The sequence below is a fragment of the Micromonospora sp. NPDC005710 genome (assembly GCF_040630995.1).
Lineage (GTDB): Bacteria > Actinomycetota > Actinomycetes > Mycobacteriales > Micromonosporaceae > Micromonospora.
Genome location: NZ_JBEXYP010000015.1, coordinates 55589 through 170931 on the forward strand (window position 1 = coordinate 55589; position 115343 = coordinate 170931).

Annotated in this window: 102 protein-coding genes, 2 pseudogenes and 1 riboswitch (2 of these 105 running past the window's edge); of the genes and pseudogenes, 68 read left to right on the forward strand and 36 right to left on the reverse strand. The window is 71.0% G+C overall.

Annotated elements, in window-relative coordinates; all coding sequences use genetic code 11:
- From secY to truA, 12 genes are all read left to right on the forward strand, one after another.
- A protein-coding gene (gene secY, locus ABZ406_RS20790) for a preprotein translocase subunit SecY (RefSeq protein WP_357763957.1) crosses the window boundary here: on the forward strand, positions 1 to 1056 show its 3' portion. Its footprint begins 273 nt before the window's first position; only the last 1056 of its 1329 coding nucleotides appear in the window; its start codon lies beyond the left edge, outside the window; its stop codon occupies positions 1054 to 1056.
- The gene (locus ABZ406_RS20795; RefSeq protein ID WP_088950228.1) at positions 1057 to 1710 is read left to right on the forward strand and encodes an adenylate kinase; all 654 of its coding nucleotides are present in this window, start codon (positions 1057 to 1059) and stop codon (positions 1708 to 1710) included.
- A gap of 87 nt (positions 1711 to 1797) precedes the next feature.
- A complete protein-coding gene (gene map / locus ABZ406_RS20800; protein ID WP_357763960.1) occupies positions 1798 to 2649 on the forward strand; it encodes a type I methionyl aminopeptidase in 852 nt (283 codons plus the stop codon).
- A 66-nt stretch (positions 2650 to 2715) separates the two neighbouring features.
- Positions 2716 to 3255: a DUF1707 domain-containing protein gene (locus ABZ406_RS20805; RefSeq protein ID WP_357763963.1), complete on the forward strand. Its 540-nt coding sequence runs from the start codon at positions 2716 to 2718 to the stop codon at positions 3253 to 3255.
- 315 nt (positions 3256 to 3570) lie between these two features.
- The gene (gene infA / locus ABZ406_RS20810; RefSeq protein ID WP_007073013.1) at positions 3571 to 3792 is read left to right on the forward strand and encodes a translation initiation factor IF-1; all 222 of its coding nucleotides are present in this window, start codon (positions 3571 to 3573) and stop codon (positions 3790 to 3792) included.
- Positions 3793 to 3882: 90 nt separating this feature from the next.
- Positions 3883 to 3996 carry a 50S ribosomal protein L36 gene (gene rpmJ, locus ABZ406_RS20815; protein ID WP_088952025.1) on the forward strand — a complete coding sequence of 38 codons (114 nt, stop codon included), beginning with the start codon at positions 3883 to 3885 and terminating at the stop codon, positions 3994 to 3996.
- 266 nt (positions 3997 to 4262) lie between these two features.
- Positions 4263 to 4643, forward strand: a complete 381-nt coding sequence (rpsM, locus tag ABZ406_RS20820; protein WP_030329917.1) for a 30S ribosomal protein S13 — start codon at positions 4263 to 4265, stop codon at positions 4641 to 4643.
- Positions 4644 to 4728: 85 nt separating this feature from the next.
- Positions 4729 to 5136 carry a 30S ribosomal protein S11 gene (gene rpsK, locus ABZ406_RS20825; RefSeq protein WP_030329919.1) on the forward strand — a complete coding sequence of 136 codons (408 nt, stop codon included), beginning with the start codon at positions 4729 to 4731 and terminating at the stop codon, positions 5134 to 5136.
- Positions 5137 to 5149: 13 nt separating this feature from the next.
- Entirely contained in the window at positions 5150 to 5776 is a 627-nt protein-coding gene (gene rpsD, locus ABZ406_RS20830) for a 30S ribosomal protein S4 (RefSeq protein WP_238679500.1), read from the forward strand.
- A 99-nt stretch (positions 5777 to 5875) separates the two neighbouring features.
- Positions 5876 to 6898, forward strand: a complete 1023-nt coding sequence (locus ABZ406_RS20835) for a DNA-directed RNA polymerase subunit alpha (protein WP_007465227.1) — start codon at positions 5876 to 5878, stop codon at positions 6896 to 6898.
- A 34-nt stretch (positions 6899 to 6932) separates the two neighbouring features.
- On the forward strand, positions 6933 to 7490 hold the full coding sequence (rplQ, locus tag ABZ406_RS20840; protein WP_357354990.1) for a 50S ribosomal protein L17: 558 nt from the start codon (positions 6933 to 6935) through the stop codon (positions 7488 to 7490).
- 68 nt (positions 7491 to 7558) lie between these two features.
- Positions 7559 to 8389 carry a tRNA pseudouridine(38-40) synthase TruA gene (gene truA, locus ABZ406_RS20845; RefSeq protein WP_357763967.1) on the forward strand — a complete coding sequence of 277 codons (831 nt, stop codon included), beginning with the start codon at positions 7559 to 7561 and terminating at the stop codon, positions 8387 to 8389.
- A 12-nt stretch (positions 8390 to 8401) separates the two neighbouring features.
- On the opposite strand, the gene ABZ406_RS20850 is transcribed toward truA, so the two are convergent.
- Positions 8402 to 9472, reverse strand: a complete 1071-nt coding sequence (locus tag ABZ406_RS20850; protein WP_357763970.1) for a hypothetical protein — start codon at positions 9470 to 9472, stop codon at positions 8402 to 8404.
- Between the two features lie 102 nt (positions 9473 to 9574).
- Here ABZ406_RS20850 and ABZ406_RS20855 point away from each other — a divergent pair, with 102 nt between their 5' ends.
- Genes ABZ406_RS20855 through ABZ406_RS20865 form a run of 3 tightly spaced genes read left to right on the forward strand, consistent with a single transcriptional unit; the run spans position 9575 to position 12884 of the window.
- Complete coding sequence (locus ABZ406_RS20855; protein WP_357763973.1) at positions 9575 to 10180, forward strand: methyltransferase; 606 nt, start codon at positions 9575 to 9577, stop codon at positions 10178 to 10180.
- A gap of 40 nt (positions 10181 to 10220) precedes the next feature.
- Complete coding sequence (locus tag ABZ406_RS20860; RefSeq protein ID WP_357763976.1) at positions 10221 to 11900, forward strand: ATP-binding cassette domain-containing protein; 1680 nt, start codon at positions 10221 to 10223, stop codon at positions 11898 to 11900.
- Positions 11901 to 11921: 21 nt separating this feature from the next.
- Positions 11922 to 12884 (forward strand): aldo/keto reductase, encoded by a 963-nt coding sequence (locus tag ABZ406_RS20865; protein WP_357763979.1) that lies wholly within the window; start codon positions 11922 to 11924, stop codon positions 12882 to 12884.
- Positions 12885 to 13130: 246 nt separating this feature from the next.
- On the opposite strand, the gene ABZ406_RS20870 is transcribed toward ABZ406_RS20865, so the two are convergent.
- Positions 13131 to 13667, reverse strand: coding sequence for a hypothetical protein (locus ABZ406_RS20870; protein WP_357763982.1), 537 nt, complete (start codon positions 13665 to 13667; stop codon positions 13131 to 13133).
- A 71-nt stretch (positions 13668 to 13738) separates the two neighbouring features.
- The gene (locus ABZ406_RS20875; protein WP_357763985.1) at positions 13739 to 19570 is read right to left on the reverse strand and encodes a ThuA domain-containing protein; all 5832 of its coding nucleotides are present in this window, start codon (positions 19568 to 19570) and stop codon (positions 13739 to 13741) included.
- A 312-nt stretch (positions 19571 to 19882) separates the two neighbouring features.
- Positions 19883 to 19992: riboswitch (TPP riboswitch) on the forward strand.
- Here ABZ406_RS20875 and thiE point away from each other — a divergent pair.
- The 7 genes and pseudogenes from thiE to thiC all read left to right on the forward strand — a co-directional run bounded on the left by thiE (position 19987) and on the right by thiC (position 25786).
- Positions 19987 to 20613: a thiamine phosphate synthase gene (gene thiE, locus ABZ406_RS20880; RefSeq protein ID WP_357763988.1), complete on the forward strand. Its 627-nt coding sequence runs from the start codon at positions 19987 to 19989 to the stop codon at positions 20611 to 20613. (Overlaps the previous riboswitch by 6 nt.)
- Entirely contained in the window at positions 20610 to 21758 is a 1149-nt protein-coding gene (gene thiO, locus ABZ406_RS20885) for a glycine oxidase ThiO (protein ID WP_357764235.1), read from the forward strand. The genes thiE and thiO overlap by 4 nt, the downstream gene beginning before the upstream one ends.
- Positions 21749 to 21949 carry a sulfur carrier protein ThiS gene (thiS, locus tag ABZ406_RS20890; protein WP_357763991.1) on the forward strand — a complete coding sequence of 67 codons (201 nt, stop codon included), beginning with the start codon at positions 21749 to 21751 and terminating at the stop codon, positions 21947 to 21949. The genes thiO and thiS overlap by 10 nt, the downstream gene beginning before the upstream one ends.
- Complete coding sequence (locus ABZ406_RS20895) at positions 21946 to 22725, forward strand: thiazole synthase (protein WP_357763994.1); 780 nt, start codon at positions 21946 to 21948, stop codon at positions 22723 to 22725. Before thiS ends, ABZ406_RS20895 begins: the two co-directional genes overlap by 4 nt.
- Positions 22722 to 23267, forward strand: a pseudogene (locus tag ABZ406_RS20900) (thiamine phosphate synthase); the annotation flags it as partial. The gene ABZ406_RS20895 and the pseudogene ABZ406_RS20900, both read left to right, overlap by 4 nt.
- Before the next feature lie 123 nt (positions 23268 to 23390).
- Complete coding sequence (thiD, locus tag ABZ406_RS20905; RefSeq protein ID WP_357764237.1) at positions 23391 to 24176, forward strand: bifunctional hydroxymethylpyrimidine kinase/phosphomethylpyrimidine kinase; 786 nt, start codon at positions 23391 to 23393, stop codon at positions 24174 to 24176.
- A gap of 17 nt (positions 24177 to 24193) precedes the next feature.
- Complete coding sequence (gene thiC / locus ABZ406_RS20910; RefSeq protein ID WP_357763997.1) at positions 24194 to 25786, forward strand: phosphomethylpyrimidine synthase ThiC; 1593 nt, start codon at positions 24194 to 24196, stop codon at positions 25784 to 25786.
- Positions 25787 to 26107: 321 nt separating this feature from the next.
- On the opposite strand, the gene ABZ406_RS20915 is transcribed toward thiC, so the two are convergent.
- From ABZ406_RS20915 to ABZ406_RS20930, 4 genes are all read right to left on the reverse strand, one after another.
- Complete coding sequence (locus ABZ406_RS20915) at positions 26108 to 29395, reverse strand: hypothetical protein (RefSeq protein WP_357763999.1); 3288 nt, start codon at positions 29393 to 29395, stop codon at positions 26108 to 26110.
- A 76-nt stretch (positions 29396 to 29471) separates the two neighbouring features.
- On the reverse strand, positions 29472 to 29780 hold the full coding sequence (locus tag ABZ406_RS20920; RefSeq protein ID WP_030329959.1) for a cupin: 309 nt from the start codon (positions 29778 to 29780) through the stop codon (positions 29472 to 29474).
- On the reverse strand, positions 29777 to 30727 hold the full coding sequence (locus tag ABZ406_RS20925) for an LLM class F420-dependent oxidoreductase (RefSeq protein ID WP_357764002.1): 951 nt from the start codon (positions 30725 to 30727) through the stop codon (positions 29777 to 29779). Before ABZ406_RS20925 ends, ABZ406_RS20920 begins: the two co-directional genes overlap by 4 nt.
- 2 nt (positions 30728 to 30729) lie before the next feature.
- Complete coding sequence (locus tag ABZ406_RS20930; protein WP_357764005.1) at positions 30730 to 31515, reverse strand: ABC transporter ATP-binding protein; 786 nt, start codon at positions 31513 to 31515, stop codon at positions 30730 to 30732.
- Between the two features lie 270 nt (positions 31516 to 31785).
- Here ABZ406_RS20930 and ABZ406_RS20935 point away from each other — a divergent pair, with 270 nt between their 5' ends.
- Positions 31786 to 32817, forward strand: a complete 1032-nt coding sequence (locus tag ABZ406_RS20935) for an ABC transporter substrate-binding protein (RefSeq protein WP_357764008.1) — start codon at positions 31786 to 31788, stop codon at positions 32815 to 32817.
- A gap of 103 nt (positions 32818 to 32920) precedes the next feature.
- Positions 32921 to 33778, forward strand: a complete 858-nt coding sequence (locus ABZ406_RS20940; RefSeq protein ID WP_357764011.1) for an ABC transporter permease — start codon at positions 32921 to 32923, stop codon at positions 33776 to 33778.
- Positions 33779 to 33913: 135 nt separating this feature from the next.
- On the opposite strand, the gene ABZ406_RS20945 is transcribed toward ABZ406_RS20940, so the two are convergent.
- Positions 33914 to 35092: an ABC transporter substrate-binding protein gene (locus ABZ406_RS20945; protein WP_357764014.1), complete on the reverse strand. Its 1179-nt coding sequence runs from the start codon at positions 35090 to 35092 to the stop codon at positions 33914 to 33916.
- A 444-nt stretch (positions 35093 to 35536) separates the two neighbouring features.
- Here ABZ406_RS20945 and ABZ406_RS20950 point away from each other — a divergent pair, with 444 nt between their 5' ends.
- The 4 genes from ABZ406_RS20950 (at position 35537) to ABZ406_RS20965 (ending at position 40143) form a co-directional block, all read left to right on the forward strand.
- The gene (locus ABZ406_RS20950; protein ID WP_357764017.1) at positions 35537 to 38680 is read left to right on the forward strand and encodes a sensor histidine kinase; all 3144 of its coding nucleotides are present in this window, start codon (positions 35537 to 35539) and stop codon (positions 38678 to 38680) included.
- On the forward strand, positions 38677 to 39084 hold the full coding sequence (locus tag ABZ406_RS20955; RefSeq protein ID WP_007465177.1) for a roadblock/LC7 domain-containing protein: 408 nt from the start codon (positions 38677 to 38679) through the stop codon (positions 39082 to 39084). The genes ABZ406_RS20950 and ABZ406_RS20955 overlap by 4 nt, the downstream gene beginning before the upstream one ends.
- 89 nt (positions 39085 to 39173) lie before the next feature.
- Positions 39174 to 39539, forward strand: a complete 366-nt coding sequence (locus tag ABZ406_RS20960; RefSeq protein ID WP_124778091.1) for a DUF742 domain-containing protein — start codon at positions 39174 to 39176, stop codon at positions 39537 to 39539.
- Positions 39520 to 40143, forward strand: a complete 624-nt coding sequence (locus ABZ406_RS20965; protein ID WP_030329978.1) for an ATP/GTP-binding protein — start codon at positions 39520 to 39522, stop codon at positions 40141 to 40143. The genes ABZ406_RS20960 and ABZ406_RS20965 overlap by 20 nt, the downstream gene beginning before the upstream one ends.
- A 73-nt stretch (positions 40144 to 40216) precedes the next feature.
- Here the strand turns inward: ABZ406_RS20965 and ABZ406_RS20970 are convergent, their stop codons facing one another.
- From ABZ406_RS20970 to ABZ406_RS20995, 6 genes are all read right to left on the reverse strand, one after another.
- Complete coding sequence (locus ABZ406_RS20970) at positions 40217 to 41305, reverse strand: uroporphyrinogen-III synthase (protein WP_357764020.1); 1089 nt, start codon at positions 41303 to 41305, stop codon at positions 40217 to 40219.
- Positions 41305 to 41652, reverse strand: coding sequence for a nitrite reductase small subunit NirD (gene nirD, locus ABZ406_RS20975; RefSeq protein WP_357764022.1), 348 nt, complete (start codon positions 41650 to 41652; stop codon positions 41305 to 41307). Before nirD ends, ABZ406_RS20970 begins: the two co-directional genes overlap by 1 nt.
- Positions 41649 to 44171 carry a nitrite reductase large subunit NirB gene (gene nirB, locus ABZ406_RS20980; protein ID WP_357764025.1) on the reverse strand — a complete coding sequence of 841 codons (2523 nt, stop codon included), beginning with the start codon at positions 44169 to 44171 and terminating at the stop codon, positions 41649 to 41651. Before nirB ends, nirD begins: the two co-directional genes overlap by 4 nt.
- Complete coding sequence (locus ABZ406_RS20985) at positions 44168 to 45607, reverse strand: FAD-dependent oxidoreductase (RefSeq protein WP_357764028.1); 1440 nt, start codon at positions 45605 to 45607, stop codon at positions 44168 to 44170. Before ABZ406_RS20985 ends, nirB begins: the two co-directional genes overlap by 4 nt.
- Complete coding sequence (locus ABZ406_RS20990) at positions 45604 to 47736, reverse strand: molybdopterin oxidoreductase family protein (protein WP_357764031.1); 2133 nt, start codon at positions 47734 to 47736, stop codon at positions 45604 to 45606. The genes ABZ406_RS20985 and ABZ406_RS20990 overlap by 4 nt, the downstream gene beginning before the upstream one ends.
- 481 nt (positions 47737 to 48217) lie before the next feature.
- Positions 48218 to 48505 carry a hypothetical protein gene (locus tag ABZ406_RS20995; RefSeq protein WP_357764240.1) on the reverse strand — a complete coding sequence of 96 codons (288 nt, stop codon included), beginning with the start codon at positions 48503 to 48505 and terminating at the stop codon, positions 48218 to 48220.
- A 308-nt stretch (positions 48506 to 48813) separates the two neighbouring features.
- Between ABZ406_RS20995 and ABZ406_RS21000 the strand changes: the two genes are divergently transcribed.
- The 9 genes from ABZ406_RS21000 (at position 48814) to glmM (ending at position 55393) form a co-directional block, all read left to right on the forward strand.
- Entirely contained in the window at positions 48814 to 49581 is a 768-nt protein-coding gene (locus tag ABZ406_RS21000; protein ID WP_357764034.1) for a DUF5753 domain-containing protein, read from the forward strand.
- Positions 49572 to 49772 (forward strand): DUF397 domain-containing protein, encoded by a 201-nt coding sequence (locus ABZ406_RS21005; RefSeq protein WP_357764037.1) that lies wholly within the window; start codon positions 49572 to 49574, stop codon positions 49770 to 49772. Before ABZ406_RS21000 ends, ABZ406_RS21005 begins: the two co-directional genes overlap by 10 nt.
- A 137-nt stretch (positions 49773 to 49909) precedes the next feature.
- Entirely contained in the window at positions 49910 to 50605 is a 696-nt protein-coding gene (locus ABZ406_RS21010) for a methyltransferase domain-containing protein (protein ID WP_357764040.1), read from the forward strand.
- Positions 50606 to 50694: 89 nt separating this feature from the next.
- Entirely contained in the window at positions 50695 to 50952 is a 258-nt protein-coding gene (locus tag ABZ406_RS21015) for a DUF6364 family protein (RefSeq protein ID WP_088950199.1), read from the forward strand.
- On the forward strand, positions 50942 to 51235 hold the full coding sequence (locus ABZ406_RS21020) for a type II toxin-antitoxin system PemK/MazF family toxin (protein ID WP_357764043.1): 294 nt from the start codon (positions 50942 to 50944) through the stop codon (positions 51233 to 51235). The genes ABZ406_RS21015 and ABZ406_RS21020 overlap by 11 nt, the downstream gene beginning before the upstream one ends.
- 143 nt (positions 51236 to 51378) lie before the next feature.
- Complete coding sequence (locus ABZ406_RS21025; RefSeq protein WP_357764046.1) at positions 51379 to 52761, forward strand: nitrate/nitrite transporter; 1383 nt, start codon at positions 51379 to 51381, stop codon at positions 52759 to 52761.
- A gap of 209 nt (positions 52762 to 52970) precedes the next feature.
- On the forward strand, positions 52971 to 53414 hold the full coding sequence (gene rplM, locus ABZ406_RS21030) for a 50S ribosomal protein L13 (protein ID WP_053653864.1): 444 nt from the start codon (positions 52971 to 52973) through the stop codon (positions 53412 to 53414).
- A 20-nt stretch (positions 53415 to 53434) separates the two neighbouring features.
- Positions 53435 to 53917 carry a 30S ribosomal protein S9 gene (gene rpsI, locus ABZ406_RS21035; RefSeq protein WP_357764050.1) on the forward strand — a complete coding sequence of 161 codons (483 nt, stop codon included), beginning with the start codon at positions 53435 to 53437 and terminating at the stop codon, positions 53915 to 53917.
- A gap of 120 nt (positions 53918 to 54037) precedes the next feature.
- Positions 54038 to 55393, forward strand: coding sequence for a phosphoglucosamine mutase (glmM, locus tag ABZ406_RS21040; protein ID WP_357764053.1), 1356 nt, complete (start codon positions 54038 to 54040; stop codon positions 55391 to 55393).
- Between the two features lie 56 nt (positions 55394 to 55449).
- Here glmM and ABZ406_RS21045 read toward each other — a convergent pair whose 3' ends face one another.
- The 3 genes from ABZ406_RS21045 to ABZ406_RS21055 are packed head-to-tail and all read right to left on the reverse strand — an operon-like array spanning position 55450 to position 57479.
- On the reverse strand, positions 55450 to 56646 hold the full coding sequence (locus ABZ406_RS21045) for a pyridoxal phosphate-dependent aminotransferase (RefSeq protein ID WP_357764056.1): 1197 nt from the start codon (positions 56644 to 56646) through the stop codon (positions 55450 to 55452).
- A 40-nt stretch (positions 56647 to 56686) separates the two neighbouring features.
- Entirely contained in the window at positions 56687 to 57211 is a 525-nt protein-coding gene (locus tag ABZ406_RS21050; protein WP_357764059.1) for an MmpS family transport accessory protein, read from the reverse strand.
- A gap of 25 nt (positions 57212 to 57236) precedes the next feature.
- Entirely contained in the window at positions 57237 to 57479 is a 243-nt protein-coding gene (locus tag ABZ406_RS21055; RefSeq protein WP_357764062.1) for a hypothetical protein, read from the reverse strand.
- A 372-nt stretch (positions 57480 to 57851) separates the two neighbouring features.
- Between ABZ406_RS21055 and glmS the strand changes: the two genes are divergently transcribed.
- Complete coding sequence (gene glmS, locus ABZ406_RS21060; protein ID WP_357764065.1) at positions 57852 to 59765, forward strand: glutamine--fructose-6-phosphate transaminase (isomerizing); 1914 nt, start codon at positions 57852 to 57854, stop codon at positions 59763 to 59765.
- 57 nt (positions 59766 to 59822) lie between these two features.
- Here the strand turns inward: glmS and ABZ406_RS21065 are convergent, their stop codons facing one another.
- Together ABZ406_RS21065 and ABZ406_RS21070 are read right to left on the reverse strand one after the other, a co-directional pair.
- Entirely contained in the window at positions 59823 to 61436 is a 1614-nt protein-coding gene (locus ABZ406_RS21065; protein ID WP_357764068.1) for an alpha/beta hydrolase, read from the reverse strand.
- Complete coding sequence (locus tag ABZ406_RS21070) at positions 61433 to 61729, reverse strand: hypothetical protein (protein WP_357764069.1); 297 nt, start codon at positions 61727 to 61729, stop codon at positions 61433 to 61435. The genes ABZ406_RS21065 and ABZ406_RS21070 overlap by 4 nt, the downstream gene beginning before the upstream one ends.
- 185 nt (positions 61730 to 61914) lie before the next feature.
- On the opposite strand from ABZ406_RS21070, the gene ABZ406_RS21075 reads away from it, so the two are divergent.
- The 5 genes from ABZ406_RS21075 to ung all read left to right on the forward strand — a co-directional run bounded on the left by ABZ406_RS21075 (position 61915) and on the right by ung (position 67001).
- The gene (locus tag ABZ406_RS21075) at positions 61915 to 63384 is read left to right on the forward strand and encodes an NAD(P)H-hydrate dehydratase (RefSeq protein ID WP_357764072.1); all 1470 of its coding nucleotides are present in this window, start codon (positions 61915 to 61917) and stop codon (positions 63382 to 63384) included.
- A 90-nt stretch (positions 63385 to 63474) separates the two neighbouring features.
- Positions 63475 to 64596, forward strand: coding sequence for an alanine racemase (gene alr, locus ABZ406_RS21080; protein ID WP_357764075.1), 1122 nt, complete (start codon positions 63475 to 63477; stop codon positions 64594 to 64596).
- 55 nt (positions 64597 to 64651) lie between these two features.
- A complete protein-coding gene (locus ABZ406_RS21085; protein ID WP_357764079.1) occupies positions 64652 to 65755 on the forward strand; it encodes an alpha/beta hydrolase in 1104 nt (367 codons plus the stop codon).
- Positions 65752 to 66234: a tRNA (adenosine(37)-N6)-threonylcarbamoyltransferase complex ATPase subunit type 1 TsaE gene (tsaE, locus tag ABZ406_RS21090; protein ID WP_357764080.1), complete on the forward strand. Its 483-nt coding sequence runs from the start codon at positions 65752 to 65754 to the stop codon at positions 66232 to 66234. Before ABZ406_RS21085 ends, tsaE begins: the two co-directional genes overlap by 4 nt.
- Before the next feature lie 65 nt (positions 66235 to 66299).
- Positions 66300 to 67001 carry a uracil-DNA glycosylase gene (gene ung, locus ABZ406_RS21095; RefSeq protein ID WP_357764083.1) on the forward strand — a complete coding sequence of 234 codons (702 nt, stop codon included), beginning with the start codon at positions 66300 to 66302 and terminating at the stop codon, positions 66999 to 67001.
- Positions 67002 to 67039: 38 nt separating this feature from the next.
- On the opposite strand, the gene ABZ406_RS21100 is transcribed toward ung, so the two are convergent.
- The gene (locus ABZ406_RS21100; protein ID WP_357764086.1) at positions 67040 to 67744 is read right to left on the reverse strand and encodes a helix-turn-helix transcriptional regulator; all 705 of its coding nucleotides are present in this window, start codon (positions 67742 to 67744) and stop codon (positions 67040 to 67042) included.
- Positions 67745 to 68139: 395 nt separating this feature from the next.
- Here ABZ406_RS21100 and tsaB point away from each other — a divergent pair, with 395 nt between their 5' ends.
- From tsaB to ABZ406_RS21120, 4 genes are read left to right on the forward strand one after another with little or no spacing between them, the layout of a single operon-like run.
- Complete coding sequence (tsaB, locus tag ABZ406_RS21105) at positions 68140 to 68817, forward strand: tRNA (adenosine(37)-N6)-threonylcarbamoyltransferase complex dimerization subunit type 1 TsaB (protein ID WP_357764089.1); 678 nt, start codon at positions 68140 to 68142, stop codon at positions 68815 to 68817.
- The gene (rimI, locus tag ABZ406_RS21110) at positions 68814 to 69296 is read left to right on the forward strand and encodes a ribosomal protein S18-alanine N-acetyltransferase (protein ID WP_357764092.1); all 483 of its coding nucleotides are present in this window, start codon (positions 68814 to 68816) and stop codon (positions 69294 to 69296) included. Before tsaB ends, rimI begins: the two co-directional genes overlap by 4 nt.
- On the forward strand, positions 69289 to 70335 hold the full coding sequence (gene tsaD / locus ABZ406_RS21115; RefSeq protein ID WP_357764095.1) for a tRNA (adenosine(37)-N6)-threonylcarbamoyltransferase complex transferase subunit TsaD: 1047 nt from the start codon (positions 69289 to 69291) through the stop codon (positions 70333 to 70335). The genes rimI and tsaD overlap by 8 nt, the downstream gene beginning before the upstream one ends.
- 14 nt (positions 70336 to 70349) lie before the next feature.
- Positions 70350 to 70604, forward strand: coding sequence for a hypothetical protein (locus tag ABZ406_RS21120; RefSeq protein ID WP_074314499.1), 255 nt, complete (start codon positions 70350 to 70352; stop codon positions 70602 to 70604).
- 25 nt (positions 70605 to 70629) lie between these two features.
- Here ABZ406_RS21120 and ABZ406_RS21125 read toward each other — a convergent pair whose 3' ends face one another.
- From ABZ406_RS21125 to ABZ406_RS21155, 7 genes are all read right to left on the reverse strand, one after another.
- Positions 70630 to 71370 carry a DUF4142 domain-containing protein gene (locus tag ABZ406_RS21125; RefSeq protein WP_357764098.1) on the reverse strand — a complete coding sequence of 247 codons (741 nt, stop codon included), beginning with the start codon at positions 71368 to 71370 and terminating at the stop codon, positions 70630 to 70632.
- A 124-nt stretch (positions 71371 to 71494) separates the two neighbouring features.
- Entirely contained in the window at positions 71495 to 71791 is a 297-nt protein-coding gene (locus tag ABZ406_RS21130; protein ID WP_357764101.1) for a DUF1707 domain-containing protein, read from the reverse strand.
- A gap of 19 nt (positions 71792 to 71810) precedes the next feature.
- The gene (locus ABZ406_RS21135) at positions 71811 to 72992 is read right to left on the reverse strand and encodes an ROK family protein (protein ID WP_357764104.1); all 1182 of its coding nucleotides are present in this window, start codon (positions 72990 to 72992) and stop codon (positions 71811 to 71813) included.
- Between the two features lie 22 nt (positions 72993 to 73014).
- The gene (locus ABZ406_RS21140) at positions 73015 to 74277 is read right to left on the reverse strand and encodes an ABC transporter permease (RefSeq protein ID WP_357764107.1); all 1263 of its coding nucleotides are present in this window, start codon (positions 74275 to 74277) and stop codon (positions 73015 to 73017) included.
- Positions 74274 to 75092 (reverse strand): ATP-binding cassette domain-containing protein, encoded by an 819-nt coding sequence (locus tag ABZ406_RS21145; RefSeq protein ID WP_357764110.1) that lies wholly within the window; start codon positions 75090 to 75092, stop codon positions 74274 to 74276. The genes ABZ406_RS21140 and ABZ406_RS21145 overlap by 4 nt, the downstream gene beginning before the upstream one ends.
- Before the next feature lie 113 nt (positions 75093 to 75205).
- Positions 75206 to 76294, reverse strand: coding sequence for a substrate-binding domain-containing protein (locus ABZ406_RS21150; RefSeq protein ID WP_357764113.1), 1089 nt, complete (start codon positions 76292 to 76294; stop codon positions 75206 to 75208).
- Positions 76295 to 76427: 133 nt separating this feature from the next.
- Positions 76428 to 77663, reverse strand: a complete 1236-nt coding sequence (locus ABZ406_RS21155) for a methyltransferase domain-containing protein (RefSeq protein WP_357764116.1) — start codon at positions 77661 to 77663, stop codon at positions 76428 to 76430.
- A gap of 256 nt (positions 77664 to 77919) precedes the next feature.
- Between ABZ406_RS21155 and groES the strand changes: the two genes are divergently transcribed.
- From groES to ABZ406_RS21170, 3 genes are all read left to right on the forward strand, one after another.
- Positions 77920 to 78234 carry a co-chaperone GroES gene (gene groES / locus ABZ406_RS21160; protein WP_357764119.1) on the forward strand — a complete coding sequence of 105 codons (315 nt, stop codon included), beginning with the start codon at positions 77920 to 77922 and terminating at the stop codon, positions 78232 to 78234.
- A gap of 70 nt (positions 78235 to 78304) precedes the next feature.
- Complete coding sequence (gene groL / locus ABZ406_RS21165; protein WP_357764121.1) at positions 78305 to 79945, forward strand: chaperonin GroEL; 1641 nt, start codon at positions 78305 to 78307, stop codon at positions 79943 to 79945.
- A gap of 128 nt (positions 79946 to 80073) precedes the next feature.
- Entirely contained in the window at positions 80074 to 81630 is a 1557-nt protein-coding gene (locus ABZ406_RS21170) for a molybdopterin-dependent oxidoreductase (RefSeq protein WP_357764124.1), read from the forward strand.
- Positions 81631 to 81854: 224 nt separating this feature from the next.
- Here ABZ406_RS21170 and ABZ406_RS21175 read toward each other — a convergent pair whose 3' ends face one another.
- On the reverse strand, positions 81855 to 82238 hold the full coding sequence (locus tag ABZ406_RS21175) for a WhiB family transcriptional regulator (RefSeq protein WP_091406539.1): 384 nt from the start codon (positions 82236 to 82238) through the stop codon (positions 81855 to 81857).
- Between the two features lie 253 nt (positions 82239 to 82491).
- Between ABZ406_RS21175 and ABZ406_RS21180 the strand changes: the two genes are divergently transcribed.
- The gene (locus tag ABZ406_RS21180; RefSeq protein WP_357764127.1) at positions 82492 to 83307 is read left to right on the forward strand and encodes a response regulator transcription factor; all 816 of its coding nucleotides are present in this window, start codon (positions 82492 to 82494) and stop codon (positions 83305 to 83307) included.
- Between the two features lie 117 nt (positions 83308 to 83424).
- Here the strand turns inward: ABZ406_RS21180 and ABZ406_RS21185 are convergent, their stop codons facing one another.
- On the reverse strand, positions 83425 to 83844 hold the full coding sequence (locus ABZ406_RS21185) for a DUF5319 domain-containing protein (RefSeq protein WP_357764130.1): 420 nt from the start codon (positions 83842 to 83844) through the stop codon (positions 83425 to 83427).
- Between the two features lie 186 nt (positions 83845 to 84030).
- On the opposite strand from ABZ406_RS21185, the gene guaB reads away from it, so the two are divergent.
- Entirely contained in the window at positions 84031 to 85593 is a 1563-nt protein-coding gene (gene guaB, locus ABZ406_RS21190; protein WP_357764133.1) for an IMP dehydrogenase, read from the forward strand.
- 30 nt (positions 85594 to 85623) lie between these two features.
- A complete protein-coding gene (locus tag ABZ406_RS21195; RefSeq protein WP_357764136.1) occupies positions 85624 to 86742 on the forward strand; it encodes a GuaB3 family IMP dehydrogenase-related protein in 1119 nt (372 codons plus the stop codon).
- Positions 86743 to 86812: 70 nt separating this feature from the next.
- On the opposite strand, the gene ABZ406_RS21200 is transcribed toward ABZ406_RS21195, so the two are convergent.
- Positions 86813 to 87922, reverse strand: coding sequence for a sugar phosphate isomerase/epimerase (locus ABZ406_RS21200; protein ID WP_357764139.1), 1110 nt, complete (start codon positions 87920 to 87922; stop codon positions 86813 to 86815).
- A gap of 185 nt (positions 87923 to 88107) precedes the next feature.
- Between ABZ406_RS21200 and ABZ406_RS21205 the strand changes: the two genes are divergently transcribed.
- Positions 88108 to 89514 (forward strand): M1 family metallopeptidase, encoded by a 1407-nt coding sequence (locus ABZ406_RS21205; RefSeq protein ID WP_357764142.1) that lies wholly within the window; start codon positions 88108 to 88110, stop codon positions 89512 to 89514.
- Between the two features lie 108 nt (positions 89515 to 89622).
- Positions 89623 to 91080: a M1 family metallopeptidase gene (locus ABZ406_RS21210; protein WP_357764145.1), complete on the forward strand. Its 1458-nt coding sequence runs from the start codon at positions 89623 to 89625 to the stop codon at positions 91078 to 91080.
- A gap of 7 nt (positions 91081 to 91087) precedes the next feature.
- Here the strand turns inward: ABZ406_RS21210 and ABZ406_RS21215 are convergent, their stop codons facing one another.
- On the reverse strand, positions 91088 to 92206 hold the full coding sequence (locus ABZ406_RS21215; RefSeq protein WP_357764148.1) for an LCP family protein: 1119 nt from the start codon (positions 92204 to 92206) through the stop codon (positions 91088 to 91090).
- 145 nt (positions 92207 to 92351) lie between these two features.
- Between ABZ406_RS21215 and ABZ406_RS21220 the strand changes: the two genes are divergently transcribed.
- Together ABZ406_RS21220 and guaA are read left to right on the forward strand one after the other, a co-directional pair.
- Positions 92352 to 94049 (forward strand): GMC family oxidoreductase, encoded by a 1698-nt coding sequence (locus ABZ406_RS21220; protein ID WP_357764151.1) that lies wholly within the window; start codon positions 92352 to 92354, stop codon positions 94047 to 94049.
- A 192-nt stretch (positions 94050 to 94241) separates the two neighbouring features.
- Positions 94242 to 95798, forward strand: coding sequence for a glutamine-hydrolyzing GMP synthase (guaA, locus tag ABZ406_RS21225; protein ID WP_357764154.1), 1557 nt, complete (start codon positions 94242 to 94244; stop codon positions 95796 to 95798).
- Between the two features lie 7 nt (positions 95799 to 95805).
- On the opposite strand, the gene ABZ406_RS21230 is transcribed toward guaA, so the two are convergent.
- Positions 95806 to 96174, reverse strand: coding sequence for a PspC domain-containing protein (locus ABZ406_RS21230; RefSeq protein WP_357764158.1), 369 nt, complete (start codon positions 96172 to 96174; stop codon positions 95806 to 95808).
- Between the two features lie 143 nt (positions 96175 to 96317).
- Here ABZ406_RS21230 and ABZ406_RS21235 point away from each other — a divergent pair, with 143 nt between their 5' ends.
- From ABZ406_RS21235 to ABZ406_RS21245, 3 genes are all read left to right on the forward strand, one after another.
- Positions 96318 to 97268: an NUDIX hydrolase gene (locus tag ABZ406_RS21235; protein ID WP_357764161.1), complete on the forward strand. Its 951-nt coding sequence runs from the start codon at positions 96318 to 96320 to the stop codon at positions 97266 to 97268.
- A gap of 217 nt (positions 97269 to 97485) precedes the next feature.
- Complete coding sequence (locus ABZ406_RS21240) at positions 97486 to 98385, forward strand: NUDIX domain-containing protein (protein WP_357764164.1); 900 nt, start codon at positions 97486 to 97488, stop codon at positions 98383 to 98385.
- Between the two features lie 344 nt (positions 98386 to 98729).
- The gene (locus tag ABZ406_RS21245; RefSeq protein ID WP_357764243.1) at positions 98730 to 99680 is read left to right on the forward strand and encodes a CDP-alcohol phosphatidyltransferase family protein; all 951 of its coding nucleotides are present in this window, start codon (positions 98730 to 98732) and stop codon (positions 99678 to 99680) included.
- Positions 99681 to 99737: 57 nt separating this feature from the next.
- On the opposite strand, the gene ABZ406_RS21250 is transcribed toward ABZ406_RS21245, so the two are convergent.
- The 3 genes and pseudogenes from ABZ406_RS21250 to ABZ406_RS21260 form a co-directional block, all read right to left on the reverse strand.
- A complete protein-coding gene (locus ABZ406_RS21250) occupies positions 99738 to 100991 on the reverse strand; it encodes a phosphatidylserine decarboxylase (protein ID WP_357764167.1) in 1254 nt (417 codons plus the stop codon).
- Between the two features lie 685 nt (positions 100992 to 101676).
- Positions 101677 to 101859, reverse strand: a pseudogene (locus ABZ406_RS21255) (hypothetical protein); the annotation flags it as partial.
- Positions 101856 to 103706 carry a PspC domain-containing protein gene (locus ABZ406_RS21260; protein WP_357764169.1) on the reverse strand — a complete coding sequence of 617 codons (1851 nt, stop codon included), beginning with the start codon at positions 103704 to 103706 and terminating at the stop codon, positions 101856 to 101858. The pseudogene ABZ406_RS21255 and the gene ABZ406_RS21260, both read right to left, overlap by 4 nt.
- Positions 103707 to 103862: 156 nt before the next feature.
- On the opposite strand from ABZ406_RS21260, the gene ABZ406_RS21265 reads away from it, so the two are divergent.
- The 7 genes from ABZ406_RS21265 to ABZ406_RS21295 all read left to right on the forward strand — a co-directional run bounded on the left by ABZ406_RS21265 (position 103863) and on the right by ABZ406_RS21295 (position 112122).
- Entirely contained in the window at positions 103863 to 105128 is a 1266-nt protein-coding gene (locus ABZ406_RS21265) for a PspC domain-containing protein (protein ID WP_357764246.1), read from the forward strand.
- A gap of 2 nt (positions 105129 to 105130) precedes the next feature.
- Complete coding sequence (locus ABZ406_RS21270) at positions 105131 to 105817, forward strand: response regulator transcription factor (protein WP_030337843.1); 687 nt, start codon at positions 105131 to 105133, stop codon at positions 105815 to 105817.
- Between the two features lie 571 nt (positions 105818 to 106388).
- Positions 106389 to 108026, forward strand: a complete 1638-nt coding sequence (locus ABZ406_RS21275; RefSeq protein ID WP_357764172.1) for an ABC transporter substrate-binding protein — start codon at positions 106389 to 106391, stop codon at positions 108024 to 108026.
- A gap of 148 nt (positions 108027 to 108174) precedes the next feature.
- Positions 108175 to 109101, forward strand: a complete 927-nt coding sequence (locus ABZ406_RS21280) for an ABC transporter permease (RefSeq protein ID WP_357764174.1) — start codon at positions 108175 to 108177, stop codon at positions 109099 to 109101.
- Positions 109094 to 110062 (forward strand): ABC transporter permease, encoded by a 969-nt coding sequence (locus ABZ406_RS21285; protein ID WP_357764177.1) that lies wholly within the window; start codon positions 109094 to 109096, stop codon positions 110060 to 110062. Before ABZ406_RS21280 ends, ABZ406_RS21285 begins: the two co-directional genes overlap by 8 nt.
- Before the next feature lie 25 nt (positions 110063 to 110087).
- Complete coding sequence (locus ABZ406_RS21290; protein ID WP_357764249.1) at positions 110088 to 111116, forward strand: ABC transporter ATP-binding protein; 1029 nt, start codon at positions 110088 to 110090, stop codon at positions 111114 to 111116.
- The gene (locus ABZ406_RS21295; protein WP_357764180.1) at positions 111109 to 112122 is read left to right on the forward strand and encodes a dipeptide ABC transporter ATP-binding protein; all 1014 of its coding nucleotides are present in this window, start codon (positions 111109 to 111111) and stop codon (positions 112120 to 112122) included. The genes ABZ406_RS21290 and ABZ406_RS21295 overlap by 8 nt, the downstream gene beginning before the upstream one ends.
- A gap of 133 nt (positions 112123 to 112255) precedes the next feature.
- Here ABZ406_RS21295 and ABZ406_RS21300 read toward each other — a convergent pair whose 3' ends face one another.
- Positions 112256 to 112645 (reverse strand): chorismate mutase, encoded by a 390-nt coding sequence (locus tag ABZ406_RS21300; protein WP_357764183.1) that lies wholly within the window; start codon positions 112643 to 112645, stop codon positions 112256 to 112258.
- Positions 112646 to 112971: 326 nt separating this feature from the next.
- Here ABZ406_RS21300 and pcrA point away from each other — a divergent pair, with 326 nt between their 5' ends.
- Positions 112972 to 115343, forward strand: partial view of a DNA helicase PcrA gene (pcrA, locus tag ABZ406_RS21305; RefSeq protein WP_357764185.1) — the 5' portion only. Its footprint extends 34 nt past the window's final position; only the first 2372 of its 2406 coding nucleotides appear in the window; it begins with the start codon at positions 112972 to 112974; its stop codon lies off the right edge, out of view.

The window sequence follows — 115343 nt, forward strand, 5'->3', positions numbered from 1 at the left end:
CTGCTGACCGTCGTGATCCCCCGCCTGGAGCAGCTCCGCAAGGAGGGCCAGGCCGGTCAGGCGAAGATCACGCAGTACACGCGCTACCTGACCCTCGGCCTCGGTGTGCTGCAGGCCTCGGCGTTCGTCGCCCTGGCCCGCTCCGGCCAGCTGTTCCAGAACAAGTGCGACCAGTTCCCGATCATCCCGACCGGCACCGGCATCCCGGACTGGCTGACCCTGGCCATCCTGGTGATGACGATGACCGCCGGCACCGGCATGGTCATGTGGCTGGGTGAGCTGATCACCGACCGCGGCGTCGGCAACGGCATGTCCGTCCTGATCTTCACCTCGATCGCGGCGCGGCTGCCCAGCGAGGGCTGGCAGATCAAGACCAGCAAGGGCTGGGACATGTTCGCCCTGGTCATCGCGCTGGTCCTGGTGGTCATCACCGCTGTCACCTTCATCGAGCAGGCGCAGCGCCGGATCCCGGTGCAGTACGCCAAGCGGATGATCGGCCGGCGGATGTACGGCGGCACCTCGACCTACATCCCGCTGAAGGTCAACCAGGCGGGTGTGATCCCGGTCATCTTCGGGTCGTCGCTGCTCTACCTGCCGCAGCTGGCGCTGCAGTTCTTCGACCAGACCGACCCGGGCAAGACCCAGTCGTGGATCCAGAACAACCTGGTCAACCCGAGCAGCCCGATCTACATCTCGGTCTACTTCCTGCTGATCATCTTCTTCACGTACTTCTACGTCTCGATCACGTTCAACCCGACCGAGGTCGCTGACAACATGAAGAAGTACGGCGGGTTCGTCCCGGGCATCCGCCCGGGTAAGCCGACCGCCGACTACCTCGACTTCATCCTCAGCCGGATCACCCTGCCGGGCGCGATCTACCTCGGCGTGATCTCGATCCTGCCGAACTTCTTCTTCATCTGGCTGGACAACCAGCAGTACCAGAACTTCCCGTTCGGCGGCACCGCTGTGCTCATCATGGTCGGCGTCGGTCTGGAGACCGTGAAGCAGATCGAGAGCCAACTCATGCAGCGGAACTACGAAGGGTTCCTGCGGTAGATGAGACTCGTTCTGGTTGGCCCGCCGGGGGCGGGCAAGGGGACACAGGCCGAGTTCATCGCCGCGCACCTTTCGGTGCCGAAGATTTCGACCGGAGACATCTTCCGGTCGAACGTCACTCAGGGCACTCCGCTCGGTGTCGAGGCGAAGCGGTACATGGACGCGGGCGAGCTGGTTCCGGACGAGGTGACCATCAACATGGTCCGGGACCGGCTGGCCGAGCCCGACGCCAGCGAGGGTTTCCTGCTCGACGGCTTCCCGCGGACGACTCCGCAGGCGGCCGCTCTGGACAAGCTCCTCGCCGATCTGGGAACCGCCCTGGATCTGGTCCTGGAGTTGGTCGTGGACGACGACGAGGTGATCCGGCGGCTCTCCGGTCGGCGTACCTGCCGGGGCTGCGGCAAGATCTGGCACGTCGAGTTCGACGCCACCACCCGGCCGGGCATCTGTGACCGGTGCGGCGCCGAGCTGTTCCAGCGCGACGACGACAAGCCGGAGACGATCGCCACGCGGCTCCGCGAGTACAGCGAGAAGACCGCACCCCTGGTCGACTACTACGGCGCTCAGGGCAAGCTCGTCGGGATCGACGCCACCGGGCCGGTGGAGGACGTCACCACCCGGGCCATCGACGCGTTGCGGTCGTACGGCGGCTGAGGTCCGGCCGGGCCACGGCGGATAGAGTGCGAACAGCGGGGTACGCGTCATGTGCCCCGCTGTTCGGCAACGAAAGGTAACCGCTCCATGCGTCGTCCCCAGCTGGACATCCAGCTGAAGACCCCTGACCAGATCGAGAAGATGCGGGCCGCCGGGTTGGTGGTTGCCGAGGCGCTGCTCCGGATGCGGGAGGCTGTCGCCCCCGGTGTGAGCACCGCCGATCTGGACGCCATCGCCGAGACGACCATCCGTGAGGCGGGCGGTGTTCCGTCGTTCAAGGGCTACCACGGGTTTCCGGCGTCGATCTGTTCCTCGGTCAACGAGCAGATCGTGCACGCCATCCCGTCGCCGAAGCAGGTGCTGCAGGCCGGTGACCTGATCTCCATCGACTGCGGCGCGGTGCTGGACGGGTGGCACGGCGACTCGGCGATCACGGTGGGGGTGGGTGACGTCGACCCGGCGTTGCTGAAGATGGCCGAGGTCGCCGAGGACGCGATGTGGGCCGGCATCGCCGCCGCCGCGCGTGGTGCGGCCAGCGGCAAGGGCCGCCTGACCGACATCTCGCACGCGGTGGAGACCGCTGTCCGCAGGGGCGGCCGGTACGGCATCGTCGACGGCTACGGCGGGCACGGCATCGGCACCGAGATGCACCAGGACCCGCACGTGCTCAACCACGGCCGGCCGGGCAAGGGCCCGAAACTGGTCACCGGGATGGCGCTGGCCATCGAGCCGATGATCACCATGGCGTCCCCGCGTACCGTCGAGTTGGCCGACGGGTGGACGGTCGTCACCCGGGACGGTTCGGTGGCCGCGCACGTCGAGCACTCGATGGCGCTGCTGTCGGACGGCGTCTGGGTGCTCACCGCGTTCGACGGTGGCCGGGCCCGTCTGGGCGATCTGGTGACTGCCCGCCAACCCGCTGCCACCACGACCCCCTGATCGCACCCCCGCCCCGGTGATGCCGGGGTGGGGCGGGACTGGCGCGACGGTGGCATGCTTGCCCGCATGGACGGGCGCGACGGGATGCGAGCCGCTGACTCGGACCGTGCGGCGGTGGCCGACCGGTTACGGATGGCCCTGGACGAGGGTCGACTGGATCTGCACGAGTACGACGAGCGGTTGCAGCGGGCCTACGCGGCACGCACGTACGCCGATCTGGAGGCTCTGCTCACCGATCTGCCGCCGGTGACGCCGGCGCAGCGGTCGGGTCTGGCGCCGGCCGCCGGGTCGACGGTGGGTCCGCCCGGTTCGGCCGTCACCACTGGCGTCACGGCCCGCTGGCTGGCCGAGGTGTGGTCCCCGTACCTGCGGGTGATCGCCATCGTGGTGACGATCTGGGCGGTGACGTCGTTGCTCAGCCAGGATCTGCTCTACTTCTGGCCGGGCTGGGTGGCGGGGCCGTGGGGCGCGGTGCTGGTCGTCCGTACGGTCTCCGGGCTGGCCGGGAAGGAGCCCCAGCGCCAGGCCGTCAAGCGCCAACGCCGCCGGGAGCGCAAGCAGACAAAGCGCGCCATCAAACGGAACAGCGCCCCACCAGCCTCCTGAGCCCCAGCCGTCACCCAGTCGATCATGGGGCTGACGGCACCCATCCCGGCGTGTCGTGCCGTCAACCCATGATCAATGGGGCCGAGGGCGGGGCCGTTCGGGTCGCCGCGCCGTGGGGTGGGGTGGTCGGTTTGGCGGGGGAGTGCAGGCCGGCGTACACTTTCAGATCGGCGCACAGCGTCCACTCCGGCATGCCCACCCTGCGCTTCGGTGGGAGCTGGAGCCGCGGCTGGCGCGGGCTTCTGATTCTGATCAGATTTCCGTGTAAGACGTTGTGGGCCGCCCGGTGCAATCGACGTCAGGACAGCGGAGGACATGCCGAAAAAAGACGGAGCCATTGAGATCGAGGGTCGAGTCATCGAGCCTCTGCCGAACGCCATGTTCCGGGTGGAGCTTGCGAACGGCCACAAGGTGTTGGCTCACATCAGCGGCAAGATGCGGCAGCACTACATCCGCATCCTTCCGGAGGACCGGGTCGTCGTCGAACTCTCGCCGTACGACCTGACCCGCGGGCGCATCGTCTACCGCTACAAGTAGTCCTGACGACGGCCGGGAAGTCCGTGTCCGTCTTCGACGTCCGGTGTCGCGCAGAGCGCGTCCCCGGGCCAGATGGGAAGTAAGGCAACCGTGAAGGTCAAGCCGAGCGTCAAGAGGATCTGCCAGAAGTGCCGGGTTATCCGCCGGCACGGCCGGGTCATGGTCATCTGCAGCGACCCGCGCCACAAGCAGCGCCAGGGCTGACTCAGCCCGTCCGGCCGGAACACGGCCGGGTGGCGTTGGTCCGGGCAGATCCCCAGCGACACACACATCACACATGCTCGTCCCAGCCGCGGGCGGTACGCCAGTCGTACCTCTGCGTGGCTGACCCCCGGTCGGAGGCCGGGGCCCGCTCGGGCAGCGACCGATCCCGGTCGCCGGCGCTCACTGCGTCGGAAAGACGGGACGGCCGGTAGCGGGGTGGGACGGGTCCACACCTCCGCCACACATCACGAGGAGTACGCCCGCACATGGCACGTCTAGTCGGCGTGGATCTCCCCCGCGAAAAGCGGTTGGAGATCGCGCTCACCTACATCTTCGGGGTCGGTCGCACCCGCGCCCTGGAGACACTCGCCGCTACCGGCATCTCGCCGGACAAGCGCGCTCGGGACCTCACGGACGAGGAGCTCGTGCAGCTCCGCGACCACATCGAGGGCAACTACAAGGTTGAAGGCGACCTGCGCCGCGAGGTCGCCGCTGACATCCGCCGCAAGGTTGAGATCGGCTGCTACGCCGGCATCCGGCACCGCCGGGGCCTGCCCGTGCGTGGCCAGCGGACCAAGACCAATGCCCGGACCCGCAAGGGCCCGAAGCGGACCGTCGCCGGCAAGAAGAAGCCCGGCAAGAAGTAGTTCTTGACCGGAATCCGGGTCGATGTCGGGTCTAGGAAGACCCGTGCGGCCCGATCCGGAAAGTCAACTAGGAGCGCACAGACTTATGCCACCGAAGGCTCGTGCCGGAGCCGCTGTAAAGAAGGTCCGGCGCAAGGAACGCAAGAACGTCGCCCACGGGCAGGCGCACATCAAGAGCACGTTCAACAACACCATCGTGTCCATCACGGACCCGACCGGTGCGGTCATCTCCTGGGCCTCCGCTGGCCAGGTGGGCTTCAAGGGCTCCCGCAAGTCGACTCCGTTCGCCGCGCAGCTGGCCGCCGAGGCTGCCGCGCGTCGCGCCATGGAGCACGGCATGCGCAAGGTCGACGTGTTTGTCAAGGGCCCCGGCTCCGGCCGGGAGACCGCTATCCGTTCGCTGCAGGCCGTCGGGCTGGAGGTCGGCCAGATCGCCGACGTCACCCCGCAGCCGCACAACGGATGCCGTCCGCCTAAGCGTCGTCGGGTCTGAGAGGTAGAGAGAGATGGCTCGTTACACCGGTGCTGACTGCCGCCGTTGCCGGCGGGAGAAGATGAAGCTGTTCCTCAAGGGCAGCAAGTGCGATGGTCCGAAGTGCCCGTTCGAGTCCCGGCCGTTCCCGCCCGGGCAGCACGGCCGCGGCCGCACCAAGGAGACGGAGTACCTGCTCCAGCTCCGTGAGAAGCAGAAGGCCCGCCGGGTTTACGGCGTGCTGGAGAAGCAGTTCCGCGGTTACTACGAGGAAGCCGTTGGCAAGCAGGCCAAGACCGGTGAGGTCCTCCTGCAGATCCTCGAGTCGCGGCTGGACAACGTCGTTTACCGGGCCGGCTACGCCCACTCGCGGGACATGGCCCGCCAGCTGGTCAAGCACGGTCACTTCACGGTGAACGGCAAGAAGGTCGACATCCCGTCGTACCGCGTCAAGGAGCACGACATCATCGAGGTTCGGGGCAAGAGCAAGGAGCTCACCCCGTTCATCGTCGCGCAGGCTCAGGCCGGCTCGCGGACGGTTCCGGCGTGGCTTGAGGCCATCCCGAGCCAGATGAAGGTGCTCGTGCACTCCCTCCCGGCCCGGCAGGTCATCGACACGCAGGTCCAGGAGCAGTTGATCGTCGAGCTCTACTCCAAGTAGTCCGAGCTCGGTTCGGTGGCCCGCCCCTCGGGGCGGGCCACCGGAACAGTTTGTGTCGTGGGCGTCAAATAGCGGGCGCCCCGGAAGAGAAGAGAAAAGATGCTCATCAGCCAGCGACCCTCCCTCTCCGAGGAGTCGATCAACGAGACCCGGTCGCGGTTCGCCATCGAGCCGCTGGAGCCGGGCTTCGGCTACACCCTGGGTAACTCGCTGCGGCGTACGCTGCTGTCGTCGATCCCGGGCGCTGCCGTCACCTCGATCAAGATCGACGGTGTGCTGCACGAGTTCACCACGATCCCCGGTGTCAAGGAGGACGTGGTCGAGCTCGTCATGAACATCAAGGAGCTGTGCGTCAGCTCCGAGCACGACGAGCCGGTCAGCATGTACCTGCGCAAGCAGGGCCCGGGCGACGTGACCGCGGGTGACATCCAGCCGCCGGCCGGCGTCTCGGTGCACAACCCGGATCTCAAGCTCGCCACCCTCAACGGCAAGGGCCGGCTCGACATGGAGCTGACCGTCGAGCGGGGCCGGGGCTACGTGACGGCGGCGCAGAACAAGCAGTCCGGCGCGGAGATCGGCCGGATCCCGGTCGACTCGATCTACTCGCCGGTGCTGAAGGTGACCTACCGCGTCGAGGCGACCCGTGTCGAGCAGCGCACCGACTTCGACCGGCTGATCATCGACGTCGAGACCAAGCCGTCGATGGGCCCGCGTACCGCGCTGGCCTCCGCCGGTTCGACGCTCGTCGAGCTGTTCGGGCTCGCCCGGGAGCTGGACGAGACCGCCGAGGGCATCGACATCGGGCCGTCCCCGCAGGACGCCCAGCTGGCGGCGGACCTTGCCCTGCCGATCGAGGAGCTGGACCTCACCGTCCGCTCCTACAACTGCCTCAAGCGCGAGGGCATCAACTCCGTTGGTGAGCTCATCGGGCGTACCGAGGCCGACCTCCTCGACATTCGCAACTTCGGTCAGAAGTCGATCGACGAGGTCAAGATGAAGCTCGCCGGGATGGGTCTCGGGCTGAAGGACTCGGCTCCGAACTTCGACCCGGCGCACGTCGTGGACACCTTCGGCGAGGCCGACTACGACACCGACGACTACCGCGAGACCGAGCAGCTCTAGTCCGCGCTGCCGCCACAACTGAGGAGCACCAAAAATGCCCACGCCCACCAAGGGCCCCCGCCTCGGCGGCAGCCCCTCGCACGAGCGGCTGATGCTCGCCAACCTGGCGACCGCGCTGTTCCAGCACGGCAAGATCCAGACCACCGAGACGAAGGCCCGGCGGCTGCGCCCGCTGGCCGAGCAGCTCATCACCAAGGCCAAGCGCGGTGACCTCGCCTCGCGGCGGCGGGTGCTGGGTGTCGTCAAGGACAAGGACGTCGTCTACGCCCTGTTCGACCAGATCGCGCCCCGGTACTCCAACCGCCCCGGCGGTTACACCCGGATCGTGAAGACCGGTCCGCGCAAGGGTGACAACGCGCCGATGGCCATCATCGAGCTGGTGGAGGCCCTTGAGGTCGCCGAGCCGAAGGTGAACAAGAAGACCGCCGCCCGCAAGGCAGCGCAGCAGGACAAGGTCGAGGCGCTCGCCCCGGCCGACGAGGCCCCGAAGTCGGCCCCGGCCGACCAGGACTCCGAGGCGCCGGTGTCGGCGTCCGGTGACACCGACGCCGCCCGCGAGGACAGCGACGAGGCCACCGAGAACAAGGCCTGATCCAGGGCATTGTCGGGCCCGGCACCCCCATCGGGGTGCCGGGCCCGACCCGTAACAGGAGGTACGAGGTGGACGAGCGGATCCGGCTGCGGCTGGACGTCTCGTACGACGGCACCGACTTTTCCGGCTGGGCAGCCCAGCCGACCCAGCGCACCGTCGCGGGGGTGCTCGTCGAGACCCTGGACCTGGTTCTCGGCGCCGGTACGTCCACCGGGCTGACGGTGGCCGGTCGAACCGACGCGGGGGTGCACGCCACGGGGCAGGTGTGCCACCTTGACCTGCCGGTGGACGTGTGGCGGGAGCACGAGGGGCGACTGCTGCGTCGGGTGGCCCGGTTGCTCCCCACCGACGTGCGCGTACGGGCGATGACCGAGGTGCCGGCCGACTTCGACGCCCGCTTCTCGGCCACCTTCCGGCGCTATGAGTACCGGGTCACCGATGCGCCCTTCGGCGCGGAGCCGCTGCGCCGGCACGAGGTGCTGGCCTGGCCGAAGCCGTTGGACCTGACCGCGCTGAACGCCGCCGCGAACGGGCTGGTGGGGGAGCACGACTTCGCCGCGTACTGCCGGCGCAAGGAGCACGCGACCACGGTGCGGGAGGTGACCCGGCTGGACTGGCGTCGTGACCCGGACGGCCTCCTTGTCGCCACCGTGCAGGCCGACGCGTTCTGCCAGGCGATGGTGCGCAGCCTGGTGGGGGCCATGCTGGTGGCCGGGGACGGCCGCCGCCCGGTCGAGTGGCCGGGCACTCTGCTCACCCACCGGGAGCGGTCCAGCGAGGTGACAGTGGCCCCCGCGCGTGGGCTGACCCTGGTCGCCGTGGGCTACCCGGCCGATCCGGCCGAGTACGCCCACCGCGCCACCCTCACCCGCCGGTTGCGGGTGCCGATCGAGGGGTGAACGCCGGCCGGGTCAGTCGCCCGGCAGGCCGCCCTGGTCGGCGTTGCTGCCGGTCGGGGCAGCCGTCGGTTGTCCGGCGGTGCCACCGTCGGCGCGGCTCTGCAGCACGCCCCGGCTGAGGTGCAGCTCGATCATGTCGAACAGGATCTCGCGGACCTTGGCGTCGCCCGCCTTGACCGCCGCGCCGTCCTTCCGGACCACGAGTGCGTAGGCCAGGTAGTGGCCCCGGACCTGCCAACCGACCCGCGCCGGGGCGTTGGACAGGACGTCGGTGCCCTCGTCGGCGGTGAGGCCACGGAAGCGGCCCTGCCGTTCGTCGAGCAGTTGCCGGAGCCGGTCGCGGACTCGTTCCGCGGTGACCTTGTCGGTGAGGTTGAACAGGCCGGCGGTGACCAGGTGGGTGCCGTCGGGTGTGCTGAGCGTGGCCCGGACGACCTGGTTGCAGCCGAGCCGGACCAGCAGGTCGGCCACCTCGTCGGTGGCGGCGACGGCACAGCTGCCGCTGGACTGGGTCTTGAGCACCTGGTAGCCCGGCTGGCCCTCGGTGAGCGTGAGTTCCTTGCCGGCGAAGAGTTCCTTGGCGGTGAGCGGGGCCTGGTCGGTGTCGCGGGAATCCAGGGCCAGCCGTTCCGGTGCTGCCGACGTCGGTGCCGCATTCGGCTGGAACGTCGGGTTGCCCTGCGGCTGCTCGTTGCGGTCGACGAGCAGCGCGGCGGCACCGAGGCCGCAGAGGGCGAGCAGCACCAGGACGGCTGCGCCGCCGATCAGTACCTGCCACATCCGGCCGCCGCCGCGCCGGGTCGACGGCTCCGCTGGTGTCGCCGAGGTGTAGATCTGGCTGCGGGGCGGGGCCGGCGGGATGTCGTCACGGGTCGGCGCGGGCTGCGGTGGTGCGGCCCGGGTCGGCGTGGGCTGCGACGAGGGCAGCGAGAGCTGGTTGGGCCGGGACAACGACGGCGTGGGGAAGCGCGACGGGGAGGGCCCGGCCGGCGGGGGTGGACCGGCGCCGAGCACCGACAGGTCGGACCCGGGCTCCGGGTACTCCTCGAAAGCGTCCTCATCGGACTGGTACCGATACACCATGACGCCCAGAGTAGGAGCCATTGTCCCTTTAGGGGGTAATATCGGGTAAATGTAGGTGCGGGCCGCGTCAGGTCCGCCCCGGACCGGTGCGAGAATCGCCGGGTGACCGGCGACCACTACTTCACCGCTCAGCCCACCAGCGACGCCCCGGCGCGCGCTGTCGAATTCTCCGTCGCCGACCGCGACTACCGGCTCACCTCGGCCGGCGGGGTGTTCTCCGCCAGCCGGCTCGACCCGGGCACCGCGGTGCTGCTCCGCAAGGCCGAGCTGCCCGCCGCCGACACCACCGGCGACCTCCTCGACCTCGGCTGCGGATTCGGGCCGATCAGCTGCGTGCTGGCCGACCTCGCCCCCAGCAGCACCGTCTGGGCCGTCGACGTCAACGCCCGGGCCCGCGAGCTGACCGCCGCCAACGCGGCCCGGATCGGCGCCGCCGACCGGGTCCGGGTCAGCGCCCCGGACGACGTCCCGGACGACGTCCGCTTCGCGCAGCTCTGGTCGAACCCGCCCATCCGGATCGGCAAGGACGGGCTGCACGACCTGCTGCTGCGCTGGCTGCCCCGACTCGCCCCGGACGGCGTCGGCTGGCTGGTCGTCGCCCGTCACCTCGGCGGCGACTCGCTGCAACGCTGGCTCACCGAGCAGAGCTGGCAGGTCGAGCGGCACGCCAGCCAGAAGGGCTTCCGGGTGCTGCGCGTCACCCGGTAATTGGATATGCCGCCGACCCGCACTGGGGCAGGATCCCCGCGTGGGATACGTGGACGTGGCAGCGGTAGGGCACATCCTGCCCGACGGTAGGGAACTCTTCGCCGACGTGTCGTTCCGGGTCGGGGAGGGCAGCAAGGTCGCCCTGGTCGGGCCGAACGGCGCGGGAAAGACCACACTGCTGAGGATGGTCGCCGGCGACCTCCCGGTGCGCAGCGGCGTCGTCGCGCGGGCCGGCGGGCTGGGCGTGATGCGCCAGTTCATCGGCATGATCGGCGACGAGTCGACCCTTGCCGACCTGGCGTTGTCGCTGGCCCCACCGGCACTGCGCGACGCCGGCCGGCGGCTCGGCGAGACCGAGGCGGCCATGCGGGCTGCCGAGGCCCACGGCAAGTTCAGCACCGCGGCGGGCAAGGCCCAGTTGGCGTACGCCGATGCGCTCGGCGCCTGGGGCGAGGCCGGCGGGTACGACGCCGAGGTGCTCTTCGACACCGTCGCGACGATAGTGCTCGGCCAGCCCTGGGACACCGTACGAAGCCGGCCGGTGCGTACCCTCTCCGGCGGCCAGCAGAAGCGCTTCGCCCTGGAGTTGCTGCTGCGCGGCCCGGACGAGGTGCTGCTGCTCGACGAACCTGACAACTTCCTCGACGTGCCCGGCAAGCGCTGGCTGGAGGCGCGACTGCGCGAGTCGACGAAGTCGGTGCTCTACGTCTCGCACGACCGTGAGCTGCTCGCCCAGAGCGCCGACCGGGTGGTCGCCGTCGAGGGTGGCAGCGCCTGGGTCCACCCGGGCGGCTTCGCCAGCTGGCACGAGGCTCGGGTGGCCCGGCACGCCCGCCTCGACGAGCTGCGCCGACGCTGGGACGAGGAGCACCAGAAGCTGCGTGAGCTGGTGCTGATGTACAAGCAGAAGGCCGCGTACAACGACGGGTTGGCCTCGCGTTACCAGGCCGCGCAGACCCGGTTGCGCAAGTTCGAGGAGGCCGGGCCGCCGCCCGTACCCCCGAAGGACCAGGACATCCGGATGCGCCTCAGCGGCGGACGGACCGGCAAGCGCGCGGTCGTCTGCGAGCAGTTGGAGCTGGACGGCCTGACGTTCCCCTTCGACCTGGAGATCTGGTACGGCGACCGGGTGGCGGTGCTCGGTGCCAACGGCACCGGCAAGTCGCACTTCCTGCGGTTGCTGGCCCGGGGCGGCACCGACCCGGACCCGGCGAACGGGCCGGTCGACGGTGCGGGCGCGCTCGCTCCGGTGACGCACGGCGGTGTGGCCCGCCTCGGTGCCCGGGTCCGACCCGGGCACTTCTCGCAGACCCACGACCGGCCGGAGCTGATGTCGAAGACGCTCGTCGAGATCCTCTGGCGGGGCGACGAGCACCGCACCGGAATGGACCGGCACGCGGCGATGGGGGTGCTCAGCCGCTACGAGCTGGCCGCGCAGGGGGACCAGCGCTTCGGCACGCTCTCCGGTGGGCAGCAGGCCCGGTTCCTGGTGCTGCTGCTGGAGTTGTCCGGTGCGACGCTGCTACTGCTCGACGAGCCCACCGACAACCTCGACCTGGCCAGCGCGGAAGCCCTCGAAGCGGGCCTGAACGCCTTCGCGGGGACGGTGATCGCTGTCACCCACGACCGCTGGTTCACCCGCTCCTTCGACCGGTTCGTGCTGTTCCGCGGTGACAGTGAGGTGGTGGAGACCCCGGAGCCGGTCTGGGATGTCGGGTGACGGGTCCCCAGCCGGCATAGGGTGGATCTCGTGACTGACATGACCTATCGCCGGCTGGGCGACTCCGGGCTCGTGGTGTCCGTTGTCGGCATCGGCTGCAACAACTTCGGCCGGAAGCTCGACCTGGACGGCACCCGCGCGGTGGTGGACGCGGCAGTGGACGCCGGAATCAACCTGTTCGACACGGCCGACATCTACGGCGAGCCGCAGGGCAGCTCCGAGGAACTGCTCGGGCAGGCGCTCAAGGGACGCCGGGACGACGTCGTGGTGGCCACCAAGTTCGGCATGGACATGTTCGGCCTCAACGGGCCGGACCACGGCGCGCGTGGTGCGCGGCGTTACATCGCCCGCGCGGTGGAGGCGTCGCTGCGCCGGCTCGGCACCGACCACATCGACCTGTACCAGATGCACGAGCCCGACCCGGGCACCCCGATCGACGAGACCCTCGCCGCCCTGGACGACCTGGTCCGCGACGGCAAGGTGCGCTACCTGGGCAACTCCAACTTCGCCGGCTGGCAGATCGCCGACGCGGATTGGGTGGCCTCGTCCAACGGCCGGTCCCGTTTCATCAGCGCGCAGAACCACTACAGCCTGGTGGAGCGCTCGGTGGAGGCCGAGGTGATTCCGGCGTGCGAGCGGTTCGGCCTCGGCATGCTGCCGTTCTTCCCGCTCGCCAACGGCCTGCTCACCGGCAAGTACAAGCGGGAGAGCCAGCCGCCCGCCGGCAGCCGGCTCTCCGGTGGTGGCCGGTACGCGGAGCGGCTCGCCGCAGCCGACTGGGACACCATCGAGGCGATCGAGACCTACGCCGCCGAGCGGGGTCTGACGATGCTCCAGGTGGCGATCGGCGGGCTGGCGGCCCAGCCGGCGGTGACCTCGGTGATCGCCGGTGCCACCACGCCCGAGCAGGTGCGTGCCAACGCCGCCGCCGGCACCTGGGAGCCCAGCGACGACGATCTGGCGGCGCTGCGCGCGATTCTCTGAGCGATGCGGAGCCGCGAGCCGCGCCCCGCACGCGGGGGCGCGTGCCGCGCCGTGCGCGGGGGCGCGTGCCGCGCCGTGCGCGGGGGCGCGTGCCGCGCGTGATCCACTCGCGTTCCTTGAAGTCGCGGTGATCTGTCGTGCCGGACACCCCGACTTCAAGGATGTCGAGTCGATCACCAGCCGGTGCAGATGACACCGGGCCGGGCCGCTCGTCGCGGCCCGGCCCGGTCGTGCACTGTTCGTCGATCAGTCGGTGCGGCGACGGCCGAACAGCATCGCCACTCCCATCGCCGCCGCGACGAGGACCAGGCCGGCCGCCGCGAACGGCCACCAGCCCGCGCCGCCGCCGTCCGTCGGCTTCGTCACCGCTACCGGCTCGGGCGCCGGCGGTGACTGTGCCGCCTTCGCCTGCACCGTCGCGCTGGCAGTGCTCAGCAGCGGAGCGGGGGAGTTCACAGTCACCTTCCACGTGCCGGTGGAGAGCACCGGGCCGCTGCTGTAGAAACCGTGCCCCTCGGGCTGCGGTTCCAACTGCACCGGCCCGACCTTCTGCCCGTCCGGCCCGGTGGCGGTGAGGACCAACCGCACCACCTGCTCCAGCCGGCGGCCGTCCGCGTAGCTGGCCTGAATGGTGACGCCCTGGGCCCCGTCGCCGGCGACAGCGAGCTTGAGCTTGTCGGCCTGAGCCGCCTGCGCGGCTTGCGCCGCCGCCGGGGCACCGGCGGACAGGGTCAGGGCCAGTCCGACGAGGACGGCGACCAACACCTTGCGGATACCCGTCACGGACATCCCCTCCCTACCGATGAGGGAGGCCCCTCCCCGACGCCGCAGCGCCGGGGAGGGGCCTCGTCGGATCAGAGCTGGCGACCGGGTGCCAGCCGGGTGGCGTCGCCACCGAGCCGCCCGGTGCCCTTGACCGAATCACCGTCGTTCGCCTTGACCCCGGCCTTGCTGGCCGCGCCGCCGAGCCGAACGATCATGGCGTCGGCGTCCCGGACCAGGACCGCCCGAACCTCCGCCTCGGGCACCAGTGTGGCGTCCGACGCGAGAGTCCGGAACGCGGTCAGCTGCCGGACGGCAGCCTTGTCGTCGCCGGCCGCCTCGGACGCGCGAACAGCGTCGAGCTTGTTCGACAGCTGCTTGTGCGCCTTGGTGGAGAGCCGCCCCGTCGCCTTGAACCGGTCCAGCAGACTCTGCACGTCCCGGAACGAGGTGGTGACGAAGAACCGAACCGTCGAGGTGGTCTTGTTGCCCGCCTTGTCGGTAGCGGTCACGGTCAGCTCGTGCAGGCCGAGTGACAGGTCGTACATGGCCTGCAGGGTGCCGCTGGTGTACGCCTGGCCGTCGAGCTGGCCGACCACGCTCGCGATGCCCGAGGTCGGGTCGACTGCCTGCCAGGACACCCGAACGTCCTGGCTGTCGCCGTAGAGCTGGCCGTCGGCGAGACCCGACACCAGCAGCGTCGGCTTGGTGCCGTCGATACGCAGCACCGCCGACTTCAGCGTCTCGACGTTGCCCGCCTTGTCCGTCGAGCGGAACAGCAGCTCGTGCTGCCCGTCACCGGTCACCTCGACAGCCGTCGAGTACGGCGTCCACGCGCCACCGTCGAGCGACCACTCCACCGTCTTGACACCGGAACCGGCGTCGGTAGCGGCCAGCACGACCGGGATGGTCCCGTTGTGCCAACCGGCGTCGTTCGCCGGAGCGAACGTCGCCGAGGTCACCGGCGCAGTGGCGTCGATCTTGACCGAGACGGTCTTGGTCGCCTCCACGTTGCCGGCCTTGTCGGTCGAGCGGAACCGGAGCTCGTGCTCGCCGTCCCCGCTGACCGCCACCGGAGCGGCGTACGCCGTCCAGGTCGTGGACCCGTCCAGCTGGTACTCGGTGCTGCCGAGGCCGCTACCGCCAGCCTCGTCGGCGCCGGTGAGCGTGATCGTCACCGGCTCGGTGTACCACCCGTCGGTCGGGGTGCCCGAAACCGCCGCCGTGGTCACCGGCGCGGTCTCGTCGGCCACCTCCGTGCTGAGCCGGAAGTAGTCGAACGAGGCGGTCTTCGACGCCGTCTGCGCGGCGCCGAGGGTGAACAGGCCCACCTTCGGGGTGGCCCCGACCGCGCTGTTGGTCAGCGTCGTCAACGCGGTCCAGGTCGTCCCGTCCGCCGAGTACGACGCGGTGAACGTGTCACCGGTACGGGCCAGTCGCAGGTGCCACACCGCCGAGGTCAGGTTGCCCGCCTCGGGCTGCGGGTTCTGGACCACCCCGGCGATCTCGCTGCGGAACTCGATCCGCCGCGTCACCGCCTGGCCGGCCTGGTTGTCCGCGATGAAGTCGAACTTGACGTAGTTGTCGTCGTCCGCCTGCACGATCAGACCGGCCTGCTGGTACTGCTCGTTCAGCAGGCTGCCGTCGACCTTCGTCTCCAGGGTCCAGTCGCCGGACGGCGCGGTCTGGAGGATGAAGTTCTTCGGCCCGGTGTTGTCGGTGCCGTAGATGTCACCGTTGGGCACGTCGATCCGCAGTGCGCCATCGGTGACCCGGTAACCGCTCGGGTCCTCCCGCGCGATGGCGTCCCACCGGCACTTGTCCAGCGTGCTGCCGGTGAACTCGTCCGACGGGTCGACCGGGCCAGCCGGGGCGTCCGGCGTGACCTGGAACGAGTCGAAGGCCGCGTCGACAACAGGTGCCTCGGTGCCACCGTTGAGGGCGAAGACCCCGATCCGCGGGTTGGTGATGCCGGCGAGCGCTGCCGCACGGCCGACCGGGGTGAAGGTCTGCCCGTCGCCCGAAGCGGACGCGGTCAGGTTCGTCCCGTCGCTGGTGATCCGCAGGTACACGGTGTCACCGGCAGGTGCGTTGGTGGCGTCGGCGGCCTCGTTGCGAGGAGTCGCCGCCGTCTCCCGGATGAACTCCACCCGACGGCTGCCGTTGTACAGCAGGTCCACCTTGGCGTAGTTGTCGTCGTCGCCGTACACCAGCAGGCCAGCCTGCTGGTAGTTGGCAGTCACCGGCAGAGTGACCTTCGTGGTGATCTCCCACGCGCCGGTCGGGGCCGCCTGGAGCACCAGGTTCGTGGCGTCGTTGCGTGCGCCGTAGAGGTCACCCACGCCGGTGGGCAGCCGGAGCGCGCCGCCACTGAGCGAGTAGAGCTGGTTCTCCCGGACCACGCTGGTCCAGCGGGCCTTGTCGAGGCTGTTGCCGTTGAAGTCGTCCGAACGCGCCCCGAAGCAGGACGTGTCCGGAGCGTCGACCCGCACCGGCACCGTGGCGTACGACTTGGCGCCCTTGCTGTCGGTCACCGTGAGGGTGGCCGTGAAGGTGCCCGCCGTGGTGTACGTGTGGCTGGCGTCCAGAGTGGTCGCCGTGCCGCCGTCACCGAAGTCCCAGGCGTACGTCAGCGGGGTGTCGCCCTCGGCGTCGGTGGCCGTGCCGTCGAAGGCGACGGTGACCGGTGCGGTGCCGGTGGCCGGGGTGGCAGTGGCACTGACCACCGGCGGCCCGTTCTCGGTGACACCGCGACCGACGAAGTCGATCCAGTTGACGTTGAACAGCGAACCGTTGCCGCCGTTCGGGTCACGGGCCAGGAAGTACAGCGAGCCGCTCGCGGCGCCGGTGACCGGTGCGCTCACGTCCGTGTACGTCTGCCACGCGCCGGTCGACGGCACGACGGCGGTGGCGACCACCGGCCCGTCGACCGCACCGGCGCGGACCTCGATCCGACCGCCGGCGGCGGCCGAGGCGGCCCGGAAGCGGATCTCGGTGATGTTGGTCAGGTTCGCCGGGGCGACCGACCACCAGTCACCGTCCTCGATGAACGCGATGCTCTGGCCGCCACCTGCGGTGTCGGCGCCGGCCTCGCGCTGCACGCCGGGGTCTCCACCGCCGGTGCTCACCGGAGCGCGCCCGGTGGCGGTGAAGTACTCGGCCTGCTTCTGCTTCGGCTGGAGAACCTCGATCTGCCGGCCGGTCAGGGCACCGGACCCGCCGGCACCACCCTCGTCGGTGTAGGTGGCCTCGAAGACCGCGAAGACGTTCGCCTCCGCGCCGTGCCCGGAGGCGAGCGACGTCTGGACGGTGCCGGTGCAGCCGGTGTGCTGCTCCAGCGGGTGGGCGTGCTCGTCGTGACCGAGCAGCACCTGGAGCTGCACCTTGTCACAGTCGATCTGCCCGTCCTCCGGGTCGGTCACCTTGATCGAGTAGCGGACCTGGTCGCCCCAGTTGAAGAAGCCGCCGTCCGGTGGGAACTCGATGGAGACCGTCGGAGCGGTGTTGCCCACTGTGACCGGCACGTTGGCCACCGCGGTCCGGCCCTTGGGGTTGGTGACGGTGAGCTGGGCGGTGTAGTTGCCCGCCGTGGCGTACGTGTGCGTCGGGTTGGCCTCGGTCGAGGTCTGCCCGTCGCCGAACGTCCAGGCGTAGGTGAGCGCGCCACCGTCCGGGTCCCGGGAACCGGCACTGGAGAAGGTGACAGTCAACGGCGCCGGACCCGAGGTCGGGTTGGCGGACGCCGCAGCGATGGGCGCGCGGTCACCGGCGGTGTAGTCGATCCGGTAGACACCGGAGTTGTCGTTGTTGCCGCCGAAGCCGCTGCCCCACTCGATCAGGTACAGCGCACCGTCCGGGCCGAACTCGAAGTCCATCGGCCGGATCATGCTCATGCCGGTGAGCAGCTGGTTGATGTCCACCAACGACTTGCCGTCGGGGGTCACCTGCATGGTGTACATCTTGTTCTGGTTCCACTCGCCGAGCAGAGCCTTGCCGTCGTAGTACGCCGGCCACTTGCGGTTCGAGTTCAGGTCGGCGTCGTAGCGGTAGACCGGGCCACCCATCGGGGCGCCACCGCCGCCGATCTCCGGGTAGCGCGCGTCACCGGCGTACCCGTAGTCGACGGTCGCCGGGACGACCGGCGGGAGGTTGGTCAGGCCGGTGTTGTTCGGCGAGTTGTTCACCGGCGCGGCGCAGTCGAACTTCGCGCCGCTCGGGCCGGACGGGAACGTGTAGTCGTTGTACGCCTCGTTCGTGCCCGTGCAGTACGGCCAGCCGTAGTTGCCCGGCGTGACGATGTTCCACTCGACCAGGCCGCGGGGGCCCCGGTTCGGGTTGTCGGTGTTGGCGTCCGGCCCGTAGTCGCCGACGTACAGCGTGTTGGTCTTCGGGTCGGTGCCGATCCGGAACGGGTTGCGGAAGCCCATCGCGTAGATCTCGGGACGGGTCTTCTCGGTGCCCGCCGGGAAGAGGTTGCCGGTTGGAACCGTGTAGGTCCCGTCGTCCTCCGGGTGGATCCGGATCACCTTGCCGCGCAGGTCGTTCGTGTTGGCGGAGGTGCGCTGCGAGTCGTAGTCCTGGCGGCCCGCCCGCTCGTCGAGCGGCGAGTACGAGTTCGACTCGAACGGGTTGGTGTTGTCACCGGTGGCCAGGTACAGGTTGCCGTCGCCGTCGAAGGTCATGCTGCCGCCGGCGTGGCAACAGGTGTTGCGCTGGGTGTCGACCCGCAGCACCTGCTTCTCGCTGGCCAGGCTGATGGTGTCGCCGGTGACCGTGAAGCGGGACAGCAGGTTGCGGGTGACCCCGTCGTTCGGAGCGTAGTACAGGTACACCCAGTTGTTCGTGGCGAAGTCCGGGTCGAGCCGGATGCCGATGAGGCCGTCCTCGTTACCGGTGAAGACGTCCAGGTCGACGGCGGTGACGGTGTTGCCGGTGTCCGGCTTCACGATCTGCACGCGCCCGTCGCGCTCGATGTAGAAGACCCGCCCGTCGGGGGCGATGTCCAACTCCATCGGGTTGCTGGTGTTGCTGTCCAGCGTGACCTTCTCGAAGTTGGAGGTCTTCGAGGCGCCACAGTCGGCGTTCTCGACACCGGCCGCGGTCCGGATGCCGCCGAGCAGGTGGGAGAGGAAGCCGGGCTCGGCGTACGACTCCCGGGTGTGCCCGAGGCCCGTGTACCAGGACCGACCACCGTCGTAGTCCTGGCACCAGGCGACCGGGTGGTCGGCGCCCATCGCGCCGGCGCCGGGGGTGTAGCTCTTCTCGTCCAGGCTGGCCAGCACGTGCACGTCCGGCCGGGGGTTGGTCTGGTAGTTGTACCACTCGTCGAACCGGGACCAGCGGTCCGGCAGTTCGGCGGTGGACGGGTGGGCGTGATCCTCCACCTTGACGGTGGCGGTCTGGTTCTGCGGGTGGTTGGCGAAGTACGCGCCGACCAGGTCGCCGTACCAGGCCCAGCTGTACTCGGTGTCCGACGCGGCGTGGATGCCGACGTAACCGCCGCCGGCCTTCACGTAGCGCTCGAACGCCGCCTGCTGGTCGGCGTTGAGCACGTCACCGGTGGTGGAGAGCCAGATCACCGCCTTGTACTTCGCCAGGTTGGCGTCGTTGAACGCGGCGCCGTCCTCGCTGTTGTCCACTGTGAATCCGTTGTCGACGCCGAGCTGCTGGATGGCGGCGATGCCGGTGGGGATGGAGTCGTGCCGGAAGCCGGCGGTCTTGGAGAAGATCAGGACGGAGAAGGGATCGGCCGCGGCCTTTGGCGCCTTCGGCGCCACCTGGCTGACCGGGGCTGCGGCTTTCGCATCCCGTGGGGGCACCTGGGCGGCCGCCTGCGCGGGCGCGCCGAACAGGGTGGTCGAGGCCATGGCCAGGGAGATCAGGGTTGCGGTGATGGGTACGCGGGCACGACGAGAACGGGACACGCCGCCTCCTGTGTCGTAGTGACAGGGCTCGCGGGAGTCGGCACGCCGAAGGCCGTCCCTGATGGAGTCGGTGGTCACACCGTGCCAAGGTGCCCCCGCCGACATTTTGTCGAATCGCTGAACAAATTAATTCGGGTGGTTCGATGTCGGGCAAGATGCGGGCGGGTAACGGTTCTGCAACGGCAGGCGACATTCCGAACAGGACCGCATGAAGTGCCCCATGGATCTTGATCGTTCTCGCCCGGTCCGGCCCGCCGACCGTCGTCGACCCCGCGCCTTGGCAGTCCGACGAATCTGTCGTACGGTGACACGCAAGTAACCCACGGGAGCCCGGTGTACCGGGCTGAGAGGGGGGCTGACAGCCCCCGACCGTCGAACCTGATCCGGATAATGCCGGCGCAGGGAGGAGCGTTGCCGTGCCGTCCCTGGGGCGATTGCATCTCGTCACCGACACCCGACCCGGTCGTGACCCACTCGCCGTGGTTCACGCCGCCCTCACCGTGGCCCACGCCGACCTGGTGGTGCAGGTTCGGGTAGAGGATTCCGCCACCGACCGTGAGGCGTACGACCTGACCCGGCGGGTGCTGGCGCTCTGCACGCCGTACGGCGTGACCTGCCTGGTCAACGACCGGTTGCACGTCGCGCTCGCGGCGGGGGCAGCCGGTGGGCACGTCGGCGCCGACGACCTGCCGGTCGACGCCGCCCGCCGGGTGCTCGGCCCCACCGGCGTGCTGGGCGCCACCGCCCGCGCCCCCGGCCCGGCACGCGAGGCCGTCGCTGCGGGAGCCAGCTACCTCGGCGTCGGCCCGTGCCACGCCACGAGCACCAAGTCCGGCCTACCGGACCCCATCGGCCCTGCCGGCGTACGCGCCGTCGTCGACGCCGTCGACGTCCCGGTCGTCGCGATCGGTGGCGTGACCGCCGCCCGGGTGCCGGCGCTACGAGCCGCCGGGGCGTACGGGGTGGCGGTGGTCGGTGCCGTCTCCTCCGCCGCCGACCCGGCACGGGCGACAGCCGAGCTGATCGAGGCCCTGACGTGCTGAGCGGCCGGTCCCCGTCACCGCCGTCGAGCGACCGGGCCCGGCCGGACGTGGCAGTGGTGGGGGCGGGACCCATCGGCCTCGCGATCGCCTGGCGCTGCGCCGCGCGAGGGCTGCTGGTGCAGGTGCACGATCAGGCACCCGGCTCCGGGGCGTCGGCGGTCGCCGCCGGCATGCTCTCCCCGGTCGCCGAGGCGTACTTCGGGGAGCGGGAGCTGACCGGGTTGCTGCTCGCGTCCGCCGCCCGCTGGCCGGCGTTCGCCGCCGAGCTGAGCGAGACGACCGGAGTCGAGATCGGCTACCGGACCGAGGGCACCCTGATGGTCGGGCTCACCGGCGACGACCTGGCCGAGGCGCGGCGGCTGTGGGCGTACCAGCAGGGGTTGGGTCTGCCCGTGACGCCGCTGCGCCCCAGCGAGCTGCGCGACAGCGAACCGGCGCTCGCCCCACGGGTGCGCGGCGGCGCGTTCGCACCCACCGACCACCAGGTCGACCCCCGATTGCTGGTGCCGGCGCTGCGTACTGCCGCGCAGCGGGCCGGCGCGGTGCTCGTGCCCCAGCCGGTGAGCCGTCTGTCCGACGTGGACGCCGGGGTCACCGTGGTCGCCGCCGGTTGCGGGTCCGCCGCGCTCACCGGCCTGCCCGTGCGGCCGGTGAAGGGCCAGATCCTCCGGCTCCGCGCGCCCGACGGCGTCGCGCCGGGCTTCCGGCACGTGATCCGGGGGTACGCCGACGGCGAGCACGTCTACCTGGTGCCCCGCACCGACGGCGAGGTGGTGCTCGGCGCGACAGTCGAGGAGCGCGCGGACACCACAGTCACCGCCGGTGCCGTGCACCGTCTGCTGCGCGCCGGGATCGACCTGCTGCCCGAGTTGGCGGAGTACGACCTGGTCGAGGCGATCGCCGGGTCACGCCCCGGCACGCCGGACAACGCGCCGATCCTCGGGCCGCTGCCCGACCGGCCGGGCGTCCTGGCCGCCACCGGACACCACCGGCACGGCATCGTGCTCACCCCGATCACCGCCGACCTGATCGCCGATCTGGTGCTCGGCGGCGTACCCGATCCGCTGCTCGCGCCCTTTCGCGCCGACCGCTTCGACGGTGCCGGGCGGGCTGAACCGACAACGGAGGGCAAGCTGTGGAGTTGACTGTGAACGGGGCCGGGCGCAGCGTCGCCGCCGGCGCGTCAGTGGCGGACCTGGTCCACGACCTGGTGCCGCACCCCCGAGGGGTGGCGGTAGCGGTCAACGGCGAAGTGGTGCCCCGAACCGGCTGGCCGGCCCGGGCACTGCACGACGGCGACCGGGTCGAGGTGCTCACCGCGGCCCAGGGCGGGTGAGCGGCGTGCCGTTCGAGCTGGGTGGGCAGACCTTCACGTCACGACTGATCCTCGGCACCGGCGGTGCCGCGAACCTGCACGTGCTGGAGCAGGCGATCCGGGCGTCCGGAACCGAGCTGGTCACACTGGCGCTGCGCCGCGTGGGTACGGCAGCCGGCTCGGCCGGTGGCCTGCTGGAGCTGCTGGACCGGTGCGGGGTACGCCTGCTGCCGAACACCGCCGGCTGCCACACCGCCACCGAGGCGGTGACTGTGGCCCGGCTGGCCCGGGACGCGTTCGACACCGACTGGGTCAAACTGGAGGTGATCGGCGACGAGCGGACCCTCCTGCCCGACGGGGTGGAGTTGCTCCGCGCCGCCGAGGAGTTGGTCGCCGAAGGCTTCACAGTGCTGCCGTACACGAGCGACGACCCGGTCCTCGCCCGTCGCCTCGCCGACGTGGGCTGCGCCGCGGTGATGCCGGCCGGCTCGCCGATCGGTTCGGGGCTCGGCATCGGCAACCCGCACCACATCCGGCTCATCCGGCAGGGCGTGGACGTGCCGGTGATCCTCGACGCCGGCATCGGCACCGCGTCCGACGCGGCGCTCGCCATGGAGCTGGGCTGTGACGGGGTGCTGCTGGCGAGCGCTGTCACCCGGGCGGCCGACCCGGTGGCGATGGCCACCGCGATGCGGTACGCGGTCGAGGCCGGCCGGCTGGCGGCCGGCGCGGGCCGCATCGCCCGCCGCTTCCACGCGCTGGCCTCCACCCCCGACGAGGGACGGCCCGACCTGTGACCGGGCCGTCGGGGGTTGTCGTTCTCACCGACCGGCTGGTCGCGCCGGGCGGGCTGGAGCGGGTTGTCGCGGCAGCCGTGGCCGGGGGAGTGCGCTGGGTGGTGCTGCGGGAGAAGGACCTGCCCCGCGCCGAACGCGCCGCCCTCGCCGCCGACCTGCGCGCGATCCTCGCCGACGTCGGCGGAACCCTCGTCGTGGCCGGCCCCGACCCGCTCGGCGGCGACGCCGTGCACCTGCCCGCCGCCGGCCCGTACCCGCCGCCGACCCACGGTCTGGTCGGCCGATCCTGCCACGACCACACCGAGCTGAACCGCCTGACCACCGAGCACTACGCCACCGTCTCCCCGGTCTGGCCGACCAAGTCGAAACCGGGTTACGGCCCACCCCTGGGCGTGGACGGCCTGCGAAAGCTTGTCGACGTCAGCCCCGTACCGCTGCTGGCCCTCGGGGGAGTCGAGACACCAGACCAGGTAACCGCCTGCATCGAGGCCGGAGCATCCGGAGTGGCGGTGCTGGGCGTACTGATGCGAGCCCAAGACCCGGCCGAGACAGCCGCGATTCTGAACAGCGCCTATGTCGAGGCGGTCACCCCTGTGCTTACCCAAACCCGGCGCGGGGTCACCCAGGTCTCCACGGCAGCCCGAAACCGTAACCAAGGACGAACAATGACCCCGCGAACACTACTGACGATCGCCGGCTCGGACTCCGGTGGCGGCGCAGGCATCCAGGCCGACCTCAAGGTCTTCGCCGCGTTGGGCGCGTACGGCACGAGCGTCCTCACAGCGGTCACCGCGCAGAACACCACTGGTGTCGACGCCGTCCTGCCGCTGCCCCCGCGCACTGTCACCGACCAGTTGGACAGCGTGCTCGGCGACTTCACCGTCTGCGCGGTGAAGACGGGAATGCTCGGCACCCCGGCGATCGCCGACGTGGTGGCCGAGGCGGCCCGGGACGGTCGGCTGCCCCACCTCGTCGTCGACCCGGTACTGGTCGCCACGAGTGGTCACCGGCTCGGCGTGGTGGGTGCGGTGGAGCGGCTGCTGCCGTACGCCACTGTGGCGACCCCGAACTGCGCGGAGGCCGCGGCGATCACCGGACGCCCTGTCGACGACGTGGCCGCGATGGTCGTGGCCGCCGAGGCCCTGGCGGCCGGTGGCCCGGAGTACGTGGTGGTCACCGGCGGTGACCTGGACGGGGGCGAGGCTGTCGACGTGCTGCACGGCGGCGGCGTCACCACAGTGTTGCGCGGACCCCGGGTGACCACCAGGCACACCCACGGCACCGGGTGTTCGTTCTCGGCGGCGATCGCGGTGCGGCTCGGCCTGGGCGATTCGGTGCCGGCAGCCGTGGGGGCCGCCAAGGAGTACGTGCTCCGTGCGCTCACCGGCGCTCGGGGCTGGGAGCTGGGCGCGGGACGCGGACCGCTCGACCACTTCGGCTGGTCCGCTTGATCACCAGGGAGGCTGTCATGCACGCACGAGGCAAGGTGTACGTCGAGGGTTCGCGGCCGGATGTCAGGGTGCCGTTCGCCGAGGTGGGGCTGACCGGGGATCTGCCGCCGGTGCGGCTCTACGACACGTCCGGTCCCGGTTCGGACCCGTCGGTGGGGTTGCCCGCGTTGCGGGGCCAGTGGATCGCCGAGCGGGGTGACGTGGCGCCGGTGCGGGGCGCGGGCACACCGTTGGCGGGGGTGGACGGTCGCCGGCCCACCCAGCTCGCGTACGCGCGGGCCGGTGTGGTGACGCCGGAGATGGAGTTCGTGGCGATCCGGGAGAACGTCGACCCCGAACTGGTCCGGGCCGAGATCGCCGCCGGTCGGGCGGTGCTGCCGCTCAACGTGAACCACCCGGAGTGCGAGCCGGCGATCATCGGCAAGGCGTTCCTGGTCAAGGTGAACGCCAACATCGGCACCTCGGCGGTCAGCTCGTCGGTCGCCGAGGAGGTGGACAAGCTGACCTGGGCCACCCGCTGGGGCGCGGACACCGTGATGGACCTGTCCACCGGCAAGCGGATCCACGAGACCCGGGAGGCGATCGTCCGGAACTCCCCGGTGCCGATCGGGACGGTGCCGATCTACCAGGCGTTGGAAAAGGTCGGCGGCGACCCGGTGAAGTTGAGCTGGGAGGTGTTCCGGGAAACCGTGATCGAGCAGGCCGAGCAGGGCGTCGACTACATGACTGTGCACGCCGGGGTGCTCCTGCCGTACGTGCCACTGGCCGTGGACCGGGTCACCGGGATCGTGTCCCGTGGCGGATCGATCATGGCGGCGTGGTGCCTGGCGCACCACGAGGAGAACTTCCTCTACACCAACTTCGAGGAGCTGTGCGCGCTGCTCGCACGCTACGACGTGACGTTCTCCCTCGGTGACGGGCTGCGCCCCGGCTCGATCGCCGACGCCAACGACGAGGCGCAGTTCGCCGAGCTGCGCACCCTCGGCGAGCTGACGAAGATCGCCTGGGCGTACGACGTCCAGGTGATGATCGAGGGCCCCGGCCACGTGCCGATGCACAAGATCAAAGAGAACGTGGACCTTCAGCAGGAGTGGTGCCACGAGGCGCCGTTCTACACGCTCGGTCCGCTGACCACCGACATCGCGCCCGCGTACGACCACATCACCTCGGCGATCGGCGCCGCGATGATCGGCATGTTCGGCACCGCGATGCTCTGCTACGTCACGCCGAAGGAACACCTCGGCCTGCCGGACCGGGACGACGTGAAGGCGGGCGTCATCGCATACAAGATCGCGGCACACGCGGCGGACCTGGCCAAGGGGCACCCCGGCGCGCAGACCTGGGACGACGCCCTGTCGAAGGCGCGGTTCGAGTTCCGCTGGGAGGATCAGTTCAACCTCTCGCTGGACCCGGAGACGGCACGCTCATACCACGACGCGACCCTGCCCGCGGAACCCGCGAAGACCGCGCACTTCTGCTCGATGTGCGGCCCGAAGTTCTGCTCCATGAAGATCACCCAAGAGCTCAAGGAGTACGCGGCGCGCGGCATGAAGGACAAGTCGGAGGAGTTCGTCTCCGGCGGCAGCCGGGTCTACCTACCGCTCGCCTGACCCTCCCACAGGGCGTACCTGCCTGCGGTGCTTGTGGTGTCGCGGTGCCTGTGGTGCCGCGGTGCCTGTGGTGCGGCGGTGCCTGCGGTGCCTGCGTGTCGCACGCTGATCGACTCCGGTTCATTGATGTCGGGGTGTCTGGCTGTCTGGGATAGCCCGACATCAAGGAACCCGAGTCGATCAGCGGCGGACGGTCCCGTGCGTCCTCTGCGCTTCGCGGCGAGTCAGCCGTCGTGGGTCACGGGTGGGTCGGCCGTGTCAGGTCGGCGGTGGTGGGTCGGCGGTGGTGGTGGGTCGGTCGCGGCGGGTCGGTCGTGATGGTCACTCGCGGTGGTGTCGACCGGTGGAGCGCAACGACCGGCGGGCGTTCTCCTGCTCGGGTTCGTTGTCCGACACCGGCTTGCTCAGACCGGCCACCCAGTCGACGAATTCCTCGTCCTGGGACGCCAGCGGCTCTGCTTCGTCCGACGTCTTCGTGCTCTCCTCGTCGGCGCGGGACCGGTTGCGGCGGAACAGCCCGCCGAGCCGTCCCCGCCGGGAGGACTGCTCGGTGACCTTCGGAGGTGTCGGCATTGCCGACGTGGCGTCGGCAGGCGCCAGATCGCCGGTGCCGGTGCCGGTGATGGCGGTGCCGCTGTCGCTGTCGCTGTCGGTGTCGGTGTCGCTGTCGATGTTGGTGTCGACCTTGCCGGTGGTGGTGGCGCCGGAGGGTGCGTCCGCCGTGCCCGGGAACGCCGGTGGGGCCGGGCGCACGGTCGGAGCGGTCGTTCCGCTGGCGTCGGCCGGCGCTGGATGTGCCGGCGAGGTGCCCGGTGATCCCGCCGACCCGCCGCGCCGAGAGGTGTCGAACGCGTTCCAGGTGCCGGCCCGGCTCAGGTCCGGTAGCGGCGCCCGATGCCGGGGCCTGGGCGTCGTCCCGGCGGGTTCGTCGGAACCACTCGAACCCTCCGTTGCCGTCACGCCTGGCTCGGCGGCCTGCGGCGGCACTGTCCACGTCGAGGTGACCGGCCAACCCGACGGCGCGGGCGTCCACCGGCCGGCGTCCAGGTCACTGGCGGCAGTGGCCTCGAACAGCCCGGCGGTGGAAAGGCCGTCGGCAGTGGGCCGCGCACTGTCGCTGCCAGGAGACTCGGCGATTGCAGAGTCGCTGGCTGGGGAGGTGGTGTCGGCCGATGCGGCCGGGCCGGCCTTCGGGACGCGCGCGGGCGCCGTGGCCCCTCCCGCCCGGGTGTCGCCGGTCGCGGTGGCCGGTGCTCGCCCCGCCCCGGTCTCAGTCCCGGTCCCGGTGGTCGGGGTGGAGTCGGTCGCCGCGGTCGGGGTCGGGGTGGAGTCGGTCGCCGCGGTCGGGGACTTCGGCTTGGCTGGCATCTGCGTCGCGCCCGTTGCGGCGACCGTCGAGGTGGCCGGCAGACGCTTCGAGCCGGTGACGGGCGTGGCCGATTCGGGCTTCGCGCTATCGGCGGGTTGGGCTGCGGCAGTGCCGGCGGCACCTGTCGAGGTGACCTCGGAGGTCGAGTTCGATCGCCCGCCTTTGCTGCCCTGGCTGGGCACCGGAGTGTCGGTGGCCGCGTCGGAGTTGGCGCCGACAGCGGACCCGCCCGGCCGAGTGCCCTTCGGGGCGCGGCCCGTGGCCTTCTCGCTGGTGACAGTCTCGTCGGTGTTCGACCCCGTGCCGGTTGCCGAATCGACAGGGGACAGGTCGTCGGGGACGGCGGCCTCCGGATTGGCTTTCGACTTACGGGTGCGTCGCGGCTTGATCGTCGGCGGCGTCTCGGGTGTCCCAAGGTCGGGCGCGCTGGTCGCGTCGGTGCCCGTGCCCGTGCCCGTGGTGGTCGCGTCAGGGCCGTTCGGGGCAGGGCCTGTGCCGGCTCGGGTCGGGCCCGTGGCGGCGGTGACCGGGCTCGGAGCGGCCGTGCCGGTCGCCCCCGTGCCTCGGCCCGCGCTGGTGCCGGCCGCGCTGGTGCCGGCCGCGCTGGTGCCGGTCGCGCCGGCGGGGGTGGCGATGGGTGCGGTCGAGCCGGTGGTACCGGGTGTGGTGCTGCTCGCGACGGCGGTGGACGGGCGGGTGGTGCGCCCACCGCTCGACCTGCCCGGAGCCGCGCTGTCGGACGTGCCGGTAGCGGCACTGTCGGTCGTGTCCGTCGGCGTGCTGGTCGTCGGGTCGTCGGTCGCCCGGCCGCCCGTCGTGGGCACGGCGTCGGCGCGTCCGGCCGTGCCGCTGGTCGGGGTGACGTCGCTGACGTCGGTGCTGGCTGAGGGCCTGGTTGGGGCCGCGACATCGTCGCGCTGCGCCGGCGGCGTCTGCCCCGCGGCGGAGAACTCACCGGTCGGCGCGGTCAGCCAGGCCGCCGGCTGAGTCGAAGCGCCCGGAGCCGAAGCGCCCGGAGCCGAAGCGCCCGGAGCCGAAGCGCCTGGAGCCGAAGCGCCCGGAGCCGAAGCGCCCGGAGCCGAAGCGCCTGGAGCCGAAGCGCCCGGAGCCGAAGCGCTGGGAGTCGAACCGTGCTGGCCGCCCGCTGTGGTGTTCGGCCAGTCCCAGTGGGCCGGGACGGTGCGTACACCATCGGGTTTGCCTGTTGCCCACTGACCCGCGACGACGCCGCCGGGTTGTGTGGTGGCCAGCTCGGCGTTCGTGGTCTCCGTGTCGGGGCGTTCGGCGGTGACCTGGTCGCTCGCCGGTACGGCGTCGGGCAGCGCCGGGCCGGTGTTCAGCGGACGCAGGATGGCGGTGGGCTCGATCGCCTGCGGATCGGCGGTACGGGTGCCCGTCGGCCAGCGCAGCAGCGCGGCGGCGGCCGCGCCGAGTGCTCCGGCGAGGATCGCGATCAACGAGCCGTAGTAGGGGGTGGCCTGGTAACGGTCCACCGCGTCGCCGGGACCGGCGGTCAGGTAGGCGAACGCCACCAGCACCGGACCGGCCACTCCGGTGGCCCCGCTGACGAGTGCGGCCTGGCCCCGCCACCGAGCCAGCCCGGCGGTCGCCGCTCCAGCCAACAACGCCACTGTGGGCAGCAGGAGCAGCGCCAGCCGCTGGGCGGCGGCGTCGTCGAGCCAGCTCGGCTCCAGTACGCCGAGGCGGACGGTAGGCAGGGGGCCGGTGGTGCCGATCGACGGCAGGACGGAGATCAGCGCCAGCAGCCAGACGGCGCCGGCCACGACCGCCACGTTCCACCCCAGCTCGGGCCGGAACAGGACGGCGATGGCCGCGCCCGCCCCGATCACCGCCCCGACGATGGCGCAGATGCCGACCGCCCAGACCGGGTCGACGGAGATCAGCTCCGCGGCGCGGGCGGGCTGCATGCAGAGCGGGGCGATGACGGTGGCGCCGAGCGCCGCAGCGCCACCGACAGCCAACTGTCGGCCGGTGCCGGCCGCCGGGGCGTCACGACGGGCGAGGCGTCCGGCCAGGACCGCGCCGGCGACAGCGGCGTTCGCGGCGAACCAGCCCACCCAGACGAGCTGGGCCGGCCACTGGTTGACTGTCGTACCGGTGAATGCGCCGGTCAGGCGGACGATGCCAAAACCGTACGCGACGCCGAGCTGGCCGGCTCCGGCCAGCACGCTCACCCCGAGCGCCGTGAGCAGCAGTCTGCCCCAGGTCCGAAAGGCCATGTCGGGCACGTTACGCACCCGGTACACCCGATAGCCAACGGCGCGCCGCGCGGCACGCCGGTGGCCATCGGCGGTTCTACTTGAGTTCGACCAGCCGGGCCAGGTAAGTCGTATCCCCGACATTGGTGAGCATGTGCACCGCACCCGGGTCCCGGTAGACCACTCCGCCGGTGGGCTCGTCGGCGTCGATCCGGGTGCCGTCGACGGTCTGCACGACGTTCTTCGCGCCCTCGATCGCCACCACCAGGTAGGGGTGGTCGTGCCGGTGCAGCGGTTGCCGCTCGCCCGGCTCGAGCCGGATGTGCCAGACGCGCACCCGGTCGTTCTCGTACACGATCTCCTGACCCACCGGCCCGAGTTCGGTTCCGTCGATCACGTCGGTCATCGTGCTCCGTCCAGTTGGGGCAGCACCTCGGAGGCGATCAGCTCAAGGTGGTCGAGGTCGTCGAAGTCGATCAGACGTAGGTGGACCCGCGTGGTGCCGATCGCGGCGAACTCAGCGATCCGCTGCGCGAGTTGCGCGGGAGAGCCGACCACCGGGTCCTCCGGTGGCAGTGCGCTCTTCTCGTGCAGGGGCGCGGCCCGACGCTGAGCCTCCGCGTCAGTGCGGCCGATGGCGACGACGATCCCGGCGGACAGCACCAGCGGGTCGCGCCCGGACTCGGTCCGTCCGGTGCGGGCGCACGCCTCGCGTACCCGGTCGTACGCCTCGGCGGTGGCCGTCACCGACTTGAACGGCATGTTGAACTCGTCGGCGTACCGGGCGGCCAGTTCGGGTGTGCGCTTGGGCCCGCGCCCGCCCACGATGATCGGCGGGCCGGGCACCTGCACCGGTTTGGGCAGGGCGGGAGCGTCCACCAGCCGGTAGTGGTCGCCGGTGAAGCTGTAGGTTTCGCCGGACGGGGTTCCCCACAACCCGGTGATCACCTCAAGCTGCTCTGCGAGCCGGTCGAAGCGTTCGCCGACGGCGGGGAACGGGATGCCGTACGAGGTGTGCTCGCGCTCGTACCAGCCGGCCCCGATGCCCAGGTCGACACGGCCGCCGCTCATCTGGTCGACCTGCGCGACCATCACCGCGAGGGGGCCGGGCAGGCGGAACGTGGCCGATGTCACGAGGGTGCCGAGCCGGATCCGTTCGGTCTCCCGGGCCAGCGCGGCGAGGGTCAGCCAGGCGTCCGTCGGACCGGGCAGGCCCGGGTCGGCGCCCATCGACTGGTAGTGGTCGGCCCGGAGGAAGCCCTCGTAGCCGCAGGCCTCTACCAGCCGGGCGAACCGGAGCTGGGTGTCGTAGCTGGCGCCACGGTTCGGCTCGGTGAAGACCGACACCCGCATGGTCAGTGTCCTTCCGCACCGGCGGTGGCCGGCTGCTCGCGTTCCATCAGAAGTTCGTGCAGGTCAGCGCTGACCTGGGCGACGTCGGCCAGGTGGGCGTTGCGGCCCAGGGTGCGGGGCCGGGGGATCGTCACGTCGACGACCTTGCGGATCCGGCCGGGGCGAGGGCTCAGCACTACCACCCGGTCGGCGAGCAGCACCGCCTCGTCGATCGAGTGGGTGACGAAGACGATCGTCGGCTTGTTCTCCATGTGCACGCGCTGGAGTTCGCCGGACAGTTCCTCGCGGGTGAGCGCGTCCAGCGCGGAGAACGGCTCGTCCATCAGCATCACGCGGGGCTCACCGATGAGCGACCGGCACAGCGACACCCGCTGCTGCATGCCGCCGGAGAGTTCGTGCGGCAGCCGCTTCTCGAAGCCGGCCAACCCGGCCACGTCGAGCAGCTGCCGGGCCCGCTCCCGATGCTTGCCGCGGCTCCAGCCGAAGATCTCCACGGGCAGCAGGACGTTGTCCAGCACGCTGCGCCACGGCAGGAGCGCCGGCTTCTGGAACAGCATGGCGATGTCCTGGCGGGGGCGGGTGATCGGCGTACCGCCGACGGTGATCTCACCGGCGCTGAGCGGGAGCAGCCCGGCGATCAGCCGCAGCAGGGTGGACTTGCCGCAGCCGGAGCGGCCGAGCACGGCGACGAACTCGCCCTCGGCGACGTCGAGGTTGATGCCGCGCAGTGCCTCCACCCGACCGGATCGGCCCTCGAAGGTACGGGACACCCCGGACAGTCGGATCATCTCCGGCGTACCTCCGCTGAGTCGACGGTCAGGAATCCGACAAAGGCTAGCCGCTCCCTTGACGAATGGCACCGGCTGGGGTCGTCGTCAGGTTGTTTCCGTTCCGCAACCCGATACGCCTGGCGTCGCAACTGTGGGTTTCTCGTACGCTGTGCCCGCGAAGAGTCCCCTCACGACGGCGGCGCCCGGCTTCCACCCCTCCTGCCGGCCCGTCACGACAACCCCCTCCGGTGGCCTGTCGGCCCCGGTCGGAAAGGACATGGTGCACTGATGAGAAGGCTGACCCGTACGGTCGCTACGGCCGCGCTGGCCACCGCCCTCGCCCTTGTCTCCGCCTGCAGCAGCGGGTCGGATTCGGCCGACGATGCCAAGGGCGGCGGCGGCGACAAGCTGCAGAAGGTGACCTACCTCACCTCGTTCGGCAACTTCGGGCGTGACTCCTACGCCTGGGTGGCCAAGGACAAGGGCTTCTTCAAGGAAGCTGGTTTCGACGTCGAGATCAAGGCCGGTCAGGGCACCGGTGGCGTGATCCAGACCGTCGTCGGCGGTCAGGCCGACTTCGGCCCGATCGACCTCACCGGCGGCCTGCTCCAGCTCGGCAACGGCCAGGCGAAGGACTTCACGGCGGTGGCCGCGATCCAGCAGCGCACCATGGCCGGTATCGCCACCGTCGAGGGCAAGAACATCAGCTCCCCGAAGGACCTGGAGGGCAAGAAGCTCGCCGACACCCCCGGGTCCGTGGTCCGCAACCTCTTCCCGACGTACGCCCGGCTCGCCGGCGTGGACGCGAGCAAGGTGACCTGGGTCAACGGTGAGGCGCAGAACCTGATCGGCACGCTGGCCGGCGGGTCGGTGGACGGCATCGGTCAGTTCGTCGTCGGTCAGCCGACGATCGAGGCGGTGGCCAAGAAGAAGGCGGTCATGCTGCCGTACAGCAACGTGATGCAGGACCTCTACGGCAACGTGCTGATCACCTCCTCGAAGACCGCCAAGGAGAAGCCCGAGATGGTGAAGAAGTTCACCGCGGCGCTGCTCAAGGGCCTCGAGTACAGCCTGGCGAACTCCAAGGAGGCCGCCGACATCCTGAAGAAGAACGTCGACGCCACCAACCCGGTCGCCGCCGCCGCGGAGCTGGAGCTGATGGCCGCGTACGTGCGTTCCGGCAACAGCGGCACCGCGATCGGCACCCTGGACAGCGGTCGGGTCGCCAAGAGCATCGCCATCCTGCAGGGCGCCGGTGCGCTGAAGCAGAACATCACCCCCGAGCAGATCATCGACTTCAGCCTCGCGCCGAAGGCCTGATCGTCCGTTCGTCATCAGGGGGTACGTCCCGCCGGTTCCGGTGGGGCGTACCCCCGACGCTTGTCGGCCCGCGGCGGGCCGTGGGATTTCGAGGAGGACAGAGATGACCGACGTCCGTTCAGCGGACCCGGCGGTGGCGGAACCCGCGCCCGCTGGTCCCGGCCCCGAGGCGGGGCGCACGGGTCGAGGTGTCGGTCTCCGGGCCGGGGTCGATGCGGTGCTTCCCGCTGGCGGCATCCTGGTCGCGTTGGCGGCGTGGTGGCTGATCGCCCGACTGGAACTGGTCCACCCCTTCGCCCTGCCGCCGCCCGGCGACGTGTTCAGCGCGTTCGTCGACAAGCCCGCCCAACTGCTGGAGCACACCTGGGACACGACGCTGGAGATCCTGACCGGCTTCGCCCTCTCGGTGGCCGCCGGTGTGCTGATCGGGCTCTCCCTGGCGAGTTCCCGCACCGTGGAGCGGATGTTCACGCCGCTGCTCGTCGCTGTGAACGCGGTGCCGAAGATCACGCTGGGCCCGCTGCTGGTGGTGGCGCTCGGCTGGGGTCAGAAGCCGATCCTGACCATGGTGTTCCTGCTCTGCTTCTTTCCGATCGTGCTCTCCACCGCGACCGGGTTGACCACCACGCCGGCCGACCTGGCCGAACTGGTGCGTTCCTGGAACGCGTCCCGTTGGCAGGCGTTCCGCAAGGTGCGTTTCCCGGCCGCGTTGCCGCAGATCTTCGTCGGGCTCAAGGTGGCCATGCCACTGGCCGCGATCGGTGCGGTGATCGGTGAGTTCCAGGCCGGCGAGAGCGGCCTGGGTTACGTCATCACGCAGTACGCCGGCATCGGCGACGCCGCCACCGCCTGGGCGGCGATCATGCTGGTGGCGCTGGTGAGCATCCTGCTCTACTCGGGGCTCCTGCTGATCGAGCGGATGGCCCTGCCCTGGGTGAGAGAGACCACCAGCAGCCGCTGACAACAGGAGAGATCAACCCGGAGACGCGTAGGGCCGGCCTCCCACTGGGAGGCCGGCCCGCCTCATCGACGCTGCTGGCGCAAAGGGTGTGGCCGACGAAGAGCGCCGGGACCAGACGACAGGAGGCCCGAGCGTCTACCCTGCCAACCGCCAGCGGCCGTTACGGGCGACAAGCGTGGTGAGCGCCTGCGGCATCAGGCCGCTGTGGTTGTCAGGCGTCATCCGGATCGGGCCGGACAGACCATCCATCTGGGACGTCTCCAGCACGTCCCGGATGCCGTTGCGGTCGACCTTGCCGATCTCACCGCCGGCGCGCAGTTCGGCGTCGGCGATCAACTGAACGGCGTCCGCGGCGAACGACGAGGAGCCGTTGTAGCCGCCGAAGCGGGCCGTGTAGTCCTGGAACCACTGCCGCCGCGCCGCCTTGGCCGGCGTGGTCGCGATCACGTCGTCGATCACCATGGTCTGCGTGAAGATCAGGGTGGCCTTCTCGGTCGCCTTGGCCGCAGCGCCGAGGAAGAGGTCCCCGGCCGCACCCGCGTCGAAGTAGATCGACTTACGGAAGCTGGTCTGCTGGGCGCTGGTCGCGGCCAGCGTCGCCTGCTCCGGCGGGGTCCAGAAGACCAGCGCGTCGGGCTTGCCCGATGCGAGCTGCTGGACCTGCTGGCTGACGTCGGTGTCGGTGTTCTTGACCCGCTGCTGCCGGAGCGTGATGTTCGCCTTGTCCAGCTCGTTCTTGAGCGCTGTCGCGCCCTCCTGGCCGTAATCGTCGTCGCTGACCAGCATCCCCACCTTGCGGACGTTGTTGCGGCGCAGTTCGGTGGTCAGTGCGGCAGCGCTGTCCTGGGCATTGGGGCCCAGCTTGAACACGTAGCGCCGTTCGGCGGCCGGTGCGGCGATCGCGCCGGAAGCGGCGAGCGCAATGGTGGGAATCCGCTTCTCGTTGATGGTCCCGACCGCGCCGACCGCGCATTCGTTGCAGCCGCCCATGATGATGGCGCTGACCTTCGAATCGCTGCTGAAGTCGACGATGTTGCGAAGTGACTCGGCCGAGTCGGAACGGTTGTCCTTGACCTTCAGGTCGATCTTCCGGCCGTTCAGTGCTCCGGAGGCGTTCAACTGATCGACCTTGAGTTCGAGGGCGCGCTGGTATGTCCGGCCAACCGTGGCTGCGGCGCCGGAGAGTTCGAGATCGGCGGCGATCACGATCGGACTCGTGTCCTTCTCTGCCTCGCCGAACTGGCAGCCGGTGAGCGTGGTGGCCACTACGGCCGATGCGAGCGCCGCGATGGTCGCGGTGCGGATGGGGCTCAACTCAGTCCTCCAGGTGCGGGCGCGGGCGCTGCCCGGTCACCGCCGCTAATCCGTCCTCAGTGGAGGACGGGATCTCCTCTGCCGTACGGTGTGCGCGAAGCCTGCAAAACCTTGCCAATGGCCGGCGCTGTGGTCAAGCGCGGACCCCGGCAGCATTTTCGGGACGGCCATCCCACATGCTGGGGTAACGCAATGTTTGCAAAAGCTCACTTTGCATACACGCGTGACCACTCTGGAGTTACATGCCCTGTTCAGGGGCTTGCGGAAATGAAGGTATCAGTTGCCCGGATCACGGGATGCGCTCCGTCCGACCGTTTCCTACCTCACTGCGGCTTCCCAAACAGGATCATCTCTGATGAAATCGCGGCCGTGCCGCGCGTGGTCCCCTCCGCTTACGGCATGGCTCGGCGGCTCAGGCGGGGAAGAAACGACGGAGGCGATGTCGTGAGCACCGGACCGACGACCCTGCCCGCGCTCGGCGACAGCAGTCGGCGTGCGCGCCGACGGATGCCGAGGCTGCGTGACGCCCGGATCCGGTCCAAGTTGGCACTGATCCTCGTCGTCCCGGTGGCGGCGGTGATCGCGCTGGCCACGGTCCGTCTGATCTCCGTCGGCGAGGGCGCCTTCGACGCCACTCGGGCCCGGTCGCTGACTGCCCTCTCCATCGACGTCAGCGCCCTCACCCAGGACCTCCAGTCCGAACGGATGGCCGCTGCCGCCTACCTGGCGAATCCGCAGCAGCCGGCCGACGCGTACAACCTGCGGGTCCGCCAGACGCAGCAGCAGGTGGACCGCTACCGCTCCGAGCGAGGCCAGATCGGCGAGGTGCCGGCCGCCCTGCGGGACCGGTTGACAGCCATCGACGACCACCTGGCCACCCTGGACGGCACCCGTCAGGAAGTGCTGGACCGTCGGCAGATGGCCGTCGCCGAGGCGGTGCTCCGCTACGGAGTCATCCTCACCGACCTGGTCTCGTACGGTGACGGCCTGGCCCAGCTGCCCGGCTCGGAGAGCCTGGCGGACAGCCGCCGTGCGGTCTCCGCCTTCGCCCGCGCCAAGGCCTCGGTGGCCGAGGAAGAGGCGGTGGCCTTCACCGCGCTGACCGCCGGTCAGCTCGACCCGGAGCAGTTCTCCTCCTTCGTGGCAACGTTGACAGGCCAGCAGGAGGCCCTGGTCGCCTTCTCTCTGGCGGCCGACCCGGTGCAGCGTGCCCTCGTCGACAGCACCGTCTCCGGTGACGCGGTCGGCCTCGCCGACCGGGTGGCCACCGACATCAGCCGCTCGGTCGGGCAGCGCCCCCTGGTCACCGCGCAGGACGCCACAGCCGCCATCGGCGCCGTGAACGACCTGATGCGCTGGGCCGAGATCCAACTGCAGGACCGGCTGCTCCAGCAGGCCGACCAGGCACGCTCGGACGTCATCCGGCAGGCAGTGGTCGAGTCGATCCTGGTGCTGCTCACCCTGATCATCGCCGTGTCGCTGGCCGTGGTGCTGGCCCGCTCGCTCAACCACTCGCTGCGCCGGCTGCGGGAGGGCGCCCTCTCGGTGGCCAACCACGACCTGCCCGACGCCGTGCAGCGGCTGCAGAACATGGGCAGCGTCGGTGACGGCGGGGTGGAAGAGATCGTCCGACAGGTCCGCGACCCCATCCAGCTCAACACCCGCGACGAGGTCGGTCAGGTGGCGTTGGCCTTCAACGTCGTCCACCGGGAGGCGGTGCGGGTCGCCGCCGAGCAGGCGGCACTGCGTACCAGCGTCTCGGCGATGTTCCTCAACCTGGCCCGCCGCAGTCAGACCCTGGTCGACCGGATGATCGGCGAGCTGGACGCGATCGAGCGCGGCGAGGAGGACCCGAAGCGGCTCGCGCAGCTCTTCGAACTGGACCACCTGGCCACCCGAATGCGCCGCAACGACGAGAACCTGCTGGTCCTGGCCGGTGCCGACTCCGCCGTACCGCGTCGTGAGGACGCGTTGGTGGTGGATGTCCTGCGCGCCGCCCAGTCCGAGGTGGAGCTGTACAACCGCATCGAGTTCGGGACCGTCGACACCGACATCTCGGTGGCCGCGCACGCGGTGAACGACGTGGTACGTCTCGTCGCCGAACTTCTCGACAACGCCACCCGGTTCTCGCCGCCGAACACCACTGTCGTCGCCGACGGTCGGCGGATCCGCGACTACGTCCTGATCCAGATCGAGGACCGTGGTCTCGGCCTCACCGACGAGCAGCTCGACTCGCTCAACCGTCGGCTGGCCGCGCCGCCGAGCGTCGACGTCGCCGCGTTCCGGCTGATGGGTCTGGCCGTGGTCTCTCGGCTGGCCTCCCGCTACGGCATCCGGGTGGAGCTGCGCCGCAACGTCGAGGGTGGCACCGTCGCCCAGGTGACGCTGCCCGCCGCCACCGTGGTGCTTCCCAGCAACCGGGGTCGCGAGCAGGTGCTCACCCGGCCGCGTCAGCCGATGGCGGTGGAGCAGAACCCGCTCACGCCGGTCGGTCACGCCGAGCAGTTCGCCGGTGCGGCCACGGCGGCGGCGACGCTGCCCGACCAGTGGCGGACCAGCACGCCGGCACCCGCCCAGTGGCAGTCGCCGCTGGACTCGCGGGACACCACCCCGGCCGTTCAGGCGGGTGGTTACACCGGGCCGCGCTCGACCATGCCACCCGCGGCCGCCGCACCCGCGCCGGCACCCGCCGCTCCGCTCCCGCCGGCCCGGCCGGCCTACGGCAGCGGCCTGGGTGCCTCACTGGGCAGCCCGACAGTGGCCTACCCGACAGTCGACCCGCTGCCTCGGCGCGGTTCGATGGCGGACGTTGCGGACGGGAGCGGTGTTCACGGCGGCCTTCCGGTCGGACCGGTCGCCGGGCCCGGCGTGGTCGCACCGCCGGCCGCACCGTCGGTGCCGGCCGCACCGGTGAGCACCCGGCCCGACTTCCCGGCCGAGGCTCCGATCTTCCGGGAGATGGAGGCGGTCTGGTTCCGGTCGCACGGCGACGACGCCACCGCGATCTTCACCCGACCCAACTTCGACGAGCCACCCGCGCCCGCCACCACGGCGGCCGACGCCGGCCTGCGCACCGGCAACGGCGCCCAGCCGAGCGCCGCGCCCGTGCCGGCCGCGTCACCGGCCCGACCGAAGCTGCCGACCCGTACCCCGGGCAGCTCCGGCACCGACGGCACTGCCGCCCCCGGCGCCGACGGTCTCGGAGCCACGATGGACGGATTCGGAACACGGCCGTCGGCACCACCGTCGTACAACCCGCCCCCGGCTGCCGCCCGGCCGGCTCCGGCCGCGCCGGCCGCGCCGGCCCCAGACCCGGAGGCCTGGCGTACGGCTGCCGACGAGGGCTGGTCCCGGGCCAGCCGGGCTGCCGAGCCGGCTCCCGCCGGGACCACCCGCTCCGGGTTGCCCAAGCGGGTGCCGCAGGCGCAGCTCGTGCCCGGTGGCATCGAACCGAAGAGCGGCCGGGACCGCAGCCGGCGGACCCCGGACGAAGTACGTGGCCTGCTGTCGGCCTACCACCGTGGTGTGCAGCGCGGTCGGACGGCCGGAACGGACCTGAACAGCACCTCGACCAAGGAGAGCCGATGAACAGGCCAGCTGCCATGCAGGACATGGGTTGGCTGCTCACCAACTTCGCCGACAGCGTGGCGGGTATCGCCCACGTGGTGGCGGTGTCCGCCGACGGGCTGCTGCTCGCGTCCTCCCGGGATCTGCCGGGGGACCGGGCGGACCAGCTCGCCGCGATCACCTCCGGGGTGGTGAGCCTGACCGAGGGCGCGGCCCGGATGTTCAGCGCGGGCGGGGTGTTGCAGACAGTCATCGAGATGGACAGCGGGTATCTCTTCCTGATGTCGATCAGCGACGGCTCCTCGATGGCTGTGCTGGCCGCGCGGAGCTGCGACGTGGGCCAGGTGGGCTACGAGATGGCGCTGCTGGTGGAGCGGGTGGGTGCCGCGCTGGTGCCGCTGCCCCGTGACGCGGTGCGTTCTTAGCACCGGAAGGCGGCGCTCGATCCGAGCGCCGGACCAGGGACGAGAGGCGGCGCAGTCCGGCTCGGCACGGGACGAGGAGGTGATCGGGGATGGACCAACGACGCGCTGACCCGCGCGGCGCACTGGTGCGTCCGTACGCGGTCACCCGCGGTCGTACCGAGCCTCGGCAGGACATCGCCCTCGAGGCAGTCCTGACCGCCTCTCTCACCCAGGTCGCCGAGTCCCGCTTCGCCGGGCATGACAAGCACCGCATCGCCACGGTCTGTGAGGGCCGAGCACAGTCGCTGGCGGAGATCGCCGCGTATACCCGGATGCCGCTGGGCGTCGCCCGGGTGTTGGTCGCCGACATGGTGGCCGAGAGCCTGCTGACGTTACACACTGCTGCTCCCGCCGAGGGGTTCGAGGAGCGGATGGAACTGCTTGGAAGGGTGCTAAGTGGACTTCGCAGGCTATGACCCCGCAGGGGGGCGGCCAGGCCGGGGAATCGTCTCCGCGAAGATCGTCGTCGCGGGCGGCTTCGGCGTTGGCAAGACGACACTGGTCGGGGCGATCTCCGAGATCACACCGCTGACCACCGAGGCGTTGATGACCGCGGCGGGCGTCGGCATCGACGATCCGTCGAAGGTGCCGGGCAAGGAGACCACAACGGTCGCCATGGACTTCGGCCGGATCACCATGGCCCAGGACCTGATCCTGTACCTCTTCGGTACGCCGGGTCAGACCCGGTTCTGGTTCATGTGGGACGAGATCATCCGGGGGGCGGTGGGTGCCGCCGTGCTGGTGGACACCCGCCGGATCACCGACGCGTTCGCCCCGCTGGACTACTTCGAGAACCGCAACCTGCCGTACGTGGTGGCGCTCAACAAGTTCGACGGCGCACCGCAGTACGAGGCGGAGGAGGTCCGCGAGGCGCTGGCCATCTCACCGCAGGTGCCGCTGGTGATGACCGACGCCCGGCAGCGGGACTCGGTCAAGCAGGTGCTGGTGACTGTGGTCGAGCACGCCATGCTCCGCCTCCAGTCCGAGCACGGGCGGGGTTTTCCGACGCCGGTCGGCTGAACAGTCGCGTCACGGCCGGCGCGCGACGGCCGGCCGTGACGCGTTCAGTCGAGCCCGGGGCCGCGTGACGCGTTCAGTCGACCCGGAGCCGGTAGCCGCGCTTCACCACCGTCTGCACCACGCGGGGCGCGCGCAGGCCGGCCCGTAGCCGGGCCACAGCCATCTCCACGGCGTGCTCGTCCGCGCCCCGGGGCAGTGTCCGCAGCAACGCCGTACGGGACAGCACCCGGCCCGGTGACTGGGCCAGCGCCCGCAGCACCGCCATCGGCGCGGGCGCGAGTGGCCGCAGCTCGCCGTCGATCACCGCGGCGTGCCCGCGCAACGTGAGCAGGTGCCCCCCGGCCTTGAACGTCATGGTCCGGCGGGGCAACTCGTCGACGATCGTCCGTACCAGCGCGCCCAACCGGGCCCGGCCGGGTGCGCTCACCGGCACCCCGCGCCGCAGCAGCGGCTCGGCGGTCACCGCGCCGACGCAGCTGGCCAGCACGTCACCGCGCAACGCGGCCAGCACCGCGTCGGTGCGGTCACCGGCGGCCCGCAACAACGCCTCGGCCGCCGGCGCCGAGGTGAACGTCACCGCGTCCACCAGTCGACCGGCGATCAGGTCGATCAACCGGTGCAGCGGTGCCGGGTCGGTGGGCGGCGCCCAGCGGTAGACGGGCACCTCGATGACGGTGGCGCCCGCCGCCTCCAGCGCGAGAGTGCACTCGGGCTGCCGCTCGCCGTGTAACTGCATGGCGATCACCTGCCCGGCCACGCCACGCCGACGCAGGTGGTCGACCACCTCGTCGCAGCTCTCCGACGCGGGCGACCACTGGTCGTGCAGCCCGGCCGCCCGGATCGCGCCGCGTGCCTTCGGGCCGCGCGCCACCACGTACGAGCTGGCCAGCACGGAACGCAGCGGCTCGGCCAGCCCCCAGCCCTCGGCCGCCTCCAACCAGCCGCGCATGCCGATGCCGGTGTTGGCCATCAGGATGTCCGGCGGCTGGTTGAGGCAGGCGCGGGTCGCCTCGCGCAGCTCGGTGTCGTCGGACAGCGGCACGATCCGCAGCGCCGGGGCGAGCACCACCCGGGCACCGCGACGTTCGAGCAGCGCGGCCAACTCGTCGCGCCGCCGGTCGGCGGTCACCCCGATGGTGAAGCCCGCCAGTTCTTCGCGCATCAACCCTCCTGTCGCAGCCGCACCTCGACCAGCCCGTCGCGGCAACGTGCCTCGTGGCGGGCCACGGCCACCCCGGGCAGGTCGAGACAGTGCCCGCTGCGCAGGTCGTACACCTGCTTGTGCAGCGGTGAGGCGACCGTCGGCACTCCGCCGCGGCTGCCGACGATGCCCCGGGACAGCACGTACGCCCCGGAGACCGGATCGCGGTTGTCGATGGCGAACAGCTCGTCGGCCGTCCGGAAGAGGGCGATCTGCATCCCGTCGACAAGGGCGGCCACGCCCCGGTCCGGTTCCAACCGGTGCAGGGCGCAGACGACCGTCCAGTCGAGTGTGCTGGTCTGGTTCATCGCCGTACCTCCGGAAGGCCGAGCGTGACGGGTTGCGGGCGGTGACCGCCGGGCGGACCGTCAGCGCGCACGGGCACTGGCTGGCCGCGCTCCCGGGTGAAGGTGATCGACGGGTCGGGCACGTCGGGGGCGTTGACGAACGAGGTGTAGCGGCGCAGCCGCTCCGGGTCGTCCAGGACGTCCCGCCACTCGTCGGAGTACGACGACACGTGCCGGGACATCGCCGCGTCGAGGTCCGCGCAGAGCCCGAGCGAGTCGTCCACGATCACCGAGCGCAGGTGGTCGAGGCCGCCGTCCATCGCCTCGATCCAGCCGGCGGTGCGTTGCAGCCGGTCGGCGGTACGGATGTAGTACATCAAGAATCTATCGATTGTTTGAAACAGCGCTTCGGTCGACAGATCAGTGGCGAACAGGTCGGCGTGTCGGGGTCGGAAGCCACCGTTGCCGCCGACGTAGAGATTCCAGCCGGTCTCGGTGGCGATGATGCCGAAGTCCTTGCTGCGGGCCTCCGCGCATTCCCTGGCGCAACCGGAGACCGCCGACTTGAGCTTGTGCGGCGCGCGTAGCCCGCGATAGCGCAGCTCCAGGGCGACGGCCAGCCCCACCGAGTCCTGTACCCCGTACCGGCACCAGGTTTCGCCCACGCACGACTTCACAGTGCGCAGCGCCTTGCCGTACGCGTGACCGGACTCGAAGCCGGCGTCGACGAGCCGCCGCCAGATCTGCGGTAGCTGCTCCACCCGCGCCCCGAACAGGTCGATCCGCTGCCCACCGGTGATCTTCGTGTAGAGCTGGAAGTCCCTGGCGACCTCGCCGATCACAATCAGCTTCTCCGGGGTGATCTCGCCGCCGGGGATCCGGGGCACCACCGAGTAGCTGCCGTCGCGTTGCAGGTTGGCCAGAAAATGGTCGTTGGTGTCCTGCAACGACGCCTGTTCGCCGTCGAGCACGTGCCCGCTGCCCAGCGAGGCGAGAATCGACGCCACCACCGGCTTGCAGATGTCGCAGCCGCGGCCTCGACCGTGCTCGGCGACCAGCCGGGAGAAGGTGCGGATGCCGCGCACCCGGATGACCTCGAACAGCTCCCTCCGGCTGACGTCGAAGTGCTCGCAGAGAGCGCTGGACTGCGCCACCCCGGCCGCGTCGAGGAGCTGCTTCAGCATCGGCACACACGAGCCGCAGCTGGTGCCCGCCCGGGTGCACGCCTTCAACGCCGGCACGTCCGCGCACCCGTCGGCGATGGCGGCGTCCACGTCGCCCCTGGTCACCGCGTTGCAGGAGCAGACCTGCGCGGTGGCGGGCAACGCCCCGGCGTCCGCGCCGCCACCGTCGGGGGCGAGCAGCGCCAGCGGCGCGGCCGGCAGCGGGCCGCCCACACTGGCGCGCAGCGTCGGGTACGCGCTGGCGTCGCCGACGAGCACCCCGCCGAGCAGGGTGTGCGCATCGTCGGAGAGGACGAGCTTCGCGTAGACCCGGGTGGCCGGGTCGGTGAACGTGACGTCCAGGCAGCCCTCGGTGGTGCCGTGGGCGTCACCGAACGAGGCCACGTCGACGCCGAGCAGCTTGAGTTTGGTGGCGGTGTCCGCGCCCGGGAAGGTCGCCGCGCCGCCGACCAGCCGATCGGCCACCACCTCGGCCGTCGCGTACCCGGGTGCGACCAGACCGTGGCAGGTGCCGTCGACAGCGGCGCACTCGCCGACGGCCCAGATCCGTTCGTCGGCGGTACGGCAGGTCGCGTCGACGAGAACCCCGCCGCGCGGACCCAACGGCAGACCGGCGTCCCGGGCCAACCGGTCCCGGGGTCGGATGCCGGCGGCCACCACCACCAGATCGGCGTCGAGGGCGGTGCCGTCGGAGAGTTCCACTGCCGCGACGCCGCCGTCCGGGCCGGAACGGATCGCGGTGGTCGCCACCCCGAGATGCGTCCGTACGCCCAGATCGTCGACGTAGCGGCGCAGCAGCGCACCGCCGGCCTGGTCCACCTGCACCGGCATCAACCGGGGCGCGAACTCGACCACGTCGGTGCTCAGGCCCAGCAGCCGCAGGGCGTTGGCGGCCTCCAGACCGAGCAGCCCACCACCGATCACCGCCCCGGCCCGCCGGCCCCGCGCGTACTCCCTGATCGCCGCCAGGTCGTCGAGGGTCCGGTAGACGAAGACCCCGGGCAGTTCCGTGCCGGCCACCGGCGGCACGAACGCGTACGACCCGGTGGCCAGCACCAGTGCGTCGTAGCGGTATTCGCCGACGGCGGTGGTCACCACCCGTCGGTCCCGGTCGACGGCGGTCGCCGGCTCGCCGAGTCGCAGCCGCACCCCGTCGTCCGGCGTGTGCAGGTTGAGGTCGCTCTCACTCACCCCGTCGAAGTACGCCGAGAGCCGCACCCTGTCGTACGCCGGGCGGCCCTCCTCGGCCAGCACCGTCACCCGCCAGCCTCCGTGGGGGTCACGGGCGCGCAGCGCGTCCACGAAACGCTGCCCGACCATGCCGTTGCCGATGACGATCAGGTCGCCGCCGTTCATCGCGCCACCTCCACCGATTCCGCCTGGCTCAGCCAGTCGACGATGCCGCTCACCGCGTCCCGGCATCCGCCGCAGCCGGTGCCGGCCCGGGTCGCGGCCACCACCGCATCGACAGTCCGGGCGCCGGAGCGCCAGCTTCTGACCAGCGCGCCCTTGCTCACCGTGTTGCACTGACAGACCGTTGCCGCGTCCGGCATCAGCGCCGGTGAGGCGGCCGGGGTCGCTCCGGCCGCGCCGAGTGCCCGGCCGAGCAGCAGCGCCCGCCGGTCGGTCGGGACCGGGTGACCACGGTCGAAGAGTTGGATCACCGTGCCGACCGCCGGGTTGTCGCCGAGCAGGATCGCGCCGATCAGCCGCTCGTCCCGGATCCGCAGCCGTGCGTACGTGCCCCGGGTCGGGTCGGCGAAGGTCAGCTCCTCGCCCGGCCCGCCACCGGCCGCGTCGCCCATCGAGGCCAGATCGATGCCGGCGGCCTTCAGCCGGGTCACCACCGGCCGGGGCCGGTACCGGGCCAGGGGGTCCGTCCCGGTCAGCACGTCGGCGAGCACCTGGGCCTGGGCCCAGGCGGGTGCGACCAGCCCGGTGAGCACACCGTCGTGTTCGGCGCAGTCGCCGATCGCCGAGATGCACCTGTCGGTGGTGCGGAGCCTGTCGTCCACCACCACGCCGCGTCGCACCGCCAGCCCGGCGGCCTGCGCGAGGGCGGTGTCCGGGCGTACGCCGCAGGACAGCACCAGCAGGTCGGCGTGCAGCGATCGGCCGTCGGCCAGGTCGAGGCGGACACCGTCGGCGTCCGCGGTCACGGCTGTCGCCGACACCCCCAGTTCGACTGTGACGCCGAGACCGCCGAGCGTGCCCGCGAGGACCGCGCCGGCCGCCGGGTCCAGTTGCCGTTCCATCAGGTGTGCCCGCGGGTGCACGACTGTGGTGGCCAGCCCTCTGGTGGCCAGCCCTCGGGCGGCCTCCAGCCCGAGCAGCCCGCCGCCGAGCACCAGCGCGGTGCGGGCGCCGTCTGCGGCGGCGAGGATCCGCCGGCAGTCGTCGAGGGTCCGGAAGGGAACCACCCGCTCCGGAAGGTTCGCCGGGTCGAGGCCGGGCAGCGCCGGCACCACCGCCCGGGCGCCGGTGGCCAGCACCAGGTGGTCGTACCCGATGCGTTCGCCGTCCCCGGTGCGGACCTCCCGGGCGGGCCTGTCCACCGCGATCACCGGGACGCCGCTGCGCCTGTCGACGCCGTGACCGGCGGCTTCGGTCAGCTCCACGTCCGGCTCGTCGATCCGGCCGGCCAGCAGTGTGGAGAGCAGGATCCGGTTGTACGCGCGGTGCGGCTCCGCCCCGAGCACTGTGACCTTCCGGTCTCCCTCCCGGGCGTGCAGCTCACCGGCGAGGCGCGCGCCCGCCATCCCGTTGCCGACGATCACCACCCGGCCGGTCATGCCTTCTCCACCCGTACCGCGCAGATCTTGAACTCGGGCATCCCGGAGATCGGGTCCACCGCGTCGTTCGTCACCGAGTTGGCGCGTCCCGCCCCCGCGTAGTGGAACGGGGCGAACACGGTGTCGGGTCGGATGCCGGTGCTGAGCCGGGCCGGTGCGCGGAACTCGCCCCGGCGTGAGGTGACCCGGACCGGGTCGCCGTCGTCGATGCCCAGCCGGGCGGCCAGGTCGGGGTGCAGTTCGACGAACGCCTCCGGTGCGGCGCGCCGCAGCGCGGCCACGCGTCGGGTCTGGGTGCCCGACTGGTACTGGGCCAGCACCCGGCCGGTGGTGAAGTGCAGCGGGTAGGTGGCGCAGACCTGCTCGGCGGCCGGTCGGTGGTCGACGTTGTGAAAGCGGGCCCGGCCGTCGGGGGTGGCGAACGTCTCGGCGAAGAGTCGGGGTGTGTCCGGCCCGTCCTCGGTCGGGCAGGGCCAGTAGACCCCGTCGTCGGCGTCGATCCGCTCCCAGCTGATGCCGGCGTAGTCGGCGGCCCCACCGGCGGAGGCGCGACGCAGCTCGGCGAAGACGACAGAGGGGTCGGCCGGGAACCGGGCCGCAGCGACGGTGGCCGCGGCCTCGTCGGGGGCCAGCCGCGCCGCCAGGTCGGCGATGATGGCGAGGTCGGTCCGGACCCCCGGCGGGGGCGGCCGCAGCGCACGCCGACGCAGCACCCGACCTTCGAGGTTGGTCATGGTGCCGTCCTCCTCGGCCCACTGAGCGGTGGGCAGCACCACGTCCGCCAACGCGGCCGTCTCGGACAGCAGGAGGTCGGCGACGACGAGCAGGTCGAGGTCGCGCAGTCGGCCCTCGATCCGGGCCGCCCGGGGTGCCGAGACCACCGGGTTCGACCCGAACACCAGCAACGCGCGAGGGCCGTTCGGAGTGCCGAGCGAGTCGAGCAGTTGGTAGGCGGGCACCCCCGGGCCGGGCAGCTCGTCGGCGGGCACGCCCCAGACCCCGGCCACGTGCTCCCGGGCGGCCGGGTCGTCGATCCGCCGGTAGCCGGGGAGCTGGTCGGCCTTCTGCCCGTGCTCCCGACCGCCCTGGCCGTTGCCCTGGCCGGTGATGCAGCCGTACCCGGAGCCGTCGCGGCCGGGCAGACCGAGGGCGAGAGCGAGATTGACGTACGCGGTGACGGTGTCCACCCCTTTGGCGTGCTGCTCGGCGCCACGGGCGGTCAGGATGATCACGCGACCGCCGGTGCCGAGCGCGCGGGCGGTCGCCTCCAGGTCGGCCACCGGCACCCCGGAGAGTTGTTCGGCGCGGGCCGGCCACCAGGCGGCGACGCCACGGCGGACCGCGTCGAAGCCGGTGGTGCGGTCGGCCACGTAGGCCCGGTCGACCCAGCCCTCGGTGAGGGCGATGTGCAGCAGCGCGTTTGCCACCGCGAGGTCGGTGCCGGGCAGCGGTTGCAGGTGCAGGTCCGCCTGTCGGGCGGTGGCGGTGACCCGGGGGTCGATGACGATCAGCTTTCCGCCGTTGCGGCGCTGCTCGGTGAGCCAGCGCACCAGCGGCGGCATGGTCTCGGCCGGGTTCGCCCCGACCAGCAGCAGGGTGTCGGCCCGGCCCAGGTCGGCGAGGGGGAACGGCAGCCCCCGGTCGATGCCGAAGGCGCGCATCCCGGCGGCCGCCGCCGAGGACATGCAGAACCGCCCGTTGTAGTCGATGTGTCGGGTGCGCAGCCCGATCCGGGCGAACTTCCCCAACGCGTACGCCTTCTCGTTGGTCAGCCCCCCGCCACCGAAGACGGCGACGGCGTCCCGGCCGGCGTCGTCCTGCACGGCGCGGATGCCGGCGACCACCCGGTCGAGCGCGACGTCCCAACTTGCCGGGTGCAGCGCGCCGGTGACCGAGTCGCGCACCAGTGGGGTGGTCAGTCGCTCCGGGTGGTCGAGCAGTTCGGCGGCAGTCCAACCCTTCTGGCAGAGCCCGCCCCGATTGGTGGGGAACTGACGCGGGTGGACCGTCACGCCGGCGTCGTCCGCCCGCAGGGTCATCCCACACTGCAGGGCGCAGTACGGGCAGTGCGTCGCCACCTCCCGGGGCGTTCGCCCCGGTGGAGTTGCCGACCGTGCACCGTCTGTCATGTCGGGAAAGCGTGCCGCCGGGCGGTTTCCGGTCCGGGTCCCTTCTGTTTCGGTCCTGTCAAGTGGGCCTCACACCGCACAGGGGCAGCGAGCGCGTTGGCGGGTGTGAGTCGGAGCCTGTGGAGCTGAATCGTTTGCGACATCGGCGATTGATTCGTTTGCGACATCAGCTCCATAGCGGCAGCGCACCTCACCTCGCGGGGCGGTCAGCGCACGTCGTGGCGGTGTGGTCGGCGGGTCACTGACAGCCAGCCGAGGAACCGGGCGTGCAGCGCCCGCGGATCAGGGTGAAGGCCCACTGAGTACAGGTCGTGAATTGCGTCCTGCATGTTCGCCGCCAGGTAGAACGCCAGGGCGATCGAATGACCGTAGAACTCGGTCGCGAGGTGAAGCTGAGCCGGCGCACACGGCCAGGGCGCCGCACAGTTACGGCAGAGCCACGCCGGGCGCATCGGCTGGTGCGGGCGCCGGGGTCGGCGGCTCATCGCACACTCACCGGACCGCGCTTCACTGGCGTGCGGGTGGTCGGGCGCGGTGCCGCCGGGGCGGGCGGGTCCGACCAGATCAGGCCCGCCGGCATCACGAACAGGGACCGGCGCGCGACCGCGTCACCATTCGCGCCGAGCTGGTAACCATCGATCCACAACCACCCGTCGTACGTCGGCCAGTCGAGAACGCGAATCACCCGGACGACGATCGGGCGCAGGAACTGCACGCTCGCCGCACGGGTCAGGTGCAGGACGTCACCCGTGTGCGGCTTCTGCTGCATGGGCTTCGGCGCGGGTCTCCGATCGGGCGGCTCATCCGGCACGGCGCTCTCTCCCCTGGTCGTCACTGTGGGAAGAGGCCGCCCCGTGCTGCTCACCCGTCGAGATCTTGGACACTTTCCGTTACGGCATAACGGGAATTGTCCAAGATCTGCGTCAGGCCAGGGCGGCCCCGACATGAACGCGCCCGCCGGGTCTCAGGTCCCTACCGGCCGCGCCGCTTGCCGGTTACATTGCCGAGAGCGATGGGATCAGTACACGACGTAGCTCTATTCCCGGGGACGTTCGGGACGTTCATCGTGGAGGCGGGATGAATCATGCGCTTCAAGTGGCCATGGCCGAAGCTGGCGAGACAGCCGAAAGTCTTGCAGCTCAGACGGGGGTAGATCCAAAGACGGCGGCGCGGTGGATAAGCCCGGGACGCGTGCCGCAGCCCCGTCGGCGCGCAAAGCTGGCCGCGCTCCTCGGGAGGGACGTTGGGGACCTCTGGCCAGATGTCCTCAAGCGGCGCGAGCCCCAATGGCTGCGTGAGTGGGTCGACTGGGAACGCGAAGCCCTTGCGATTCGGTGGTTCGAGCACACCTGGGTGCCCGGCCTTCTGCAGACGGACACGTATGCGCGGGCGACGTTGGCAGGCGAAGCGTTGACGCTTGGCGAAGTTGACGATGTGGTCGCCTCTCGCATCGACCGCCAGGCCATCCTCCGCCGCGAACGTCCACCCCTCCTCGTCGCAGTCATCCACGAACTGGTCCTGTACCAATCGGCGTATGGCGACCGATCGTTGATGCGTGAGCAGGTCGCACACCTTGCGCAGTGCGCGGCACTGCCCGCTGTTCAGGTGCTCGTAGTGCCGCAGGACGTCGGGATGTATCCGGGCCTTGGCGGCGGGTTCATCGTGGCCGAGTTGCCCGACGGCGGGCAGGTCGCACACATCGACAGCCAGGTGCGGGCGCAGATCCTTAATGGAGCTGCGGACATTGCTACGCTGAATCACAGGTGGGAACGCATCAGAAGCGAAGCTCTTTCCCGTCAACAGTCCCTCGACCTGATCAGGAAAGCAGCAGAATCATGGACCTGACCGGCGCGCAGTGGCGTAAGAGCACGAAGAGCGGCAACAACGGAGGCTCGTGCGTCGAGGTTGCTGACAACCTTTGCGGCGTTGTCCTCGTCCGCGACACCAAAGATCGCGACGGCGGGACGCTGACCTTCGCCCCGGCGGCATGGGCCGGCTTCGTCGACCTGGCGAAGGCGATCGGCCCCGTCGGCTGACCAACGCAGCACCACCTGCCCCCGGCGTCCCTGGAAATCCCACGGAGCCGGGGGTCTTTCGTGCGTTCAGGATGAGGTCCGCTCGCTCCGGAGCGCTTATAATGTGGGAAAACTGTCTCAAAGTTTGGGAGATAGCGATGAGCGTGACGGACGTGTTCGACGCGGTGGCCGGCACCTACGACGAGGCACGCAGGCGGCTTATCCCGTGCTTCGACAGCTTCTACGGCACCGCCGTCCAGGTGGCCGCGCCGCCGCTGCGCGCCGCGCTCGCCGCGGGGCGTACCCCGGAGGTGTTGGATCTGGGCGCGGGCACCGGCCTGCTCTCGCTGCTGCTGTCCGCCGCGGTGCCCGGAGTCCGGTTGACCCTGGTGGACGGTGCTCCGGCGATGCTCGCCCGCGCCACCGACCAGTTGGACGCGCGGTCCGTGCCCCACCGAGCGGTCCAGGCCGACCTGGCCGACGAGTTGCCGCCGGGCCGGTACGACGCGGTGGTGAGCGCGCTGGCGATCCACCACCTGGACGACGCCGGCAAGCGTGCGCTCTACCGGCGGGCCGCCGCCGCGCTGGTGCCGGGCGGGGTGTTCGTCAACGCCGAGCAGGTCGCCGGCCCGACCCCGGAGCTGGATCGGCGTTACGACGAGGTGTGGTTGGAGCGGATCACCGAGCTGGGTGCGTCCCCCGACGAGATCGCGGGCTCCCTGGAGCGGATGCGCCACGACCGGCCGGCGACGGTGGCCGACCAGTGCCGGTGGCTCACCGAGGCGGGCCTCGTCGACGTCGACTGCTACTTCAAGGAGTGGCGTTTCGCGGTGTTCGGCGGCCGGCTCGGGTGAGCCTGGCGGAATGTGCGTTTCGCCGGCCGGGGGAGAGTCGCCGAACGCGGGGATGACTGTTGGTCACACCGCTGGGTAATCTGCTCGGCATGACTGCCAAGGTGACTCTCTCGTTCACTGACGAGACGATCGAGGAAGCGCGGCGGTTCGCCAAGCGCGAAGGGCTGTCGCTCTCCGCGTGGATGGACCAGGCCGCCCGGGAGAAGGCGCTGCGCGAGGTCTTCACCGCGCACGCCGCCGCCGTGGGCCGTGCCGGCCTCGATCTGGAGTCCGCCGCCCTCGCCGACGCCCGCGAGGTGGGCATGGTCAACGACCTGCTCTCCGGCGGACGGCCGCGTGCTGCGTAGGGGTGAGATCTGGCGCATCGAGGGCGCCCGGGAACGCCTCGGTCTCGTGATCAGCTCGGACGTCTACAACTCCACCGACGTGCCAATCGTGATCGTGGCAGAGGTGGTCGAGGAGTCGTTGCTCCGGGACTCACCACTCGCCGTGTCGATGGGGCGGTTCGTGGTGATGCCCGACCGGATCTCCTCACCCATGAAGAAGTGGTTCACCGAGTGCGTGGACGTCGCCGACACCGACACCATGCTGAAGGTCGGCCGCGCGCTGCGCATCCTCCAGCAACTCTGACCGCGCGGACCGGGGCGACGTGCTCACCATCGCCGCCGGCCCGTGGTGCGACAGCCGTTTCCGGCCCGACCCGGGACGGGCACTGCCAGGTAACCGGGCGTTCCTAGCGTTTCCCCACGTCACACCGACGAGGAGGAGCCGCCGTGAGCACGCTCACCAGCACCGCAGTCACCGCCGAGCCGCCTGCCGTCACCGGTCGTCGGCAACCACTGCACGACTGGCGCCCCGAGGACCCGGACTTCTGGCAGACCACCGGCGCGCCGATCGCCCGGCGCAACCTCTGGGTCTCGATCTTCGCGGAGCACGTCGGCTTCTCGGTGTGGAGCCTCTGGTCGGTCACAGTGCTCTTCCTCGGCCCCGCGTACGGCATCGATCCGGCCGGGAAGTTCCTGCTCACCGCCGTGCCGGCTGCGCTCGGCGCGGTGCTGCGACTGCCGTACACGCTGGCGGTGGCCCGCTTCGGCGGACGTCGCTGGACGATCATCAGCGCACTGCTGCTGCTGGTGCCCGCGGTGCCGATGACGGTGCTGCTGGAACCCGGGGTGTCCTACTCCACACTGATGGTGCTCGCCTGCCTCACCGGGGTCGGCGGCGGCAACTTCGCCTCCTCGATGGCGAACATCAACCTGTTCTATCCGTCTCGGCTCAAGGGCCGGGCGCTCGGGCTCAACGCCGGTGGCGGCAACCTGGGCGTACCCGCCGTGCAGCTCGTCGGTCTGGCGGTCCTGGCCACCGCCGGCGCCGCGCACCCCCGGTTGGTGCCGGCGGTCTACCTGCCGCTGATCGTGTTGGCGGCGCTGGCGGCGGCCCGCTGGTTGGACACCGTGCCGGGGGCGCGCAACGAGCCGGGCGCGTTGCGGGAGGCGGCCCGCGACCCGCACACCTGGGTGATGTCGCTGCTCTACATCGGCACGTTCGGCTCGTTCATCGGCTTCGGGTTCGCCTTCGGTCAGGTGCTCCAGCTCCAGTTCGCCGAGCGGTTCCCCACCCCCGTCGATGCCGCCTGGCTGACGTTCCTCGGCCCGCTCGTCGGCTCGCTGATCCGGCCCCTGGGTGGGCACCTCGCCGACCGGTTGGGCGGGGCCCGGGTGACCTTCTGGAACTTCGTGGCGATGGCGGCCGGCGCGAGCACCGTGCTGTACGCGGCCCGGGAGCGCTCGTTCGGGCTCTACCTGGCCGGTTTCCTGGCCCTGTTCGTCTTCTCCGGCATCGGCAACGGGTCCACCTACAAGATGATCCCGGCGATCTTCCGGGCCCGGGCGGCGGACGCGGTGGCCACCGGTCAGCGTGATCCGGAGGTCGCCGCCCGGTGGGCGCGGCGGATGACCGGCGCGCTGATCGGCGTGGCGGGTGCGGTGGGCGCCTTCGGTGGGGTGCTGGTGAACGTGTCGTTCCGCCAGTCGTTCCTCAGCTCGGGCAACGCCGACGCCGCCTACCTTGCCTTCATCGGCTGGTACGCGTTGTGCTTCGTGATCACCTGGGTCGTCTACCGTCGTCCGAGGGCCGGTCGACTCGCAGACGTGTGAGCTGAACCACCCTCGGCGCGTCGCCGCGCGGGACCGCACCCCCGTTTTGACCTGCGGACCGGGCGGCGGGTAACGTTGCCTGCTGTTGTACGACATCCAGAGGCGTGCCCCATCAGGTACGCTTGGTCGTTCGTGCGCGCTGGTCCGGCCTGCAAGATCTGGTCACCTCGGCGCGCGACCCCAGACCGACGACGAGACAAGGTAGACCTGTGCGTACGTACAGCCCGAAGCCGGGTGAGATCGAGCGTCAGTGGCACGTCATCGACGCCTCTGATGTCGTGCTGGGCCGCCTGGCCACCCACGCCGCCACGTTGCTGCGTGGTAAGCACAAGCCGACTTTCGCGCCGCACGTCGACACGGGCGACTTTGTCGTCATCGTGAACGCGGGCAAGGTTGCGCTGACCGGCAACAAGCGCCAGACCAAGGTCGCTTACCGCCACTCCGGTTACCCGGGTGGTCTGAAGCAGATCGGCTACGACGAGCTGCTGACCAAGCGCCCCGAGCGGGCCATCGAGCTGGCTGTGAAGGGGATGCTCCCGCACAACAAGCTCGGCCGTCAGCTCATCAAGAAGCTGAAGGTCTACGCCGGTGCCGAGCACCCGCACCTCGCGCAGCAGCCGGTGCCGTTCGAGATCAAGCAGATCGCGCAGTGAGCGCGGGCGAAGGAAGCAGCATGACCGACATCACCGAGACCGAGGTCGCTCCGGAAGCCGTCGAGGCCACCGAGGTCACCGAGGCGCCCGCGCCCGTCGCCCGTGCGCCTCATGGTGACCGGCCGATCCAGACCGTGGGCCGCCGCAAGGAGGCCATCGTCCGGGTCCGCATCGTCCCCGGCACCGGCAAGATCACCTGCAACGGCCAGGACCTCGAGGCCTACTTCCCGAGCAAGGTGCACCAGCAGCTCATCAAGGACCCGCTGGTCACCGCCGAGAAGCTCGAGCAGTTCGACGTGATCGCCAACCTGCGTGGCGGCGGCACCACCGGCCAGGCCGGTGCGTTGCGGCTGGGCATCGCCCGCGCGCTGATCATCAACGAGCCGGATGACCGCCCGGCCCTGAAGAAGGCCGGCTTCCTCACCCGTGACGCCCGGGTCAAGGAGAGCAAGAAGTACGGCCTCAAGAAGGCCCGTAAGGCTCCCCAGTACTCGAAGCGCTGATCTTTCCCAGCGCGTTGTACTTCTGACGGACGGCCGGTCCGCCTCCCCCTCGTCGGGGGGAGGTGGGTCGGCCGTTTCGCTTTCTCCTCACTGGCAGTGCTCTTTCGGAGGTTGGCGGGTATGGGTCGGTTGTTCGGCACGGACGGCGTACGCGGGCGGGCGAACGCGGATCTCACCCCGGAGTTGGCGCTGGCGCTCGCGGTGGCCGCCGCGCACACCCTCGCCGAGACGGACCGCAGCCATCCGCCGCTCGCCGTCGTCGGCCGGGACACCCGCGCCAGCGGCGAGATGCTGGAGGCCGCCGTGGTCGCCGGGTTGACCAGCGCCGGCGCCAACGTGGTGCGGGTCGGCGTGCTGCCCACCCCCGCGGTGGCGTTCCTCACCGCCGAGGCCAAGGCCGACCTGGGTGTGGTGCTCTCCGCGTCGCACAACCCGATGCCCGACAACGGCATCAAGCTCTTCGCCGCCGGCGGGCACAAGTTGCCCGACGAGATCGAGATGCAGATCGAGGCGGCCGTCGAGACGAACGCCACCACCGCCTGGGACCGGCCGATCGGCGCTGGCGTCGGCCGCGTGCACGACCTGCTCGACGGCGCGGACCACTACGTCCAGCACCTGGTCGGCGCTGTGCCGCACCGGCTGGAAGGGATCAAGGTCGTGGTGGACTGCGCCAACGGCGCGGCCAGCGAGGTCGCCCCGGTCGCCTACCGGGAGGCCGGCGCCGAGGTCATCGCGATCCACGCCGAACCGAACGGCCTGAACATCAACGACGACTGTGGCTCCAACCACATCGACGCCCTACGCGAGGCGGTTGTCGAGCACGGCGCCCACCTGGGCATCGCCCACGACGGCGACGCCGACCGCATCGTGGCGGTCAGCGCCGACGGCGACGAGGTCGACGGCGACCAGATCATGGCGATCCTCGCGCTGGCCATGCGGGACGCCGGGACCCTCACCCAGGACACTCTGGTCGCCACCGTGATGAGCAACCTCGGGCTGCGACTCGCGATGTCCGCGCAGGGCATCCGCCTGATCGAAACCAAGGTCGGCGACCGGTACGTGCTGGAGGAGCTGCGCGCCTCCGGGCTGGCGCTCGGCGGCGAGCAGAGCGGCCACATCGTGATGCCCGCGCACGCCACCACCGGCGACGGGGTGCTCACCGGCCTGCACCTGATGGCCCGGATGGCAGCCACCGGCAAGACCCTCGCCGAGCTGGCCTCGGTGATCACCAAGCTGCCGCAGGTGCTGATCAACGTGCCGGTCGGCGACCGGACCGTCGGCGCCGCCGCACCCGCCGTGCGCGCCGAGGTCGAGCGGGCCGAGGCGGAACTGGGCGAGACCGGCCGGGTGTTGCTGCGCCCGTCGGGCACCGAGCTGCTGGTCCGGGTGATGGTCGAGGCGGCCACCGAGGAAACCGCCCGTGAGGTCGCCGAACGCATCGCCGAGCTGGTCCGCACCGCGAGCCCTGTCGCATAAGACGACTGGACGCTGTGGAGCTGAACCGTTCACGGCATCAGCTCCACAGCTCGACGTCAGCGGCTCGCGCCCAGAGCGTGCAGCCGGCTGACCGCCTCGGTCAGCACCTCGGGGCGCTTGCAGAAGGCGAACCGGACCAGCCGCCGGCCCGCCTCGACGTCGTCGTAGAAGACCTGGGTGGGCACCGCCACCACACCGCAGCGCTCCGGCAGCGAGCGGCAGAACTCCACCCCGTCCCGGCCGCCGAGGGCGGTGATGTCGGCGGTGACGAAATACGTCCCCTCCGAGTCGAGCACCTCGAACCCGGCGCCGGTCAGACCACCGACGAGCTGGTCACGCCGCTGCTGGAGACCGTCCCGGAAACCGGTGTAGTAGTCGTCCGGCAGGGACAGCGCCACCGCCACCGCCGGTTGCAGCGGCGCGGCGTTGACGTAGGTGAGGAACTGCTTCACCCGGAGCAGCGCCGAGACCAGCGCCGCCGGACCGCTCGCCCACCCGACCTTCCACCCCGTGCAGGAGAACGTCTTGCCGGCCGACGAGATGCGCAGCGTCCGCTCCCGCATCCCCGGCAGGCTGGCCAACGGCACGTGCGGACTCGACGCGTCGGTGAAGACCAGGTGCTCGTACACCTCGTCGGTCACCGCGTACGTGTCGAACTCCTGGCACAACTCGGCGACCAGCGACAACTCGGCCGGTGTGAAGACCTTTCCGGTCGGATTGTGCGGCGAGTTCAGCAGGACCAGCCGGGTGCGCGGGCCGAACGCCGCGCGCAGGGCCGCCGGGTCGAACGCATACCTGCCGTCGGCCGCCGGACGCAACGTGACCGGCCGGCGGACCGCGCCGGCAAGCGCAATCGAAGCGGCGTACGAGTCGTAGTACGGCTCGAAGCACACCACCTCGTCACCCGGCTCGCAGAGAGCGAGGATGCTCGCCGCCACCGCCTCGGTAGCGCCCGCCGTGATGACGATCTCGCCGTCCGGGTCGTACGCCAGATCGTGGAACCGCAGCTGATGGGCCGCTACCGCCGCGCGCAGGGCGGGGATTCCCGGACCGGGCGGGTACTGGTTCTGGCCGCCGCGCAGCGCCTCGGCGGCGGCGACCAGCATCTCCGGCGGGCCGTCGGTGTCGGGAAAGCCCTGGCCGAGGTTGACCGCGCCGGTGCGCACGGCGAGGGCGGACATCTCGGCGAAGATCGTCGTGCCGAACGGCCGCATCCGGGCCACCAGCGGGTCGACATCGGTGCTCGTCGTCACAGGCGCCAGCCTACGGCCACCCGCCGCCCGAACCCCACCCTCACTCGTGCGTGCACCTGGTCGACCAATAGCCCCGGGTCTTGTCGACGACCGGCTTGCCGGCACCGGTGACCGTGACGGTGCAGTCGAGTGGTCGCTGACCCTCGTCGTCGGCCCAACTGGCCTCCACCATGACCCGGCCCTTGCCGTTGGTGCGGATCGTGGTGCGCCACGGCAACCTCTGGCCGTCGACGTGAATGAGGTCGCTCTCAGCGTCGTAGAACGCGATGTCTGCCGTACCAGAGCCGGTGACCTCGTAGACCACTGTCACTGGTGCCGGCCCCGACGTGGGTCGAGTGATCGGCTCCTTGGTGGGGGTGGGAGACGCGGCGGGCGGCGGCGGTGCGGTGGGCCGCTCGGGGATGATCGGCCCGGCGGTGGGCTCCGTCCAGCCGTCGTCGTCGCTGCCGAAGGGTTGCTCGGCGAACGGGTCGCTGTCGTTGCTGTCGAGGACCAGGCCGGCCACGCAGAGGCAGCCGCAGACGGTCAGCACGAGCGCCACCACGACCGCGACGACGATCCCCACGGTCCGACCGGTGTGCGAGGCCGGGTTACCCCCGGGCTGCGGGTAGCCGGGGTACGAGTACGGCTGCGGATAGCCGGGCGTGGGCCAGCCTGGCGATGGCGGGCCGGCGGGCGTCGAGCCGGAGGCGTCGGGTGGGGACCACGGGGCTGTCGGTGGGCCCGGCGTCGACGGTGTCGCCGGCCACTGGGGCGTCCACTGGGTCGCCGGCGGCGGTGGTGACCAGGGCGCGGCCGGCGGCGGCGGGGTCCACGGTGCCTGCGGTGCCCACGGTTGACCCGGTGCCAGCGGGTCGGGGGCCGGGAACCCGGCCGAGGGCGGTGCCGTCGGATCCGGCGGGGGTGCGGAGGAGGCCGGGTCCGGTGCGGAGGAGGGCGACGGATCGGGCGGGGGCGCGTCGGACATGGCTGCTCCGGGCGGAAGTGGGTATGGGACGAACGGGCCGAGGACGGCCGCGCCGAACCCGCCGAGAGACTGTCGTAACCGAGGGCGCGCCGCAACCCCGTCGTCCCCGAACACGGGTAGGTGGGTCGCGAAGCTCGTCCCGGTTGCGGCCTTCCCACCACCGATCGCTCAGATCGCGTGATTGATAACCCGACTTTCGAGCACCCATCGTGAGTGAAACTGGGTTAGGCTGCGGGCCATGTGTGGAATCGTGGGATACGCGGGCGCGCGCCCCGCACTCGGCATCGTCCTCGACGGGCTGCGGCGGCTGGAATACCGCGGCTACGACTCGGCAGGCGTCGCGATCGTCTGCGACAACCAGCTGCTGACCGAGAAGAAGGCCGGCAAGCTGGCCAACCTGGAGAAGGTGCTGTCCGAGCGGGCCGCCGACGACCCCACCTCCTGTGCGGCCAGCCCGATCGGCATCGGTGACGGCACCACAGGCATCGGGCACACCCGGTGGGCCACCCACGGCGGCCCGACCGACCGCAACGCCCACCCACACGTCGCCCCCGACGGGCGGGTCGCGGTGATCCACAACGGCATCATCGAGAACTTCGCCAAGCTCCGTGCCGAGCTGGAGGCCGACGGCGTCCAGTTCACCAGCGACACCGACACCGAATGCGCCGCGCACCTGCTCGCCGCCGCGCTCGCCGACCTGCGCGCCGCCGGCCAACCGGACGGCCCGCAACTGCTCACCGCCGGCATGCGCGTCGTCTGCCAACGACTGGAAGGCGCGTTCACCCTGCTCGCGGTGGACGCCTCGGTGCCCGGTGCGGTCGTCGGCGCCCGGCGCAACTCGCCGCTGGTTGTCGGCCGCGGCGATGGGGAGAACTACCTGGCCAGCGACGTTGCCGCGTTCATCGAGCACACCCGGGAAGCGGTCGAGCTGGGCCAGGACCAGATCGTGCTGATCACCTCCGACAGCATCGAGATCACCGACTTCGAGGGCCAGCCCGCCTCCGGCAAGGACTTCCACATCGACTGGGACTCCTCCGCCGCCGAAAAGGGTGGCTACGACTGGTTCATGCTCAAGGAGATCGAGGAGCAGCCGCAGGCCATCGCCGACACGCTGCTCGGCCGGCTCACCGAGAGCGGCGAGATCGCCCTCGACGAGGTCCGCCTCAGCGACCAGGACCTGCGCGACGTCGACAAGATCTTCATCGTGGCCTGCGGCACTGCGTACCACGCCGGCATGGTCGCCAAGTACGCCATCGAGCACTGGACCCGGATCCCGTGTGAGGTGGAGCTGGCCAGCGAGTTCCGCTACCGCGACCCGGTGCTCGACCGGTCCACGCTGATCGTGGTCATCTCGCAGTCCGGCGAGACGATGGACACGCTGATGGCGCTGCGCCATGCCAAGGAGCAGAAGGCCCGGGTGCTGGCAATCTGCAACACCAACGGCTCGACCATTCCCCGCGAGTCGGACGCCGTGCTCTCCACCCACGGTGGGCCGGAGATCGCCGTCGCCTCCACCAAGGCGTTCCTCACCCAGGTCGTCGCCTGCTACCTGATCGGCCTGCACCTGGCCCAGGTGCGCGGGATCAAGTTCGCCGACGAGGTGGGCGCCGTGGTCGCCCAGTTGCAGGAGATTCCCGGCAAGCTGCGGGAACTGCTCGACCGGATCGAGCCCGTCCGCGAGCTGGCCCGGGAGCTGAAGTCGGAACCGACAGTGCTCTTCATCGGCCGGCACGTCGGCTACCCGGTGGCCCTGGAGGGCGCGCTCAAGCTCAAGGAGCTGGCGTACATGCACGCCGAGGGCTTCGCCGCCGGTGAGCTGAAGCACGGCCCGATCGCCCTGATCGACAAGGGCACCCCGGTGATCTGCGTGGTGCCCTCGCCGGTCGGCAGGGGCATGCTGCACGACAAGGTCGTCTCCAACATCCAGGAAGTCCGGGCCCGGGGCGCGCGGACCATCGTCATCGCCGAAGAGGGCGACCAGGCGGTCGTCCGGTACGCCGACCACCTGATCTACGTGCCGCGTACGCCCACCCTGCTGGCACCGCTCGTCACCACAGTGCCGTTGCAGGTGCTCGCCGCCGAGATCGCCGCCGCCCGGGGGCACGACGTGGACCAGCCCCGCAACCTGGCCAAGTCGGTCACCGTCGAGTAGCCACCGTCACGTCCCGAACCCCGGTCGCCGCACCCTGCGGCGGCCGGGGTTTCGTCGTCACAGCGGTCGGCCCAGCACGACACGTGCCATGCCGTCCAGCGCCGGGTTCCCCGGTGCCCAGTAACCGGTGTGCCCGCCGCGACCACTCGGGAACACCCGCCCACCGAAGCCGGGGTCGGCCGGGTCGTGACCGAACCACAGCTCGTGCCCCGTCCGGCCCGGCCACCCCAGCACCGCGGCGAGTGGCGCCGCGCCGAGCAGCGCCCGTCGACCCAGCTCGTCCGGAGGCCGAGCGACCCGGATCACGTCGTCGGGTGCGCTGCTCGCCCACACCTCGCCGGGCGGCACGCCCAACTCGGCGGCGTGCGACGCCCCGACACCCGGCGACCCGACGAACACGAGCGCGTCAGCGGCGAGCCCGTGCTCCCGGGCGGCCACCCCCACCACAAGCGACCCGTAGCTGTGCCCGAGCACTGTCTGCCGGGCCGGCGCCCCGTCGTGGCTGACCCGCAGCCCCTCCTGGAAACTGTGCAACGCCGGGCCCGCGTCCCGCGCCTGGCCCGCCGACGCGGCCTCGGTCAGGAAATCCGGCGCGTCGTAGTCCAACCAGAGCACCGCCGCGCTGCGCTCACCCGGAGCCAGCGCCGTGCACCGGTCCAGCACCCGGGCCGCCCTGCCCAACTCGCCGGGGGCGTCGTCCAGGCCGGCGGTCATCCCCGGCACGTAGGTCAGCACCCGGTCGGCGTGGTCCGGGTCGCCGAGCGCCACCACCACCCGGCCCTCACCGCCAGGATCCAACCCGAGCAGGTACGCCCGAGGCGCCCCGCCGGCCGTCAGCCGCCCGACCAGCTCATCCAGGCCGGCCAGCCGCCTGACCAGCCCCCGTAACCGGATCGACGCCAGCGGACCCGGCGGCACCCGGGACAGCAACAGTCGCCGCTCGGCCAGCAACTCCGCCCGCCACACGTCGAGCCGTAACCGGTTGGCCTGGTCCCGGGCGGCCACCGGCAGCCCGTCCAACCGGCCGACCAGGGCCGGCTCATGCCCGATCAGCCACCGTCGCTGCGCCGGGGTCAACCCTGACCACCAGGCCCCCACAAGCGCGGGCGCGGCACCGGGAGCCGGTCGGCCCGGGGGCGGCGGGGACGCCCAGCCGGTGCCGGCGGCCCTCGTCAACTCATCCAACCGGTCGGCGGCCACCCGATCCGCGACGGCTGCCAGGTCGAGCGCGGCCCGCAGAGCCGTGGCCACCCCCGCCGCCGCCATCCCTGCGGCTGCCGCCCCGGCCCGGTCGGTCGGCCGAACCCCGGCGGGGTCGACCCGTACCCCGCCCGAGCGATCCACCAGCAGGCCCGCCGCACCGGCCTGGGCGACCGACTCGGCGAGTCGGGCCTTCGCCACTGTCAGCCGCCCGGCCAACTCGGCCAACACCTGGTCGACCTCGATCAGCGCGGGTGCGATCGAGGCCAGGTCGTCCCGCAGGACGGCGAGCCGAGTGTCCGCCGCCGTCGCCGCCACACCGGACCAGCCGCCCCGCAACCGCCCGCCGGCCCCGCGCAGCCCACCGACGCGCCGATCGACGGGCCCCACCAACCCGGCCCACGCCGCCCCGGCGGCCCGCCACCCGCCCGGATCGACAGCCCACAGCTGCCGGTAGCCGACGCCGCTCACCGGGGCAGGGCGGCGAACCGGTCGGCGGCCCGGTCATCCACCGTCTCGTACGCCTCGGCCGCTGCCCGGACCCCACCGGAGGTCGCCGCGACCTGGGCACCAAGCCCGCAGAACCAGTAGTGCCCGGCCGCCTCCAACCCGGCCAGGGCCGTGCCGGCCCGCCACTCGGGCGCCACCAGCACCAGCCCGGGCAGCCCAGCGAGGCCCAACGCCAACCGACGCGCCTCGTCATCGAGCAGGACGGAAACCGCCCGCAACTCCTCCGGCCGGACGGCGAACGGCTCATCGGTCATGAAAACACCCCCGTTGACGATCGGCATCGACGCGCTGACGCTAGGCGCGCGCCGCGGGTCGCGGGGTGCCCTGTGGACAGCGGCGTCGAGGCGTACACCCGGGGTGTCCACAGGCGTTGCCCGGCGCGAGCCCGACGGCTAATCTGCGGCCCCGACCGCCGGTAGGGTGGGGTGGTGATCGTGGCATGAGAGCGGTGTGGCGGGTCGCCGACGTACGGGCGGCCGAGGCGGGGCTGATGGGCACGCTGCCGGACGGGACGCTGATGCAGCGGGCAGCCGCCGGCCTGGCCCGCCGCGCCGCGCTGCTGCTCGCCGACCGGGGCGGGATCTACGGCGGTCGGGTGCTGCTGCTCGTCGGCTCCGGTGACAACGGCGGCGACGCGCTGTACGCGGGGGAACGGCTGGCCCGCCGAGGTGTCCAGGTGTCCGCCCTGCTGCTCACCCCCGGCCGGGCGCACGCCGCTGGCCTGACCGCGCTACGAGCCGCCGGCGGTCGGCTGGTGTCGGCTCCGGCCGGCCCGGTCGACCTGGTCCTCGACGGCATCGTCGGCATCGGCGGCACCGGTGGGCTCCGGGCGAACGCCGACGAGGTGGTCCAGCGCCTCGGCGACCTGCGCGGACGCGACGGGGAGCGGGCCACGGTGCTGGCGGTCGACGTGCCCAGCGGGGTCGCTGTCGACACCGGCCACGTGCCGCTGTCCGCCTCCGGCCGGCCCAACGCGGTCCGCGCCGACGTGACAGTGGCCTTCGGTGCGCTGAAGCCCGCCCTGGTGGTCGGGCCGGCCGCCGCGCTGGCCGGGCAGGTCGAGCTGGTCGACATCGGGCTGCGGCAGTGGCTGCGCGGCACCCCGGCGCTGCGGGTCACCGAGTGGTCCGACCTGGTCGACTGGTGGCCCCAGCTCGGCCCGGCATCGGAGAAGTACACCCGGGGTGTGGTGGGGGTGGCCACCGGGTCGGCGACCTACCCCGGTGCGGCGGTGCTCTCCGTGGGCGGCGCGCTCGCCGGGCCGACCGGCCTGGTCCGTTACGCCGGCAGCGCCCGCGCCGAGGTGCTGCACCAGCACCCCTCGGTGATCGCCAGTGGGCGGGTCGCCGACGCGGGCCGGGTGCAGGCCTGGGTTTGCGGCTCCGGGCTGGGCACCGGCCCGGAGGCGGCAGCCGAGCTGCGTGCCGTACTGGCCGCCCCGGTGCCGGTGGTGCTCGACGCCGACGCCCTGACCCTGTTGGTGGACGGCTCGCTCGCCGACCGGCTGCGAGGTCGGGACGCCCCGATCGTGATCACCCCGCACGACCGGGAGTTCACCCGCCTCTGCGGAGAGGAGCCGGGGGCCGACCGGGTCGGCGCCGCGCTGCGGCTGGCCGCCTGGATGAACGCCGTGGTGCTGCTCAAGGGGGACCGCACGGTGATCGGCACGCCGGCCGGTCAGGCGTACGTCAACCCGACCGGCTCTCCGGCGCTGTCCACCGGCGGCACCGGCGACGTGCTGGCCGGGCTGCTCGGCTCGCTGCTGGCGGCCGGGGTGCCCGCCGAACGCGCTGCCGCCTCGGCCGCGTACCTGCACGGGCTCGCCGGGCGGGAGGCGGCCCGGGGTGGGCCGGTGACAGCGCCCGACGTGGTGACCGCCCTGCGTCCGGTGCTGGCCCGGCTGGGCTGAACGGGCCTGTTCGGGGTGCGGTGACCGGATCGCCGCGCCGGGACGTGCGTCGCCGCCCGCGGTGATCACGGCGGAAAGTAGGCTGGGCCTATGTGGCAGGCCGAGGTACGCGTCGATCTTGACGCCATCCGCGAGAACGTGAGCAGGCTCCGCTCCGGCACCACCGCCGAGTTGATGGCGGTGGTAAAGGCCGACGGGTACGGCCACGGCATGCTCCCGGCCGCCCGCGCGGCGCTCGACGCCGGGGCTGACTGGCTCGGCGTCTGCACCCTCGACGAGGCGCTCACGCTGCGCCGGGCGGCCGGGGTGACAGTGCCGGTGCTGGCCTGGCTGCTCGCCCCCGGGTTGCCGTTGCACGAGGGGGTCAGCGCCGGGGTGGACCTGGGCACCGCCAGCCTGGCGCAACTCGACGAGATGATCGAGGCGAGTCGCCTCGCCGGTCGCCCCGCCCGCCTGCACCTCAAGATCGATACAGGGCTGTCCCGGGGCGGCGCGACAGTCGCCGACTGGCCCGCGTTGCTCGACGCCGCCGCGAAGGCGCAGGCCGACGGTCTGATCGAGGTGGTCGGCGTGTGGAGCCACTTCGTCTACGCGGACTCGCCCGGCCACCCCACCACCGACCGTCAACTGGCCGTCTTCCACGAGGGGCTGGCCATGGTCGAGCAGGCCGGGCTGCGACCGCGCTGGCGGCACCTCGCCAACTCGGCCGCCACTCTCACCCGCCCGGACACGCACTTCGACCTGGTCCGCCCCGGCCTGGCCATCTACGGGCTCTCACCGGTGGCCGGCGAGACGTACGGGTTGCGGCCGGCGATGACCGCCCGCGCCCGGGTGATGCTCACCAAACGGGTGCCTGCCGGCACCGGGATCTCCTACGGGCACACCTACACCACCGAAACCGACGCGAACCTTGCCGTGGTGCCGCTCGGGTACGCCGACGGGGTTCCCCGGCACGCGTCGAACACCGGTCCGGTGCAGCTCGGCGGCGTACGCCGGACGATCTCGGGGCGGGTCTGCATGGACCAGTTCGTGCTCGACTGCGGCGACGACCCGGTGGCCGACGGCGACGTGGCGACGCTCTTCGGCAGCGGTGCCGACGGCGAACCGACAGCGGACGACTGGGCCGAGGCGGTCGGCACGATCAACTACGAGATCGTCACCCGGTTCGGCAGCACGCGGGTGCCCCGGGTCTACGACGGCGAGAAACCGTGAGCGTGAGGAGTGAGCCGGGGTTGCGAGCCCCGCAGTCGCGAACCATGGTGGCGCCGTGAGCTACCGCATCCCGCGCCCCCGGAGCGCAGCGGGTCGGGTCGCGGGGATCGTCGGCGCGGCAGTGGGGGTGGCCGCGGCGGGTCTGGCGGCCGGGGTCGCCACCGAACGGACCCTGGTCCGCCGGCTGAAGGCCGACCCGGCCGACCGCTACACGCACGAGACGTTCGACAACCAGCGGTACGACGAAGCGTTCCGCCTGGAGTTGCCGGACGGCACTGACATCCACGTCGAGGTCGTCGAGCCGACCCGGCCGGTGCCGGGGCACCCGACGGTGGTGCTGGTGCACGGCTTCTGCCTGGACATGGGGACGTTCCACTTCCAGCGCCAGATGCTCGCCGCCCGCGGCGACTACCGGATCGTGGCGTACGACCAGCCCGGTCACGGCCGCTCCGGCCGGCTGGAGACCGGGGAGTACGACCTCGCGGTGCTCGGCCGGACGTTGCGCGAGGTGATCGACCGAACCGCCCCGGACGGGCCGCTGGTGCTCGTCGGCCACTCGATGGGCGGCATGACCATCATGGCCTTCGCCGAACTGTTCCCGGAACTGTTCGGCGACCGGGTGGTGGGCACCGTGTTGATGGCCACGTCGGGCGGGCTCATCGCGGAGACCAAGCTCGTCGCGCCCGCGCTGCTCGGCCGGGTCGGTGGCCCGATGCTGTACATGGTCAGCAACGCCACCCGCTACGGCGGGCCGGTGATCGACAAGGCCCGCAAGTCCACGTCGAACGTGGCCTGGCTGTTGACCCGCAAGTACGGCTTCGGCACCCGCAAGCCCAGCCCTTCGCTGGTGTCCTACGTGGAGACGATGAACTCCCGGACGTCGGCCGACACGGTGACCCGCTACCTGCGGACCCTGGCCACCCACTCGCGGTTCCCGGCGCTGGCGACGCTGGCGGCGGCTCCGGTGCTGGTAGTGGTCGGCGACAAGGACATGATCACTCCGGTGACCCACTCCGAGGAGATCGTCCGCCGGTTGCCGCACGCCGAGTTTGTGAAGATCAAGGACAGCGGCCACGTGGTGATGTTGGAGCACGCGGACGAGGTGAACGCCGCGCTGGCGCGGTTCCTGGAGTCATTGCAGAACGTGGAGGAACGGTGAGTCATGTCGTCAAGCTGCCAACCGTCGAGGACACTCGGGACTTCGGGCGGCGGCTGGCCGGGCTGCTGCGCGCCGGTGACCTGGTGCTGTTGACCGGCCCGTTGGGTGCCGGCAAGACCGCGCTCACCCAGGGCGTCGGCGCCGGCCTCGGTGTCCTCGGGGACATCACCTCGCCGACCTTCGTGATCGCCCGGGTGCACCGCCCCGACCCCGCCCGCGGCGGTCGGGTGGCACTGGTGCACGCCGACGCGTACCGGTTGGGTGACGCCACCGACCCGCGCGCCGAGATCGACGACCTGGACCTCGACGCGTCGGTCGACGACTCGGTGACAGTGGTGGAGTGGGGCGAGGGCCTGGTGGAACAGTTGGTGGACGCGCACCTGCGCGTGCGCATCGACCGCCGCGACGACGACACCCGCATCGTCGAGCTGGACCCGGTCGGCGGCGACTGGGCCCGGCGGCTCGGCGACCTGGGCTAGGTCGGCTGCTGTCGTACTCGGTGCCTAGAGTCCGGGGGACCGACCCGCACTGTGAGAGGTTCCTGATGCCCGACGACGCCCCCGCCCTGGACCTGCTGGCCCTCCTGCCCGAGCAGTGGCGTGCCGTGCTCACCCCGCACCTCGACCCGGCACGCACCGCCGCTCTGGGCGAGTTCGTCGCCCGGGAGTACGCGACGCAGACCGTCTTCCCGCCGCTGGAGGACCTGTTCTCGGCATACCGGCTCTGCCCGCCTCAGGGCACCCGTGTGCTCATCCTCGGGCAGGACCCCTACCACCGGGCCGGGCAGGCGCACGGCCTGAGCTTCAGCGTCCGCGACGGTGTGACGGTGCCCCCGTCGTTGCGCAACGTCTTCAAGGAGCTGGGCGAGGACGTGGGCGTTACCAAGCCGCGCAGCGGCAACCTCGACGGTTGGGCCGCCCAGGGTGTGCTGCTGCTCAACGCGGTCCTGACCGTCCGTCAGGCCACTCCGGGCTCGCACGCCAACGCCGGTTGGGAAGAGTTCACCGACGCGACGATCCGGGCACTCGACGCTTCACCGGGCCGGGTGGTCTTCCTGCTCTGGGGTGGCTACGCCCGAAAGAAGGCCGCGCTCGTCACCAGTCCGCAGCACGTGGTGCTGGAGGCGGGTCACCCCAGCCCGATGAACCCGCGCGGCTTCCTCGGCAGCCGCCCGTTCAGCGCCGCCAACAAGGCACTCGCCGACGCCGGCCTACCCACCATCGACTGGGAGCGCACCGCCGGCTGAGCCGCTCGTCGACGCCCACCGCCGAGCCGGCAGTTGACTCAGCTCTCGCTGGCCAACTGCCGGTTGCGGTAGCGGCGTAACAGTCCGGCGGCGCGCGGCTCGCTGATCTCCAGCTCGACGAGCGGCACCACCTGGTAGGTCCTTTCGCCGTGGCGCACCTCGATCGTCTCGGGCAGCTCGTCGCACATCGCGGCCCTGATCTCCCCGTACCGGGTCGACCACCGGTGATCGCCCGGCTCCTCGGGCTCCAACCACACCCCGCCGAACTCACCCCAGCGGGCGTTCCACCGCTGCCCGTAGTTCGTCTCCAGCCAGCGGGTGAACGGTTTGGAGTCCTGCCAACGCAGGGCGATCTCCAACGAGTCGACCGGCACCGGCGCGCCCTGGAGCAACGCCGCGGTGCAACCGGTGATCACCTGTGGGAAGTCGGTGAGCCGGTCCAGCAGCCGATCCAACCCCAACCCGTCGATCCGTTCGGCGAGCGGCCGGGCGGCCAAGCCGTCGATCTGGGCGTCGAGGTGCGCGTCCAACGGCTCGACTCCGACGACCAACTGCACGTCCATCGCGGCGAACAGCCGTTCCAGCACCGGGATGGTCGGCGAGCGCTCACCACGTTCGAACCGGGCCACTGCGGCCTGGTTGATTTCTGCCAACGCGGCCAGCTCACGCTGGCTCAGGTCGCGCAGATGTCGTTGGTGCCGCGCGGCAGCACCGAGCAGGGCGACAAGGCGATTCGATGTCATCCCGGCATGGTGGATCACGGGCGGAATGCCCGCGATCCCGCTGCGGCAGGTCGGCGACTTGCGGCGCGATCCGCGCGCCCCAGCATGCTCCGAGCGCATGACCTGGCGGGCCTCGCTCCAATGAGCGTGATGTCTGTGAGTCATCACGATGACTCACAGACATCACGCTGTTCAACGGATGTGGTTCCAGCGCTCGTCCCTGGGTGGGCGCTGGGCCAGGCGGTCAACGGCGGCAGGTGAGTCTGCGGCGGATGGGCAGGGCCAGGCGGCGCCATCCGGGGCCGGGGCGGAGCGGCGCCAGCCAGGGCCTGGGGCGGGGCGGCGCGAGGCAGGGGGGAAGGTGGCGGGGCGGGGCGTGACCGGGGTGCCGGGCGGGGCGGCTAGGCTGGCTTACCGTGCTCGTACTCGTGGTGGACAGCTCAACCCCCGCGGTCACCGCGGCGCTGGTGGAGGTCTCGGCAGATGGCGTGGCGTCGCGGGCGCTCCGGTGCACCGTCGACGCCCGCGCTCACGGTGAGCTGCTCGCGCCCCAGGTGGATGCGGTGCTCGCCGACACCGGCGCGCGCCCTCGTGACCTGACCGCCATCGTCGCCGGGCTCGGCCCGGGACCGTTCACCGGGTTGCGGGTCGGCCTGGTCACCGCCGCGACAATGGGTCAGGTGCTCGGCATCCCCACGTACGGCGTCTGTTCGCTGGACGCCATCGGCTACCCGGCGGCGTCCGGCGCGCCGGTCCTGGCCGCCAGCGATGCCCGCCGGAAGGAGCTCTACTGGGCCGTCTACGACGGCGCCGGCGAGCGGATCGTCGGGCCTGAGGTGTCCGCACCGGCGGTCGCCGCCGCGCGCGCCCAGGAACTCGGCGCGACGATCGCTGTCGGCGACGGTGCACACCGGTACGCCGAGGTCCTGAACCTGCCCGTTCGGGTCGAGCCGCGCTATCCGGACGCCACAGTGCTGGCGCTTCTCGCCGCCGAACGGATCCGGGCGGGTGCGCCAAGTGAGCGGCTCACCCCGCTCTACCTGCGCCGCCCCGACGCGGTGGCGGCGACCGGCCGCAAACCGGTCCTGCCATGACGTCGGTACGGCTCGAACCGTTCCGCTGGTGGCACATCGACGACGTGCTGCCGATCGAGGCGGACCTCTTCGGCGCCGAGCAGTGGTCGCCGGCCATGTTCTGGAGTGAACTCGCCAACGGGCACCACTACCGGGTCGCCGTCGACGCTGACGGTTCGGTGCTCGGCTACGCCGGACTCGCCGGTGTCCCGCCGAGCGAGGTGTGGGTGCAGAACATCGCCGTCCGCCGGGACGCCCAGCGGCGCGGCGTGGGCCGCGCCCTGCTGGAGGAACTGCTCGCCGAGGCGGTCCGGCGCGACGCCCGCAGCACCCTGCTGGAGGTCGCCGTGGACAACGCCGCAGCCCAGCGGCTCTACGCGACGTACGGGTTCGAGCCGGTCGGGGTGCGGCGCGGCTACTACCAACCGAGCAACACCGACGCGCTGGTGATGCGGCGCGACGCCGAGCCGACCGGAAACGGAACACCCGACAATGGCTGACGAACCACTGATCCTGGGTATCGAGACCTCCTGCGACGAGACCGGCGTCGGCATCGTGCGGGGACACACCCTGCTGGCTGACGCGCTCGCCTCCAGCGTCGAGGAGCACGCCCGGTTCGGGGGTGTGGTGCCGGAGGTGGCAAGCCGGGCACACCTGGAGGCCATCGTGCCGACCATGGACCGGGCCCTGACCGAGGCCGGTGTCACGCTTGCCGACATCGACGCGATAGCTGTCACCTGCGGGCCGGGGCTGGCCGGCGCGCTGCTGGTCGGCGTAGCTGCCGCCAAGGGGTACGCGGTCGCCGCCGAGAAACCCGTCTACGGCGTCAACCACCTCGCCGCCCACGTCGCGGTGGACACCCTCGAGCACGGCCCACTGCCCGAACCGGCCATCGCGCTCCTGGTGTCCGGCGGCCACTCGTCCCTGTTGCTCGTCGACAACCTGGCCCGGGGGGTCACCCCGCTGGGCGCCACCATCGACGACGCGGCCGGGGAAGCGTTCGACAAGGTCGCCCGGCTGCTCGGCCTGCCGTTCCCGGGCGGTCCGCCCATCGACCGGGAGGCCCGGGCTGGCGATGCCGCCGCTGTCGCCTTCCCACGTGGCCTGACCGCCGCGAAGGATCTCGCCGCCCACCGGTACGACTTCTCGTTCTCCGGCCTGAAGACGGCGGTGGCCCGCTGGGTCGAGGCCCGTCAGCGGGCCGGCGAGCCGGTGCCGGTGGCCGACGTGGCCGCGTCCTTCCAGGAGGCGGTCTGCGACGTGCTGACCAGCAAGGCGCTCGCCGCCTGCCGCGCACAGGGCATCGAGACTCTGGTCATCGGCGGGGGAGTCGCGGCGAACTCACGGCTGCGGGCGATGGCCGAGCAACGGGCCGAGAAGTACGGCATCCGGGTCCGGGTACCGCGGCCGAAGCTGTGCACCGACAACGGCGCGATGGTGGCCGCGCTCGGTTCGCACCTGGTCGCCGCCGGTGTGGCTCCCAGTCGACTGGACCTGCCAGCAGATTCGGCACTGCCGTTGACCACGGTCAGCGTGTGACGGGAGCGGCGGACATGATCGTGCGGATGTGGGAGGCACGCGCCGAGGCGTACGGGGTCGCCGACCTGATCACCTGGGTGTGCGACACGGCCCTGCCCGAGTTGGAACACGACCCGCTCCACGTCTCCAGCGAGGTCTTCTCCTCCACCGACCATCGGGTGGTGGTCATCTCGAAGTGGCGCAGCAACCCGCGCCCACTGCCGGAGCCTCCCGCACTGCTGGTGGCCCGCGCCCCGCACTCCTGGGACTTCACCCAGGTCGACCGCTGACGCGAGCCACCATCGAGCTGAACGTTCAGCTGCGGCGCAACATCCGGTAGGTGGCGATTCCGCCAGTGCCCAGCGCGGCGAGGAAGACCAGCCAGACGACTGTGCTGCTGACTCCGACCTGCGGGCCGGAGTTGGCGGCGGCGGCGGCCAGGAGCCCGTCCTCACCCGGAGCGGGCAACGCGGCCGGCGGCAGTTCCGGCCAGCGGACCAGGCCGGTGCTCTCCAGCATCTGCATGTGGTGCATGACGAACCCGTTGGCGTCGTCGCAGAGCTTGCGGACGGTGGCGTCCCGGGTGCTGGCCCGGACCGCGCCGATCACCGGGAAGATCTTGCCGTGGGCGACCCGGAGCCGGGTGACGAAGATCTGGTCGAACCGGGCGCCGGAGGCCTTCTGCATCTCCGCCAGCCAGCCCTTCTGCTCGGCTGTGGGCTCGCTGGGGATCGTCGCACCCAACCTGTTGGCCGCGTCGACGACGAGCTGGTCGAGCCGCTGGTGCTCGCCGGCGATGCCCGCGCCGATCTCCCGGACCTTCGCCGACTGTCCCTTCTCGGCGGCCATCTGGCCGGCTGGCATCTCCCACAGCCCGGCCAGCCGTACCCCGTTGAGCAGTGTCATGTCGGCGGCGTTGAGCTGCTGACCGCCGGCGGGCGCGGCGACTGCCATGCCGGGCAGGACACCGACCCCCGCGATGATCGCGATGAGCAGCATCGCCGCTCGGTGGGTCCGGGTGCCCAGTCGGCGATGGGGGGATCTGAGCGGTGCCATGTCTGTGGTGCCTCCTCGGTCCGGACCGGAACGCGTCTGGACCGGGCAGCCGACCCTGCCGGTTGCCCGTCCGCCCACTGGTACGGACTGATCGCGCGATCAGTTCATCTCGGGGCGAGGCGGATCAGCGGGTGACGGAGAGCAGGCCCCCGAGCAGCAGGAGGGTGAGCGCCGCGGCGGCGAAGACCATCAGCAGCTCCTGACGTCCGCGCCCGAGCGGGCTGGCGTCGAGGACCGGGTCGGGCAGGGTCGGGAGGTCGCGGGTCAACGCGGCCAGGTCACCGAGGGTGCGTGCCGTCCACACCGCACCGGCCCGATCGGAGAACTCGTCGAGCGTCAACCGGCCCGCAGCGGTGTGCTGGTGCAGCGCGGCGACCACCCGGTTGCGGTCGTCGTCGGAGGCGCGCAGCTCGACATCCACGCTGGACAGCGTACGCGGGTCAGCCCACGTCGAGGGGGTCGGCGAGGAGCCGTTCGAAGGCCAGCTCGGCGGCACCGATCAGGGGGGCGTCCGCGCCCAGTTTCGGGGTGCGCAGCCGGACGTGCTCCAGGCAGGCGCCGAGCGCGTTGGAGTTGAGCCGACTGCGGATCTGGGCCGCCGCCGCGAGGTACAGGTCGCGCATGGTGCCGCCGAAGATGACCATCTCGGGGTTGAAGACGTTCACCAGGTTCGCCACCCCGAAGCCGAGCCAGTCGCCGGCCTGACGGACCGCCGTCTGGGCCCGGGCGTCCCCCCGGTCGGCGGCGTCGAAGACCGCCAGCAACGCGTCGCGGCCCCGGGCGTCGGAGCGTCCGGCCGCGCGTAGGAGGCTGTGCTCGCCGATCTCGGTCTCCCAGCAGCCCCGGGACCCGCACTCACAGGGTTTGCCGTCACGGACCACCTTCATGTGGCCGACCTCGCCGCCGTACCCGCCGTGCCCGGTCAGCCGGCGCCCGCCGGCGATGATGCCGGCACCGACGCCGACGTCGCCGTACAGGTAGATGACGTTGTCACACCCCGCCGCGACCCCCCGGGCGTGCTCGGCGAACGCCGCCACGTCGGCCACGTTGCCGACGGTGACCGGCACGTCGAGGCCGAGTTCGGCGCCGAGCGCTGCGCCGATCGGCTCGTCCACCCAACCGGTGGTGGGACCGAGTCGGACCAGGCCGTCGTCCCGGCGGACCATGCCGCAGACGGCGACGCCGGCGCCGACGCAGATCGCGTCGGCCGGGACCAACTGCTGCATCTCCTTGACCGCGCCGGCCAGCAGCGGCGCGGCCTCCGCGGCCAGCAGCCCACGCGGCCGGTCCAGGTCCCGGCGGTCCAGGACCGCGCCGCCCAGCCCGATCCGGGCCGCGCGCAGCCGGTCCACCTCCACCGAGTACGCGTACGCGTAGACCCGGGCCGACTCGGGCCGGACGACAAGCGACGGTCGTCCGGCCCGGCCGGTCTCCTTCGGTGCCCCTTCGCTGACCAGCCCCACTGCGGACAGGTCGGCGGTGAGCGCGCCGATGGTGCTGCGGTTGAGCCCCAGCGTGGTGGTCAGTTCGGCACGCGTGGTCGCCCCGTTGACGTGCACGTGCCGTAGCAGGGCCCCGAGGTTCTGCCGACGGACGTCATCCTGGCTTGGTCCTGGGCGCATGCTGGCGACACCTCCCGCGCGGTCAGCGGGTGCCGGTGGCTGCCGCGCGGCGGCGGGAGAGCGCATCGACGCTCGCGGCGAGGAGCAGCACGATGCCGGTGACCACGTACTTGACTCCCGCGCTGTACCCCATCAGGCCCATTCCGTTTTCGATCACCGCAACCACCGCTCCGCCGAGCACGGCGTCGAGGACGCGACCCTTGCCACCGAAGAGGCTGGTGCCGCCGATCACGGCTGCACCGACCGCGTAGAGCAGTACGTTACTGCCCCCGGTGTTCGGGTCGACCGAGTTGGCCCGGCTGGCCGCCACGATGCCACCGATGGCGGCCATGGACGAGCAGATCACGAAGACCGAGATCCGGATCCGGTCGACTCCGATGCCGGCCCGGCGGGCGGCTTCCCGGTTGCCGCCGACGGCGTAGATGTGCCGGCCGTAGCTGGTGCGTTGCAGCACGAAGGTCCAGATGACCAGCAGCACCGCGATGATCGGCACCACGATCGGCACACCCTTGAGCGAGACGATGAGGACGTTGCGGCTGCGCTCCAGGTTGAGCACGTACACGGCGGTGCCGAGGATGAGGGCGAGCCCGCCGATCCGCAGCGCCACCACCGCGATCGGGTCGGTGATCAGACCGCGGGCCGCCCGGTTGCGGTGGCGTAGCAGTTGCACCGCCGCGTAGCCGACGACGGCGACGGCGGTCAGCGCCCAGCCCAGCGCGGGGGCGAGGTTGCGGTTTGCGATGGCGACCAGCACCTCGTCGCGTACCGAGATGTTGGTGCCCTCCTGCACGAGCAGCAACACGACGCCCTGGAAGGCGAGGAAGCCGGCGAGAGTGACCACGAAGGACGGAATGCCGATCTTCGCGACGAGCATGCCGAGCGTGGTGCCGATGACGACACCGGTGGCGACCGCGGCGAGGACGGCGACCCACCAGGGGTAGCCGAGCACGGTGACCACGTTGGCCAGTACCGCCGCGCAGACACCGCTGGCGAAGCCGGCGGAGAGGTCGATCTCGCCGAGCAGCAGCACGAAGACCAGGCCCATCGCGATCAGCGTGACCGCCGCGCCCTGGGTGAAGAGGTTGGCGAAGTTGCCGGCCGACAGGAACGACGACGGCCGCATGACCGCGAAGACGGTGCAGAGCACGATCAGGCCGAGCACGGCTGGTAGCGCGCCGACGTCGCCACCGCGTACCCGGCTCACGTAGTTGCGGACGTGGCTCCCGACGGTCGGCGGCGGTGTGACGGCCGCCGGGCCGTCCTTGCGCACGGCGGTGGTGGTCATCGGACGCCTCCTGAGATCGAGTCGGCCGGCTGCGGGCCGTCGCCGTTGCCGCCCGGGTCGGTGGCGAGGCCGAGGCCGCCCGAGCGCCCGGCGGTGATCAGCTCAACCACCTGGGCGTGAGTGATGTCGGTGGTCTTCACCTGGGCGACCATCTGGCCGAGGTACAGCGCGGCGATCCGGTCGGAGACGGCGAAGACGTCGTTCATGTTGTGCGAGATGAGCACCACTGCCAGGCCGTTGTCGGCGAGGCGACGGACCAGTTCGAGGACCTGGGCGGTCTGTGCCACGCCCAGCGCGGCGGTCGGCTCGTCCAGGATGACGAGCTTGCTGTTCCACAGCACCGCCTTGGCGATGGCCACGGTCTGGCGCTGACCGCCGGAGAGGCTGGAGACGTGCTGGCGAAGCGAGGTGACGGTACGGATGGAGAGCCCCGCCAGGGTCTCGGCGGCGAGTTGTTCCATTGTCGGCTCGTCCAGGACGATGCCGCTGCGCCTCTCCCGGCCGAGGAACATGTTCTGCACGATGTCCAGGTTGTCGCAGAGCGCGAGGTCCTGGTAGACGACCTCGATGCCGAGCGTGGCGGCGTCGCGGGGACTGCCGATGTTCACCTGTGCGCCGTTGAACAGGACCTCACCGGCGTCGGTGGGGTAGATGCCGCTGATGCACTTCACCAGGGTCGACTTGCCGGCGCCGTTGTCGCCGACAAGTGCTGTCACTTCGCCCGGGTGGACGCTCAGGGCGACGTCGCGGAGCACCTGGACGGGACCGAAGCTCTTGTCGATCCCGCGGAGTTCCAGCAGGGGAATCGCGGACACGGGGTCTCCTTCTTAAGGGAGGGTCGGGGCCCGTCCGGCGGGCGCCGCCCGGCACGGGAGGGTGCTCCCGTGCCGGGCGGCGATGGTCGTCCCGGCGGGTACTGCGGCGTCGGTCAGCTGATGCCGGCTTCGGCGCAGAACTTGGCGTACGCCGTGGTGCAGACCTGCTCCTTGGTCGCGTAGCCGTCGGCGATGACGTCCTTGACGTTGTCCTTGTAGATGGCCTTCGGGGTGAGCAGCACCGAGGGGACGTCGCGGTCACCGTCCTTCACCGACTGGCCGGTGTCCTTCTTCTCGCCCTTGGCGAGCGCGATGGCCAGGTCCGCGGCGGCCTTGGCCTCTTCCCGGACTGCCTTGTAGACGGTCATGCACTGGTCACCGGCGAGGATGTTCTGCAGGCCCTCCACGCTGGCGTCCTGCCCGGTCACCGGCACCTTGCCGTTGATTTTGTTCTTCTTCAGGATCGAGATGGCGGCGTTGCCGAGAGTGTCGTTGGCCGCCAGCACGCCGTCGATCTTGCCCTTGGTCGCGGTGAGCTGCTGCTCGAAGATGGTCGCGGCGGTGGGGCCGTCCCAGCCCGGCACGGCGTCGTCCGGGCCCTTGGTGTATTCCTTGGAGTCGAACTTCGGCTTGAGCACCGAGTCGTAGCCGGCCTTGAACAGGGTGGCGTTGTTGTCGGTGGGCGAGCCGTTCAGGTACGACACGACAGGGTTCTTGACGCCCTTCTCGGTCAGGCACTTCGACAGGCCCTCACCCTGGAGCTTGCCGACGACCTCGTTGTCGAAGCTGACGTAGTACTGGGCGGAGCCGCCCAGGGTGAGCCGGTCGTAGTCGATGGTGGCGACGCCCTGCGACTTGGCCTTGTCGAGCACTGCCTTGCCGGTGCCGGAGTCCAGGTTGACGATCATCAGGGCGGTGACGCCGCCGGTGATCATCTGGTCGGCGATGGTCTGGAAGGCGGCCTTGTCGTTCTGGGCGTTCTGAATGTCGGACTGGACGCCGGCGGCCTTGAACGCCTCCTCCAGGAAGCGACGGTCCGCCGTCTCCCAGCGGGGGGAGGACTTGCTGTCCGGAAGGATCACGCCGATCTTGGGAGTCTTTTTGGAGTCGGCCGAGCCGGTGCCGGAGTCGTCGCTGCAGGCGGTCAAGCCGCCGGTCGTGAGCAGGCTCACGGCGGCGATGGTGAGGATCCCCTTACGCATGTGCAGGGTCCTTTCGGAGGTGGGGAGGTGTTGTTTTGTTGTGTCCGGCAACGTATTTCGCGTCACACCGGCTCCACAAGACCGCGCACGTGCCTAGTTTGTTGGGGGCGATAACAATTCAGCAACGCGACTGTTACTCCCCGGGTATCCCACGGGTAGGTCGACGTAACGCCGGGTCGACCGGCCGGCCGATCAGCACGGTCGGTGCGCCGGCTACCCGGGTGAGCACCAGGCTCGCCGCCGCGTCCCCGGCCAGCCGCAGGTCCCGCCGGAGCTGCTCCGGGGTCAGCGCCGAACCGCGCTTCAGGATCTCCACGCGGCCCACCCGGCGCTCCCGCAGCAGCGCCCGCAGGCGCTTGAGCGAGAACGGCATCACGTCGGTGATCTCCAGGCAGCGCGCGTACGGGGTGCGGATCGGCTGGTCGGCATACAGGTAGGCGATGCTCGGATCACCGAGGGTGGCGTCCAGTTCGGTGGCCAGTTCGGCGACGAGGTGCGCGCGGACCACCGCCGGGTCCGGGTCGTACAGGTAACGGCGCGGCGGCCCGACCGGCGCCTCGGTAGCACCCGAGCCGATGAGCTGGTGGCAGTGGACCTCGGTGCCCCGCTGGCGGTACAGGGTGGCGCGGCGGGGCACCTCCGCCAACTCGCCGCACCAGAGAGCCGCCTCGACCAGGTCGCCGTCCACTCCCACCCACTCGGCCTCCGCGCCGGCCGGGATGAGCGCGTGGTCCAGGCCCGGCGCCACCTTTACCACGGTGCGTGGCACCCGCTCGGCCAGCCCGGTGACGAAGTCCCACGGCGGTGAGTAGGCGCGTGGGTCGAAGATCCGCCGCCCGGTGCCGGTGGCGCGGCGGGCCGGATCGCAGAAGACCCCGTCCACCAGTGACACGTCGAACCCGGTCGCGTCGCCGCACTCGACAGTGAACAACTCGGCCAACCCGGCCGCGGCGGCGTTGGCGGCGGCCATGGCCGCTGTCACCGGGTCCGCCTCCACCCCGTACACCCGGATGCCGGCGCGGGCGGCGGCCAGCGCGTCGGCCCCGAGCCCGCACCCCAGGTCGGCCAGCGTGCGTACGCCGGCCGCCGACAACCGGGCGGCCCGCCGGTCGGCGACGACCCGGCGGGTGGCCTGCTCCAGGCCGGGACGGGTGAGGAACATCCCAGCGGCGGCCGAGCCGAACTTGCCGACCGCCCGGTGGCGCAGCTCGGCCTGGGTGAGCGCCGCCGCGGCGAGGGTCGGCGGCACCCCGGCCGCGCGCAGCGCCGACGCCGCGACCAGTGGATCACCGCCGGCCAGCTCGGCCGCCGCCGTGAGTGCGGCCGACCCCTCGGGGGTACGCAGCGCCGCCAGCTGATCGAGATCCACCCGGTCATTGTCCCGGCCGACCGGGAAATACTGGCTGGCGGGGCGCGACGCGCTGGCACTCTCCTTGACGGAGTGCTAGCCACGGAATAACCTGCGATTAGCACTCTCACCCTGAGGGTGCCAGCTTCCGGGTCTCGCGACCCGGGTGCGCACACCAGGCGGACCGGCACCCGCGACGACGGCCCCGCCCGGTGGTATAGGCAATTGACGCTGGTCGGCTTTGCCGGCCAGCAACGAAACCAGTACCCCGGAGGGTATGCCCGTGACTACGGCGACCAAGGTAGCGATCAAGCCGCTCGAGGACCGGATCCTGGTCCAGGCGAACGAGGCTGAGACCACCACGGCGTCGGGCATCGTGATCCCCGACACCGCCAAGGAGAAGCCGCAGGAGGGCACTGTCCTCGCTGTCGGCCCGGGGCGCGTCGACGACAACGGCAACCGGGTTCCGGTTGACGTGACCGTCGGCGACACCGTCCTTTACTCGAAGTACGGCGGCACCGAGGTCAAGTACGCCGGCGAGGAGTACCTGGTGCTCTCCGCCCGCGACGTCCTCGCGGTCATCGAGAAGTAAGCAACCGATCAGCGCCATTGCCCCGGTCCGGCTCGCCGGGCCGGGGCAATGGCGCTTCGAAGGGACATTTATGGCGAAGATCCTGAGTTTCTCGGACGACGCCCGACACCTGCTGGAGCACGGTGTCAACGCCCTCGCGGACACGGTCAAGGTCACCCTCGGCCCGCGCGGGCGCAACGTCGTCCTGGACAAGAAATTTGGTGCGCCGACGATCACCAACGATGGTGTGACCATCGCCAAGGAGATCGAGCTCACCAACCCGTACGAGAACCTTGGCGCGCAGCTGGTCAAGGAGGTGGCGACCAAGACCAACGACGTCGCTGGCGACGGGACCACCACCGCTACCGTGCTGGCCCAGGCGATGGTTCGCGAGGGTCTGCGCAACGTGACCGCCGGAACCAACCCGGCCGGTCTCAAGCGGGGCATCGACGCGGCGGCCACCAAGGTCTCCGAGGCGCTGCTCGGCAAGGCTGCCGAGGTCACCAGCAAGGAGTCGATCGCGAACGTGGCGACGATCTCCGCGCAGGACTCCACGATCGGCGACCTGATCGCCGAGGCGATGGAGCGCGTCGGCCGCGACGGTGTCATCACCGTCGAGGAAGGCTCGATGCTCACCACCGAACTGGAAGTGACCGAGGGCCTCCAGTTCGACAAGGGCTTCATCTCGCCGAACTTCGTCACCGACCTGGAGGGTCAGGAGTCCGTCCTCGAGGACGCGTACATCCTGGTCACCACCCAGAAGATCTCGGCGATCGAGGAGCTGCTGCCGCTGCTGGAGAAGGTCCTGCAGAACAGCAAGCCCCTGCTGATCATCGCCGAGGACGTGGACGGCCAGGCGCTCTCCACCCTGGTGGTCAACTCGCTGCGCAAGACCCTCAAGGTCTGCGCCGTGAAGGCCCCGGGCTTCGGTGACCGGCGCAAGGCGATGCTCCAGGACATCGCGATCTCCACGGGCGCCGAACTGGTCGCCCCGGAGCTGGGCTACAAGCTCGACCAGGTCGGCCTGGAGGTGCTCGGCACCGCCCGGCGGGTCGTGGTCGACAAGGAGAACACCACTATCGTCGACGGCGGTGGCCAGAAGGCCGACGTCACCGACCGGGTGTCCCAGATCCGCAAGGAGATCGAGGCTTCCGACTCCGACTGGGACCGGGAGAAGCTGGCCGAGCGGCTGGCGAAGCTCTCCGGTGGCATCGCCGTCATCAAGGCCGGCGCGGCGACCGAGGTCGAGATGAAGGAGCGCAAGCACCGCATCGAGGACGCCATCGCGGCGACCAAGGCCGCGGTCGAGGAGGGCACTGTGCCCGGCGGCGGCGCCGCACTGGTGCAGATCCTCTCGGTGCTCGACGACGACCTCGGCTTCACCGGTGACGAGAAGGTCGGCGTCTCGGTCGTCCGCAAGGCGCTCGTCGAGCCGCTGCGCTGGATCGCCCAGAACGCCGGTCACGACGGTTACGTCGTCACCCAGAAGGTCGCCGCCCTCGACTGGGGCAACGGCCTCGACGCCGCCAAGGGCGAGTACGTCGACCTGGTCAAGGCCGGCATCATCGACCCGGTGAAGGTGACCCGCAACGCGGTCACCAACGCCGCCTCGATCGCCGGTCTGCTGCTCACCACGGAGAGCCTCGTGGTGGAGAAGCCGGCGCAGGCCGAGTCGGCCGCCGGCGGCGGGCACGGCCACGGTCACGGCCACCAGCACGGCCCGGGCTTCTGATCCGGTAGCGACAACCGGGGCACACCGTCGTACGGCGGTGTGCCCCGGTTCGTTCTCCGGCCAGGCAGGTCATTACCGAACGCTGACGTTGTTGGCGGCCGGGCAAGATGATCGCGCACACTGGGCCGATGAGCACCACGTCACGGCGGTACGCCGCGTTGGCCGGAATCACCGCCGCCGCCGTCGCGATCGGGATCGCCGAACCGGTGGCGGTGTTGACCGGCCCCCGGTCGGCGCCCCTGGTCGCGGTCGGCGGGGTCATCGTCGACGCCGTCCCCGAGTCCCTGAAGCAACTGGCCATCGATCTCTTCGGCACCGCCGACAAGATCGCGCTGCTGGTCGGCACCGCCGTGTTGCTGGGCGCGTTCGCCGCACTCCTCGGCGTACTGGCAATCCGCCGACTGGCACTCGGCCTGGCCGGCATCGCCGTTTTCGGTGTCATCGGCGTCGCGGCCGCGGTGACCCGTTCCGGCGCGGACCTGGCCGACGCGCTGCCGTCCCTGGTCGGCGCCGGCCTCGGCGCCGTGGTCCTCTGGCTGTTCATCGCCGGACCGTTCGAACTGAACCCCTGGTCCTGGTCACCACCCACCCCGCCGGCCGGTCCTGACGAAGTGGACCCGGAATCGCGGCGGCGTTTCCTCACCGGCAGCGGAGTACTTCTCGGCACGGCGGTGGTGGCCGGTCTGGGCGGACGCTGGCTGGCAGGTCGACGGGGGGTCTCCGCAGCCCGCGACGCGATCCGCCTACCCGCCCCGGTCGCCCCCGCACCGGCCGTTCCGGCCGGCGCGGACCTCTCCGTGACCCAGCTCGCGCCGTACGTCACCCCGAACTTCGGGTTCTACCGGATCGACACCGCGCTCGTGGTGCCCCAGGTCGACCCGGACACCTGGCGGTTGCGGATCCACGGGCGGGTCGGCAGGGAACGTACCTACACCTACGCGGACCTGCTGGCCCGACCGCTCGTCGAGCGGTACGTCACGCTCGCCTGCGTCTCCAACGAGGTCGGTGGAGACCTGATCGGCAACGCCCGCTGGCTCGGCGTACCCCTGCGGGAACTGCTCGACGAAGTCGAGCCCGACGACGACGCCGACCAGGTCGTCGGCCGGTCGGTCGACGGCTGGACCTGCGGCACCCCCACCGCCGCGCTGCGCGACGGACGGGACGCGCTACTGGCCGTCGGGATGAACGGTGAGCCGCTGCCGGTCGAGCACGGCTTCCCGGTCCGGATGGTGGTGCCCGGCCTCTACGGCTACGTGTCAGCCTGCAAATGGGTGACCGAACTGGAGCTGACCCGGTTCGCCGACTTCGACGCGTACTGGGTGCCGCGCGGCTGGTCCCCCCAAGGGCCCATCAAGACGCAGTCCCGGATCGACGCGCCGCGGGGACGCAACCGGCTCACCACCGGCCCGGTGACCGTCGCCGGAGTCGCCTGGGCGCAGCACCGGGGCATCAGCCGAGTCGAGGTACGCGTCGACGACGGCCAGTGGCAGGAAGCCACGCTGGCGCCGACCGTCTCGGTCGACACCTGGGTGCAGTGGTCCTGGCGCTGGGACGCCACACCGGGCGAACACCGGCTCCAGGTCCGCGCGACCGACGCGACAGGCGAGACCCAGACCGAACGTACGCAGGACGTCGTCCCCGACGGCGCCACCGGCTGGCACACGGTCACGGTCACCGTCCGCTGAGCCACGGCCCGGCGCCGCCTTTCGGCGGGCTCGGCTTGATCCACTCGGCTTGATGGAAATCGCGGTGTCCGGGGAGAGCGGGATGCCCCGACATCAAGGAAATCTTGTCGATCATCGCCCCCGACGGTCAGCGTGAGGTGGTCGTGGGCGGTCGTTGTCACAACGCGCGAAACCGCGCCTCCAGATCGGGGGCGCGGTTTCGCGGACGTCAGGGACGGGTCGGGTCAGGCGACGTTTCGTTGGGCGGGGACTGTCGACTTGTGCGGGCGGCCCAGGCGGGCTTCCAGCCGTGCGACGTCGACCCGGGCGTGCCGGCGGTCGGCCAGGTCCTCCCAGCCAACGGCGAGCAGTCGCAGGCGCTCCGACTCGCTGAAGCCGCCCCACACGCCGTACGGCTCTCGTACGGACAGCGCGTGGGCGGCGCACTCGGCGCGGACCGGGCAGGCGCGGCAGACCGACTTGGCGGCGGACTCGCGGCGCAGCCGGGATGATCCTCGCTCACCGTCGGGGTGGAAGAACTGGGCGCTGTCGCGCCCTCGACAGGCACCGAGTCGCTGCCAGTCCCAGAGATCGACGATGGGTCCGGGCAGTCTACGTACGTTCGACATCAGCACCCCTCCTCCCGCGCGGCTCCGCGAGAATCCTTATGGCCGGCATCCGGGCGGCGGGCCGCGCAGGCGCACCGTTCCCGGCCTGGATCTCCCGGTACCCGGGCCGTCGTCAACTCACACGTGTGTGATCGAAAACGTCCGGGATATTGCGGCTTTTGCCCCATCTGTCGGAAAAGTTCGAAGGATTGCCCGGAACCCCCTCCCCAGCCGACCCCGTCATGGTCTGCTCGTTGGCGGAGAGGAGACCACAGTGCGTACCGTTCTTGTGTGCGTTCGGACACCACTCGCGGCCCAGCACCTTACTTCTGCTGCCGCGCGACTGGGGTTGTCCGCGATCGTTCGTACCGCCGTCTCTGATCCCGAGGTGATGCTGCGGCTGGCCGAGCGACCGGCCGACGTGGTTCTGGCCGACACGGCCCTCACCCGGCCGGACAGCGCCGGCTTCGTCCGCCGGGTGTTGGCGCGTGCGCCGCAGGCGGCGGTGCTGCTGCTCGGCACCGAGGAGTCCGAGGCCGCGGCGGCCACCATCAGCGCCGGGGCCCGGGGGCTGATCCAGAATGTCGACCATGACCTGACCAGCGCGGTGGCGAAGGCGCTCCTGCTGCTCACCGCGCCCGGCCGTGCCTCTCGGCAGCGGGTGACCGATCCGGCCCGCGACGCCGCCGCGGTGGGTGGTTCCGGTCGTTCCGGGCCGTCGCCACGTGGTTCCGGTGATCCCGCCTGGGCGGCCGCTGCCGCTGACGGGTCGGCCGGTGTGCCGTCGGTGCCGGTTCAGCGGGGCGACGACGAGGCGGAGGCGGGGTCCGGCGAGTCGACGACGCAGACCGACCCAGGCCGTCCCGCCCCGAACGCCCGGCCGAGTCGGGCGTCGATCGGCCTCACCGAACGCGAGCTTCAGGTGCTGCTCGGGATGGCCGAGGGCAAGAGCAACGCGGAGATCGGCCGGGAGTTGTTCGTCTCGGAGGACACCGTCAAGACGCACGCCCGCCGGCTGTTCCGCAAGCTCGGCGCCCGGGACCGGGCGCACGCGGTGGCGGCGGGGTTCCGCGCCGGCCTGGTGGCCTGACACCCCGCAGGGCCGCCGCCGGGCACTCCGCGCGGAAGCAGGGCCCCGTAGGGCGCCGGGCTCAGCGGGGTACGCCACGCGACAGCAGGGGGTACGCCGTTCAGCCGCGTGGCGGCGTCACGTGGTGACGGTCGGGGGGCCCGGTTCGTCCTCGGTGCCCTCGGACAGGGTGTCGTGCACCCCGTCCGCGTACCCCCGGGCGTAGTCCCAGGTCACGTAGTGGTCCGGGTCGGGGTCGTACGCGGGCTCGTGCACCCGGGGCCGCCCGGAGTTGAGCAGGTGCCGCAGGTTGCCGCGGAGCAGGTCCCAGTCGAAGTAGTGCGGCTCGCGACAGTCCTCGCATTCGATCACCAGCCCGCGCACCCCGATCGGGGCCAGCAGAGCCTGGTAGATCTCCAGGTCGGCGAGGTCTTCCAGCACGTCCTGCCGCTCGACGTCGGTGAGCGGATCCGGCGTCGCGTCGTCGCCCGGGTCATCCAGACCCGCTGTCGGATCGGCCGGGTCGCCGTTGAACGGGTCGATGGGCTCGTCGTGCACCCCTTCACCGTAGACCCACGGCGGGGCGGACGTCCGCCCCCCGGCCTCCGGGCCGGGCCGGCCTGCCACGGACGGGTCGCCCAGCTCACTGGGTACGATGAGGCGACGTGCCGGCACCGTGGCGCGCTCCGGTGCCCGCCCGCGCCACCTCGCTGAAGCCCATCCGAGCAGCTCAGGGGAGCAATCGTGGAAAATTCGCCCAGCATTGATCTTCCGGCCGGCGTCGAGCACGCCGACCTGGGCGGCCACCTGCCCGAGCTGCCGGCCGGCTCCGCCCGGGTGGTTCCGCTCGGTCTCACCTTCGATGACGTGCTGCTCCAGCCGGGCGAGTCGGATGTGGTGCCCAGCCGCGTCAATACCCGGACGAAGCTCACTCGCAACATCGAGTTGTCCATCCCGTTGCTGTCCAGTGCGATGGACACGGTGACCGAGGCCCGGATGGCGATCGCGATGGCCCGCCAGGGCGGCATCGGCGTGTTGCACCGCAACCTCTCCCTGGAGGACCAGGCCCTTCAGGTCGACCTGGTCAAGCGCTCCGAGTCCGGCATGATCACCAACCCGGTGACGGCCAGCCCGGACGACACGCTGCGCGAGGTCGACGAGCTGTGCGGGCGTTACCGCATCTCGGGCGTTCCGGTGGTGGACGGCGACGGCCAGTTGGTCGGCATCGTCACCAACCGGGACATGCGTTTCGTGTCCGAGCCGAACACGCCGGTCCGCGAGATCATGACCCACACCCCGCTTGTCACCGCCCGGGTCGGGGTGAGCAAGGACGAAGCCCTGGCGCTGCTGCGTCAGCACAAGGTCGAGAAGCTGCCGATCGTCGACGACTCGGGCCGGTTGCGGGGCCTGATCACGGTCAAGGACTTCACCAAGAGCGAGCAGTACCCGGACGCCAGCAAGGACGACGCCGGTCGGCTGCGGGTCGCCGCCGCCATCGGGGTGGGCGAGGATGCGTACAAGCGGGCCCGTGCCCTGGTCGACGCGGGCGTCGACGTGCTGATCGTGGACACCGCGCACGGTCACCAGCGGGCCGTGCTGGACATGGTTCGCCGGCTCAAGGCAGACGTGGCTGTCGACATCATGGGCGGCAACGTGGCCACGTACGCCGGTGCGAAGGCGCTCGTCGACGCTGGCGCCGACGGCGTCAAGGTGGGCGTGGGGCCGGGTGCGATCTGCACCACCCGGATCGTCGCCGGGGTCGGCGTGCCGCAGGTGACCGCGATCATGGAGGCGGCCCGGGCCGCCCGTCCGGCCGGCGTGCCGGTGATCGGCGACGGTGGCATCCAGTATTCCGGCGACATCGCCAAGGCCCTGGTGGCCGGCGCCGACACGGTGATGCTGGGCAGCCTGCTGGCTGGTTGCGAGGAGAGCCCCGGCGAGCTGATCTTCGTCAACGGCAAGCAGTTCAAGACGTACCGCGGGATGGGGTCGCTGGGCGCGATGCAGTCCCGGGGTCAGGCCAAGTCGTACAGCAAGGACCGCTACTTCCAGCAGGACGTGCTCAACGACGACAAGTTGGTCCCCGAGGGCGTGGAGGGTCAGGTGCCCTACCGGGGGCCGCTCTCCCGGGTGGCCCACCAGCTGGTCGGTGGCCTGCGACTGGCCATGGGGTACGCCGGTGCGGAGAACATCCCCGATCTGCACCGCCGTGGCCAGCTCATCCGGATCACCGCGGCTGGCCTGAAGGAGAGCCACCCGCACGACATCCAGATGACCGTCGAGGCGCCCAACTACCACACCCGCTGACCCACCACCCCCAACCACCTGGAGTCCCCCATGCGTGACGTGGTCGAGATCGGGCTGGGCAAGACCGCGCAGCGCGGCTACCACCTGGACGACATCGCCATCGTGCCGAGCCGCCGCACCCGGGACGTCGACGACGTCTCGACGTCCTGGCAGCTCGACGCGTACCAGTTCGGCATTCCGTGCGTCGGCCACCCCTCCGACGCCACAATGAGCCCGTCCTCGGCGGTGCGCCTCGGTCAGCTCGGCGGCCTCGGCGTGCTCAACGTGGAAGGGCTCTGGACCCGCTACGAGAATCCGACGAAGGTGCTGGACGAGTTGGCCGGCCTCGACGAGGAGGCCCGCGCCACCAAGCGGCTCCAGGAGGTGTACGCCGAGCCGATCCGTCCGGACCTGATCGCGGAGCGGGTTCGTGAGCTGCGTGCCGGTGGCGGCACCGTGGCGGTGCGGGTCTCCCCGCAGCACACCCTCGCGCTGGCGCCGGTGATCCTGGACGCCGGGGTGGACATCCTGGTCATCCAGGGCACCATCGTCTCGGCCGAGCACGTGTCGACCACCGACGAGCCGCTGAACCTCAAGGAGTTCATCGCCGACCTCGACCTGCCGGTGATCGTCGGTGGCTGCACCGACTACAAGACGGCGCTGCACCTGATGCGGACCGGCGCGGCCGGCGTGATCGTGGGCATCGGCGGCGACGAGTGGTCGACCACCGAGTCGGTGCTGGGCATCCGGGTGCCGATGGCCACCGCGATCGCCGACGCCGCGGCGGCCCGCCGCGACTACCTGGACGAGACCGGTGGACGGTACGTGCACCTGATCGCCGACGGTGACATGCAGACCTCTGGTGACATCGCGAAGGCCCTCGGTTGCGGCGCGGACGCGGTGATGCTCGGTGAGCCGCTGTCGTTGTGCGACGAGGCCCCGGCCGGTGGTGCCTGGTGGCACTCGGCGGCGAGTCACCCGTCGCTTCCCCGTGGTGCCTTCGAGGTCTCCGGCGAGCCGCTCGGGTCGATGGAGCAGTTGCTCTTCGGGCCGGCCGATGAGGCGGACGGTCAGCTCAACCTGTTCGGTGGGCTGCGTCGGGCGATGGCCAAGTGCGGGTACCGCGATTTGAAGGAGTTCCAGAAGGTCGGCCTGGTCCTCGACCGCTGACCGGTCCGTCAGACGCCGAAAGGCCGGCCCCGCCTGGTGCGGGGCCGGCCTTCGCGCGTCGACCCGGGAGTTACTTCTCCAGGTAGATGGTCAGGTCGGACATGTTGCGGTAGCTGGTCGCCGCGAAGTCCAGCGACTGGCCCTTGTTGTCCGCGCCGCCGGGGGCGGTGTCCATCTCCCAGTTGGCGTGGTGGAAGTTGCGTTCGCCGATGGTCTGGAAGAACTGCTGGAAGTTGAGGTCGCCGTCGCCGAGCGGCACCATCTGGTACCCGTTGGGGACGCTCGTGTCCCGGTCGCCGTCCTTGGCGTGGAAGAGCGGGAACCGGGTGGTCCGGTCGGCCACCGTGAGGATCGGATCGAACAGGTCGGTGACCTCCTGGCCGGCCGGGTTGACGTACTTCTGGTGCTTGTAGCGGGCCACGTAGGCCCAGTAGATGTCCAGCTCGAAGAAGACGTACCGCGGGTCGGTGATCTCGAAGAAGTACTCCAGTCGGCGGATGCCGGAGGACCGGGTCTGCCGGCCCTGCGCGTCGCGTGGGCCCCTGTCGATCAGGAAGTTGTACGCGGCGTCGTGGTTGTGCGTGTAGAGCCGCATGCCCCGGGCCCTGGCCTGCCGGCCCAGCTCGTTCCAGATGTCCGCGGCGGCGTCCCACTCGGCCTTGTACGCGCTGCTGGTCGGGTCGCTGCCGGTGCCGATGTTCTTCATGCCGAGTTCCTCGGCGATGTCGAGTTGCTGTTGGAAGGTGGTCGGCTGGATCGTGGCGTGGGTGCCGTTGGCCACCAGGCCGTTGTCGTCGAGAATCTTGCGGATCTCGGCGGGGGTGATCTGCCGGCCCAGGATCTCGGTGCTCTGGGTGTAGCCGGCGAACTCGATCTCCTTGTAGCCGATCTCGGCGAGTCGGGCGAGGACGCGCTCGAAGCCGTACGGCACACCGCTGTCGTCGGGCGCGGCGGTGATCCGGTCGCGGACGCTGTACAGGATGATGCCGCGGTTGCGGGCCGGGATCAGCGGCTCGACCCGCAGCTTGCTCGCGGGGTTGGCGAGCGCGGGCGTGCCGGTGGCGAGGACGGGTAGGCCGGCCGCGCCGATCGCGGCGGCGGCCCCGGCGGAGGCGGCGAGCAGGGATCGGCGGCTGAGCCGGCCGGTGGGGGTGGCGTCGGGGGCGGTGTGGTCTGGCATGGTTCCACCTTTCGGGACGGTGGTCGGAGACCGACACTAACGTCGGTCTAAGTCGAAAGAAAGGTTCGATCGACGTCAGCTTTTGTTCGATTCGACGAAAGTCACTGATGATCGTCGATTCCGGTCGGGCGGCCCGCGATGCTGGCTACGCTCGGCCTGAGCGGGGTGCCGCAGGAGGGGTGGGCATGGTCCTGACCGGACGGAGACTGCGCGTCGCCGTCGCGCTGACCTGCGTGATCGGGCTTTCCGCCACCGGTTGCACCGGTGACGACGGCGACGGCTTCCGGCCCGGTGCCGCCGACGTCGGCGACCCGTACGTGCCGGGGCACGGCAACGGCGGTTACGACGTCGGGCACTACGGCCTCGACGTCCGCTACGACCCGTCGACCGATCGGCTGACCGGCCGAGCCGTGATCACGGCCACCGCCACCCAGGACCTGTCCCGGTTCAATCTGGACCTGGTCGGCCTTGAGGTCCGGGCGGTGAGCGTGGGTGACGCACCCGCCGAGCACCGGCGCGGCGACGGCGAGTTGGTGGTGACGCCCCGCGACGGCCTGCCGCGTGGCCGGCAGTTCACAGTGACTGTCGAGTACGCGGGCGTCCCCACGGCCGTCGACGACGGGGCGTTGGGCAGTGGCGGTTTCCTGCACACCGCAGACGGCGCTGTGGCGCTCGGGCAACCCGACTCGGCCGCCACCTGGTTCCCGGTCAACGACCACCCGTCGGACAAGGCCACCTACGACCTGGCGGTGACCGTCCCTGGTGGCCTGGTGGCCCTGAGCAACGGCGTACCCGGGCCGAAGAGCAGCGCCGACGGATGGACCACCTGGCGCTGGTCGGAGCGCACCCCGATGGCCAGCTACCTGAGCACGCTGGTGATCGGGGACTACCGGGTGGTGACCGGCACGCACGCCGGCCGACCGATGGTCACGGCGGTGGCCGCGAGTCTGCCGGCGACCGGCGGGGCGGCCACCTCGGTCGCCCGCACCGGCGCGATCGTCGACTTCCTGGCCAGCCGCTTCGGCCCGTACCCGTTCGACTCGTACGGCGGGATCGTGATCGCCGACGACCGGGTCGGGTACGCGCTGGAAACCCAGTCCCGTCCGGTCTACGGGCCTGCCTTCTTCTCCGACGACAGGCCCAACCCGGGCGTCGTCGCGCACGAGTTGGCACACCAGTGGTTCGGCGACAGCGTGTCGCTGACCAGATGGAGCGACATCTGGCTCAACGAGGGCTTCGCCAGCTACGCCGAGTGGCTGTGGGAGGAGCACGACGGCGGCCGGACCGCCCAGCGCAACTTCGAGATCCAGTACGCGGCGACGGACTGGACGCAGCCGTCGGTCGAGCCCGGCCGGGAGCAGATGTTCGGCACCGCCGTCTACAAGCGCGGGGCTCTCGCCGTACACGCGTTGCGCAGGACCGTCGGCGACGACCTCTTCTTCCGCATCCTGCGCACCTGGACCAGTGAGCGGGCGGCGGGCAACGCGACCACAGCGGACCTCGTCGCGCTGGCCGAGCGGGTCGCCGGACGGCAACTGCGTCCGCTCTTCGGCGCCTGGTTGGTGGGTGGCTCGGCCCCCACACTGCCGTGATCAAGTGCCGCCGCCCGGTCGATATGCTGCCGCCTGCGAACGGCGGGTGGCCGCCGTCCGCGCGGAGCGGCGCAGGCCGTGACCGGCCACCGTGCGAAAGGGTGTGGGATGCGGCGGACGCGGCACAGACTGCGAACGGGTGCCGGCCTGCTGGTGGCCGCCGCGCTCGTGGTTTCCGGATGCGACTCGACGGGCCCGGACGCGGCACCACCACCGAGCGCGTCCCCCACGCCGCCGCGGATGTTCACCGCGGGCGCCGACGGGGTCGGTGACGCCTACTTCCCGACCTACGGCAACGGCGGCTACGACGTCGGGCGGTACACCGTGAAGGTGCGCTACGACCCGGCCAAGGACCAGTTGACTGGTACGACCACGGTGCGGGCCACCGCGACGGCGGACCTGTCGACGTTCAACCTCGACCTGGCCGGCCTGACCGTCAGCGCGGTCACCGTGGACGGCGCACCCGCCACCCACAGCCGCAAGCGGAACGAGCTGGTGGTCAAGCCGGCTTCCGGTCTGATCAACGGCAACGGGTTCGTCGCCGAGATAACCTACGCCGGTAAGCCGAAGCCGCTGAAGAACGAGGCGCTCGGTGACGGCGGCTTCCTGCACACCACCGACGGTGCCATCGCGCTGGGCCAGCCCGAGTCGGCGAGCACCTGGTTCCCGGTGAACGACCACCCGTCGGACAAGGCCGCCTACGACGTCGAGGTCACCGTCCCGGACGGCCTGACCGCGATCAGCAACGGCGTTCCCGGCGGGAAGGCCAGCTCGGGCGGTTGGACCACCTGGAAGTGGTCGGAGACGTCGCCGATGGCGAGCTATCTGAGCACCCTGGTGATCGGTAGGTTCCGGATCACCACGGGCGAGCACAAGGGCCGCCCGGTCTACAACGCCGTCACCACCACCGAGGCCAAGGGAAACGCGGACGCGTCCATCGCGCAGACCGTCACGGTGGCCGACTACCTGGAGAGTGTGTTCGGGCCGTACCCGTTCGACGCGTACGGCGGGGTGGTGATCTCCGACAGCCGGATCTCGTACGCACTGGAGACGCAGAGCCGACCGGTCTACGCGGCGAGCTTCTTCCGGCAGGGCGAGAACACCGAGGTCGTCGCCCACGAGCTGGCCCACCAGTGGTTCGGCGACAGCGTCTCGTTGGCCAGGTGGGAGGACATCTGGCTCAACGAGGGCTTCGCGACGTACGCGGAGTGGCTCTGGGCCGAGCACACCGGTGCGTACACCGCCAAGAAGGCGTTCGACAGCAGGTACGCCAGCATGTCCGCCCGGGTGTGGCAGACACCGCCGGGTAAGCCGGGGGCGGACAAGCTGTTCAGCGAGTCGGTCTACCAGCGCGGCGGGATGACACTGCACGCCCTGCGGGTGGCCGTCGGGGACACGGCGTTCTTCGACATCGTCAAGACCTGGGCGGCGGAGAAGCGCGACGGCACCGCCACCACCGCCGAGTTCGTGGCAGTGGCCGAGCGGATCTCCGGCAGGCAGCTCGACGCGATCTTCGACGCCTGGCTCTACGGCACGAAGAGGCCCACCCTGCCCAAGCGGCTCTGAGCGGCGGTCAGTTCTTCACTACCAGCTTGGGGTGGGCGGTCAGGTACGCGTCGGCGCGGCCGGCGCGGAGTTCGGTGAGAAACGTGCGGCCCTCGCCGGTCAGCTGTTCACCCCGGTAGGCACTGCCCTTGCCGACACCGGAACCGGGCAGCCCGACAAGCGTGAACCGGTTCTCCGGCAGGCCACTGAGCGCGTACGCGATGTCGACGATCTTGCGCCCGCCCACGTAGACGAGCGTGTCGCCGAGCGCGGAGACCACCTGGTCGACGCGTTCGGGTTGCTTGGCCAGGCCCTCGTCCAGGATCTTGCGGGTCATCGCCCGGATCAGTTGCTGCTGGTGCCGCTGCCGCGCGTAGTCACCGCCGGTGATGTAGCGCTGCCGCGCGTAGTCGAGCGCCTGCCAACCGTTGAGGTGCCGCTCGCCCTTCTCGTAGACCTGCTGCGGCCCCTTGTACCCACCCGGCGCGCTCTCCCGGTACTTGCCGTCCGGCCGGCGGTGCAACGACTCGACCCGCTGGTCGACGTAGATGTCCACCCCGCCGAGGGTGTCGACCAGCCGGTCGAACCCGTTGAAGGTGAGCACCGCGCCGGCGTCGATGCGCAGCCCGGTATAACCGCTCACCGTGGCGCGCAGCAACTCGTACCCCTGCGCCGTGCTTGGCTGTTTGGGTTTGCCCGGCACCCGGCTTCCGAAGCTCATCGCGTGCGTGAGCTTGGTCTTGCCACCCTTGTAGCCGGCCTTCGGGAACGCCGGGATGTCCACCAACAGGTCGCGGGGGAGCGAGAAGAGGTACGCCCGATCCAACCCCTTGGGTACGTGCAGGACCAGCACGGCGTCCGAGTGCGGCTCCCAGCCGGGCACGCTGACCCGGGTGTCCACACCCACCAGCAGCAGGTTGAGCGGGCCGGTGATGTCGGCGCCCGGCGGTGGACCGCTCGGGCTCGGAGTCGGCGTGCCGACCGGCGACGGAGTCGGTGAGCCGGCCACCGGAGCACCGGCCGGCTTGTCGTTCCCGGTCAGCCGGGTGATCACCACGGTGCCGGCCGCGATGAGAGCCACGACGGCGAGGGCCGCCAACCCCAGCACCAGCCACCGTCGGCGCGGCGCCATCGACCCGAGAACCATCCTGGATTCCTCCCACCCGTCTTGGTGAACAACGCTCCGACGGGTGCTCCGGGTTGCGGCCGGGAGACGCCGGGTCGGTCGGCCGGAGCATGATCGCGCGAAAAGTGCCCTGGCGCGAGCGCTACTCGCGAGTAATGATGCGTCCATGCGGTACGACGTGGTCGTCATCGGGTCCGGCTTCGGCGGCAGCGTCACCGCGCTCCGACTGGCCGAGAAGGGCTACTCGGTGGCGGTCCTGGAAGCCGGCCGCCGTTTCGCCGACGACGAGTTCCCGCAGACATCCTGGCGGTTCCGCCGGTTCCTCTGGGCACCGAAGCTCGGCTGCTACGGCATCCAACGGCTCACCCTGCTCCGCCCGGCCGACCGACGATCCGGTGGTGGGGTGCTGGTGCTCTCCGGCGCCGGAGTGGGCGGCGGTTCGCTCGTCTACGCGAACACCCTCTACGAACCACTGCCGGCCTTCTACGCCGACCCGCAGTGGCGCGACATCACCGACTGGCGCGACGAGTTGGCCCGGCACTACGACCAGGCCAAACGGATGCTCGGCGTCACCACGTACCCGATGGACACCGGCGCGGACCGCGCCATGCGGGCGGTGGCCGAGCGGATGGGGGTGGGGCACACCTTCCACGCCACCCCGGTCGGCGTACACATCGGCCGACCCGGCCAGCGGGCCGACGACCCGTACTTCGGCGGCGCCGGCCCGGAACGCACCGGCTGCCTGCACTGCGGCTCGTGCATGACCGGCTGCCGGCACGGGGCGAAGAACACGCTCGTCAAGAACTACCTCTGGCTCGCCGAACGGCTCGGGGTCACGGTCCACCCGCTGACCACTGTGACCGCCGTCCGGCTCGCCGACGGCGGCGGGCACGAGGTGCACACCGAACGCACCGGCGCCTGGCTGCGCAAGGGCCGGCAGGTCATCCACGCCGACCACGTGGTCTTCGCCGCCGGCGCGCTCGGCACCCAGCGGCTGCTGCACGCCATGCGGGCCGAGGAGGCGCTACCCGGGCTCTCGCCCCGCCTCGGCGAACTGACCCGCACCAACTCGGAGGCGATCCTCGGTGCCTCGGTGCCCCGCCAACAGGCCCGGTCCGAGCGGTTGGACTACACCGAGGGGGTCGCCATCACCAGCTCGTTCCACCCCGACCCGCAGACCCACATCGAGCCGGTCCGTTACGGGCGGGGCTCCAACGCGATGGGGCTGCTCCAGTCACTGCTCGTCGACGGCGGCCCGCACCGGGTACGCCGCTGGCTGGGCAGCATCGTCCGGCAGCCCCGGTTGGCCGCGCGGATGCTGTCCGTCCGCGGCTGGTCGGAACGAACCGTGATCGCCCTGGTCATGCAGTCGGTGGACAACTCGCTCACCACCCGGTGGCGGCGTGGCCCGCTCGGCCGCAGGCTGGTCACCGCCCCCGGCCACGGCACGCCCAGCCCCACCTGGATCCCGGCCGGCAACACGGCGGCCCGACTTCTCGCCGACGAGATCGGCGGCACCCCCGGCGGTTCGCTCACCGAACCCTTCGACATCCCGATGACAGCGCACATCCTGGGCGGGGCGGTCATCGGCGCCACACCGGCCGACGGGGTGATCGACCCCTGGCACCGGGTGTACGGGCACGCCGGGCTGCACGTCGTCGACGGCGCGGCCGTCTCGGCCAACCTCGGCGTGAACCCCTCCCTCACGATCACCGCACAGGCGGAACGGGCAATGTCCTTCTGGCCCAACAAGGGCGAGGAGGACCCACGTCCGCCGCTCGGATCCGCGTACCGCCGGCTCGCGTCCGTACCCCCGAACCAGCCGGCGGTGCCGGCGGACGCCCCGGGCGCGTTACGCCCCTGACCGCCCCCGGGCCCGGCCCGGCCCGGCCCGGCTCGGCTCGGCCCGGCCCGGCCCGGCGATCTTGCGGTTTCGGTTGTTGTTGTGTGGCATTTGCGGTTTTTGTCGGGACAGAAAGTGCAAGATCGCGGGAAGAGGGGATTGCTGGCGAGCCGGTGCCGGGAGCGGCCTCGGCGGTCGGTAGGCTTTGTGCACATGAGCCTGCCTCGCCCCGTCCTCGTGGTGGACTTCGGAGCCCAGTACGCCCAGCTCATCGCCCGTCGGGTCCGCGAGGCGAAGGTCTACTCCGAGATCGTGCCGCACTCGATGCCGATCGCTGAGATGCTGGCCAAAGACCCCGCCGCGATCATCCTCTCCGGCGGGCCGTCCAGCGTCTACGCCCCGGGTGCGCCACAGATCGACGCGGGCGTGTTCAGCGCCGACGTGCCGGTCTTCGGCATCTGCTACGGCTTCCAGGCGATGGCTCAGGCGCTCGGCGGCACTGTCGCGAGGACCGGAAACCGTGAGTACGGTGGCACCCCGCTGCGCCCCCGTCTCCTCGACCCCGGTGTGCTGCTGCGCGACCTGCCCGCGGACCTGCCGGTCTGGATGAGCCACGGCGACGCCGTCACCGAGGCGCCCGAGGGCTTCACGGTGACCGCCGAGTCGGCGGGCGCCCCGGTCGCCGCTTTCGAGGACCTGGCCGGGCGTCGGGCCGGTGTGCAGTTCCACCCGGAGGTCGGGCACACCGCTCACGGCCAGGAGATGCTCACCCGCTTCCTCTACGACATCGCCGGCATCGAGCCGACCTGGACGCCCGAGAACATCATCGACGAGCAGGTCGCCCGGATCCGCGCCCAGATCGGCGACAAGGAGGTCATCTGCGGCCTCTCCGGCGGGGTGGACTCGGCGGTCGCCGCCGCGCTCGTCCACAAGGCGGTCGGTGACCAGCTCACCTGCGTCTTCGTCGACCACGGCCTGCTGCGGGCCGGCGAGGCCGAGCAGGTGGAGAAGGACTACGTCGCCGCCACCGGCATCAAGCTGAAGGTCGTCGACGCCGCCGACCGGTTCCTCGGCGCGCTCGCCGGAGTGATCGACCCGGAGCAGAAGCGCAAGATCATTGGCCGGGAGTTCATCAGGGTCTTCGAGGCCGCGGCCCGCGAGATCGCCGCACACGGCGACGTCGAGTTCCTGGTCCAGGGCACCCTCTACCCCGACGTGGTGGAGTCCGGCGGCGGCACCGGCACCGCCAACATCAAGAGCCACCACAACGTCGGCGGTCTCCCGGAGGACCTGAAGTTTGCGCTCGTCGAGCCGCTGCGCACCCTGTTCAAGGACGAGGTCCGAGCCCTCGGCCTGCAACTGGGCCTGCCCGAGGCGATGGTCTGGCGGCACCCGTTCCCCGGGCCCGGCCTCGCCATCCGGATCATCGGCGCGGTCGACCAGGCCCGCCTCGACCTGCTCCGCCAGGCCGACCTGATCGCCCGCGAGGAGCTGACCGCCGCCGGCCTCGACCGGGGTGTCTGGCAGTTCCCGGTGGTGCTCCTCGCCGACGTCCGCAGCGTCGGTGTGCAGGGAGACGGGCGCAGCTACGGGCATCCCGTGGTGCTGCGCCCGGTCTCCAGCGAAGACGCGATGACCGCCGACTGGTCCCGGCTGCCCTACGACGTGGTGGCCCGGATCTCCACCCGGATCACCAACGAGGTCGCCGAGGTCAACCGGGTGGTCCTGGACGTCACCAGCAAGCCGCCGGGCACCATCGAGTGGGAGTGACCGCCGCTCAGGCGACCGGCGGCGGGCTTGACGGGGTCGTCGGCGGGTAGGGCTGCGTCGGGACGTACCCCTGCGGAGGCACGCCGGGCGCGGGCCCGGCGGTGGGCGGCGGGCCATTGTGCGGCGCGACGCCCGCCGTGTGCGGCCAGGCCGGCGCGCCGCTGGGCTCCTCCGGCATCAGGAACCACATGATCGGGTACGCGAACAGCGCGAGCCCGCCGGTGAGCAGGCCGGTGACCGCGAAGATCACCCGGACCAGTGTGGGATCGACGGCGAAGTAGCGGCCGACGCCGCTGGCGACCCCGGCGACCATGCGGTCGGTGGTGGGTCGCCGAAGCTGCTTGTACGGGGCGCGGGGAGCGGTGGTCGATGTCATACCCCTACCGTCCGCGCTGGCGCCCCGCTCGCCCTCGGTGACCGCCCGGATCCTTACCCTGACCAATCCCTGATCAGTGCCAGACAGTCAGGAATCCGACTCTTTTCCGTCCCGGTAACCAGGCGCGGGGAGAATTTGCTTCCGTGACCACTTTGCTCAAGCCGCTCCGCAGGATCGCGGCATACGCAGTTTGTGCTGATTCAAGCGGCCGAGTTCTGCTGGTCCGCGCATCGGAGCACTCCGGCACCCCCGGGGCGTGGTCGCTGCCCGGCGGGGCTGTCGACCACGGCGAAGACCCCAACCACACAGTCGTTCGCGAGACCGCCGCCGAGACCGGCCTCTCCGTCGCCGTTTCCGGCCTGGCCGACGTGCTCGCCGACATGCGGGCACTCCCGGACCGGGGCATCACCATCCACACCGACCGGCTGATCTACCGGGTGGCCCTTCGCGGTGGCACCCTCGCCGACCGGGTCGGCGAACGTCCCACCGACCTCGCCCGGTGGTACACCCTCGACGAGGCGCGCGACCTGCCGCTGCGCTCGTTCACCGCACGCGCCCTCGGGCTGCCCACCTCCTCGGCCGACGTGGTGCCCGACGAGGCACCTGAGTTCCCCTCCTTCTACGCCGTGCCCGGCCCCGACGGGCTGCACCGGGCCCAGCGCTTCGCCGCGTACGCGGTCTGCACCGACCCCGCCGGCCGGGTGCTGCTCACCCGCATCTCCGACGGCTACCCGGGCGCCGGCTGCTGGCACCTGCCCGGCGGCGGCACCGACTACGGCGAGCAGCCCGGCGCGGCACTCATCCGAGAACTGGTCGAGGAGACCGGCCAGGCCGGCCGGCTCGTCGAGTTGCTCGGAGTCGCCAGCCACCGCGACGCGGCCTCGCTCGGCCCCGAGGGCTACCCGATCGACTGGCACGGCGTACGCGCCTTCTACCGGGTCGTCGTCGACCAGCCCAACCCTCTGACCGTCATCGACGTGGGCGGCTCCACCTGCGAGGCCCGCTGGTTCGGCCGCGAGGAGTTGGGCGCCCTGCCCACCGACCGCCTCACCGAGGTCACCGCCGAAGCAGTCCAGGCAGCCCAACTCACCTGACCCCGACCGGCCCCCGGCAGCTCGGCGGCATCCGTGTGCCGCCGACCTGTCGTCCAGGTCCGGCGTGCTCCGCTCCGGCCTGATCCACTCGGCTTCAAGGAAGACGCGCATTCCGCCTCGCTCGAACACCGCGCTTTCCGTGAACCCGAGTCGATTGTCGGAGGCGAGAGGGATGGCGACAACAGGTCCCAAATGCGGGACCGAGGGGGCGGCAGGGGTGCAGTTGGCGCGGCGGGTCGGGGTTGACGGGCTCCTGTGGGATTCGGGCCGGGTCCTGGTGGTGCGGGAAGGGGTAAAGGGTGAGGCTCCCGAACTCTGGCGGTTGCCGGGCGGTGCCGTTCGGCACGCCGAGGACCCGGAGCACGCGGTGGTCCGCGAGGTTGCCGAACAGGCTGGGCTGACCGTGACGGTGACCCGGCTACGCGCGGTAGTTGCGGACGTGACCACCTTTCCGGAGGACGAGGTCGTACTGCACACCGACCGGCTGCTGTTCGAACTCCGCCCACCTGACGACGCGCGGCCCGGGGAGGGGTTCGCCGATCGGGCTCGCTGGCTCCCGCTGGCCGAGGTGGCGGAGTTGCCGCTGACCCCGTTCGCCGCCGAGGCATTGGGCCTGCCGGTGACCCCGCTGCCGCCCGGAGCGCACCTGTCGCGGGACCCGTTCCCGCCGCCGCACCCCGACCGTCGGCTGCGCTTCGGGGCGTACGGGCTGGTCACCGACCCTGCTGGGCGGATTTTGCTGACCCAGATCGCGGAGGGCTATCCGGGGGCCGGCCTGTGGCATCTGCCCGGCGGTGGCACCGATCACGGTGAGCAGCCGACCACCGGCCTGCTTCGGGAGCTGGTCGAGGAGGGTGGTCAGGTGGGCCGGGTCGTGGAGTTGCTCGGCGTGAACAACCTGCACAATCCGGCCGCACTGGGCCCGGAGGGTCGGCCGCTGGACTGGCATGGCGTGCGGGTGATCTATCGGGTGCTGGTGGACGTACCTACTGATGCGGTGGTCACCGAGTCCGCCGGAGGGTCGACGGCCCGGGCGGGGTGGTTCACCCGCGCAGAGACGGTTGACCTGCCGTTGAGCGACATCGCTGCCGTCGCAATCGGACAGAGTGGCCGATAGCACACCGCTCGGTGAGCCGACTTGGTGGCCCTCCGGTACAGTCAGAGACGGGAATGATGGAGGAAACGGGCGATGAAGCCCGGGATGGGAACAAGCGAGCGGTTAGAGCGGTTTAAGCCAGATACAAGTACCGCCGGCAGCTATCGCCAAGCCATGTTCCCCTATGCGATGGTGTACTCCGCAAAACGGCTGCCGGGCCTGCAAGGTCCGGCACGAGACAGCCGGACAACCGCCACGTGGCGGCCAGTAGATCCGGTGATGGAGGAAACGTGCCGAGAGCCCCATGGCGCCGGCGTCGTACCACTGACAGTCCGCGCCCCGCAGGGCGTCGCTGGGCGGGCCGGTTGCGCCGCAGCAGCACGTTCGCCCGCCAGGTGCTGTTGGTCCGCGTGGGTCGCCGTGATGGCGACCTGCACCCGAGTGACCTGTCCCCGACCGAGCACCGGTACGCCGACCGCCAGCGCCGTCGCTACGGCCTGGACCGGCTCAGCCGGCCGACGCTTGGCGTGGACCCGACGCTGAGCCTGGACCGCGCCGACTTCAAGCCGATCGTGCCGGTCAGCCCGGCGATGCCGCCGATGGCGCCTGCCGACGAGGCCGGGTCCATCCCGCTGCTCCCCGGCGAGCACACGATGGCGCGCCGGATGAAGTTCGCCCTGGTCAACGCCTGCACGCTGGCCAGCCTGATGCTCGGCATGCTGGCCATCTTCCTGGCCATGCAGGGCGAGGTACGCGTCGCGGCGCTCTGCCTGATCGCCTGCGTCGGCTTCGACGGTCTGGACGGCGCGCTGGCCCGACGGCTCGGGGTGGCCAGCCCGTTCGGCGCGCAGATGGACTCGCTGGCCGACATGTGCTCGTTCGGCCTCGCCGCGCCGGTGGTGGTCTACGCCTCGCTCGCCGGCTCCGTCTCCACTGCTGCGGCGGCGGTGGCGTGTGCCCTGGTCGCGGCGTGTGCCGCGATTCGACTGGCCCGCTTCAACGTCTCGCCGAAGGACGGCCGCTTCTTCTGCGGGGTGCCCACCACCATGGCCGCCGCTGTGCTCGCCGTGACAGTGGCGATCGGCCTGCCGGTGCCCGGTGCCGTGCTGGTCGCGGGGGTGGCGCTGCTGGCCTTCGCGATGGTGTCGAGCTTCCCGTACGCCAAGCTCGCCCGCCTGGTGAAGTTGCCGCCGTGGCTCTGGTTGGCCCCGGTCATCGGCGCGCTTGTCGACATCCGGCTCACGTTCGCCCTGATCGTGGTGGGATACCTGGTCAGCGGGCCGGTTCTCTGGCTGCGGCAACGTCGTACCGCCTGATCTGAGCAGAACGAACGGGGCGCCGCGGACAGCGGCGCCCCGTTCCTCGTTCGTGGGTCAGCGCCAGCGGGCGATGACAGTGGACCCGCTGATCACCTTGTCGCCCGGCCCGACCAGCGGGTCCGCGGATTCGGCGGGCAGGTAGACGTCGGTCCGGGAGCCGAACCGGATCAGCCCGAACCGCTCGCCCCTGGCCAGCAGCGCGCCGATCGGCGCGCGCTGCACGATCCGGCGGGCGATCAGCCCGGTCCGCTGCGCGACCACCACAGTGCCGCGCGCGGTGTCCAGCACCGTGTACGCGGCGACGTTGTGCTCGGCGTCCGGCTTCATCGCGTTGACGAAGCCGCCGTCGGCGACGAAGTAGTCCACCACCTTGCCGGCGACCGGAGCGCGGTTGACGTGCACGTCCAGCACCGACAGGAACACCGCGACCCGTAGCCACTCGCCGTCACCGAAGCGCTCGTCGTGCAGGCGCTGCACCGACAGGACCTTTCCGTCCGCGCTGGCGACAACGGCGCTCGGGTCCTCCGGCACGTCCCTCTCGGGATCCCGGAAGAACGCGGCGACCGGCCCGGCGGCCAGGGCCGGCAGCAGCCACAGCTTGGACGACGGGCGCGCCACCCGGGCCAGCGCCGCGAGCCCCAGCGCGATGCCCGCCGCCGCCACACCGTTGGAGTCGATGTGCATGCCCCGGGTCAGCGGCACGCTCGACGGCCGGTACGTGGGGGCCAGGCTGTCGGCGGCGGCCGGGTTGGCCGGGGTGAACCGCAGTCGGTAGACCCGTACCGGTGGCGAGTTGCGCAGCACCAGGTCGGCGCCGACGCCGTAGAGGGCGTCCTGTCGGCCCAACTCGGCGGCGGCACCCTCGGTCCGGCCGGGTGCGGCGACGGTGGCCACGCTCAGCACCGCCCCGTCGGTCAGGTACTTGACCAACCCCTCGATGCCGCTGCGGGTCGCCTCGGCGGTGCCGGTGAACACCTCACCGGCGATGACCACACCGGCGGCTTCGGCTTCGGCCAACGAGTCGACGACCCTCACCCGGTCGGCGACCCAGCTGCCCTGGGCGGTGACGTGCTCGCGGAGCGCGGCGCCGCCGAACGGTTCGGCGGGCACCACGGTGAGCCGGTCACCGGGGAGCAGCGCCTCGACAGCCGCAGCCAGCACCGCGGAGTCCGGGGTAACCCCTACCAGCAGGGCGGCCTTGGCGTCGTTGATCCGGGCCAGCTCGGCGACGAGGGTGCGGGCGGCTCGCTCGCCGATGCGGACCGGACCGGACCGGCCGGTGGTACGCACGGCGGGGGACTGGGTCATGTCGGGCGGGCTCCTGACGGGGGTAGAGACGGGATTCGCGGCGGGACCGCCATGGGCGGGACGGGCCGGCCGGCGGAGGCGATATCTCCACCGGTCAGCATATGCGGCCGTTCGCGCCGATCGCACCGCCGTCGGGATGCGGTGGGCCGACGCGGGCCGGTGCCCCAGGTCAGGCTTCCCGGCGCGGACCCTCCCGCTCGTCGCCCGGCTCGTCGCCGGTGGCCTCGACCGGTTGGTCGGACCGGTGCGGCCCGTCGCCCTCGGACGAGGCCGGACGGGTGAGGTTCCCGTTCGTCGGCTCCTCGTCTCCGGCAGCGGATCGGCCGGGGACGCGCTCGGTCGGCGGCTCCGACGGCGGGTGTGCCAACCACGCCGGGTGGATCACATCGGTGGTCGGTGCGACCTCCGTCCGCATCTCGGTGGTCGGCGTCTCGAGCGCCCGGTCCGTGGACAGTGCCGGGTCCGTGGTCAACGCCCGGTCCGTAGTCAACGCCGAGTCCGTGGTCAACGCCGGGTCCGTGCTGAAACTCGGGTCGGAGGAGGGGGCGTCCCAGGTGGACCGTTCGGCTTCCCAGACCGGCAGGGCAGTGCCGGAGGTCGACGAGGCGGCTCCGGAGACCGGCACTGGCATGCCGGAGACGGGCGCGGCGGCACCTGCCTCGGCGGTCGGGTCGGGCTGATTCGGCCGACTCGAGCGCAGCGCGCCGACCAGCCCGAAGACCCCGATCAGGATGAGCGCGCCGGCCAGGAACCAGCCGACCGGCGGCAGCGCGAGCCCGAGCAGTTGGGCGAGCAGCCACCAGGCGGACAGCGCCAGGAACACGAGCCCGAAGGCGAACGACACCAGATCCGTGCGGTGAGCCTTCACCGGGTCACCTCCAGGTTGCCGGCATTGACGTGGACGTAGAGGCGCAGGGCGCCGCCGCCGGCGCCGTCGGCACCGACGTCGGTGGACTCCCGCAGGCGGCCGTCCAGCCCGCCGGAGCGGTTTCCGAAGATGGTGGCGTCGCCCGCGTTGACGTCGGCCACCGTGGTGACGTCCACGTTCGGCGGAACGACCACTGTCGCCTTGCCGAAGTTGACTGCCACAGTCACCTGGCTGTCCCGTTTCGCGAAGTCGATCCCGCGCAGGTCGAGCACTGCGTCGCCGAAGCTGTTCTCGTACCTGTCGGCCAGGTCGCGGTAGTCGGTGGGCGCCCAGGTCACCGCGCCGTCGACCCCCCGGATCCGGTCGTAGGACTCGGCGACCGTCGCGGTGCCGAGCGCCGCCGCGGTCACCAGACCGAGCGCGATGAGCCAGCGGGCCCGCCCGAACCAGGTCCCGACCAGCAGCCCCAGCGCGATGGTGGCCAGCGCGGCCGCGAAGTACGCCGAGGCGCTGATGGCGAAGACGTCCAGCAGGTCGAGCAGGGCGACCAGACCGAGCACCAGGAAGATCAGCGAGAAGGTCACCGCGCCGAGCGGGGATCGCTCCTTGGGGCGCTTCGGCGGCTTCGGTGGCTTGGGCGGCGGAGGCGCGGGCGGGGTCGGCGACGCGTACGGGCCGTGGGGCGCGAACGGGGGGCGGTAGCCGGAGGGCGGCTGGGCGGTCGGGTAGGCGGCCGGGGCGGCGGATGCGCTGCTCACCGGCGCGGACGGCCAGCCGGCGCTGGGCATCGCGGCGCTCGGCCAGCCGGGCTGGGCAGCCGTCGTGCCGGCCGGTTGCCCGGACACCGGGCCGACCCCGGACACCTGCTGCGTCGCACGTGCCGGCGGTGCGTCGTACGCCGGGATGGTGACGGTGGGCGCGGCCCCCGTCGTGGCGGTGGCGTACTCCGGACCGGTGCCGAACATCGGCGGCGTCACCGCAGGGCCGGTGGCCTGCGCCGCGCCGTACGACGGTGCGGGCCAGGTCACCGGTGGGACGACCGGGCCGGTCGGGTTGCCGGGCGGTGCGGCGGGCGGCGGACCACCCGGGGTGCCGGGCCGTGGGTTGCGGCCGTCCCGGTTGAGCAGGAGCGCGCCGGCGACCAGGATGGCCGCGCCGAGCAGCACCGCGCGGAAGGCGTCGGTGACGATGTACGCGAAGCTGGCCGCGACCAGGATGCCCAGCACGATCACCGTCACCGGCGACATGCTGGAGCGACCACGACCGAGCATGGATTCGACGGGGGAGGCGGTGTCGCCCTCGTTCGGGATGATCAGCCAGGCGGCGACGTACACCAGGATGCCGATGCCCCCGAAGAACCCGAGCACCGCGAGGAGCACCCGCCAGAGCACCGGATCGGTGTTCGTGGCGCGCCCGATCGCCGCGCAGACACCTGCGAGGTACCGCCCCTCGCGGGGCCGGACCAGCCCGTACCGCGAGGTGAAGCCGGCGCCGCCCAGCGGCGGTGGCGGCGTGGACGGACCGGGACCACCCGGGCCGTAGCCGGTGCCCGCCGCGAAGTCCGGGCCGGGACCGTAGCCGGCCGCGGAGCCGGCGCCCGCCGCGAAGCCTGGGCCGGGACCGTAGCCGGCTGCGGAGCCCGGGCCGGGGCTTGTGCCCGCCGCGGGCGGGGGGTAGCCGTCGGCCGGATCGCCGGGCGCGGTGTCGGTGGTCGCGTCGGTGTCAGGCTGCGGACCGAACGTGCTGGGTTCGGTCCATGCGGTGGGCGTGGTGCTGGGCGGGGGCGGTGCTGAACCGCCCGGCTGTGCCGTCCCCGGTCGGGGTGGCGGGGCAGCTTCCTCGGTCATGCTTCGATCCTGCTGCCCGGTCCACCCGAACGACCTCAGGACCCGACCCTGACCCCACCCTGAGATCCGGCGGCCGGAATGTCGGGGGCGTCCCCGTGGTCGTGGACGCCGCAGCGTGTGACGATCGAGTCACCCGACCTCGACCTGTCCGCCACCGTGACCAGGGAGCCTCCGATCAGCACCGTGACCTCGCCCCCGCGCCTCTACCGCGCCCCGGAGCACCGGATGGCCGCCGGCGTCGCCGCCGGCATCGCCGACCATCTCGGCATCTCGGTGTTGCGGGTGCGCGTCGCGTTCATGGTGCTGCTCGGGCTGAGCGGGCTCGGCCTGCTGCTGTACGCGGCGTTCTGGGCGGTGGTGCCGTTGCGTCCGGGTGACACAGCGGTCCCGCCCCGGCGGGACGTCGCCCAACTCCTGCCGTTCGTGGGGATCGGGCTCGGCGTCCTGTTGATCCAGGTGATGGTCTTCGACTCGGTCGGCGCGGCGGGCACCGCCGGTTGGTTGGTGGCCATCATCGCGGTGGGCGCCGGGGTCATCTGGCACCAGTCCGCGCCCGAGCGGCGGCGACAGTGGGGCGACGCGATGCCGGTGCCCTGGCTCGGCGCGGTCGTCGAGGAGAGCGACCGGCGGGCCTTCGTGCTCCGGTTCATCGGTGGGGGGGTGCTCGTCGCGGTCGGCATCATCGGCGTCGCGGCCGTCTACTCACCGGCGCAGAATTTCGACGCGGTGATCAACGGCGTGATCTTCGCGCTGGTCGGGCTGGCCGGCGTCGGGGTGGTGGCCGCGCCCGTGCTGTGGCGCACGTACAGCCAGCTCCGCTCGGAGCGCGAGGGGCGCATCCGGGAGCAGGAGCGCGCCGAGCTGGCCGCGATGGTCCACGACCAGGTGCTGCACACGTTGGCCCTGATCCAGCGCAACGCCAGCGACGTCAAGACGGTGCAGCGGCTGGCCCGGGGGCAGGAGCGTTCCCTGCGCAACTGGCTCTACAAGCCGACCGCTTCGCCGAGCGAGCGCTTCGCCGCCGCGCTGGAGCAGGCCGCCGCCGAGGTCGAGGACACGTTCGCGATCAGCGTGGAAGCGGTGGTGGTGGGGGACCGGGAGACCGACGAGAAGGTCGGCGCGCTGGTCGCGGCCGCACGGGAGGCGTTGGTGAACGCCGCCCGGCACGCCGGCGTGCAGACCGTCTCGCTCTACGCCGAGGTGGAGCCGGATCAGGTAAGTGTCTTCGTCCGGGACCGGGGTAAGGGTTTCGATCCGGATACCGTAAAGGACCACCGGCACGGCGTGAGCGGCTCGATCATCGGGCGGATGAAGCGGCACGGCGGACGGGCCGAGATCCGGTCCGGCCCGGGGGAGGGGACCGAGGTCCGGTTGATCCTGCCGATCTCCCGGGACTCGTCCGCAGCGGAGAGGAACAAGTGACCATGGCCGAGCAGTCGACCGAGCACCTCGACCCGGCGGACGCCCGCCCCGAGCGGCTACGGGTGTTCCTGGTGGACGACCACGCCATGTTCCGGGCCGGGGTACGCGCGGAGTTGGGCGCCCACGTCGAGGTGGTGGGCGAGGCGAGCACTGTGGCCGAGGCGGTCACCCGGATCGCCGCCGTCGGCCCGGACGTGGTGCTGCTGGACGTGCACATGCCCGACGGTGGCGGTCGCGCGGTGCTGGAGGCGATGCGGCGTACGCACCCGCAGGTCAAGTTCCTCGCGTTGAGCGTCTCCGACGCGGCGGAGGACGTGATCGGGCTGATCCGTGCCGGCGCCCGCGGGTACGTCACGAAGACCATCTCCCCGGACGAGCTGGCCGCCGCGATCCGTCGCGTGGCCGACGGGGACGCGGTGTTCAGCCCACGGCTGGCCGGGTTCGTGCTGGACGCCTTCGCGGCCCGGCCGGACGCGCCGGTGGCCGACCCGGAGTTGGACCAGCTCACCAACCGTGAGCGGGAGGTCCTGCGGCTGCTGGCCCGGGGGTACGCGTACAAGGAGATCGCCAAGGAGCTGTTCATCTCCATCAAGACGGTGGAGACGCACGTGTCGAACGTGCTGCGGAAGCTTCAGATGTCCAACCGCTACGAGCTTTCCCGGTGGGCGGCGGATCGTCGGCTCGTCTGACCGTGCGTCGAGGATCAGAGAAACCTTCGGCGCGCCCTCGTACACCCAGCCGTTGATCGTGGCCGGGTAGCCGTAGTCGCCCTCATCCGGATGGCTCGAAACGTGAGTGGTGACGGACGTCCCACCGGGCCCGGCTGACCCCGGGGTGCGCGCTCGCGCCGAGGCCTGTTGCGCTGGCGGCGCAACGTATTTCCTGGTCAGTGCCGCCCGCGTCGACCGTTTTATGATCATTTTTCAAGTATCGGCAACGTGGCGGGCAACTAACGGCTTGATAACGGCACCTTCACGGAAGAGGCCAGTGGGTGTCACAGTGGCAGCACCTCACCATCGGTGTGTGGCACTCCGTACGCCCCACGACCACGATTCCTGCCGATCACGGCGGCCCGTGGCTGTGTCGATTGCGTCGTGTCGCGCCTCGTTGGCGGGGAGCCCGGCGGATCGGAACATCAGGGGTGTCCCCAACTTCCCTGTGGTCCCGGCGACCCCCGCCCCGGGGTGGTCGGGCGGTGTCACCCCCAAACGTGCGTGAATCCCACGACGGAACCTGGTTAGAAAGAGGAGGCCCCTCGGAATGAGAGTCTCGAAGCGGGCGACGAGCGCCATCGCGCTCAGCGCAGCTGTCGCGCTTGTCGCGACCGGTTGCTCGAGCGGCGACGACGGCGATACTGCCGGCAGCGCGGACGGCTCGATCGTTGTGCACGGCGTCCAGCCGGAGAACCCGCTGGTCCCGTCGAACACCACGGAGACCGGTGGCGGCAAGATCATCGACTGGCTCTTCACTGGCCTCGTCGAGTACCCGAACGACGGTGGCGCCCCGCGCAACGCGCTGGCGGAGTCCATCAACACCACCGACTCCAAGGTCTTCACGATCAAGATCAAGGGCGGTACCAAGTTCCACGACGGTACCGAGGTGAAGGCGAAGAACTTCGTCGACGCCTGGAACTGGGCCGCCTACTCGCCGAACGGTGCGCAGAACGGCACCTTCTTCGCGGACATCGCGGGCTTCGACAAGACCTACACCTCCGACCCGGACGGCGCTGAGGGCCCGAAGAAGGCCCCCGAGCCGACGGCCAAGGAGCTGTCCGGCCTGAAGGTCATCGACGAGCAGACCTTCGAGGTCACCCTCGCCGCGCCGACCGCGGTCTTCCCGACCAAGCTCGGCTACAGCGCCTTCATGCCGCTGCCGGACGCCTTCTTCACCCAGAAGCCCGAGGAGTTCGGCCGCAAGCCGATCGGCAACGGCCCGGTGAAGTTCGTGTCGTGGGAGGACAACGCTCTCATCAAGCTGACGCGCTTCGACGACTACAATCTTCGCGACAAGATGAAGATCAAGGACGTCGACGTCAAGCTGTACCAGGACGACAACGCGGCCTACGCCGACCTGCTGGCGAACAACCTCGACTTCATGGAGGTTGTCCCCACCTCGGCGCTCGCCGGTGACAAGTGGAAGACCGACCTCGGTGACCGGGGCCGCTCGACCGTCACCCCGTCGACCGCGTTCATCGCGTTCCCGATCTACGACAAGCGCTTCCAGAACCCGAAGCTGCGTCGTGCGGTGTCGCTGGCCGTGAACCGGCAGGAGATCTCGGACAAGATCTTCTTCGGTACCCGCAAGCCGGCCGACAGCTGGGCGAACCCGCTGACCCCGGGCGCCAAGCCGGGTAACTGCACCGCCTGCAAGTTCGACCCGGAGACGGCCAAGACGCTGCTCGCCGAGGCCGGTGGCTTCACCGGTGAGATGGTCTTCTACTACAACGCGGACTCCGCCCACAAGGACTGGATGGACGCCGTCGCGCAGCAGATCAAGACCAACCTCAACATCAACGCTCGGGCCGAGGGTGTTCCGACCTTCGCGGTGTTCCGTCAGAACATCAACGCCCACAAGATGAAGGGCCCGTACCGGGCTGCCTGGCAGCAGGACTACCCGGACGTCGAGAACTGGGTCAACCCGCTCTTCGTGACCAACGGTTCCTCGAACGACGGCCTCTACAGCAACACCGAGGTCGACACCCTGGCCAAGCAGGCCAGCGGTGCTCCGAGCCTGGAGGCTTCGCACGAGGCGTTCGCCAAGGCGGTCGAGAAGGTCGACCAGGACGTCCCGAGCATCCCGGTCTACTTCTACGGTCAGCAGTCCGGCCACTCGGAGAAGATCAAGAAGCTCGAGCTGAACAACGTCGGCGAGATCGACATCACCTCGGTCGAGCTCTGATCCGTTCGGTCTGACCCCGGGTCGGGCTCGCCACATCCGGTGAGCCCGACCCGGGGCCGTTCCGCGATTGGGTGTTACAACACTCCACTCGCACGTTGTCACCACCGTGTCGGCCGTCCGACGCGCCCCCTGTCTGGAGGACCACCCCATGGGCCGTTATCTGTTGAGACGGCTGCTCCAACTCGTGCCGGTCTTCATCGGTACGACGTTCCTGATCTACTGGCTCGTCTGGGCCGTCCCGGGAGATCCGTTCGCCGGTAAGTGCGGTGAGCGTCGCTGCCCGGACCAGTACATCGCCTTCATGACCGAGAAGTACCACCTCGACCAGAACGTCTTCGTGCAGTACGGCAACTACATGAAGAACCTGTTCCAGGGCGACTTCGGTCAGACGTTCCAGCAACGCGAGATCAGCGACATCATCGCGACCGCCTACCCGAACACCCTGAAGCTGGCCGTCGTCGCGCTGGCCATCGAGGCGATCATCGGCCTCGGCGCCGGCGTCCTGAGCGGTCTGCGGCGTAACGGCTTCCTGGACAACCTGGTCCTGGTCTCCAGCCTCTTCCTGATCGCGCTGCCGGTGTTCGTCGTCGGCTTCGTGCTGCAGTGGCTGCTGGGCGTGCAGTGGGGCATCATCAAGCCGACCGTCTCCTCCGAGATGCGGTGGTCCGAGCTGATCGTGCCGGGCTTCGTGCTGGGTAGCGCGTCAGTGGCGTACATCGCCCGGGTTGCAAGAACGAGCATCGCGGAGAACCGTCGCGCGGACTACGTGCGCACCGCCATCGCCAAGGGCCTGCCGATGCGCCGGGTGGTGGGCGTACACCTGCTGCGCAACTCGCTCATCCCAGTGGTGACCCTGCTCGGCACCGACCTCGGTGCCCTGATGGGCGGCGCGATCGTCACCGAGGGAATCTTCGGCATCAACGGAATCGGCCGCCAGGTCTTCCGGGCGATCATCACGAAGGAAAGCGCCACGGTGGTAGGAATCGTGGTCGTCCTGGTGCTGGTCTATCTCGTGATGAACCTGCTGGTTGACCTGCTCTACGCCGCCCTGGACCCGAGGATCCGTTATGAGTGACCCCAGTACCGCATCGATCGTCAGCACCCCTGGCGCACACCCCACCGACTCCGCCGCCCCCGCCACCCTGGGCCAGCCGCAGAGCAACGAGAAGCCGCGCGGCCTGCTCGCCGACGCCTGGCGGGACCTGCGGCGCAAGCCGCTGTTCTGGATCTCGGCCACGCTGATCGTGATCTTCCTGCTGATGGCAGCCTTCCCGGCGCTGTTCGCCCCGGGCGACGCCGTCAACGGCTCGCTGTCCCGCAGCCTCGACAAGCCGTCCGCCAATGGCTGGTTCGGCTACGACGTGCAGGGCCGCGACGTCTACGCCCGGGTCATCTACGGTGCACGCGCCTCCATCGTGGTCGCCGTGCTCTCCGTGATGGGCACCCTGCTCATCGGTGGAACGATGGGCATCATCTCCGGCTACCGCGGTGGCTGGGTGGACGGCTTGCTCAGCCGGATCGCCGACGTCTTCTTCGGCCTGCCGTTCGTGCTCGGCGCGATCGTCATCCTGACCACGTTCAACGGGTCGGGCGCCGGCAACAGCAAGGCCCAGATCATGGGCCTGGTGATCTCGTCACTGATCGTGCTGAGCTGGCCGGTCGTGATGCGGCTGATGCGCTCCTCGGTGCTCGCCACCAAGGAGGCCGACTACATCGTGGCGGCCCGCGCGCTGGGTGCCGGCACCGGTCGGATCATCCTCAAGCACCTGCTGCCGAACTGCCTGGCCCCGCTGCTCGTCTACGGCACGATCATGGTCGGCTCGTTCATCGGCGCCGAGGCCACCCTGTCGTTCCTGGGTGTCGGTCTGAAGTCGCCGGTGGTGTCCTGGGGCATCATGATCAGCGACGGGCAGAATTTCGTCCGGGTCGCGCCAGGGCTGGTGTTCTTCCCCGCCGCGTTCCTCGTCACCGCAGTGCTGAGCTTCGTGATGCTCGGTGAGTCGGTCCGCGAGGCCCTCGATCCGAAACTCCGCTAGGGGAGATCCAGTGTCCGACATTCTCGTGTCCGAGCAGTCCGCGCCGGGACCCGGCGGGTCCGGGCGTCCCTCCGGCCGGCTGCTCGAGGTCGACGACCTGCGGGTGGAGTTCCGTACCCGGGACGGCGTCGCAAAGGTCATCAACGGGGTCACGTACCACGTCGACGCGGGGGAGACCCTCGCCGTGCTCGGCGAGTCCGGCTCCGGTAAGAGCGTCACCGCCCAGACCATCATGGGCATCCTCGACACGCCGCCCGGCTTCGTGACCGGTGGGCAGGTCCGCTTCCACGGCAAGGACATGCTCCGCATGTCCGACGAGGAGCGCCGCCGCATCCGCGGCGAGGGCATCGCGATGATCTTCCAGGACGCGCTCTCCGCGCTGAACCCCGTCTTCACCGTCGGGTTCCAGATCGCCGAGCAGTTCCGGTTCCGTCGGGGCATGGGTCGCGCGGAGGCCAAGAAGCGCGCGATCGACATGCTCGACCAGGTCAAGATCCCGAACGCCAAGGATCGCTTCAACAACTACCCGCACCAGTTCTCCGGCGGTATGCGGCAGCGCGCGATGATCGCGATGTCGCTGGCGCTCGACCCGGAGGTGCTGATCGCGGACGAGCCGACCACCGCCCTCGACGTGACGGTGCAGGCCCAGATCATGGACCTGCTGGCCGAGCTCCAGCGCGAGCGGCAGATGGGCTTGATCCTGATCACCCACGACCTCGGTGTGGTCGCCGACGTCGCGGACCGGATCGCGGTCATGTACGCGGGCCGGATCGTCGAGGAAGCGGACGTGTACGAGCTGTACGCCAAGCCGGCGCACCCGTACACGATGGGTCTGATCGACTCGATTCCACGCCTCGACGAGAAGGGGCAGCAGCTCCGGACGATCAAGGGCCTCCCGCCGAACCTGATGAACATCCCGCCGGGCTGCCCGTTCAACCCGCGGTGCCCGATGGCTCAGCCGGTGTGCCGGGAGAAGGTCCCGCCGCTGCTGCAGGTCGGCCCCGCCCGGGCCAGCGCCTGCCACTTCGCCGAGGAGCTGGTGAACCGTGTCTGAGAACATCCTCGAGGTCAACGACCTGGTCAAGCACTACCCCGTCACCCAGGGTGTGGTGTTCAAGAAGACCGTCGGTCAGGTCAAGGCGGTCGACGGGGTCTCATTCAGTCTGCGCGCCGGCGAGACGCTGGGCGTGGTCGGCGAGTCCGGCTGCGGCAAGTCGACCCTCGCCCGGGTGCTGATGAACCTGGAGAAGCCGACCGCCGGCAACGTGGTCTACAAGGGCCAGGACATCTCCAAGCTGTCCGGTGGGGCGCTACGGCGTCTGCGCCGGCAGATTCAGCTGGTGATGCAGGACCCGTACACCTCGCTGAACCCCCGGATGACGGTCGGTGACCTGCTCGGTGAGCCGTTCGAGATCCACCCGGAGGTGGCGCCGAAGGGCAGCCGCCGGGCCAAGGTCCGCGAACTGCTCGACCTGGTCGGGCTCAACCCGGAGCACATCAACAGGTACCCGCACCAGTTCTCCGGCGGTCAGCGTCAGCGCATCGGCATCGCCCGCGCGCTCGCGCTGCGGCCCGAGATCATCGTCTGCGACGAGCCGGTGTCGGCGCTGGACGTCTCCATCCAGGCTCAGGTCATGAACCTGCTGGAGCAGTTGCAGGGCGAGTTCGGCCTCTCGTACGTCTTCATCGCGCACGACCTGTCGGTGGTCCGCCACCTCTCGGACCGCGTCGCGGTGATGTACCTCGGCAAGATCGTGGAGATCGGCACCGAGGACGAGATCTACGAGCGACCGACCCACCCGTACACCCAGGCTCTGCTGTCTGCCGTGCCGGTGCCGGACCCGACGCAACGGAACAACAAGACGATCATCCGGCTCACCGGTGACGTGCCGTCGCCGATCAGCCCGCCCTCGGGATGCCGGTTCCGGACCCGCTGCTGGAAGGCGCAGGACGTCTGCGCCGAGCAGGTCCCGCTGCTGGAGATCCGCCGCTCGTCGGACCACCCGAGCGCCTGCCACTTCGCGGAGAAGCGCGAGATCGTCGCCAGCCACGAGGTGTGAGTCACCGAAGCCGCCTGCCGCCGTCACCACGACGACGGCAGGCGGTTTCGTCTGTCCGGGTGACCCGGAGATCGCCTGCGAGTCGTACGGCAGCGTCAGTGGGCCGGGTGTGCCGACCGCGGCCCGGTCCGCCTCACAGTGGGCCGCGGCCGGCGCGGAGCAGCAGCAGGGCCAACTGGGTGCCGTCGGCGCCGAGCGCGACCCGGAACCGCTCCAGGATCTCGCGTTCCCGGGACAGCACCAGGCGGGTCCCGCCGGACGCCATCCGGGTCACCCCGACCTCGTGGGACAACGCGGCCCGCTCCTGCCAGAGGGTGATCAACGCGTTGTCGATCTCGTTGATCCGTTCCCTGATCTGCACGATCCGCGCCGAGGCGGACGGCTCCTGGGTGCCGGTCTGCTGCTCGGCCGGCTCGGCGCCCGGAACCGCCGGTGCGGCGGCCACCGTCGGCTCAGCCTCCTGCGCCGCGGGCTGCCCCGGCCGGATCGGGCTGCCGCTCTGCTCCATCACGTTTGTCATCATCGGGTACCTCTCGCGCGGTGGTGCCCGGTGCCCGGAACCTGGGACGGAAAAAGCCCCGGACTCCAGGAGCCCGGGGCTTTAGCAGGTCTGAATCGATCAGGCGCGACCTACGGCAGCCGGACTCCCGGTGCCATAGTAAAACGAGAAGCGCACAGCGATCACGCCGTCGAGTATGCCCACGTCGTTGCCGGGTGCGCAAGCATTCCGTGTCGCTGACGGCACCTTTCCACCGGCGGGCGTACGGGGTGGTGGGTGCGCGCCGTCCGGCACGTGCTGCTGAGCGCCAACGGCGCAGTGTCCGGCCGGCGGCATAGACTTGTCGGGCGATGCATCCTCTCTTCGACATCCCCGCGTCCCCGCCTGCGCCGGAGTCCGCGCCGGCCCGCCCGCACCGACCCGCAGCGACCGCCGTACGCCTCGATCCGCAGCAGTTGCTCGCCGGGCTGAACGGGCCGCAGCGCGACGCCGTCAGCCATGCCGGCTCGCCCCTGCTGATCGTGGCCGGCGCCGGGTCCGGCAAGACCCGGGTGCTCGCGCACCGGATCGCCTACCTGCTCGCCGCACGGGACGTGCACCCCGGCGAGATCATCGCGATCACCTTCACCAACAAGGCCGCCGGCGAGATGAAGGAGCGCGTCGCCGCGCTCGTAGGCCCCCGGGCCCGCCTGATGTGGGTGTCGACGTTCCACTCGGCCTGCGTCCGGATCCTGCGCGCTGAGCACGAGCACGCCGGCCTCAAGTCGACGTTCTCGATCTACGACGCGGACGACTCCCGCCGGCTGATGCAGTTGGTCACCCGTGAACTGGATCTCGACCCGAAGCGCTACCCGGCGCGTGGGCTGGCCGCCCAGGTCTCCAACCTCAAGAACGAGCTGGTCGACCCGGAGCAGTTCGCGGCGCGGGCCAGCGGGCCCAACGAGCGGGCCCTCTCCGAGGCGTACACGCTCTACCAGCGGCGGCTGCGTGAGGCGCACGCCCTGGACTTCGACGATCTGATCATGACCACGGTGCACCTGCTCCAGTCCCACCCGCACGTCGCCGAGAGCTACCGGCGCCGGTTCCGGCACGTGCTCGTCGACGAGTACCAGGACACCAACCACGCCCAGTACGTCCTGATCAAGGAGCTGGTCTCCGGCACCGACGGGTTGGAGCCCGCCGAGCTGTGCGTGGTCGGCGACGCCGACCAGTCGATCTACGCGTTCCGGGGCGCGACGATCCGCAACATCCTGGAGTTCGAACGGGACTTCACCGACGCGCGGACGATCCTGCTGGAGCAGAACTACCGCTCCACCCAGACCATCCTCAACGCGGCCAACGCGGTGATCGACCGCAACACCTCCCGCAAACCCAAGCGGTTGTGGAGCGAGGCCGGCGCCGGTGAGCAGATCGTCGGCTACGTGGCCGACACCGAGCACGCCGAGGCCGACTGGGTGGCCCGGGAGATCGACCGGCTCGTCGACGCCGACGAGACCCGCCCCGGCGACGTCGCTGTCTTCTACCGCACCAACGCCCAGTCCCGTGTCTTCGAGGAGGTGTTCATCCGGGTCGGCCTGCCCTACAAGGTGGTCGGCGGGGTGCGCTTCTACGAGCGCAAGGAGGTCCGCGACGCGCTGGCGTACCTGCGTTCGGTGGTCAACGACGACGACACGGTGAGCCTGCGGCGAGTGCTCAACACCCCACGTCGGGGCATCGGCGACCGCGCCGAGGCGTGCGTCGAGGCGCTCTCCAGCCGCGACCGGATCTCCTTCGGTGCCGCGCTGCGCCGGGCCCGCGAGGCGCCGGGCATCTCCAGCCGGGCCGCAAACGGCATCGGCGACTTCGTGGCCCTGCTCGACAGCGCGCGTGAGCTGGCCGAGACCGGCACCCCGGAGGAGGTGTTGGAATCGCTGCTGACCCGCTCCGGTTACCTCACCGAGCTGGAGGAGAGCCTGGACCCGCAGGACGCCGGCCGGGTGGACAACCTCCAGGAGCTGGTGAGCGTCGCCCGCGAGTACACCGAGCGGATCGAGGCGCTGGGCGAGGAGGGGGAGCGGGCCACCCTGGCCGGCTTCCTGGAGCAGGTGGCGCTGGTGGCCGACGCCGACCAGATCCCCTCCGACGACCCCGACCACCAGGGTGTGGTCACCCTGATGACGCTGCACACCGCCAAGGGGCTGGAATTCCCGGTGGTCTTCCTGAGCGGGCTGGAGGACGGCGTCTTCCCGCACCTACGCTCGCTCGGCGACACCCGCGAGCTGGAGGAGGAGCGCCGGCTGGCGTACGTCGGCATCACCCGCGCCCGGCAGCGGCTCTACCTGTCCCGGGCGGTGACCCGCTCCGCCTGGGGGCAGCCGTCCTACAACCCGCCGTCGCGCTTCCTGGAGGAGCTGCCGACCGAGTTGGTGCACTGGGAGCGCACCGAGGGGTCGTACACCTCGTGGGCCGGCGGGGGCGGTGGCGTCGGCGGCCGTGCGGACCGCGCGCCCGGCGGCCGTGGCACCTTCACCGGCGGCACGCCCAAGGCCGCGCAGCTGGCCCAGCGGCTCGGTGTGGACGCCAGCCGGCTGACCACTGCCAGCGAGCTGCCGCAGGGGCCGAAGGTGTCAGCGGGCGACCGGGTCAACCATCAGCGGTACGGGCTGGGCCGGGTGCTCGCCGTCGAAGGGCACGGTCCGGGTGCCCGCGCGCAGATCGACTTCGGCGACCAGACCATGTGGCT

Coding starts and splice junctions, on each gene's coding strand:
- ABZ406_RS20995 (WP_357764240.1), bottom strand. CDS start 48,505: ATGCAGCAGAAGCCGCACACGGGTGACGTCCTGCACCTGACCCGTGCG.
- ABZ406_RS20955 (WP_007465177.1), top strand. CDS start 38,677: ATGAACAGGCCAGCTGCCATGCAGGACATGGGTTGGCTGCTCACCAAC.
- ABZ406_RS20935 (WP_357764008.1), top strand. CDS start 31,786: ATGAGAAGGCTGACCCGTACGGTCGCTACGGCCGCGCTGGCCACCGCC.
- ABZ406_RS20960 (WP_124778091.1), top strand. CDS start 39,174: ATGGACCAACGACGCGCTGACCCGCGCGGCGCACTGGTGCGTCCGTAC.
- ABZ406_RS20940 (WP_357764011.1), top strand. CDS start 32,921: ATGACCGACGTCCGTTCAGCGGACCCGGCGGTGGCGGAACCCGCGCCC.
- groES (WP_357764119.1), top strand. CDS start 77,920: ATGCCCGTGACTACGGCGACCAAGGTAGCGATCAAGCCGCTCGAGGAC.
- ABZ406_RS21005 (WP_357764037.1), top strand. CDS start 49,572: ATGGACCTGACCGGCGCGCAGTGGCGTAAGAGCACGAAGAGCGGCAAC.
- ABZ406_RS20850 (WP_357763970.1), bottom strand. CDS start 9,472: ATGGTGTATCGGTACCAGTCCGATGAGGACGCTTTCGAGGAGTACCCG.
- ABZ406_RS21075 (WP_357764072.1), top strand. CDS start 61,915: ATGAGAGCGGTGTGGCGGGTCGCCGACGTACGGGCGGCCGAGGCGGGG.
- guaA (WP_357764154.1), top strand. CDS start 94,242: ATGAGCCTGCCTCGCCCCGTCCTCGTGGTGGACTTCGGAGCCCAGTAC.
- ABZ406_RS21010 (WP_357764040.1), top strand. CDS start 49,910: ATGAGCGTGACGGACGTGTTCGACGCGGTGGCCGGCACCTACGACGAG.
- ABZ406_RS21220 (WP_357764151.1), top strand. CDS start 92,352: ATGCGGTACGACGTGGTCGTCATCGGGTCCGGCTTCGGCGGCAGCGTC.
- rpsD (WP_238679500.1), top strand. CDS start 5,150: ATGGCTCGTTACACCGGTGCTGACTGCCGCCGTTGCCGGCGGGAGAAG.
- thiD (WP_357764237.1), top strand. CDS start 23,391: ATGACCCCGCGAACACTACTGACGATCGCCGGCTCGGACTCCGGTGGC.
- infA (WP_007073013.1), top strand. CDS start 3,571: ATGCCGAAAAAAGACGGAGCCATTGAGATCGAGGGTCGAGTCATCGAG.
- ABZ406_RS20990 (WP_357764031.1), bottom strand. CDS start 47,736: ATGACAGACGGTGCACGGTCGGCAACTCCACCGGGGCGAACGCCCCGG.
- nirB (WP_357764025.1), bottom strand. CDS start 44,171: ATGAACGGCGGCGACCTGATCGTCATCGGCAACGGCATGGTCGGGCAG.
- ABZ406_RS21250 (WP_357764167.1), bottom strand. CDS start 100,991: ATGACCCAGTCCCCCGCCGTGCGTACCACCGGCCGGTCCGGTCCGGTC.
- ABZ406_RS21300 (WP_357764183.1), bottom strand. CDS start 112,645: ATGATGACAAACGTGATGGAGCAGAGCGGCAGCCCGATCCGGCCGGGG.
- alr (WP_357764075.1), top strand. CDS start 63,475: ATGTGGCAGGCCGAGGTACGCGTCGATCTTGACGCCATCCGCGAGAAC.
- groL (WP_357764121.1), top strand. CDS start 78,305: ATGGCGAAGATCCTGAGTTTCTCGGACGACGCCCGACACCTGCTGGAG.
- rplQ (WP_357354990.1), top strand. CDS start 6,933: ATGCCCACGCCCACCAAGGGCCCCCGCCTCGGCGGCAGCCCCTCGCAC.
- ABZ406_RS20985 (WP_357764028.1), bottom strand. CDS start 45,607: ATGACCGGCCGGGTGGTGATCGTCGGCAACGGGATGGCGGGCGCGCGC.
- ABZ406_RS21170 (WP_357764124.1), top strand. CDS start 80,074: ATGAGCACCACGTCACGGCGGTACGCCGCGTTGGCCGGAATCACCGCC.
- ABZ406_RS21280 (WP_357764174.1), top strand. CDS start 108,175: ATGGGCCGTTATCTGTTGAGACGGCTGCTCCAACTCGTGCCGGTCTTC.
- ABZ406_RS21270 (WP_030337843.1), top strand. CDS start 105,131: ATGGCCGAGCAGTCGACCGAGCACCTCGACCCGGCGGACGCCCGCCCC.
- ABZ406_RS21100 (WP_357764086.1), bottom strand. CDS start 67,744: ATGACATCGAATCGCCTTGTCGCCCTGCTCGGTGCTGCCGCGCGGCAC.
- glmS (WP_357764065.1), top strand. CDS start 57,852: ATGTGTGGAATCGTGGGATACGCGGGCGCGCGCCCCGCACTCGGCATC.
- ABZ406_RS21150 (WP_357764113.1), bottom strand. CDS start 76,294: ATGCGTAAGGGGATCCTCACCATCGCCGCCGTGAGCCTGCTCACGACC.
- ABZ406_RS21000 (WP_357764034.1), top strand. CDS start 48,814: ATGAATCATGCGCTTCAAGTGGCCATGGCCGAAGCTGGCGAGACAGCC.
- ABZ406_RS21140 (WP_357764107.1), bottom strand. CDS start 74,277: ATGACCACCACCGCCGTGCGCAAGGACGGCCCGGCGGCCGTCACACCG.
- ABZ406_RS20795 (WP_088950228.1), top strand. CDS start 1,057: ATGAGACTCGTTCTGGTTGGCCCGCCGGGGGCGGGCAAGGGGACACAG.
- rimI (WP_357764092.1), top strand. CDS start 68,814: ATGACGTCGGTACGGCTCGAACCGTTCCGCTGGTGGCACATCGACGAC.
- ABZ406_RS21215 (WP_357764148.1), bottom strand. CDS start 92,206: ATGGTTCTCGGGTCGATGGCGCCGCGCCGACGGTGGCTGGTGCTGGGG.
- ABZ406_RS20805 (WP_357763963.1), top strand. CDS start 2,716: ATGGACGGGCGCGACGGGATGCGAGCCGCTGACTCGGACCGTGCGGCG.
- ABZ406_RS21125 (WP_357764098.1), bottom strand. CDS start 71,370: ATGGCACCGCTCAGATCCCCCCATCGCCGACTGGGCACCCGGACCCAC.
- tsaD (WP_357764095.1), top strand. CDS start 69,289: ATGGCTGACGAACCACTGATCCTGGGTATCGAGACCTCCTGCGACGAG.
- rpsM (WP_030329917.1), top strand. CDS start 4,263: ATGGCACGTCTAGTCGGCGTGGATCTCCCCCGCGAAAAGCGGTTGGAG.
- ABZ406_RS21120 (WP_074314499.1), top strand. CDS start 70,350: ATGATCGTGCGGATGTGGGAGGCACGCGCCGAGGCGTACGGGGTCGCC.
- thiC (WP_357763997.1), top strand. CDS start 24,194: ATGCACGCACGAGGCAAGGTGTACGTCGAGGGTTCGCGGCCGGATGTC.
- glmM (WP_357764053.1), top strand. CDS start 54,038: ATGGGTCGGTTGTTCGGCACGGACGGCGTACGCGGGCGGGCGAACGCG.
- ABZ406_RS21200 (WP_357764139.1), bottom strand. CDS start 87,922: ATGCCAGACCACACCGCCCCCGACGCCACCCCCACCGGCCGGCTCAGC.
- ABZ406_RS21260 (WP_357764169.1), bottom strand. CDS start 103,706: ATGACCGAGGAAGCTGCCCCGCCACCCCGACCGGGGACGGCACAGCCG.
- ABZ406_RS21275 (WP_357764172.1), top strand. CDS start 106,389: ATGAGAGTCTCGAAGCGGGCGACGAGCGCCATCGCGCTCAGCGCAGCT.
- ABZ406_RS21175 (WP_091406539.1), bottom strand. CDS start 82,238: ATGTCGAACGTACGTAGACTGCCCGGACCCATCGTCGATCTCTGGGAC.
- nirD (WP_357764022.1), bottom strand. CDS start 41,652: ATGAACCAGACCAGCACACTCGACTGGACGGTCGTCTGCGCCCTGCAC.
- ABZ406_RS20835 (WP_007465227.1), top strand. CDS start 5,876: ATGCTCATCAGCCAGCGACCCTCCCTCTCCGAGGAGTCGATCAACGAG.
- ABZ406_RS20930 (WP_357764005.1), bottom strand. CDS start 31,515: ATGATCCGACTGTCCGGGGTGTCCCGTACCTTCGAGGGCCGATCCGGT.
- ABZ406_RS20970 (WP_357764020.1), bottom strand. CDS start 41,305: ATGCGCGAAGAACTGGCGGGCTTCACCATCGGGGTGACCGCCGACCGG.
- ABZ406_RS21285 (WP_357764177.1), top strand. CDS start 109,094: ATGAGTGACCCCAGTACCGCATCGATCGTCAGCACCCCTGGCGCACAC.
- rpsI (WP_357764050.1), top strand. CDS start 53,435: ATGACCGACATCACCGAGACCGAGGTCGCTCCGGAAGCCGTCGAGGCC.
- map (WP_357763960.1), top strand. CDS start 1,798: ATGCGTCGTCCCCAGCTGGACATCCAGCTGAAGACCCCTGACCAGATC.
- ABZ406_RS21195 (WP_357764136.1), top strand. CDS start 85,624: ATGCGTGACGTGGTCGAGATCGGGCTGGGCAAGACCGCGCAGCGCGGC.
- ABZ406_RS21205 (WP_357764142.1), top strand. CDS start 88,108: ATGGTCCTGACCGGACGGAGACTGCGCGTCGCCGTCGCGCTGACCTGC.
- ABZ406_RS20920 (WP_030329959.1), bottom strand. CDS start 29,780: ATGACCGACGTGATCGACGGAACCGAACTCGGGCCGGTGGGTCAGGAG.
- ABZ406_RS21135 (WP_357764104.1), bottom strand. CDS start 72,992: ATGCGCCCAGGACCAAGCCAGGATGACGTCCGTCGGCAGAACCTCGGG.
- ung (WP_357764083.1), top strand. CDS start 66,300: ATGCCCGACGACGCCCCCGCCCTGGACCTGCTGGCCCTCCTGCCCGAG.
- ABZ406_RS21070 (WP_357764069.1), bottom strand. CDS start 61,729: ATGACCGATGAGCCGTTCGCCGTCCGGCCGGAGGAGTTGCGGGCGGTT.
- rpsK (WP_030329919.1), top strand. CDS start 4,729: ATGCCACCGAAGGCTCGTGCCGGAGCCGCTGTAAAGAAGGTCCGGCGC.
- ABZ406_RS20915 (WP_357763999.1), bottom strand. CDS start 29,395: ATGGCCTTTCGGACCTGGGGCAGACTGCTGCTCACGGCGCTCGGGGTG.
- ABZ406_RS21015 (WP_088950199.1), top strand. CDS start 50,695: ATGACTGCCAAGGTGACTCTCTCGTTCACTGACGAGACGATCGAGGAA.
- ABZ406_RS21230 (WP_357764158.1), bottom strand. CDS start 96,174: ATGACATCGACCACCGCTCCCCGCGCCCCGTACAAGCAGCTTCGGCGA.
- ABZ406_RS20925 (WP_357764002.1), bottom strand. CDS start 30,727: ATGCGGGTGTCGGTCTTCACCGAGCCGAACCGTGGCGCCAGCTACGAC.
- ABZ406_RS21210 (WP_357764145.1), top strand. CDS start 89,623: ATGCGGCGGACGCGGCACAGACTGCGAACGGGTGCCGGCCTGCTGGTG.